Source organism: Streptomyces sp. NPDC086777 (genome assembly GCF_040702065.1).
Classification (GTDB): domain Bacteria; phylum Actinomycetota; class Actinomycetes; order Streptomycetales; family Streptomycetaceae; genus Streptomyces.
In genome coordinates, this window is record NZ_JBFBJI010000008.1 from 151,920 (window position 1) to 265,568 (window position 113,649).

The window sequence follows — 113,649 nt, forward strand, 5'->3', positions numbered from 1 at the left end:
ACCTCCGGCGGCGTTTCTGCGCCACGAAGGTGTCATTCCTCATCGTGGACCTGACGGGCAAGGCGGTGGCGCGGCTGGCCACGGCCGCCGGTGCGGAGGGTGGGCGGGAAGCGGAGCGGATTCCCATGTCCGGCAGCGTCTACGAGCAGGTGATCCGTACCCAGCGGCTGTACCAGGAGAGGACCGGCCAGGGACAGCGGGTGATCGTGCCGGTCACCAACCGGGGGGACGCCATCGGACTGCTGGAACTGCTCCTGCCCGCCGATCCCGGCGACGACGTCCTCGACGAGGTCGGTGAAGCCGCACACATCCTGGCCTACATCGTGATCGCCAACGGACGCTTCACCGACCTCTACACCTGGGGCAAACGCTCCAGGCCCCCCACACTGGCGGCTGAAATCCAGTACCAGCTACTTCCCCCGTCACTGTCGTGCGAGGCTGCGCAGTTCACCTTGTGCGGGAGCTTGGAGCCCTCGGAAGACCTCAGCGGCGACACCTTCGACTACGCGCTGGACCGCGACACCCTGCACGTGTCGGTGACCGACCCCATGGGCCACGACATCGATTCCGCCCTTGCCGCCACCGTACTGGTGGGCGCCCTGCGCGGCGCCCGTCGCGCAGGTGCCGGTCTGGCCGAGCAGGCCCACCGGGCCGACCGGGCCCTGACCGATCACGGCCACGGTCACGCCACCGGGCAACTGCTGCGCATCAACCTCCACACCGGCCGCGCCCGGCTCGTCAACGCCGGCCACCCCTGGCCACTGCGCGTGCGCGACGGGAAAGCGGAGGCGATCACCTGCGAGGTGGACCACCCCTTCGGGCTGCCCGTCTCCGTGCCTCACCCCTACCGTGTCCAGGACCTCGACCTGCGCCCCGGTGACCGTCTGCTCATGGTGACCGATGGCATGCTCGAACGCCATGGGGAGGAGGTCGACCTGCTCGCCCTCCTGAAGCGCACCCGGGATCTGCACCCGCGGGAGGCGGCGCTGACGCTGACGTCCGCGGTCCGGGACGCCGCCGGGGGCCGGCTCGCAGACGATGCCACCGTGATGTGCCTGGACTGGCACGGCCCCCAGCAGACCCTGCGGCACGTCAGCTCCGGCGCGGACACCCAGCAGGCTTCAGCCGGCCGCACGAAGCAGTAGCGGTGACCAGGGCCCTCCCCCGGCCGGTGCCAGACGCTCGGCTCGTTGCTGCCCGCGTCTCGCCCTTCCTTCCACGACGGAACGTCAGGACGTACCCGGCGGCAGGGTCGGCTTCTTTGAACTGGAGGTCTGGAAGTGCGACACGTCGGCCCCCGGCGAAGCGGGGGGGGCCGACGCATGTCGAGAGTCCTTCGATGGTCCTGGCGCGGCGGTTTCAGTGGGTCAGGGCGCCTCGCGCTTCCTTGATCCCGTAGTAGACGATCACGTAACCGGCGAGCGGATCTGCCCACCAGAGCCCAAAGGCGGCATTGAGAACGAGTCCGAGCAGGACCGCGGTGGCCAGGAGGCCGTCGACGAGGGTGACCCGGCCTTCGGTCTTGAGCACGGGGTTGTCCAGGGCGGTGCCGGTGCGGGCCTTGCCGGCGGCGAGGGCGAACATCACCGCGGCGGTGATCGCGGTCCAGGCGATGCCGGTGGCGCTGTGGTGGGCGTGGAAGCCGGCGGCGAGGACCCAGGTCGACTGCACCAGCAGGTAGGCCGCGAGCGCGATGAAGGCGATGCCGATCCGGCGCATCGCCTTGCGCTGGCGGTCCTCGCCGGTGCCGGACAGTTCCCAGATCACCACGGTGGAGGCGCCGATCTCGATGAGGGAGTCCAGGCCGAAGCCGGCCAGTGCGACCGAGCGGGCGTTGATCGCGGCGATCGCGAGGACCACGATGCCGATCACGTTCCAGCCCAGGGTGGTGTACTCCAGGGCGAAGCCACGTCGCAGCAAGGCGGTCCGGGCCGTGGCGGGCAGCGTCGTCATGGTCGTTGGTCCTCGCAAAAGGGGTGGCGGCGGGGTCAGTCTGTCAGCGCCTGGCGGATGCGGCGGGAGGGGGTGAAGGCGTACAGGTCCAGTACGCCGGGCGGGTCGGCCAGGCCCGGGCCGCCGGCCTCGACCCAGGCGGCGATGTCGGCTGCGGCGTCGGTGTCGTTGACCAGGCCCAGCCACACCGGGCGCCCGCCCGCCGCGCGGCCGGCCGCGGAGGGCTGGATGACGATGACGTTGGCGTGCTCGCAGGCGTCCAGGCAGCCGGTCACCCGCACCTGCGCGGTGTCGGCGAGGGACTGGCGCAGCTGGGCGAGCTGGGCGCCATGGTCCAGGCCGGGGATCTTGGCGGTTCCGCAGCAGCAGCCGTGGCAGACGGTGACCGTGCAGCGGGCTGCCCCTGCCGCGGCGGGGGCAGCCTTGCGGGTGCGGCGGCTCACTGGTCGTTCCCTGCGCGGCGCCAGGCGGCGTCGGCCAGCAGGCGCAGGCCGTTGAGGCCGACGATGACGGTCGAGCCCTCGTGCCCGGCGACACCGAGGGGCAGCGGCAGCGTGCCGGCCAGGTCCCAGATGACCAGGCCGGTGATGAATGTCCCGGCGATCACGAGGTTCTGCACGACCAGGCGGCGGGCCCCGCGCGCGAGCGCGACGGCGGTGGGGATGGTGGCCAGCTCGTCACGGACCACGACGGCGTCGGCAGTCTCCAGGGCGAGGTCGGAGCCGGCGCGGCCCATGGCGATGCCGGTGTGAGCGGCGGCCAGGGCCGGGGCGTCGTTGACGCCGTCGCCGACCACCAGCACCTTGCGCCCGGCCTGCTCCAGCTCCTGCACGGCGCTGACCTTGTCCTGCGGCAGGAGACCGGCTCGGACGTCGGTGATGCCGACCTCGCTCGCGAGGCGGGCGGCGGTGCGCGGGTTGTCACCGGTGACCAGCACCGGCGGGTGACCGGTCAGGCCGGTCAGCGCGGTGACGGTGGCGGCGGCCTCCTTGCGCAGCCGGTCGGCGATGCCCAGCACGCCGACCGGGGTGCCCTCGATCTCGACCAGGACGGCGGTGCGGCCCTCGTCCTCCAGCCGGGCGGCCACCGCGGCGGCCGGGTGGTCACCGCGGCCGCCGCGGAGCCGGGCGGGGCTGCCGACCGCCACGGCCTTGCCGTCGACCCTCGCCCTCACCCCGGTGCCGGGGGCGGAGGTGAAGTCCTCCACCAGCGGGATGTCCAGGTTCAGGGTGCGGGCGGCATCCACGACGGCACGGGCGAGGGGGTGCTCGCTGGGGTGCTCGGCTGCCGCCGCGTAGCGCAGCAGGGCGTCCTCGTCCAGGCCGGAGGCCGGCAGCGGGCGGATGTCGGTCACGCGCGGGGTGCCCTCGGTCAGCGTGCCGGTCTTGTCCAGCGCCACCTGGTCGACCTGGCCGAGCCGCTCCATGACCACGGCGGACTTGACCAGCACGCCGTGACGGCCGGCGTTGGCGATCGCCGACAGCAGCGGCGGCATCGTGGCCAGCACCACCGCGCACGGCGAGGCCACGATCATGAAGGTCATCGCCCGCAGCAGCGTCGGCTGCAACGCGGCACCGAACAGGAGCGGCAGGGCGAACAGGGCGACCGTCGCGGCGACCATGCCGAGGCTGTAGCGCTGCTCGACCTTCTCGATGAACAGCTGGGTGGGCGCCTTGGTCTCGGAGGCTTCCTCGACCATGGCCACGATCCGGGCGATCACCGAATCCGACGGATCGCGCTCGACCTTCACCCGCAGCGCGCCGGTGCCGTTCAGCGTGCCGGCGAACACCTCGTCCCCGGCCTGCTTCACGACCGGAAGGGGCTCGCCGGTGATGGTGGCCTGGTCCACCTCGCTCGCCCCGTCCAGCACCCGGCCGTCGGCGCCGATCCGCTCACCCGGGCGCACCAGGATCACCTCGCCCACCGCCAGCTGCTCGCTCGGCACACTCTCCTCGGCCCCGTCGTCACCGAGGCGGGTCGCGGTCGCGGGCGCCAGGTCCAGCAGACCGCGCACGGAGTCGGCGGTGCGGGCGGTGGCGATCGCCTCCAGTGCCCCGGAGGTGGCGAAGATGACGATCAGCAGCGCGCCGTCCAGCAGCTGCCCGATCGCCGCCGCGCCGAGGGCGGCGACCACCATGAGCAGGTCCACGTCCAGCGTGTTGTCCTTCAGTGCCTGAAGACCCGCCCAGCCCGGCTGCCAGCCGCCACTGGCGTAGGTGAGGGCGAACAGCGGCCCCCACGCCCAGGCCGGTGCGCCCAGCAGGTACAGCGGCAGCGCGATCAGGAACAGCACCAGCGAGGCTGCCGCCCAGCGCGCGTCGGGCAGCGCGAAGATCCGGGTGCGGCGCCTGGGCGCCACCGCGTCACGGACCGTGTCCCCGGCGGGCGCTGGGCGCGTGAGGGTGGAAGTCATCGAAACAGGGTTCCTTCACAGACGGACGGACAGCGTCCAACGCCACCACCGTAACAGGAACGAATGAACATTGATTCATGCGTTCATTCGGGAGCGTACGATGGCCGCATGGGTCATGGAGCCGCATCCCCCGCCAGCCGCGTCCCGCGCACCCGCCTCACCGCGGACAACGCCGCGAAGGTGGCCGCCACGCTGCAGGCACTGGCCACCCCCTCAAGGCTGCTGATCCTCTCCCGCCTGCGCGAGGGCCCGCTCCCGGCGACCGAACTGGCCGCCGAGGTCGGCATGGAACAGTCGGCCTGCTCCCACCAGCTGCGCCTGCTACGCAACCTCGACCTCGTCGTCGGCACCCGCAACGGCCGCTCCGTCGTCTACTCCCTGTACGACAACCACGTCTGCGAACTGCTCGACCAGGCGCTGTATCACGTCGAGCACCTTCGCCTCGGCCTGAGCGACACCACCGCCGAGCCGGAGCCCGAAGACGCCATCGCCGTGGGAGACGGCAGGACGGGCCAGTAGGCCGGGTGCACGGTGACACCCGTGATACGACCCCAGAGATCGCCCCATGCGGCCGTCAGGGACAGCCGGGCCGGCGGCGGCGTGCGTCTGCTCGATGCCGTACGGTCAATGGTCACGGCCATGGCGCGCGGACCTGTCCCCGGGCTCGTGGGTGCGGCCCGGCGCTGCCGATCACCGGAAACGGCACCCACAGCGGAGCCGGTGCGCGAAGAACTCCCGGTGTTCGACTGGTGAGGAATACGGCGATCTCGCTGTCGGACAGTTCCGCGCCGTCCGGGCTGACGGTCACGGCGTAGGCGCTGAGGAACTCGTGGGTCCGACAGCGGTCGAGTTCCGGCCGCTGCCCACGCTGTGCGGCGTCCTCCAGAGCCAGTTCGTGGATGCCGAACTCCTGGCCGAGCATGGTGAACTGGGCAGACCCGGGCCGGTACAGGTCCAGCCACAGGACCGACGCCGGATCGGCGAGATGCGCGGAAACGTCACCGGCGGGAAAGCCCTCCAGGACGAGACTGCCGTCGTGATACAGCCGGGTGCGCGTCAGCACGGCCCGAGGTGAGCGTCTTGCACCCAGATCATGCTGCTTCGCCCCCATTGATCCTGACAGGCGAGGACCGCCCCGACTTCCCGCGCCGCCAGGCCCTCACCGCACGTACCGTACGCGGCAGCCGGTTCACCGACCCTCGTCCCGGGCGGCCTGTGCACGGTGATGGAGCTTTCGACGCGCCGGCCCGTGGAGTACTCCGTCATCCTCCGCTGCCGCGGCCGCCACCGCTTCGCGTATTCCGCGACCGTCTGCTGACCGAGTTCCCGGCGGGCCTCGGCAACGGACGGCGCCGTCTTCTTTTTCTCCGCGTAGATCTGCGTAAGGCGCTCGATCGCGTCGTCCTGCGTGTCGTAGCCGGCCTCTTCACGCTGCTGGCCGAGGGCGTCCCTGAACCGAATCGTGTACGGGTGCGAGCAACGGGTCAGCCTGGAACAACCGCACCCTTTGAAGAACGCCCCCATCCCACGGCCGAGCTGTCGAACCACGCATCAAGCCTTCCGAGCAGGGCGATGGGCGGCGCACGAGGCCCCTGCCGTAGGCGCAGGTCAGAATGCCGGACACCGTCCTGCCTCATGCTGACCTTCTGCTGACCCGGGGGCGGCCGTCATTTACAGACCTGCGGACTCACACCGATCCGTCGCCGACTTCTCCGACGCCATACGCCCTCGCCCGGCTCCGGCAGACCCGGCTCCGCCACCGAGGCTCCCGGAGGCGGCGAGGTAGCCGACGTTCGAATTCCGTAATGCCATGTGCGGTGTCTCCGCTTGACCCGGCCCTGCACCCCGGCGCACATTGGAATCCGCATAGCGGAAATGAATTACCGCTATACGGCAAGAATGCGGCAAGGAGACAGTAAGGACAAGGGCGGTTTCCGCCGTGGCGCACCGGACGATCACGCGCGGCCGGGACGCCGGGTCCCAGGCGCCCACGAGATCAACCCTCGCAGGATCACCCATGAAACTCTTCGCTCGCGAATTCTCAGTGCCTGGCCCTGACAGCCTCCTGCACCAAGGACGCGCACGAGCGCACCTGGCGCTTCCTCTCCTGCTGATCGCCGCGATCACCCTCTCGGCGTCCCTCGCCCCTGTGGCCATTCATCTCTCACCACTGCTCGTGGCGGCCCCCACCTGTACCGCGGCGGTCGCACGGGTGCGATTCACGATCGCCATGGCACTCACCGCCAGTGCGGCAGTGGTCCTCATCGACTGGCATGACGGTCTGGTGCACTCGCCGTTGCTGCCCATACACATCGGCGCACTGCTGGCGGTCTCGGGCTCTGCCGTCGCCGCTCGCGCGCTGCACGATCGCGATCTGAGAGAACTCACCCAGGTGCGCGCTGTCTCCGAGGCGGCCCAGCGGGTTCTGCTACGGCCGATCCCGCACACACTGGGTTCGCTGCGCATCGCGTCCATGTACCGGGCGGCCACCGCGCACGCCTTGGTGGGCGGCGACCTGTACGCCGCCGTCCGCTCCGGCCGTACGACCCGTTTCCTCATAGGCGACGTCCGCGGCAAGGGTTTGCCGGCCGTCGAGGACGCCTCCGCCCTGCTCGGTGCCTTCCGCGAGGCAGCCCATGAACACGAGACGCTCCCGAAGCTGGCGGCCTCCCTGGAACGCAGCGTCCGCAGGCACCTGGCCGAGATGAGCGGGAGGGACCCCAACAGCGCGGAACGCTTCATCACCGCTCTCCTGGTCGAGATTCCCGACGCCGAGGAGACCGTCAGGGTCATGAGCTGCGGACACCCTCCGCCGCTGCTCAGGCGACGCGGCGGCGTGACCCGCCTGTGTGTGGACCGGCCTGCTCCGCCACTCGGACTGGCCGGCAGCACGGCTGAGGAATTCCCTTCCCACACGTTCGCGTTCTTTCCAGGCGACACCTTGTTGCTCTACACCGACGGACTCGTCGAAGCCCGCGACGCCGCCGGGACGTTCTACCCCGTCCTCGAGCGTGCTGCCACTTGGGCCTGGTGCTGCCCGCACAGCCTGCTGCAACACATCAGCCGTGATCTCGACAGCTATGCGGGTCAACACCTGGACGACGACCTCGCCATGGTGGCCGTCCACTGCCCTGCCCACGCGTCCGATTCCCCGGAGGCCGCCGCATGAGCCGCATCAGAGGCATCCGCATCGGCGGGTCGCCCGTCGCGGACGACAGGGCCCTGTGCCTTGCACCCGAGGCCAACACTGAAGGGACAGTGACAAAGATGGCTGCCGTACGTCGGCTGCTGTGCCAGCCGAGCTCGCTGCTCGTCCTCTACCTGAGCGCCATATGCGCGGTCCAACTGGGCGTCTCCGCCGGTGGCTTGGTCCGCTGGTCCGACTACTCGGTGCTGGTCCCCCTCGTGGCCGCCGCCCTGCTCCCCGTTCGCCGGACCCTCTGCATCGGGGGCGCGACCCTGGTGGCCAGTGCGGCCGTCTACGGCTTGGCGATCCACGGGGTCTCCGAAGGAGCCCGTGCAGTCGTGATCTCCGCCACGGCGCTGTCCTTCGGCCTGAGCCTTGTGATCTGCCGGACCCGCCTGCGTCTGCAACGCCGGCACTGCACCCGGGCGGAACAGGCCGCGGTCAGTGTCGACAGTCCGGCAATCACCTCAGAGGCGAGACACCCCGCAGACGGCGCACCCGGCGACGTGCTTCCGTTCTCGGTGACGGACGAGCAGCCGTCCCCGCTGCCGCAGCCCGCGGCGGTGGAGCTTGCCGGTTCCGGCGTGGCCGACAACAGCACAGCCGCGCCCAAAACCCACTGGCTCGACGTCATACCACTGCCAGGCGCCCGGGTCGCACTGGTCGCAGGATCCGTCACCGGCCCCGGGAGCTACTCGCCCGGAATCACCACCGAACTCCGCACCGCGGTACGCACACTGGCCGACATCGACCTGCAACCGGATGAACTCCTCACCCACCTGGAGAACGTACTCACCCGGCTGCGGCCCCAGCACGACATGGGCGGGCACGACGGGGGCGCGGCCGGGACCACCACCCATTGTCTGTATGCCGTCTACGACCCCGTCTCCGCGCGCTGCACCCTCGCCAGCGCCGGATATCCCGCGCCGACCGTGATCAGGCCCGACGGCCGGGCCACCACCGTGGAGGTTCCTGTCGGCCTGCCGCTCGGACTTGCCCGACCGCCCGCGGAGACCACCGAGGTCGCGCTCCCCGAAGGCAGTGTGCTCCTGCTGTACGCGCACACCCCCGGCACACCTGAACGGGCAGCCCGGTCCGGTGGGACTGCGTCGCCGGAGGCGGTCGCCGGATCCCAGCGCGGCCTGGACGCCCTCTGCCGCCGGGCCCTCGACGCCCTCGTGTCCGGTGGGCGGTATGTCCACGCCGACGTCCTCGCGGCCCGCACACATGCCTTCGACGGCAGCAATGTCGGTGCCTGGGAGCTCTCAGCCGATCTCGCGGCCGTCTCGCAAGCTCGTAAGCACATCTCAGGGAAGCTCGCCGCATGGGGACTTGACGAGGCCGCACCCACCATGGAGCTGATCGCGAGCGAGCTCGTCACCAACGCGATCCGCCATGGTCAGCCTCCTGTCCGACTGCGCCTGATCCGACACGGCGCCGGACTGACCTGCGAGGTCTCCGACGGCAGCAACGCCTCCCCGTATCTGCGGCGGGCCCGCACCTTCGACGAGAGCGGCCGGGGGCTGTTCATCGTCGCTCAGCTCACCACGCGCTGGGGCACACGCCACCATTCCCACGGCAAGACCATCTGGGCGGAAGAAGAACTTCCCACACCGGAACACCCGAGCGACCACCACACCACCTCGGCAGACTCGGTCGCCTAGCCCTCTGCTGAACCTCGTCGTGTTCGGAGGTTGAGGATGAAGCTTCTGCAGGAGCTGCACACGCTGATCGTTCAACACGTGGGGATCGGCGGCCGCAAAGCCACGGTTGTCGACGGCGTGGCCGTTGCGGTCGTGAACGAGCCGACTCCGCCGGTCGTTGCCCCCGTGCCCGGACCCACCCTGGCGATCGTGGCCCAGGGCACCATGCGCACAGTGCTGAACGGCGAACCGTACGACTACGGTGCCGGGAAGTACGTGATCGCCTCGCTCGACCTGCCGTCGACCAGCCAGGTCATCCAGGCAGACCGTGACCGACCGCTCACGGTCTTCATCATGGGCCTCCGGCCGCAGGCCATCGCGTCGTTGCTGCTCGAGACGGACGAGGCGGGCACGCCCCCCGCCGGAAGGGAGTTCTTCGTCGCGGACGCCACGCCAAAGCTGCTCGAACCCGTCGTACGACTGCTGCGGGCCGCCCGCTGCCCCGACGACCTGCGAGTTCTCGGCCCGGCATACCAACGCGAGATCCTCTGGCGGCTGATCACCGGAAACCAAGGCGGCGTCATTCGGCAGATCGGCCTGGCCAACAGCAGCATCGCGCACATCACCCGGGCCATCGACCGGATCCGCGGACACTACAAGGAACCGCTCAACGTCACCGACCTCGCACGTCTGTCCAGCATGAGTACGTCCTCGTTCCACCGGCACTTCCGCGCAGCGACGTCGACCACACCGATTCAGTTTCAGAAGACGATACGTCTGCAAACCGCTCGTACACTTCTGCGGGCTCGCGCGGGGAGCGTCACGGCAATCGCTCACCGCGTCGGCTACGAAAGCCCGTCCCAGTTCCACCGGGACTACCGAAGAATGTTCGGGACCTCTCCAGGGCGCGATACACCGTGATCTGACTTTCATCGCCTTCCGCCGGGCCGCCGCCGCGGCCCGGCAGTGACGGGCGACTCGGTCAGCGCTCCTCCGCCAACGGTCGGCAGCGGTGGTCGCAGAGCCGCGGCGCCGGGGGGTATGCGGGTGGATGGTGAGCCGGGTCGGCGCCGCCGGTCGACGACGCGCTATGAGGAATCAACTGGTTGAAGCGCAGCACTTTGACGACCATCGGATGATCGGCTAGCAGCGTCAGCCGACCCCCGGCCGCATGGATGCGGCGGGCGGCGGCGGTCAGCGGACGTGCTCCTGCGCAGTCCAGGAAGGTGACCTGCCTCAGGTCGATGACGACCTCGGGGCGGGTGCCGCTGCTCGCGGCGGTGAAGATCGCCTCGGTGTGGGCAGCGGTGGCAACATCCAATTCACCGGCGGCAGTCACCAGGACGGGCCGAGTTCCGACAAAGAGGGTACAGACGGCTGGCACGTACTTTCTCCTCTACGAGTGAGGCATTGACGAACACGTCAAAGCTATGGACAGAGCCACGCCGTCGTCATGGCAGTCAGCACCCATTCGCTCTTACCTGCCAGCACTACCAGGCAGCAAGTCGCCAGTATCATGCACGCACTTGGCAGGATCGTTCTTCCCTCTCCCGTCTTCGCTGTGGTGGAATTGACGGACACATAGCCGAAAGCGCGGCTGCTCAACCCGGGAGTTCACTTCCAGACAACCGTTGTGACTGCGTCGCCTGCCTTCGAGAGGCAGGACCAGCCGTGCCCGACGGCATTCCCGCCGTCGGGGACTTGGAGGCGCTCGTGGACCCGCATCGGCTGCGCCGCGACGCCGAGTTCCTCGCACGAACCTCATCGCCTGCCGCGGGCGGTTCCGCTCCGAGAGCGGGCACCCCCCGGGAGTCTGGATACACGATGCGTTGCATAATCGTCGATGACTGTCCCCACTTCCTCCGAGCCGCTCGCTGTCTGCTCAAGGTCCAGGGCGTAGAGGTCGTGGGTATGGCATCCGACAGCGCTCAGGCACTGCGGCAGGCCGAGCAACTCAAGCCGGACGTGGCACTGGTCGACATCGATCTGGGCGGCGAATGCGGCCTGGAGCTGGCCGGCCGAATGCGACTCGAGACCGGCCCGTCGCCGCCGCGGGTCATTTTGGTTTCCGTCCACGCAGAGGACGAATACTCAGGCATGATCGAGGAGAGTGCCGCAGTCGGCTTCCTGGCGAAAGCCACTCTGTCGGGCAATGCCATTCGCGCTCTGCTCGCCGCAGCGGACGAGGATCACCATGACCGTTCGATCACCTGGCCTCCAGAAACGTGATGACCGCCCGCACACGACGGTGGTCGTCCTCGGTCTCCGGAAGGTTCAGCTTCGCCAAGATATTACGTACATGCTTCTCCACCGTTCCTTCGGTGACCCACAAGCGGTGCGCGATGCCGGCATTGGAGCGGCCCTCGGCCATCAACTCCAGCACCTCGCGTTCCCGCGTGCTGAGTGCGGCCAGCGGATCCTCCCTGCGACGGGCGGACACCAGTTCCTGCACCAGGGCAGGATCCAGCGCCGACCCACCCCTGGCGACCCGCCGCATCGCTTCCAGGAAGTCCTGGACGTCACTGACGCGGCTCTTGAGCAGGTAACCAATACCGTGTCCGCGGTCAAGCAGTTCCAACGCGCTCTCCACCTCGACATACGCGGAGAGAACCAGGATGCCCATGTCGGGGAACTCCTGGCGGATGGTGCGGGCTGCGTCCAGACCTTCGGTCGCCTGTCCGGGCGGCATCCGGATATCCAGTATCACCAGATCCGGCGTGACGCTCCGTACCAGGTCGAGCAACTGGACGGCGTCGGCGGCCTTCCCCAGAACCGCGCAGCCCGCGCGCTGGAGCAGGCTGGCCAGACCCTCACGAAGGAGGACGTCGTCGTCGGCGAGGACGACGCGCAGGTGCGTCAGGGCCGGTCCGCCCTCGCTCGGCCGACTGCCGACGCCGGCCCCCGAGCTTCCTGAGCTCATGTTCAACATTGTCCTTGAGCCTCGTCCAGCGAGCACGCTGTGAGAGGTTCGTGCAGAACCTGTCTCAGCGACAGGGAGGTATCAGTGCATCCACGCGCCTCCCGAATCCGGAAAACCGGCGGGCACAGAGGTCTGGTAAGCCGCTTGATCGTCGCAAGCAGCCTCCTCGTGCTCCCCATCGGCACGGCTTTCGCCATCCTGTTGCACTCGGTCGTCGACCTGCGCGCCGTACACCGGCTCGCACAGCAGTCGGAAGAGGTGCGCATAGTGGCGAGCCAGGCAGAGCAACAGGTGCTCGATTTCGAGACGGACTTGCACAGCTATGCCCTGACCAGACAGCCGCGGTACGTCAAGCGCTGGCAGGATTCCGTGGCCGCCTTCCCCAAGGAGGCCGGCAAGCTCAGGAGTCTCACCGCAAACAGCCCTGGACAGCTGGCCCAAGCGGAGTGGATCCAGAACATGTGCACCGCATACATCAGGGAATACTCCACGCCTTTGGCGAACGCCGCGGAGCACGACCGTTCCCTGAGCGAGCGGTCCGTCCTGAGCGGAGAGGACAACCGCCGTTTCCAGGTGATTCTGGACGGGTTTCACGACCTCGTCGCCACCGAGCAGAATATGGCCAAGGAAAGGGAGGCACATGCCGCGACGCCCACAGACCAGGCTGTCGCCGCCACCATCGCCGGTCTGACCGGATCGGTGGTGACCACCATCGGAGTCGCAGGCTACGTCATCAGGGCAATCGTGCGTCCCGTGCGCCGGACCGCCGCCATGGCCGACCAACTCGCCAACGGGGAGCTGACCGCCCGCACACCGGAAACAGCGGTCGGTGAGATCGGGCTCCTGGAGCGCAGCTTCAATCGCATGGCCGACTCGCTGGAGAAGAGCCATGCGGAACTGTCCACGTCCCGATCCAGGATTCTCGCCGCCACCGATCAGGCGCGGCGCAGCATCGAACGCGATCTGCACGACGGCACCCAACAGCGGTTGGTGGCCCTTCTGCTGGAACTGCAAGTGGCCGGGAGCACGGTCCCTGCGGACCAACGGGAACTGAGGGCCAGGATCTCCCGGGCCGCCGAGTCCCTGAAAGCGGTACTGGACGACCTGCACGAGCTCTCCCGTGGCATTCATCCGGCGGTCCTCACCCGGGGAGGCCTGGCCCCCGCGCTCAGGGCTCTGGCCCGCCGCTCACCGGTTCCGGTGGAACTCGACGTGGATGTTCCACGAAGGCTGCCGGAGCCCGTCGAGGTGGCGGCCTACTACGTCGTGTCCGAGGCGCTGACCAACACCGCGAAGCATGCCCGCGCGTCCTACGGCCATGTCTGGGCGAGGACCGGCCCCGGCGTCCTGTGCCTGTCCGTTCACGACGACGGCGTCGGAGGCGCCGCAACGGGGAGTGGCTCGGGGCTGGTCGGCCTCACCGACCGGGTAAGGGCCCTCGGCGGCAGGTTGGACCTCCACAGCCCCGCAGGGGGAGGTACCACTCTGCGAGCACGCCTTCCCCTGACCGAGGCGCAGCCGGCGGATCCCTCACCTCCCCATGGCCTCCCCCCGCCGGCCCCCTCCGCGGACTGACCGGCCCGTGGGAGGCGGCGGCAGCCGAAGCCGGACTCCGCGGCTCCGGTCGGCAGGCGCCGGTCGGGGCAGGGTCCACCACCGGACCGTGACGAGGCGGACGACGGCGGCCCGGAAGACCATCGCCGCCGCGACGACGACGAGACCGCGGAGGTTGGTCCTGGCCGGCGGTTCGTCCGGGGCGGTCGCAGCCGGCGGCCGAGCAGCGGGTCCACGTAGGAGGGCTTGACCAGGAAGCTCACGACGAAGCTCGACAGCAGGTTGCCCACGAGCAGGCCGGTCCGGAGCGGCAGGTGCAGGGGGACAGCGCGAGCGTCAGCAGTACGACGGTCGGGTACAGGCCGCCCCGGAAGGCGAGGGAGGTCCTGTCCCGGAGGGACGGTGGCGGCGCCTCCTTGCCGTAGCCGCGCAGCGCCCCGCTCGGGACGGTGTTCGTGTAGACGGAGTAGGCGTCGTACCAGAGCCACGTCCCGCCTGCCAGCCGGGCGTCACCCTCGTGCCACACCGTGCCCGGCCGCTCGGGCGGTCGCCGGATCACTTCGGTGATGGCGTCGAGGTCCAGGGAAGCTGATCCGAAGTACCGGTTCAGAGGCTTTTGCGCAATTTATCGCAGCATGCGGAAGGCAGCCGGACGCGGGCATCCGGCAGTGGTCGTGACGGCTGCCTTTCATGACGGGTCCGCGCCGCCTCCGCGATGACGATCCGCGCCGTCTCCGCCGGGACGGACGTCCGTGACGGTGAAGAGCTCCGCGGTGCCGCTGATCTCCAGGAGCCGGCTCACGGCGGCCCGCAGCGGGCCGACCAGCACGAGGGTCCTGCCGTCGGCCCGGTGGCGGTGCCGGGCCCGGATCAGCGCGTTGAGCAGCATGCTGTCGGCGAAGGTGACGTCGGCGAGGTCCACGGCCGTGACGGGCATCGCCGCCCGGTCGGCCGCCTCCCAGGCCCGCTCGAAGGCACCGGCGTCGTCGTAGTCGACCTCGCCGCGCACAGTGAGCACGAAGACCTGCGCACGGCGGTCGATGCGCACGCTCAGGTCGGGAGCCGGGTGCATGGCGCCATCCTCACGTCGCCGGTCCCCGTGGGACCGGTGGGGCCGGACCGGACGGCCGGGCCGCTTCCCGGGGAAATCGCCACAGCCTGGGCGACGATCGTCATGCGGTCCCTCTCGGCGGGTACACGGATGGCTGTCGGGTTCGCCGACGGGCGGACGCGACAGCGCGACGGCGGCGTGAGGCGGGCCGGCACGGCCACCGCGGAGACACGGCCGTCGCGAGCGCGCCGCGCCCGGGTCGCGTGCCCGGACACGCTTCCGATCACGCGCGCGCCCCCGGTGTTCCGGGCGTACCGCACGGTAGCCGCGGACCGCGCCGACAGGAGGTCACGGAAGGAAGTGAGGAGAATCCGAAGAACAGTTGCCGTTTGACAACAATAGCCATGAGGCAACAGAGTAGCCGCGTCGGACGTACACGGGGAAGGACCTGGAATGATCCGGTGGACGGAGACCGCTCCGGGCACCGCCCGCCATCGCCGTGAAGCGGTGGTGGCACCGGTGCCGTGAAGGATCCTCAGGCGGTCCGGCTGTCGGAGTCCGGAGCCTCGTCGTGTATCTGCGTGGCCGCGGCGGCGCAGAACGCCTCCAGGCCCTCCAGCAGGGCGACTCGCTGGGCCGCGGGCATGTCGGCCAGCACCTTCTGCAACTCGCCCTCCCGGCGAGCGCGCAGATCGGCGAGGAAGATGCGCCCCCGGGCGCTGAGATGGAGCCGTACCTCGCGCCGGTCCTCCGGGCTCACCACGCGCTCGAGGAACCCCGCGGCCTGCAGCCGGTCACAGAGCCGGCTCGTCGACGGCGGGGTGGAGGCGAGGAACTCGGCGAGCGTCCGCAGGTTGATGCCGTCGTGGTGCTCGAGGATGTGCAGCACGCGCAGCTGGGAGGCCGAGGTGGGCGCGGTCGACGCCCGCCCCCAGACGACCTCCAGCAGCTCGACGGCCCGCGTGGTCACGCGTGCGACCTCTTCGGGCTCGGGGCGGCGGCGGAAGGCAGTCACGGTCACACTCTCGCAGGCACTGGGGCGCCTCTCAGCGTACTAGCAGCCGCCACCGGCCATGGACACCTAGGTACGACGGACGCGGATCCGCACGGAGCCCGGCGCCGCCGCCCGGCCCGCACGTTGTCAGGAGAAAGAATGGTGCACCCCCCATCGTGAACAGAATCGAAACCGCTGAACGCGCCCTGCGCACAGCGGCTCCCCACGAACTGCTGGACGCCGTCCGCGCCCTGCTGACCGAGCGATACGACGCGGCGGACGCCGAGCTGTTCATGGCCGACTACAGCCTGACGGTGCTTCAGCCGGTGTCGGTGGCGCCGCACAACCTGGCGCCGATCCCGGTGCACGGCAGCCCGGCGGGCCGGGCCTTCGGCTCGCAGGCGCCGTACTGCGAGGACGGCCGGGGCCGGCCCGCCCGGGTCCATCTGCCGGTGAGCGTGCGCGGGGACCGCCTCGGCGTGCTCTCCGTGACCCTGAACGGCAGCGAGGCGACCCCCGACTGCGTCGCGGAGCTCGCCGAGATCGCCGACGCGCTGGCGCACGAGGTGGTCGTGGCCGAGCGCGACACGGACCTGTACCTCCAGGCCCGGCGCAGGGACCGGCTCACCCTGGCCGCGGAGATGCAGTGGCACCTGCTGCCCGGCCGCTCCTGCTCCCGCCCGGAGTACGACCTGGCCTGCCAGCTGGAACCGGCCTACGCCGTCTTCGGGGACAACTTCGACTGGTCGGGCACGTCCGACCAGCTGATGCTGTACGTCACGAACGGCATGGGCGAGGGCATAGAGGCGGCCCTGCTGACCAACCTCGCCGTCAACGCCCTGCGCAACGCGCGGCGCGCCGGAATCGCCATCGAGGACCAGGCGGCCCTGGCCGACCAGGCCGTCTACGCCCACTACCGGGGCCGCCGGTACCTGTCCGTCCTGATGCTCGACCTCGACCTGGCGACGGGGCGGGCGAGCGTGGTGGACGCCGGCTCCCCGCAGCTGCTGCGGCTGCGCGCCGGCGCTGTCGAGCGCGTGCCCTTCGAGGCCCAGCTGCCCCTGGGCATGTTCGAGGAGACGGACTACGTGGCGCAGGACTTCGCCGTCGAGCCCGGGGACCGGCTCATCTTCGTCAGCGACGGCGTGCACGCGGTGCACTCCCCGAAGGGCGAGACGTACGGCGAGCGGGCCCTCGCCCGGGCCATCCAGTCCACCCGGCTGCTGCCCGCCGCCGAAGTGCCGCGCGCCATTCTGCGCGAGCTGGCGGGACATCGCGGCGATGCCGTCGTGGCGGACGACGACGCCCTGGTCGTGTGCCTGGACTGGCGGGGGCGGAAGCAGCCGTGACGCGGTGACGTGGGGCGGCGCCCGCGTTCCCGGGCGCCCGGCGGCAGCCGTGCGCGGGGAACGGCCTCGCGCACGTGTCCGCGTACGTCAGCCGGTTCCGTCCTCGTCCCTCGTGCCGCCGTCCAGGGCGGCCACAAACCCCCTGAGCCCGCGATCGAGGGCCTCGAGATCGGCCGGCTCCATGGCGCCGAGGGCGACGGCCAGCCTCTGTGACCTGCGGCACGCCACCTCGTCGAGGGCCTGCCGGCCCTGCCTCGTCACATGCAGTCGCACCGCGCGCCGGTTACGCGGGTGCAGCTCCCGCTCCAGCAGACCGGCCGCCGCCAGCCGGTCGCACAGCCGGCTGGCGGCGGGCAGCCCGATGTCCATCCGCACGGCCAGGGCGGTGAGGTTGAGCCCCGGTTCGCCCGCCATGGTCCGCAGGGCCCGCAGCTGATGCGGCGACAGCCGCACGCTCGCGCCCTGCGCGGCGACCGACCACAGGGTCGTGAGGCCATCGACGGCGTCGGCCATCGACACGGCCAGTGCCGTGAGGCCGTCCTGCGGGCCGCTCGATCGGCCGCTCCCGGCACCACTGAGACCAGTCACGAGGCTTCGCTTTCCGACATCGCCCGTCCATGCAGGTACCACCTTTGTTCCCTCGCGGTACCCGACCGGCGGCCGTCCACGCCCCGCCGCCCCGCCACCGCCGCGGCCTGCACAGCATCTGCACGAGTCGCCGCGCGGGACGGGGCCCCGGTCCCCAGCCGTCAGGCGGACAGGAGGGAGTCGTCCTCGACGCGGGCGCCGGGCAGGCGGTACCGGGCCACGACGAGGGCGGCGTCGATGTCGCTGGTGCCGGTCGCCACGCACAGCGTGTAGGCGACGTCGGCCATCCGGCGGCGTACCGCCTCGTCGCCCTCGTCCGCATGGAGGGTGCGCAGTGTCTCGTACTGTTCCATCAGGTCCGTCAGTACGGCGGGGTGTGCCATGAGCATCGCGGGTCTCCTGCCTGTCAACCGTTCGCGTGGATCATGCAGCGGCCCGTCTGCCCCGGCCGCCGCGCTTCATTCCCCCGGGTGACGACCGCCGTCGGCCCGCCGCGCGCGGCTCACCCCGCCTCCTCCGGCGGCTCGTTCCGGGCCGCCGTCCAGCCGCCGTCCCGAGCCGGCCGGCCGAGGCCCAGCAGCGGGTCGTCGAAGAGCGCGAGCCGGGCGGTGACGCACTTGCCCACGGGCTCCCGGCGCGTCTCGAAGCCCTGCACCACCGCCAGCACGATCTCCAGTCCGTGCTGGCCCACCCGTCCGGCGTCGGCGGCCCGGGCCAGCGGCAGCGTGGGATCGGTGTCCCAGACCTCGATCTCCACCATGGCGTCGACGACGCGCAGGTGCAGCAGCACCGGTCCCGGCGCGTACTTCAGCGCGTTGGTGACCAGTTCGCTGACGACCAGCTGCGCCGCGCCCATCGTGCGGGAGGTGACCGGCAGTCCGTGCACGGACTGGGCTCTGGTCAGGAACTCCGACGTCCGGTCCCGCGCGTCGGCGATACAGCCGTCCGACCCGTCCAGGGCGATGGTGACGTCGGCAGGTGCGGCATCCGGCATCCGGGAACACTCCTCGGGCGGGACAGGCGCCTCCCTGCCACTGACATGCGATACCCCGTTCATGGGCGCGCGTCTACCCGGCCTTGCCGGCGGTATTCCCGTGCCCCGGAAAGTTGTCCGGGACTTCGGGTGCATCACCGCCGGGATCCTGGGCAACGTTGGCTACAGGAAGGGGGCTCGACCCGTACCGAGGGCGCAGAGGACTGACGTGGCAGACCACCAGGAAACAGTGGGACGCGGCGAGTTGGCCGTGGTCCGCGCGGATGTCGACGGCATCGCCGTGCTCGGCGTCCGCGGGGAGATCGACTACCAGAGCGTGGGCGCGCTGACGCGGGCGATGCCTCCGGCAGACCCCACCACCGGCCCCCGGGTCGTCGTCGACCTCAGTGAGGTCACCTTCATGGATTCCAGCGGCGTCAACGCACTCGTCGCCGCCCACCACGCCACCCGGGCCGAGCAGGGCTGGCTGCGCCTGGCGGGCGTGCACGGCCCGGTACTGCGCACCGTGCAGCTGGTGGGTCTCGACGCCGTCGCCCCCTGTCACCCGACCGTCGCGGAGGCCATCGCGGCCTGACAGCCGGGACCTCGTGAGCGCCGGCAGGCAGGACCTCGTGAACGCCGGTCGGCGGAACCACACGCGTGCCCGCCGGCGGAACCACGCGCGTGCCCGCCGGCGGGAGGACGTGAGCCGCGGTCCCGGTCGCGCCGGGGAACCCGGCCCGTCCGCCGACGGCACAACCCCTCCGGGTTCCCCGGTGCGGCCCGGCCATGCCGCTCGTTTCCGCTGTTCTTCGGTGAGCCGCGGACTTCACGCCGGCCTTTTGTTGCTGCACGACAACTGAGTTAGTCTGCGATCGATTTCCTGTCGGCCGGAGCCGTCTAACGCGGCGTCGCCACTGGCGGTGGGGCTGCCTGGCGCCGGCCTGGTTCCGGGTCCCCGGGGTGGGGATCCTGCGAAACGGAACGAGGGTGGGCATGGCCGGCACTTCGATGGACGCCAAGGTGCGGGGGCCGGGTGAGCAGGAGCTGCGGCAGCTGCTCGCCGGGCTCACAGCGGTACGCGACGGTGACTTCGGCACCCGCCTGCCGTCCGACGGCACGGGTCTGCTCGGTGACATCGCCACGGTGTTCAACGGCATGGTGGACCAGTTGTCCCTGTTCACCTCGGAGGTGACACGCGTCGCCCGCGAGGTGGGAACCGAGGGCACGCTGGGCGGGCAGGCCGAGGTGCCCGGGGTCTCCGGCACCTGGGCGGACCTGACCGAGTCGGTCAACGCCATGGCGGGCAACCTCACCACCCAGGTCCGCGACATCGCGCAGGTGGCCACGGCGGTGGCCAAGGGCGACCTCTCCCAGAAGATCGACGTGCCCGCACGCGGCGAGATCCTGCAGCTGAAGGAGACCGTCAACACGATGGTCGACCAGCTGTCCTCGTTCGCCGCCGAGGTCACCCGCGTCGCCCGCGAGGTCGGCAGCGAGGGCCGCCTCGGCGGCCAGGCGCAGGTTCCCGGGGTCGGCGGGGTCTGGCGCGACCTCACCGATTCGGTCAATTTCATGGCCGGGAACCTCACCTCCCAGGTCCGCAACGTCGCCCAGGTGACGACCGCGGTGGCGCAGGGCGACCTCTCCCAGAAGATCACCGTCGACGCCCGCGGCGAGATCCTCGAACTCAAGAACACCATCAACACCATGGTCGACCAGCTCTCCGCCTTCGCCGACGAGGTCACCCGTGTCGCCCGCGAGGTCGGCACCGAGGGCCGCCTCGGCGGCCAGGCCGACGTGAAGGGCGTCAAGGGCACCTGGCGCGATCTGACGGACTCGGTGAACTTCATGGCGGGCAACCTCACCGCGCAGGTCCGCAACGTCGCCCAGGTGGCCACCGCGGTGGCGCAGGGCGACCTCTCCCAGAAGATCACCGTCGACGCCCGCGGCGAGATCCTCGAACTCAAGAACACCATCAACACCATGGTCGACCAGCTCTCCGCCTTCGCCGACGAGGTCACCCGCGTCGCCCGCGAGGTCGGCACCGAGGGCAACCTGGGCGGGCAGGCGATCGCGCGGGGCGTGTCGGGGACCTGGAAGGACCTCACGGACAACGTCAACGTGATGGCGTCCAACCTGACCGGGCAGGTCCGCTCCATCGCCCAGGTCGCCACGGCGGTGGCGCGCGGCGACCTCTCGCAGAAGATCACCGTGGAGGCCAAGGGCGAGGTCGCCGCGCTGGCGGACGTGATCAACACCATGGTCGACACGCTGTCGGCGTTCGCCGACGAGGTGACCCGCGTCGCCCGCGAGGTCGGCACCGAGGGCCGCCTCGGCGGCCAGGCGCACGTGCCGAACGTGGCCGGCACCTGGAAGGACCTGACGGACAACGTCAACTCGATGGCCAACAACCTCACCGGGCAGGTGCGCAACATCGCCCTGGTGACGACCGCGGTGGCGGGCGGCGACCTGTCGAAGAAGATCGACGTGGACGCCCGCGGCGAGATCCTGGAGCTGAAGACCACCATCAACACGATGGTCGACCAGCTGTCCTCGTTCGCCGCCGAGGTCACCCGCGTCGCCCGCGAGGTCGGCAGCGAGGGCCGCCTCGGCGGCCAGGCCGAGGTGGAGGGCGTCGAGGGCACCTGGAAGCGGCTGACGGAGAACGTCAACGAGCTGGCCGGGAACCTCACCCGGCAGGTCCGCGCGATCGCGGAGGTCGCCAGCGCCGTCGCCGAGGGCGACCTGACCCGCTCGATCACCGTGGAGGCCTCCGGCGAGGTCGCCGAGCTCAAGGACAACATCAACGCGATGGTGGGGTCCCTGCGCGAGACCACCCGGGCCAACCAGGAGCAGGACTGGCTCAAGACCAACCTCGCGCGCATCTCCGGCCTGATGCAGGGCCACCGCGAGCTGCCCGTGGTGGCCGAGCTGATCATGGACGAGCTGACCCCGCTGGTGTCGGCCCAGTACGGCGCGTTCTACCTGGCGGAGGACGCCGCGCGCGGGCCCGAGCTGCGCCTCGTGGGTTCGTACGGGGCTCCGGACGACGCGGAGCGGCCCACCAGGATCCCGGTCGGCCGCTCCCTGGTCGGGCAGGCGGCACGCAACCGGCGCCCTGTCACCGTGGACGAGCTCCCGGAGGGGTACGTCACCATCTCCTCCGGCCTCGGGCAGGCGCTGCCCCGCGCCCTCGTGGTGCTGCCCATCGTGGTCGAGGAGCAGGTCCTGGGCGTCATCGAACTGGCCTCGCTGACCCGTTTCACCCAGATCCACCAGGACTTCCTGGCGCAGCTGATGCCGACCATCGGCGTCAACCTCAACACCATCGTGGCCAACGCCCGCACCGACGAGCTGCTGGAGGAGTCCCAGCGCCTGACCGCCGAACTGCAGTCGCGCTCGGAGGAGCTGCAGGTGCAGCAGGAGGAACTGCAGCGCTCCAACGCGGAGCTGGAGGAGAAGGCGTCCCTGCTGGTCGACCAGAACCGCGACATCGAGGCGAAGAACCTGCAGATCGAGCAGGCCCGGCAGGAGCTGGAGACCCGGGCGCAGCAGCTGGCGCTGGCCTCGAAGTACAAGTCGGAGTTCCTGGCCAACATGAGCCACGAGCTGCGCACCCCGCTCAACAGCCTGCTGATCCTCGCCCAGTTGCTGGCGCAGAACCCGTCCCGCAACCTCACGCCCAAGCAGGTCGAGTACGCGGGCATCATCCACTCGGCGGGCTCGGACCTGCTGCAGCTGATCAACGACATCCTCGACCTGTCCAAGGTGGAGGCCGGCAAGATGGACGTCGCTCCCGAGCGGGTCCCGCTGCGCCAGCTGCTGGAGTACGTCGAGGCGACGTTCCGGCCGATGACCTCCCAGAAGAGCCTGGACTTCGCGGTGTCCACCGCCCCGGGAACCCCTGCCGACCTGCTGACCGACGACTCCCGGCTGCGCCAGATCCTGCGCAACCTGCTGTCGAACGCGGTGAAGTTCACCGAGGAGGGCGGGGTGCGGCTGCGGATCGAACCGGCCGCCGACGCGGAGGTGCCGCCCGGGGTGCACCGCGGCGGGCCGGTGGTGGCCTTCCGGGTCGTCGACACCGGCATCGGCATCCCCCAGCAGCAGCTGGAGACGATCTTCGGCGCGTTCCAGCAGGCCGACGGCACCACCAGCCGCAAGTACGGCGGTACCGGCCTGGGGCTGTCCATCACCCGGGAGATCGCGCACCTGCTCGGCGGTGCCGTCACGGTCGACAGCACGCCCGGCCAGGGCAGCACGTTCACGCTCTATCTGCCGGTCGCCCGCGCCGACTTCGAGGAACTCCTGGAGGCCGGGGGCCGGCCGGTGGAACAGCACCGCGACGGGACCGGTGCCGAGGTATCGCCGGCACCGCGTGCGCCGGCCGCTCCGGCGGCGGCCGCCGAGCCACGCAGGCGCCGGCTGCTGGTGATCGAGGAGCGGCCGCGCGGGCTGCTCACGCTGGTCGCCGAGCGGGCCGTGGCGGACATCGCGCAGCGCCCCGACGACCCGCACGGGGACATCGACATCATCACCGCGGTCGGGGCGCAGGAGGCGGCGAGCACCCTGGCGGCGCAGGCCTGCCACTGTGTCGTCCTGGAGCTCGGCATGCCCGGCCAGGAGAGTGCGGGCTTCCTGGAGGCCATGCGCGGTGACTCGGCGCTGGCCAGCGTGCCGGTCCTGGTGCACACCGGGCACCGGGTGGACCTGGCCCAGGAGCAGGGGCTGCGGGCCCTCGCCGGGGGCCGGCCGCTGGACTTCCTGGCCAGCCTGGACGAGCTGCGCGAGCGCATCACGCTGCACCTGTCGGCGGAGCAGCCCGGCGACGTGCTCTCGCTCGTGCGCGCCGAGGACTCGCACCCCCCGGCCGCACAGGTCATCGACGACGCCTTCCGGGGCCGGACGGTCCTGGTGGTCGACGACGACGCCCGCAACCTCTTCGCCCTGAGCGGGGTGCTGGAACTGCACGGCTTCCAGGTCCTGCACGCCGACAACGGCCGCAAGGGCATCGAGATGCTGCTCGCGCACCCCGACGTCTGCCTGGTGCTGATGGACGTGATGATGCCGGAGATGGACGGCTACGCCGCCACCGCGGAGATCCGCGCCATGCCCCAGTACACCGAGCTGCCCATCATCGCCGTGACCGCGAAGGCCATGCCGGGCGACCAGGAGAAGAGCCTGGCGTCGGGGGCCAACGACTACGTCACCAAACCCGTGGACACGGGGGACCTCATCGGCCGCGTCCGGCGCTGGCTGTCCGGGCCGGGGTGAGCACGCGGCACGGCCGCACCGTCCACCAGCCGGCCGCGTGACACCGCGCGGCGTCCCAGCCGAGGAACAGACTGACCGTGAGCGACCTCCGCAAACCGCCTGATCCGCAGGCCCCGCACCTTCCGGCGGACGCCCTGCCGGTACCGGTGGAGACCGGCCCGGCGGCCACCGGGGCGGCCGCCGTCGAAGCCGACGCCGGCGGCGCCGCCGAGCCCGGCGGGCCGTCGCCCGTCGGCAGGCTCACCGCGACCGTGGAGCGGCTGCGCCGCGAGGTACGGGCGGCGCAGGCGGAGGCCGACGGGCGCGCCCTGATCGAACTGGCGAAGGGCATCCTGGTCGAACGGCTGCGCTGCGGCCCGGCGCAGGCGGCACGGCAGTTGGCCGAGCTGGCCGGTCAGGCCGGGGTGACGCCGCTGGAGTTCGCGGTCGACGTCATCAACCAGGCGGCCCGCGACCGGCTCTCGGAGGTGACCGCGGCCTTCCTCGCGGCCACCGCGGCCGACGCCCGGCCCGCGGAGCCGGCGGACGGCCACTCCTCGGCCGTACGGCTGCGGGCCGCCGAGAGCGGCGCGCTGGCCGCCCACGACACCCAGGCCGTCGCCGACTCCCTGCTGGAGCACGCCCTGACGCCGCTCGGTGCCGAGGCGGTGGCCATCTGGGCGCTGGGCACCGACGGTTCGCTCGCCCTCGCGGGCACCGCGGGGTTCCCCGCCGCCGAGGCCGGGCGGTGGCGGCACGTGCCGCCCGGTGTGACGACCGTGGCCCGCCGGGGGCTGGCGGAGCGCACCGGCCACTGGATCCGCAGCCTGGCCGAGACCGGGATGCCGTCCATCGGCCAGCACCAGCATCCGGAGGGCGGCCGGGTCGCCGTACCGGCCGGGACCGGCGGACGGATCCACGGCGTCCTGGAGATCGCCTGGCCCACCCCCCTGGACCCCCCTCCCCCGCCCGTCGTCCGCCAGATCGAGCAGATCGAGGCACTGGCCGAGCTGTGCGCGCACACCCTGGAGAGCTACGCCCGGCATCACCCGGACGGCGCCGACAACGCGCGCGTACTGCCCGACGTGACGGAACTGATGGACCTGGCCGACGGGCTCCACGACCCCGCCCTGGTTCTCGTCCCGGTGCTGGACGTCGACGGGGAACTCGCCGACTTCCGCATCCACCACGTGAACAGCCGCTTCCTGGACCCGGCCGGCCGCCCCCGGGGAGTCGTCAACGGGGCCCTGCTGCTGGAGACGTACCCGGTGGCCGCCGGGCACAGCGAGCTCTTCGAACGGATCGAGCGCGTCCACGCCACCGGTGAGCCCTACCGTGCCCATCGCATGCGGCTGACCGCGCTGGTCGACGAGGTTCCGCTGGCGGCGGTCGCCGACATCAACATCAGCCGGCACGGCAGCTGCGTGCTGCTCGTCTGGCGCATCGAGGACGAGACGGCCCGGCTGGCCAGCCTGCTCCAGCACGCGCAGCGCCTGGGCCGCATCGGCGGCTTCGAGGAGAACCTGCTCACCGCCGAGATCACCTGGAACGGGCAGCTGTACGAGCTGTACGGCAGGCCTGTCTCCGATGTGCCGGTGGCGCTGGAGGACCTGGCCGCGCATGCGCATCCGGACGACGCCGTGGCCATCGGACGGTTCCTGCGCACCCTGCTGCACCACCGCCGGGCGGCGTCCACCTCCTTCCGTCTGCAGCGGCCGGACGGGGTCACCCGGCACATCCGGGTGGTGGCCGAGCCGGTCCTCGACTCGGACGGCCAGCTGTACGTCGTACGCGGCGCCTACCAGGACATCTCCGCCCAGCACTGGACCGAGGTCGCCCTCGCCGCCACCCGCGACCAGCTCGCCCACACCGAGCAGGAGGCCAGCGAACGCAACCGTCTCACCCTCCAGCTGCAGCACGCCATCATGCCGCCCGCGCAGACCCTGGCGATTCCCGGGCTGGACCTCGCCGTGCGCTACCGGCCGGCGGAGACCCAGCACCTGGTCGGCGGCGACTGGTACGACGCGGTCGTGCTGCCGTCCCGGATGGTGCTGCTGTGCGTGGGGGACGTCGCCGGACACGGCATCGACGCGGCCACCAGCATGGTGGTCCTGCGCAACGCGCTGCGCGGGCTCGCCGTGACCGGCGCCGGGCCGGCGCAGCTGCTGTCCTGGCTCAACATGGTGACCCACCATCTCACCGGCTCGGTCACCGCCACCGCGGTGTGCGGCCTGTACGACCCCGACCGGCACACCCTGCGCTGGGCCAGGGCCGGGCATCTGCCGCCCGTCCTGGTCCGCGGCGGCGAGGCGGAGCCGCTGCCCCTGGTCCGGGGCCTGCTGCTGGGTGCCGTGCCGGAGGCCGAGTACCAGGAGCACGAGGTGCAGCTCGCGGTCGACGACACCCTGCTGATGTACACGGACGGCCTGATCGAACGCCGTGACCGGTCCGTGGAGGAGTCCCTGGCGCAGTTGCTGAAGGCGGCGCGCACGGTGCCCCCGGCCCTGGACCAGCAGGTGGACCGGCTGCTGACGCACAGCCGGTCCGACACCGACGACGACACGTGTGTGGTGGGCATCCGCGTGGCTCCATGACTGCCGGGGCCACCACCGGGTACCCGCCCGGTGGAGGTGCCCGATGTTCGAAGCAACCGACATCCGTGAGTGGCGCGGTCATGACGTCGTCGACGTCGCCGGGCACAGGATCGGCGTCCTGGAGTCGGTCTACGTGGACACCACGACCGACAAGCCCCGCTTCGTGACCGTGACGGTCGGGCTGCCCACCCGCCGCCGCCTGGTGTTCGTCCCGGTCGCCGAGGCGACCGTCGGTCCGGCGTACCTGAAGGTCGCGTACCGCAAGGACGTGGTCAAGAAGGCCCCGTCGATCGACACCGACGGCGAACTGCCGGCCGCCGGGGAGCCCGCGGTCTTCGCGCACTACGAACTCGACTACGTCCCGGGTGCGGGCGGCGAGCGCCGCCTGGCCCGCCGCTGACCCACCGAGCCGTCCGGGAGAGCCGATGAGCCTGTTCCTGCTCCTGATCCTCGTGGCCGTCGTCCTCGGCATCGTCGGGTTCGCCGTCCACGGGCTGTTCTACCTGCTGGTCATCGGTGCCGTCGTGCTCCTCGCCGACCTCGGCTACGCGGCGTACCGCCTGCGGCGCGGCGGCCGGCGCCACCGCCTGGCCCGCTGATCGCCCGTACCCACCGACAGCAGGTACCGACAGCAGGATTTACTAACAGCAGGTTGAGCAGTCCGGACTGTTCAACCTAGCGTTAGTACATGTGAAGGCAGACACGGCCGCCGGTGACGGCGGCATACGCGACCTGAGCGACGCCACCCGGCTCGCTTCCGACCTCCGGCTGGCGGTGGGCCGGGTGACGCGGCGGCTGCGGCAGGCGCACGCCGTGGGGGACGTGTCGCTCTCGGGTGTGTCCGTGCTCGCACGGCTCGCGGCCGAGGGCCCGGACTCCCCGACCTCCCTCGCCGAGACGGAGCGGGTGCGGCCGCAGGCCATGGCGAGCACCCTCGCCCGGCTCGAACAGCGCGGCCTGGTCCGTCGTACCCCCGACGCCGCGGACGGGCGGCGGAGCATCGTGGCCGCCACCGACGAGGGGCGGGCGGTGCTCGCCGAGCGGCGCTCCGAGTCGGTCCAGCGGCTCGCGGAAGTCCTCGACACGTTCTCCGCGCAGGAGCGCGCGACGCTCGGGGCGGCCCTGCCGCTCCTCGACCGGCTGGCGGAACGGCTGTGAGCGGGCGCGGGTGGTCCGCCGCGCTGCGCTCGGCCCGCCACCAGGACACCCCCGCCGGGCCCGGTTACAAGTGGGTCGCGCTGTCGAACACCACACTCGGCGTGCTGATCGCCACGATGGACGCGTCGATCGTGATCATCTCGCTCCCGGCGATCTTCCGCGGCATCGGGCTCGACCCGCTCGCGCCGGGCAACATCGGCTACCTGCTCTGGATGATCCTCGGCTATCTGCTGGTGTCCGCGGTGCTGGTGGTGGTGCTCGGGCGGCTCGGCGACATGTTCGGCCGGGTGAAGATCTACAACCTGGGCTTCCTGATCTTCGCGTGCGCCTCGGTGGCGCTGTCGCTCGATCCGTTCCGCGCGGGGGCGGGCGCCCTGTGGCTGATCCTGTGGCGGATCGTGCAGGCCTTCGGCGGGTCCATGCTCACCGCCAACTCGGCCGCCATCCTCACCGACGCCTTTCCGGCCCGGCAGCGCGGCATGGCCCTCGGCATCAACCAGATCACCGCGCTGGCCGGGCAGTTCCTCGGCCTGCTGGCGGGCGGGCTGCTCGCCGTCGTCGACTGGCGTGCCGTGTTCTGGGTGAGCGTCCCGGTCAGCATCACCGGCACGATCTGGTCGTACCTGAGCCTGCGGGAGACCTCGGCGGGCCGCCCCGGCCGGGTCGACTGGCTCGGCAACCTCACCTTCGCGGCGGGTGCCGGCATCCTGCTGGCCGGGATCACCTACGGGATCCAGCCCTACGGGGACAGCGCCACCGGCTGGGGCAACCCGTGGGTGCTGACCGGCCTGATCGGCGGCGTGGCCCTGCTGCTGGCCTTCTGCGTCGTCGAGACGCGGGTCGCCGAGCCCATGTTCAACCTGGCGCTCTTCAGGAACCGGGCGTTCGCGGCGGGCAACGTGGCCGCCCTGCTTACCTCGATCGCGCGCGGCGGCCTGCAGTTCATGCTCATCATCTGGCTGCAGGGCATCTGGCTGCCGCTGCACGGCTACGACTTCGAGGACACCCCGCTGTGGGCCGGCATCTTCATGCTCCCGCTGACGCTGGGCTTCCTGATCGCGGGACCGGTGTCCGGATACCTGTCGGACCGTTTCGGCGCGCGGTTCTTCTCCACCGCGGGTCTGGTCGTCGTCACCGCGTCCTTCCTGGGGCTGCTCGCCCTGCCCGTCGACTTCGACTACGGGCTGTTCGCGGCGCTGCTGCTGCTCAACGGCCTCGGCCAGGGCATGTTCTCGGCACCCAACACCTCCTCGATCATGGGCAGCGTGCCGGCCGAGTACCGGGGCGTCGCCTCGGGCATGCGGTCCACCTTCCAGAACTCCGGTACGGCCCTGTCCATCGGGGTGTTCTTCTCCCTGATGGTGTCCGGGCTCGCCTCCTCGCTCCCGTCGACGCTGAAGAGCGGCCTCATGGCGCACGGCGTGCCGGCCGCCTCCGCCGCGCACGCCGCGTCGCTGCCGCCGGTGAGCACGCTGTTCGCGACGTTCCTCGGCAACAACCCCATCCAGCACCTGCTCGCCTCGGAGGGCGTCCTGGACCATGTCACCGCGGCCCAGCGGTCCGTCCTGACCGGCCACACCTTCTTCCCACAGCTGGTCTCGGGCCCCTTCCACCACGGGCTGGCCATCGTCTTCGGCGTGGCCGCCGGCATGGCCCTGGTCTCCGCCGTGGCCTCCGCCCTGCGCGGCGGCCACCGGCCCGCACCGGACCACCAGGAGCCGAAGGACCGGACCGCGGCGCGTACGGCACGGTCCGCGCACAACTCGCCGTCGTGACGAGAGGCGGGTGCCCCGGCGGAGATCCGCCGGGGCACCCGTCGTCCGTTCACCGGGTCACGGTCACGGATACGACTTGAGGTTCGCCACGTTGGTCGACGAGTTCGACGGGCCTCCGCTGTTGTCGATGACGTGGGTGATGGTGCCGGTGCCGCCGAGCGAGACCGTCACCATGCTGGTGAACCTGACGTTCGCGTTGGTCGGCGCCTCGATCGCGTGGTCGGCGACGACGCCCGGGTCGGTGCTGAAGTAGCAGTAGCTGCCGAGGCCGTACGCCTGGTGGCTGGTGACCGAGTCGGCGACCTTGTAGGCCGCGTAGCCCTTGGTCGAGCCGTTCATCCACGAAGACTGGTTCGGCGGGTCGTACGGCATCTCGTTCTGGTAGAAGTACGTCCTGCCGCCGTTGCCGTTCCAGAGCGTCTGGTACTTCTGGAAGTGCTCGACGAACAGGCCGTACATGGTCACGTTGTCGCCGTTGACGACGAGTCCGGTGTCGGCGGTGTTGCTGGTCCAGCCGACCCCGCTGCCGTGGTCGGCGCGCCAGATCCACATGTGGTCGCCGATGACGTTGTCGCTGTTGACGACCAGGCTCGTGGTGGCCTTGCCGACGCCCGCGCCGCCGACGCGGAAGTACACGTCGTGCAGCGAGGTCGGGTCGCTCGCGTGCGAGGCCGAGGAGCCGCTCGGGCCGACCTCCACCAGGGTGGCGGAGTTGGTGGTGCCGGCGTCGAAGAGCAGGCCGGCGATGTTGACGCCGTCGACGTCGGCGACCTTCATGGCGGTGATGCCGTTGTCCGGGACGAAGGTGGCGAGACCGAGGCCGAGGACGACGGTGTCGGCCCGGTTGATCTGCAGGGTCTGGTCCAGGTGGTAGACGCCCGGGGTGACCAGGAGGTTCTTGCCCGCCGTCAGGGCCGCGTTGATCTGGGACGCGGTGGCGCCCGGCTTCACGACGTAGAAGCTGTCGAGGGAGAGCGACGTACCGGCCGCCGAACCCGAACTCCAGCTGGTGCCGGAGGAGTTGGTGCGGGTGGACGGGACGAACACCTGGTAGTTGCCGGAGCCGTCGACGTACAGGAACGGCTTCTCGCGCGAGGTCGGGCTCTGCGCGACCGCGGTGTCCGGCGGGCTGGGGAAGGTGGTGGACGGGACGCCCGTGCTGCCGACGAAGACCATGTTCCAGTTGGAGCCGGTCCAGCTGCCGAGCTGCGAGTTGCGGGTCAGCCACTGCTGCTGACTGCCGGAGTTGACCTGGCCGTTGATCTGGCTGTCGGCGATCAGGCCGCCGCTGGACCAGCCGCCGTCGTCCAGGGCGAGGTTGCCGCGCAGGTGGACCCGGCGGTAGGCGGACGCCTGCGAGACCGCCCAGCGGTCGCTGCCGCCGGTCGGGTTGACCGAGAGGTTCTCGGCGCCGCGCCAGAAGTTCTGGGTGGCGTTGCCCTGGAACCAGTCGGCCTCCGCGTGCACCGCGCCGTTGATCGAGACCGCGTCGGGCGTCAGACCGAGGCCGAGGACCTGCGTGTAGAAGCCCACGTTGACGTCCGCGCTGTAGGCGCCGGGCTTGAACATCACGGCGTAACGCTGGGAGCCGAACTGGTTGGTCTCCTGCTGCGCGAAGATCGAGTTCAGCTTGTTCTGGATGGTCGACGCGGACATCGACGGGTCGAAGACGACCACGTTGGAGCCGAGGTCCGGGTTGGCCGACTGAGTCACCGGGACGACCTGGAACCGCTGGGCCTGCGTGCCGTTGCAGGTGTACTGCACGAACTGCACGCTGTCCGCGGTCGAGGCGCCCGGGTCGTCCAGGCACTTGCCGCTGTTGCGGTTGACGAAGTGGTAGGCGCCGCCGCCGTCGTCGACGGGCAGCCACTGCTGGTTGGTGCCGCCGCCCCAGGTCCACATCTGGACGGGCGCGCTGTCGGCCGTCGAGACGTTGGTGACGTCCAGGACCTCGTTGGTGTTGTTCGCGTTGTTGATGCGGACGTAGCCGTCGCTGGTGGCGGCGAGACTCCACTGCTGGGCGGTGGTGTTGTTGCAGGTGTACTGCTGGACGACGGTGCCGTCGGCGGTGGCGGCGGCCTTGGCGTCCACGCACTTGCCGCTGGCCGCGTTGAGCAGGGTGGTGTTGCCGGTGGGCAGCGTGGCGGCGGACGCGGGCGAGACGGCGCCCGCCGCGGTGAGCAGGGAGGCGGCGACAACGGCCACCGCTGCGGCGGCCGTTGCTCTGCGGCGCCGGGGAAGGGAAGACACTGGTTCTCCTTGGAGGCGGCTTGCGGAGGGGGTCAGCCGGTGTATCCGGCGAAGACGCGCGTGTAGTCCCAGTCGGACTGGCTCACGCCGGAGCAGCTGTCGGCGGAGCCGCCGGTGCAGGGCCGGTCGCGGTTGGCGGACCAGAAGGTGAGCCGGGCCAGGTGGTGCTGCTGGGCGTAGGCGAGGATGGTGCGGAAGTCGGCCACCGTCACCGTCTCGTTGTTGTCGGTGATGCCGTTCATGGACGAGATGCCCATGTCCCGGTAGGCGGTGTCGTCGCTGTAGCCGTATGCGTTCTTCAGCGCGTTCTTGAGCCCCTCGGCCGCCTGGGTGGTGAGGTTGCCCATGTTCTGGCCGGCGCCGCCGAAGTCGAACGGCATGATGGCCCAGGCGTCGACGGTCAGCCCGGAGGACGCGGCCCGGTTGATCAGGCTGGTGTCCGGGCCGCTCTGGCCGGTGCCGATGGTGATGTACACCTTCAGGCCGGAGTTGTTGGCCTTCACCGTCTTCAGCGCGTCCACGACCCGCTGCTGCACGGTCCCGTTGCTGTAGGCGTCGGCTTCGAGGTCGATGTCGATGGCCTTGAGCCCGCCGTAGGCGTTGATGACCTTCTGGTAGGCCGCCGCCAGTTCGCCCGCGCTGGAGCAGGAGCTCTCCAGCTTGTTGCCGCTGTAGCCGCCGAACGACGGGATGACGTCACCGCCGCCTGCGCGCACGGTGTTGACGGTCTGCTGGTCGACGCCGCCGGTCAGCGCCCGGCTGCCGTCCCACTGCGGGTTGCAGTAGCCGTTGCTGAGGACGAAGGCGAGCGTGTAGTACTTCACGCCGGTGGCGTTGGTGATGGTGGTCGGGCTCGGCGGGTCGCCCCAGCCGTTGTACAGGTACGGCGCCACGGCCATCGGCGACGACGGGGTGGTACCGCCACCGCCGGCCGCCGGGGCCGTCCACTTCTGGTTGGCGGTGCCGGCGCAGGTCCAGATCTGTATCCGGGTGCCGTTGGCGGAGGTGTTGCCGGTGACGTCCATGCACTTGTTCGCCTGCGGGTTGACGATGTCGTTCGCGGACGACACCGTCCACTGCTGGTTGGCGCCGCCGGTGCACGTCCACAGTTGCAGCGCGGCGCCGTCGGCGGTCGAATTGCCGGTCACGTCGAGACACTTGCCGAGGGCGCGGAGGGTGCCGTCGGTGCCGCGGGTCCACTGCTGGGCGGAGGTCCCGTTGCAGTCGTAGAGCTGTACGGCGGTGCCGTCGGCGGAGTTGGCGCCGGCGACGTCGAGGCACTTGCCGGCGAGGCCGGTGACGGTGCCGGTGGCGGCGTGCGCGGGAGCGACGGTGAGCAGTCCTGCGGACAGGGTCAGAGCGGCTATGGAGACAGCCGTGGGGAGAGTTCTGGCCATTGCGGGGGTGGCCTTTCACGCGGGGGGATGCAGCACGCTTCGTGCTCAACGCCCGTGTTGCCGTTGGGCGTCGAGCACATCCGCGAGGCTTTGTTTAAGGCGTGAAACTAAAGGTCCGGACCATCGGCGTCAAGGGGTGCGCGCGGAACCGCGCGATCAGCCACCTCGGACGTGCGCCCGGAGGCGGCCCGCGGCCCCCGGCGAGGTCCGCGCGGCTCAGACCGACGGCACCTCGGCGAACTGCGTCCGGTACAGCTCCGCGTACCGCCCCTGCGCCGCCAGCAGCGAGTCGTGGGTACCGCGCTCCACGATCTCCCCCGCTTCGACCACCAGGATCTGGTCGGCGGCCCGGACCGTCGACAGCCGGTGGGCGATGACGACCGCGGTACGGCCCTCCAGCGCCTCGGCCAGCGCCTCCTGGACGGCCGCCTCCGAGGTGTTGTCGAGGTGCGCGGTGGCCTCGTCGAGGATGACCACCCGCTGGCGGGCCAGCAGCAGCCGGGCGATGGTCATCCGCTGCCGTTCGCCGCCGGAGAGCCGGTAGCCGCGCTCGCCGACCACCGTGTCCAGTCCGTCGGGCAGCGACCGGACCACCTCGCCGAGCCGGGCCCGGTCCAGGGCCTCCCACAACTCCTCGTCCGTGGCCGCGGGCCGGGCGAGCAGCAGGTTGGCGCGGACGGTGTCGTGGAAGAGGTGGCCGTCCTGGGTGACCATGCCGAGGGTGGCGCGCAGCGAGCCGGCGGTCAGGTCGCGGACGTCGGTGCCGCCGATGCGGACGGTGCCCTGGTCGGCGTCGTACAGGCGCGGCAGCAGCTGGGCGATGGTGGACTTGCCGGCGCCCGAGGTGCCGACGAGGGCGATCGTCCGGCCGGGTTCGGCGCGGAAGGAGATGCCGTGCAGGACCTCGCTGCCGCCGCGCGAGTCGAGGACCGCGACCTCTTCGAGGGAGGCGAGGGAGACCTGGTCGGCGGCCGGGTAGGCGAAGCGGACGTTGTCGAACTCGACGGCGACCGGGCCCTCGGGGACCTCGCGGGCGTCGGGTTTCTCCTCGATCAGGGGCTTCAGGTCGAGCACTTCGAAGACCCGCTCGAAGCTGACCAGCGCGCTCATCACCTCGACCCGGGCCCCGGCGAGGGAGGTGAGCGGGGCGTAGAGGCGGGTCAGCAGCAGGGCGAGGGAGACCACCGCGCCCGGCTCCAGGGTGCCGCGCAGGGCGAACCAGCCGCCCAGGCCGTAGACCAGGGCGAGGGCGAGCGAGGAGACCAGGGTCAGGGCGGTCATGAACACCGACTGGGCGGTGGCGGTGCGTACGCCGATGTCCCGGACCCGGGCGGCGCGCGCGGCGAATTCCGCCGACTCCTCCTCGGGGCGGCCGAAGAGCTTGATCAGGGTGGCGCCGGGCGCGGAGAACCGCTCGGTCATCCGGGTGCCCATGGCCGCGTTGAGCTCGGCGGCCTCCCGCTGCATCCGCGCCATCCGGCCGCCCATCCGGCGCGCGGGCACCACGAACAGCGGCAGCAGCACCAGCGCGAGCAGGGTGATCTGCCAGGACAGGGTGAGCATCACCGCGAGCGTGAGCAGCAGCGTGACCAGGTTGCTGACGACGCCGGAGAGGGTGTTGGCGAAGGCCCGCTGGGCGCCGATCACGTCGTTGTTGAGACGACTGACCAGCGCTCCCGTACGGGTACGTGTGAAGAACGCGACGGGCATCCGCTGCACATGATCGAACACAGCCGTGCGCAGGTCGAGGATGAGGCCCTCCCCGAGCGCCGCCGAGAGCCGCCGGCCGAGCACCCCGAGCGCCGCCTCCGCGACCGCGACCAGCGCGATCAGCAGCGACAGGCGGACGACCGTGCCGGTGTCGTGGCCCGACACGATCGCGTCGACGACATGGCCGGCGAGCACCGGGGTGGCGACGGCCAGCAGGGCGGTCAGCACCCCGAGGAGGACGAAGCGGACTATGCCGGCCCGGTGCGGGCGGGCGAAGGCGGCGACACGGCGCAGCGTGGCCCGCTCGAAGGGGCGCCGCTCCTGCTGGGCGGTCATGACGCTGTGCAGCTGCGTCCAGGCGGTGGTCTCCATACTCATGAGGGAGAACGTAGGACCTCAAGCGTCGTTGAGGTCAATGTCCGCGCGCCGTCCCCCCGTACGAAGGACCCGATGAGCCCCGCGCAGCCCCCGCTCAGCTCCGCGAAGCCGCAGGTGGGCTTCCCGGTGGGCCTCCCCCCTCAGCCGCTTCCCGGCCGTCATCCGGCGTCTCCTCTTCCGCCACCCGCAGTTGGGCCGGCGCGGAAAACCTCTCCCGGTGTGACAGCGGTAAGAAACCCCGGCTTCCCTGAGAGCCGTCTCCCCCGGCTCGCCCGTCGTGTTCCCTGGCGGCACGTCCTCACGCTCGTTCCGCTCGTGCTGGTCGCGGTCATCGCGGTGCAGCACTGGCCGGTCCTCGTCGAGGGCTTCGGCCACCTGCGCGACGCCTCCTGGCCCTGGCTGCTCGCGGCCGCCGGTGCCACCTGCCTGACCTGGGTGGCCGCCGCCTTCACCCGGCAGGGCGCGGTGATCCAGCCGCTGCCCCGCTGGCGGCTGCTGGCGACCCAGCTCGCGGCGGGCTCGGCCAACCACCTGCTGCCCACGGGTCTCGGCTCGGGCGCGGTCAACCTGAGGTTCATGACCGTGTGCGGGGTGCCGCTCTCCACCTCCTCGGCCGCGCTCGCCCTGTACCTGCTCGCCGAGTCGATCGCCCGCGTGGGCCTGATGGCCGTGTTCTTCGTCGCCTTCCCCGACGCCCTGCGGCTCGACGGCCTGCTCCCCGACGGGGACGTCGGGCCGGTCCTGGCCGTCGTCGCCGGCGCCCTGGTCGCCGTGGCGCTGGCCGCGCTGCTCCTGGTCCGGCGGGTGCGCGAGCCGGTGTTCCGCTTCGTGCGCAGCGCCCTGGGCGAGGCCCGCTCGGTGCACACGCGGCCGTCCCGGGCGCTGGCCCTGTGGGGCGGCTCGCTGGCCTTCCCCGCGCTCCAGGCGGGCGGTCTGGTGGCGGTGGGGCGGGCCCTCGGCCTCGACGTGCCGCCCGCGCACATGGCGCTGGCGTACCTGGCGGCCACGGTCGCCGTCGCGCTGATCCCCACGCCGGGCGGCCTGGGTTCGGTGGAGGCGGCGCTGATCGTGGCGCTGGTGGCGGCCGGCGGCCCGGTGGCGGTGGCCACGGCCGTCGTCCTCGCGTACCGGATCATCACCGTGTGGGTGCCGTTGCTGCCCGGAGCCCTGACACTGGGAGCGCTGGTGCGACTGAAGGTCATCTGAGAGCTCGCTGCGGAGGAAACGCATGCCGGTCCGTCTGGAACGCAAGGGTCCCGTCACCACGGTCGTCCTGTCCCGGCCCGAGGTGCGCAACGCGGTCGACGGGCCGACGGCGGCCGAACTGGCTGATGCCTTCCGCGAGTTCGAGGCGGACGACGAGGCGCGGGTGGCGGTGCTGTGGGGCGAGGGCGGCACGTTCTGCGCCGGGGCCGACCTCAAGGCGATGGGCGCCGGGCAGGGCAACCGGGTGGCGCCGGACGGCGACGGCCCGATGGGCCCGACCCGGCTGCGCCTGTCCAAGCCCGTGATCGCGGCGGTCGCCGGGCACGCCGTGGCCGGGGGGCTGGAGCTGGCCCTGTGGTGCGATCTGCGGGTCGCCGAGGAGGACGCGGTGTTCGGCGTCTTCTGCCGCCGCTGGGGCGTGCCCCTGATCGACGGCGGCACGGTACGGCTCCCCCGGCTCGTCGGCACCGGCCGGGCGCTGGACATGGTCCTCACCGGCCGCCCGGTCCCGGCGGCGGAGGCGTACGAGATGGGCCTGGCCAACCGGCTGGTCCCGCCCGGCCGGTCCCGTGCGGCGGCCGAGGAACTGGCCGCCTCCATCGCGGCCTTCCCCCAGGCCTGCCTGCGCAGCGACCGCGCGTCGGTGCTGGACCAGGAGGGGCTGTCCGAGGCGGCGGCGATGGGCGCCGAGATCCGTCACGGCATGGGCGTGCTGGCGGAGGGCCTGGAGGGTGCGGCGCGGTTCGCGGCCGGGGCGGGCCGGCACGGCTCCTTCACGGGCGGCTGACCAGCAGGGCGGCGACGGCGGCACGGATGACGCGGGACGAAGGTGACCCCGCCGGCGTCGGGGACGGCGCCGCCCACCCGGTCCAGGTCGGCGGGGCCCGAGATCACGCCGAGGTCGGTGAGCCGGCGCACCGCGGATGCGGCGGTGCACACCTGGCCGTCCAGGCAGTAGGCGGCCTCTCCGGCGAGCCGCCAGGCGACGCAGCCGACCGGCCCGGAGCTGCTGTGCCGGGGCGAGTCGCCGGTGTGCGCGGGCAGGAAGGCCCCCGTGCCGTAGGTGCACTTGGCGCCGCCGGGTCCGGTGATCCGCCGGGCGAGGAGGGCGGCCTGCCGGTCCACGGCGAGGCCGGTGAGCGGCAGCTTGTCCCCGAACTCCTTCGTCGTACCGACGAACGTGGCGTTGTCGACGATCTCGGGGAGGCGTTCGGCGGACAGCCCGTACCGGTCGAGGGCCCGGGAGGACCACCGCACCCGGGCCAGGTCGAGGAGGTGGGTGCGGCTCGCGGTGGCGGCGTCGGTGACGTGGGCGCCGGTGAGCCGGTGGGCCAGCCAGGCGCCGGTGGTGGTGACGACGCCCTCGGTGGTGGGGTGGCGGCGGAGCCAGGCCATCTTGGGCGCGGCGAAGCCGGGGTCGAGCGGCGGGCCGGTGAGGGCGCGTAACTCCTCGGCGTGGGGTATGGGTTCGGCGCAGATGAGTTCGGCCCGGCGGTCCTGCCGGACGACGGCGTCGGTGAGGGGGCGCCCGGTGCCGGGGTCCCGGGCGAGGACGGCCTCGCCCTGGTTGGCCAGGCCCGGCGCGGTGACGGGCGCTCGCCGGCCTCGGCGAGCGCCCGGCGGCCGGCCACGAGCACCGACTCGTACAGCTCCATCGGGTCGGCCTCCACCCGGCCGCCGGGCAGGTGGCGGGTTCGCACGGTGAGGAATCCGGTGCCGACGACGCCCCGTTCGGGACAGATCACCAGGGCCTTGGTGCCGGACGTGCCCTGGTCGACCGCGAGCACCGGACCTGTCATCGGAGCTCCCTGACGATCACTGCGCGACAGCCTGCCGCCGGGCGGCGGGCCGCGTCAACCGAGCGCGGTGTCGTGGCCGGTCGCGTGCCGGGTGGGGACCACCTCCTGATCCTGCTCCGTCACCGGTGCGGTGCGTGCCCCGGCCGTGTCCCTCCGGTCGAGCCAGGACAGGACGGGGGCGGTCATCACCGTGGTCACCAGGGCCACGAGCACCAGTGCCGAGAACAGGGCGTCGCTGACGATTCCGGCCGCGAGGCCGACGTTCAGGGCGATGAGCTGCATGAGCCCGCGGGCGTTCATGAGCGCGCCGACACGGACCGCCACCGCCGGCGGTTCGCCCCTGAGCCGGGCCGCCGCCCAGCAGCCGCCGAACTTGCCGGCCACGGCGAGCACCACGGCCGCCGCGCCGAACGCCAGCACGGCGGGGTCCGCGAACACGTCGAAGCGGGTGTTGAGACCGGAGTAGGTGAAGAACATCGGGACGAAGACCACCTGGGTCACCGACTGGGTGGTCCGCACCAGACGTTCGGCGGCCTCGCCGCGGGGCATGGCCATGCCGACGCAGAAGGCACCGAACACCGCGTACAGGTCGATGACATCGGTGAACCACGCGGCGCCGAACAGCACCGCGACCGTGCCGAGGAGCCGGGTGTCGTCGCGCACTCCGGGCCGGTTCACGATCAGGGCCAGCAGCGGGCGCCCCAGGAAGTACAGGACCGCCCCGAACAGCAGCGCGCCCCCGACGGCGGTCAGCACCTGGCCCGGGTCGCCGGAGGCGGCGCTGAGGACCGCGGCCAGCAGGATCCAGGCGACGGCGTCGTCGGTGGCGCCCGAGGCGAGGGAGAGGGTGCCGAAGCGGGAGCCGGTCAGTCCGCGCTCGGTGATGATGCGGGCGAGCATCGGGAAGGCGGTGATGGCGAGGGCGACGCCGACGAAGCCCGCCGTGACCCAGACCGGGACGCCGTCGACGTAGATGTCCACGTGTCCGTGGGCCACGACCGCCAGGCCCGCGCCGAGGACCAGGGGAACCGTGATCCCGGCGCCGGAGACGGCTGCCGCCGTGCCGGCGAGCCCGCGGCCCGCGTGCGCCCGGAACTCGTATCCGGCGTGGAACATCAGGGCCACCAGGCCGATCTGCCCGGCGACGTACAGCACCGGTCTGAGCTCGGCGGGGAAGACCGCGTCGGACGCGCCCGGAGCGACCAGCCCGAACAGGGACGGTCCGAGCAGGACACCGGCGATCATCTCGCCGACCACGGGCGGCTGACCGAAGCGGCCGGCGACGGCGACGACCAGCCGGCAGGCCAGCAGGATCACGACGACGGCGGCGAAGAAGCGGGGAGCGAGCTCCACGGGTGTCATGACGTCGCCCCCTCACCGGCTGCCGACGACGGACGGGGACGAACCGCCGGGCGCGGCGGCGAAGTAGCTGCGGCACAGCCCCTGGCGGCGGGCGTCCCAGACCATGTAGGTGCCGAGGACCAGCTGGGTGAGGCTGCGCGGGACGTTCGCCCAGTGGTCGGCGACCCGCATCGCGGCGAGCCGCAGTCGCGGCCGGGGCGATCCGGTGTCCGCGCGTGGGACCAGGAGGCAGGGACCGCGGCTGGGCAGCGACCGGGTGTGCTCGGCGGACGACTCCAGGCGGAACCGGCGCAGCACCTCCTCGGCCGCGACCCGCATGGTCAGTACGGCGAAGCCGCGGGCCGGGCAGGGCCGGTTGGCGGCGACCCCGAACGGGATGGAGGCGGTCGGCCGGGTCTCCCTGGTCAGCCAGCGGCCGGGGTCGAAGCGCTCGGCCCCGGCCGTGCCCGAGCGCTGGTACTCGGGGTAGTTGAAGAGCAGGACCGAACCCGGCGGGATGGCGGGACGGCCGTCGCGCGGGATCTCGCCCGTGGTGATCCGGTGCGCCACGCCGAACAGCGGGAAGTGCTGGAGGGTCTCGTCGATGACGTGGTCGAGGTAGTCGGGCCCGGCGGACGCCAGGTGGTCCTGGACCTCCCGGTGGGTGGCGAGGGCGAGCAGCAGGTGGGCCATGGCCTCCGACATCTGCACCACGGCCGTGTTGAAGAAGGTGCCCTGGAGGTAGAACGCCCGCTCCCGCTCGGTGAGCAGCGCGGGCAGCGGCACCGGCGGCGGGTCGTGGGCGAGCCGTTCGCGCAGGTACGCGGTGAGCAGGGCGCGGCGGTCCAGGTGCCGCAGCCGGGTGCACTTCAGGGCGCTGACCACGTCGTCGGCGTTGCCGGTGATCAGGTCCCGGACCTCGCGCGGGCAGGGGCCGCGGAAGACGACCTCGTAGTAGACCGAGGCCCACACGGGCATCATGAGATCGCGCAGCCGGACCTTGAGCAGACGTTCTCCGCCGCCGAGTTCGTCCAGCACCTGCCGGGTGCAGCGGCCGACCAGCCCGGTCCACTCGGCGCGGGACGGCCCGGCGAGGATCTGCCGGGTGGTGCGGGCCACGTCGTCGTAGCGCGGGCCGGGTTCCAGGTGTTCCTGGTGGACCTCGGGACCGGGCGAGAGCCAGTACCAGAACAGGTCGGACAGGGCGGCGCCCCGGCTGCGGCCGTTGGCCGCAGGGTGGCCGTACACCTGCTTGAACTCCTCGGCGGGCACGTCGCGGCCGGGTGCGGCGATGCCTTCCTCGCCGTTGACGCGGGCGAAGATCCGTACCCGGAGGGCGACCACCGCGCGCGGCAGCCAGTACGGCAGACTCGCCGCGAGGGCGACGGCGGCCGCGACGACGGCCCAGTCGGCGGCCCAGTCGGCGGCGCTCATGAGGCCGCTCCGCCGAAGGCAGCTCCGCCGCCCGCTCCGCCGAAGGCAGCTCCGCCGAAGTGCCGTCCCGACCAGGCCGGGCGCACCAGATCCGGGGTGAGTTCGTCGAGGCCGACCACGCCGCACAGGGCGAGAGCGTCCTCGATCTCCTCGCGCAGCAGCTCCAGCAGCCGCCGTACGCCCTTCTCGCCGTCGGCGGCCAGGGCCCACATCACGGGGCGGCCGATGCCCACCGCCCGGGCACCGAGCGCCAGCGCCTTGACCACGTCGGTGCCGCGTCTGATCCCGCCGTCCAGGAGGACCGGGATCCGTCCGGCGACGGCCGCGACGATCTCGGGCAGGACCTCCAACGTGGCCGGGACGGTGTCGAGCTGGCGGCCGCCGTGGTTGGACACCAGCAGGCCGGCCACGCCGTGGCGGACGGCGAGCCGGGCGTCCTCGGGGTGCAGGACGCCCTTGAGGAGGATCGGCAGGCCGGTGGTCTCGCGGAGCCGGGTGATGTGGTCCCAGGAGAACTCCGGGGACATCTCGATCTGGCGGACGTGCCCGCGTTCGCCGTCGCGGAGGTCGACGAGGTTCTCGCAGCGCAGGCCGGCGGGCAGGTCGTGGAAGCCGTTGCGCCGGTTGCGTTCGCTCGCGCCGAGCACCGGGGAGTCGACGGTGACGACCAGGGCGGTGCAGCCGGCGTCGGCGGCCCGGCGGACCAGGGCCTCGGTGATGCCGGGGTCCGGCTGGAGGTAGAGCTGGAACCAGAGCGGCACGGTCGTGCCGGGCGCGGCGGCGGCGCGGGCCGCCTCGGCCACCTCGCCGACGGCGACGGTCGACGCCATGCTGGCGATCATGATCGCGCCGGCGGCGGCCGCGGCCCTGGCGGTGGCCAACTCGCCCTCCGGGTCGACAAGTCGGTGGAAGGCGGTGGGCGACAGCAGCACCGGCGTCCGGGCCCGCCCGCCGAAGAGCGTGACGTCCAGGTCCGGCACCGCGCGGCCGCGCAGCACGCGGGGCAGCAGCCGCAGCCGGGTGTACGCCTCCTCGTTGGCCCGTACGGTGATCTCGTCGCGGGCGCCGCCGGCGACGAAGTCGGCGTGGACGGGGTCGAGGCGGTCGCGGGCGGCGGTCTCGAAGTCCTTCGCGCTGAGCATCACGGCTGCCTCACCGCCGCGCCGGTCCGCGGTCCGGAGCCCGGTTCACGGCTGAAGAAGCCGGCGAGCGGGGCGCGGTGGACGCCCGGGTCGTCCCAGTGGTTCTCCAGGTTCTCGGCCAGATGGTGGGTGCCGAGCAGGCTGCCGCCGCGGAAGTGGCGGACCACGGGGTGGAGGTAGGACGCGTCGAAGGCGTCGTCGACCGAGTTCTGCGCGGTGCGGCGGACCGTGATGTCGAAGGGGTCGACCTTGTCGTGGTCGGGTCCGTACTCCAGCGTGACGGTGAAGTAGTCCCGGTTCCTGGTGAGTTCGCTCATGTGCGCGTAGTCGACGGGGACCTCTTCGTAGTAGCGGGCCGTGCCGTCGTCGGCGGTGACGATCAGGTCGCCGATCACGGCGAACTGCTGCCACAGCGCGGAACTGCGGTTGACGCGCGCCACCACGGCGTCCGCGAGGGCGGCCGGATCGGTGGTGAGCGGGCGGTGCGGCCAGGGCCGGTCGTGGTGACGTTCGTCGAGGATGCGGCTCAACGCCCGCACGGCGTAGCGGAATCCGTGGATGAAACCGCTGGTGGACTTCTTGAAGTCGCGCTGCTGCATCAGTGTTCCGGCGAAGTAGAGGCCGGGCACGTTGACAGACTCGTAGGCGGGGGTCAGAGCCGCGAAGCGGTCCTTGATGACGAGTTCGGGCCGGCACCGCTCGTCGAACGGCGAGGCGTCGAAGCGGAAGCCCGTGCAGACGATCACCCGGTCGTAGACCAGCTCCTTCACGACCTCGTCGGCGCGGGAGAAGCTGAACCGCACGCGGTAGCGGCCGCCGTCCTGTTCGATGGCCTCGACGTTGCCGTCGAGCAGGGCGTTCAGCGACTTGAGCTGGTAGGTGTCGAGGAAGTTGTTGTTGACCGCCCGCAGATGGCCGACGAAGTGCGTGTTCCAGGCCAGTTTGACGGAGTGCGGTCCCGCCACGTGGATCACGGCGGCCGTCTCGACAAGGTTGTCAGCGGTCTCCAGCGCGGAGTTGCCCTTGCCGAGGATCAGGACCCGCTGGTCGGTGAAGTCGTCGGGGTCGACGGAGACGTCCGGGTACTGCTCCGCCGTCTCGATGCCGGGTACGTCCGGGATGTACGGCCGGGACACCCCGGTGGCCATGACCAGCCGGCGGGCGCGGTGCTCGGTGCTGTGCTGGTCGGTGACGGTGAACCCGGTGTCGTCGCGGGTGATGCGGACCGCCCGGGTGCCGTAGGCGATGTCGAGCTTGAACGCCTCCGCGAAGTCGGCGAGATAGCGCACGAGGTCGTCGGCCGCCGGGAAGTAGCGCCCGGAGTAGTGCTTGAACGCCAGGCCCGGATCGTCGGACAGCAGCGAGTTCCAGTCCATCCGGAGGTTGAGCTCGGGATCCTGGGTGCCGTTGTGGACCTTGTTGATGGAGATCAGTTTCCGGTGCCGGGGGAAGGTGCGGAAGAACGTGCCCGGCGTGCTGCCGCTCTCCAGGATGCGGTGGCGGTGCCCCGCGGCCTGGAGGAGCTGACCGAGCTGGAGTCCGGCGGGACCGGCTCCGACGACGAGGTAGTCGAGCTGTTCCTGGTGCACTGTGCCTGCCTTCCGATGGGGGTGGGGGCCGGAGCAGACGTGCGGGTGAGCCAGCGCAGAAGCCAAGTCCTCCCGGCGGCGCAGCGCTAGTCGCACCCCGAACATCGACAGCAAATCGACAGGCTCCGCACGGTCTTCGCGCGGACGGGCGCCGGTCCGAACAGCGTTGCGGATACGGCAGGATGAGCGGTTGCACAACCGAATGGGAGGTAACCGGTGAACCGAGCGCTCACCGTCGATGACCTGGTTCTGGCCGGAATCGCCCTCGCGGCGGGCCTGTTGCTGGCCTTTCTGTCGCGCGGGATGCTGCGCTGGCTGGCCGGGCACGCGAAGCGGACCCGCTGGAGCGGTGACGACGTCATCGTGGACGCGCTGCGCACGGTGGTCCCGTGGGCCGCGCTCGCGGGCGGGGCGGCGGCCGCGGCGGCGGTGCTGCCGCTGACCAGGACGGTCCAGCACCACACGAACCAGTGCCTCCAGGTGCTGCTCATCTTCGCGGTGACGGTGTCGGCGGCGCGGGTGATCGCCGGGCTCGTGCAGTCGGTCACCCAGTCCCGCTCCGGGGTGGCCGGCTCGGCCACCATCTTCGTGAACATCACCCGGGTGCTGGTCCTGGCGATCGGCTTCCTGGTGATGCTCCAGACGCTGGGCATCTCCATAGCACCCCTGCTCACCGCCCTGGGCGTGGGCGGTCTGGCGGTCGCTCTCGCCCTCCAGGACACGCTCGCCAACCTCTTCGCGGGCATCCACATCCTCGCCTCCAAGACCGTCCAGCCGGGCGACTACATCCAGCTGAGCAGCGGCGAGGAGGGCTATGTCGTGGACATCAACTGGCGCCAGACGACGGTCCGCCAGCTCTCCAACAACCTGGTGGTCGTCCCCAACGGCCAGCTGGCCAAGACCAACATGACCAACTACACGCGCCCCGAGCAGCAGTTGACGATCCTGGTGCAGGTGGGTGTGGCCTACGACAGCGACCTGGACCACGTCGAGCGGGTCACGCACGAGGTGATCGCCGAGACCATGACCGAGATCACCGGCGCGGTGCCGGACCACGAACCCGCCATCCGCTTCCACACGTTCGGCGACTCGCGGATCGGCTTCACGGTGATCCTCGGCGTCGGCGAGTTCAGCGACCAGTTCCGCATCAAGCACGAGTTCATCAAGCGCCTGCACCGCCGCTACCGCGAGGAGGGCATCCGCATACCGGCACCGGCCCGCACGGTGGCGCTCCAGCAGGGGGCCGTGGTGATCCCGCACCAGCGCACCGGCGGGGAGGTGCCGGTCACCGACTAGCCCTCTGCCTGCGCCTCAGAGCGTGGCCGAGTTGTCGTGGTGGTGGCCGCCGCGCAGGCTGTGCGGAGTGGCCGGGGACGGGGTCACCGGGGTGACGGTCCAGTCGGGGTGGCCGGGCATGCGCGGGGTCGTGGTGCCGTAGAGCCAGTCACGGAGGAAGCCGGACAGGTCCTGGCCGGTGACCTCCGTGGCCACCGCGATGTAGTCCGCCGTCGACGCCGAGCGGTACCGGAAGCGGTCCAGGAAGGTGCGCTCGACCGCGTGGAAGGCGTCCTCGCCGACCAACTCGCGGAAGGCGTACAGGACCAGGACGCCGCCGAGGTAGCGCTGGTCGTCGAAGAGGTCGGCCTCGTTCGGGGCGGCCACCGGGCCCGAGTCGTGGCGCCACTGGTCGCCGCGGGCGTAGGTGTCCTTCATCCGGGCCTCCATGGTGGTGAGGCCCAGGGAGTCCGGCCAGCCGCGCTCGTAGCGGTAGAGCAGCCCGTAGAAGTCGGCGTGGCCCTCGTTCAGCCAGAGGTCGGTCCAGGTGGCGGGGCAGACCATGTTGCCGAAGTACGAGTGGACCAGCTCGTGCATCATGTGCGAGCCGATCTTCGCCTCCGGCTGGAGCAGGAAGTTCGGCTTGTAGAGGGTGAGGGTCTGGGTCTCCAGGCCCGTGAAGTCGAAGGCGTCCGGGTCGTCGGAGTTGCAGGGCAGCAGGCCGTACGTCTCGAACGGGAAGGCGATGCCGAGCCGGTCCTCCAGCCAGGCGACCTGGCCCGGGGTGAGGGCGAGCGCCGGTTCCAGGGCGGCGGCGCGGGCCGTGGGGACGACGTCCCGCAGCGGCAGGCCGTGCGGGCCCGGACGGTCCCTGACCACGTAGTCGCCGACGGTGATCTGCACGAGTTCGGTGGCGATCGGCGCGCGGGAGCGGTAGGAGTACGCGGTCCGGTCGCCCGGCAGCTCCTCGGTGCAGGTGAGCAGGCCGTTCGCGACGCCCCGCAGCCCGCTCGGGACGGTGAGGCGGAAGGTGAAGTCGGCCTTGTCCGAGGGGTGGTCGTTGCACGGGAAGACGGTGTGCGCCGAGTTCGGCTGCGGGCAGATCGCGAAGCCGTCCGGGGTCGGCACCCAGGCGGTGTGCGCGAGGGCGCGGCGTGGGTCCGCCGAGTAGGTCACGCACACGGTGACGTCGGCCGACTCGCGCAGCGGCCGGGCCGGGGTGATCCGCAGTTTCTCGTCGGCCTGCTCGAAGGCGGCGTCCCGGCCGGCCACGCGTACGGCGGATATGTCCAGGCCGAGCGCGTCCAGGGAGAAGCGGGACAGGTCCTGGGTGGTGCGGATGCGCAGGGTCGCGGTGGCGTCGACCAGGCGGGTCGTGGCGTCGTAGGCGAGGTCGAGGTCGTAGGCGCGGACCCGGTAGCCGTCGTTGCCGAGGGCCGGGTAGACCGGGTCGCCGAGCGTCTCGGAACCCGGAACGGGTGTGCTGCCCCCGGTCCTCGCGTCGCCGCTTGTCTCCCCCGCGGAGAAGGGACGCGCGAGGGCCGGGGCCCCCGTGGCCAGGACGGTCGCCGTGCCGAGCAGGGCGGCCGCCGGGGCCGTCACTCTGGTGCGATATCTCATGGTCCGCTTTCGCTCGGGCGGGCCGGGTGGTCGGTCCGGTCCACCGGGTCGGTGATGGCTCATTCGTCCTGACCACGCTTCTGACCGATCCGGTTGCCCGTCGCATGACAACCGGACAACCGGATCTTCCGAGTCGCGGACCCCTGTCGAGCACGGGTCGATCACGAGATATCTTGATGTCGAGCAATGTTGCAGACGTGGAGCGGAGCACCCGGTGACTGACTCGACCATCATCTACACCTACACAGACGAGGCCCCGGCCCTCGCGACGCACTCGTTCCTGCCGGTGATCCAGGCGTACGCCTCGCAGGCCGGTGTCGCCGTGGACACCCGCGACATCTCGCTGGCCGGGCGCATCATCGCCGTCTTCCCGGAGTACCTGAACGAGGACCAGCGCATCGCGGACGCGCTCGCCGAGCTGGGCGAGCTGGCCAAGACGCCCGAGGCCAACATCGTCAAGCTGCCGAACATCTCGGCGTCGATCCCGCAGCTCAAGGCCGCCGTCGCCGAGCTCCAGGGCAAGGGCTACGCGCTGCCGGACTACCCGGACGACCCGAAGACCGACGAGGAGCGCGACATCCGCGCCCGCTACGACAAGGTCAAGGGTTCCGCGGTGAACCCGGTCCTGCGCGAGGGCAACTCGGACCGCCGCGCCCCCGCCTCGGTGAAGAACTACGCCAAGACCCACCCGCACCGCATGGGCGCCTGGACCTCCGAGTCCAGGACCGACGTGGCCACCATGGGCGAGAACGACTTCCGCTCCACCGAGAAGTCCGCGGTGATCTCCGAGGCCGGCAAGCTGAGGATCGAGCTCGTCGCCGAGGACGGCACCACGACGGTCCTCAAGGAGTCCGTACCCGTCCAGGCGGGCGAGGTCGTCGACGCCTCCGTGCTGCACGTCGCCCAGCTCAACGACTTCCTGGCCGCGCAGATCGCCCGCGCCAAGCAGGAGGGCGTGCTGTTCTCCGTGCACCTGAAGGCCACGATGATGAAGGTCTCCGACCCGATCATCTTCGGCCACGTGGTGCGCGTCTTCTTCCCGAAGACGTTCGCGAAGTACGGCCAGACCCTCAAGGCGGCCGGCCTCAGCGCGAACGACGGTCTGGGCGGCATCCTCAAGGGCCTGGAGAACCTGCCCGAGGGCGCCGAGATCAAGGCCTCCTTCGACGCCGAGATCGCCGAGGGCCCGGCCCTCGCCATGGTCGACTCCGACAAGGGCATCACCAACCTGCACGTGCCTTCCGACGTCATCATCGACGCCTCGATGCCGGCCATGATCCGCACCTCCGGCCACATGTGGGGCCCGGACGGCCAGGAGGCCGACACCCTCGCGGTCATCCCGGACTCCTCCTACGCCGGTGTCTACCAGGCCGTGATCGAGGACTGCCGGGCCAACGGCGCCTTCGACCCGTCCACCATGGGCTCGGTCCCGAACGTGGGCCTGATGGCACAGAAGGCCGAGGAGTACGGCTCCCACGACAAGACCTTCGAGATCGCCACCGCGGGCACGGTCCGCCTGGTCGACGCGGCCGGCAACGTCGTGATCGAGCAGCCGGTCGCCGCCGGTGACATCTTCCGCGCCTGCCAGACCAAGGACGCGCCGATCAAGGACTGGGTGAAGCTGGCCGTCACCCGCGCGCGCGCGACCGGCGACCCGGCCGTCTTCTGGCTGGACGAGGGCCGCGCCCACGACGCGCAGCTGATCGCCAAGGTCCAGCAGTACCTGCCGGAGCACGACACCGAGGGCCTGGACATCCGGATCCTCTCCCCCGTCGAGGCCACCAAGCTGTCGGTGGAGCGCATCCGCCGCGGCGAGAACACCATCTCCGTCACCGGCAACGTGCTCCGTGACTACCTGACCGACCTCTTCCCGATCCTGGAGCTGGGCACCAGCGCCAAGATGCTGTCGGTCGTCCCGCTGATGGCGGGCGGCGGCCTGTTCGAGACGGGCGCCGGCGGTTCCGCGCCCAAGCACGTCCAGCAGCTGGTCAAGGAGAACTACCTGCGCTGGGACTCCCTCGGCGAGTTCTTCGCCCTGGTGCCGTCCTTCGAGCAGTACGCCGACTTCACCGGCAACGCCCGCGCCAAGGTGCTCGCCGACACCCTCGACCGGGCCACGGCGACCTTCCTCGACGAGGACAAGTCCCCGACCCGCCGCGTCGGCGGCATCGACAACCGCGGCAGCCACTTCTACCTGTCCCTGTACTGGGCGCAGGAGCTGGCGAAGCAGACCGACGACACCGAGCTCGCGAAGGCGTTCGCGTCGCTCGCCGAAACGCTCACCGCGAACGAGCAGCAGATCGTCGACGAACTGCTCGCCGTCCAGGGCTCCCCGGCCGACATCGGCGGCTACTACCAGCCCGAGAAGGCCAAGGCGGACGCGGTCATGCGCCCGTCGGCCACCTGGAACGCGGCCCTCGCGGCCCTCTAGGCCCGCCAGGCCCTCCGGGCCGCCCCGTCACCGGCTCCGCCCCGGCAGGCACCCCGCCCGCCGGGGCGGAGCCGCGTCCGGCTCCGCTCCCCCGCCCGCCGTCACCCGCCGAGCGCCCGTGGGGACGGTGCCGGCCCGCCGGTGTGACACCGTGGTCCTGTCCTGTACGCCGTCACGGACAACGCACCCGGAGCCGCCCGTGTCCCAGCCCTCGTACGCCCTCCTGCCCGGCGCCGACGAGTCGCCCGTGATCCTTCACGTGCCGCACTCCGCGCGGGCGGTCCCGGCCGGTGTCCGGGCGGGCATCGTGCTCGACGACGCCGCCCTGGAGCAGGAGCTGGACCACATCACGGACGCGCACACGGCCGAGATCGCGGCGGCCGCGGCCACGCTGGCCGCGGTGCCGCCCTGGCGGTTCGTCAACCGGCTGTCGCGGCTGGTGGTGGATCCGGAACGGTTCCCGGACGAGCGGGAGGAGATGCTCGCCGCCGGGATGGGCGCGGTGTACACGCGGACCACGCACCGGGACGTCCTCCGGGACGAGCCGTACGACCCCGGGCCGCTCGTCGAGCGGTACTTCCGGCCGTACGCGCGGGCGATGACGGAGGCGGTCGCCGGGCGGCTGGCCGCGACCGGGCGGGCCGTGGTCATCGACGTGCACTCCTATCCGACCCGGGCGCTGCCCTACGAACTGCACGGCGCCGGACCCCGGCCGCCGGTGTGCCTGGGCACGGACGCCTTCCACACGCCCGCCGAACTGGCGGAGGCGGCCCGCGAGGCCTTCGCGGCATGCGGGGAGACGGGGCTGGACAGCCCGTTCGCCGGGACCTACGTACCGCTGGAGTTCTACGGGACGGACGCGCGGGTGGCCGCGCTGATGGTCGAGATCCGGCGCGACCTCTACATGACCGAGCCCGGTGGTGCGGCGGGCCCGGGAGTGGACCGGCTCGCCGTCGCCCTCGCCGCCCTCGTGGACGCCGCCGGACGCTGACCCTCCGGCTGGAGCACTCCGGCAGGACACGGGGGTGAGGGCCGTACGACCGTGGAGGCATGACCACGGAGACCAACGCGCCCGCCACGACCACGGAGCCGGGCGGGCCCGCGCCGGCGGGGCCGCTCCCTCCTCCGGGGTGCGGGGCGGCGCCGCCGGTGCGGGACTGGCCCGCGCTCGAACTGGCGGGGACGGACTTCGACCCCGTCCTCGCGGCCCTGATGAGAGAGGGACCGGTGACCCGGATCCGGCTGCCGCACGGCGAGGGCTGGGCGTGGCTCGCGACCCGCCACGAGGACGTCAGGACCGTCACCAACGACCCGCGGTTCAGCCGCTCCGAGGTCACCCGGCGCCAGGTGACCCGCCTGGCCCCGCACTTCGGGCCCCGTCCGGGCTCGCTGGCCTGGGCCGACCAGCCCGACCACAACCGGCTGCGCAAGCCGCTCGCCGGTGCCTTCACGGTCGGTGCGATGAAGCGGCTGCGGCCCCGCGCGCAGGAGATCCTCGACGGCCTGGTCGACGGGGTCCTGCGGGACGAGCCGCCCGCCGATCTCATCGAGCGGGTGCTGGAGCCGTTCCCGATCACCGTGGTCAGCGAGGTGATGGGGGTGCCGGAGGCGGACCGGGAACGGGTGCACGCCTGGACCCGGCAGATCATCTCCACCTCGGGCGGTGCCGGGGCCGCCGAAACGGCCAAGCAGGGGCTGTACGGATGGATCACCGAAACGGTGCGCGCGCGGGCCGGCGGCACCGGCGAGGACGTGTACACGCTGCTCGGGGCCGCCGTGGCCCGCGGCGAAGTCGGCGAGGAGGAGGCCGTGGGACTGGCCGGGCCGCTGCAGATCGGCGGCGAGGCGGTCACCCACAACTGCGGGCAGATGCTGTTCCTGATGCTGACCCGGCCGGAACTGATGGCGCGGATGCGCGAGCGCCCGGCGGAGCGCGGCCCGGTCCTGGACGAGCTGCTGCGGTGGATCCCGCACCGCAGCACGGTCGGGCTCGCCCGGATCGCCCTGGAGGACGTCGAGCTGAGCGACGGCACCCGGATCCAGGCCGGCGACCCGGTCTACGTCTCCTACCTCGCCGGCAACCGGGACCCGGCCGTCTTCCCCGACCCGGACCGCATCGTGCCGGACCGCGATCCCAACCCGCACCTGGCCTTCGGCCACGGCACGCACTACTGCACGGGCGCGGTCCTGGCCCGGCTGCAGACCGAACTGCTGGTCGACACCCTCCTCGACCGGCTGCCGAAGCTGCGGCTCGCGGTGCCGGCCGAGGCGGTGGAGTGGCGGCGCAAGACCATGATCCGCGGGCCGCGGACGCTGCCCGTCACCTGGTGACGCCTCACGCCCGCAGCCACTCCGTCACGATCACGTCCCCACCCGTCCGCAGCCGGAGCGCGAACGGGCCGGTGGGCGGGGTGTCCGCGGCGAAGCGGCCCAGGGCGTCGGCCGTGAGCGGATGCGCCGCGGCCGGGCCGCCGAGCACCTCGATGCGCGCCGGCTGCGGGGGCAGCAGCTGACCGAGCAGTCCTTCCTCGGTGACCTCGACGTCCACGGTCAGCTCGCCCGCCTGGAAGGTCAGCATGCGGGGCGGGTCCTCGGCACCCCTGACCGGGATCGCGTCGACCAGTGAGTCGAAGGTCAGCTCGGCCACCCGGGCGTCCAGGTCGTGCAGCAGGTAGGCGTCCATGGCCAGTTGGAGCAGGTCGGCCGGGAGCGGGTCGAGGACGGCGGCCGCCCCGCGCAGCTCCTCCTCCAGGAGGTCCGCGTCGAAACCTGCGTCGCCCGAAACCCCGTCGAGGGCCTCGTCCACCGGGAATCCGTCGTCGCTCACACCGCACCCCTCGCGTCGAGCCGGGCCCGCAGCCGGCGCAGACAGCGCTGGCGCAGGGGGCCGATGCTGCCCACGGCGATGCCCAGCGCGACGGACACCTCGACGTAGCTGGGCGGCGGCGAGGCGATCAGGACCCGCAGCAACTGCCTGCACCGGTCGCCGAGTTCCTCGAACTCCTGCCACAGCAGACGGATCCGCTCGGCCTCGTCCGCGGCGTCCTCCGCGTCGATCAGGGACTGTTCGGGCGTACGGTCCTCGCTGACCCGGTCCAGGACCTGCGGATCGTCGGTCGGCAGCAGCCGGGTCAGGCCGCGGATCACCTTCAGGCACTCGTTGCGCGCCGTGCTGGCCAGCCAGGAGCCCGCCTTGTCGGGCTCCCGGATGCGGCCCAGGTGCTGGGCGAACCGGAACCACACGGTCTGGTACACCTCGTGCCCGTCGGCGTCGGAGAGCCGGTGCGCGCGCACCACGGACCACACCAGTGGGCTCAGCCCCTCCACGAGCGCCTTCCAGGCCGCCGCGTCGCCGTCGACGGCGGCCCGGACCAGCGCGCCGACCTCTGCTCGGTCCACGGTCCCACCCCTCGTGTACGGCAAGTCATGGTACGCCGTGGAGGGGGGTGTTCCGGAACTCAGGCCGTGGTGGGCAGCGTCACCACCGGCGCCGGCTGCCAGCCGGCCGGGCGGAGCGCCGGTACGTGGACCCCGCGCACGTCCGCGTACTCCGTGATGCTCTCCAGGAGCTGGGCCCGCGCCGCGCGCGGGTCGGACTCCTTGAGCGTGGTCATCCGGTCGGCGACGAGGCCGGCCACGATGGGGGTGGCGAACGATGTTCCGCTCCACTGTGCGAACCCTTCGAACATCACTTGGTCCGGTTTGCCGGGGCCGGTCGTCCCGGTGTCGGTCAACACGCCGGTGTGGCGCGGGTACTGGCAGGTGCAGGCGTAGGTGAAGCCGAACCGGCAGGCGTCGTAGGTGGTGTGCTGGTACACGTACGGCACGGGCGCGTCGAAGCCGGCCATGGCACCGATGAGCTGCTCGCCGGGGGCGTAGACCTTGACCCAGCCGCCGTGGTTGGTGAAGCAGGCGCCGTACTCGCCGTCGCTGCGCAGTGCGCCGACCGACAGGACCGTGTCCTCGTAGCCGGGCAGGTCGGCGCAGGCGGCGGGCCAGAAGCGGCTGGCGTTGCCGTTGTTGCCGGCGGCGGCGACGAGCAGGGTGCGCTGCTCGCGCAGGGCGTCCATGAAGGCCTCGACGGCGAGCAGTCCGTCGGCGCTGCCGTTCGGGGTACCGGCGGAGAGGCTGATGATGTCGGGCCAGCCGTGCTGGTCGATCGCCTCGAAGAGCCGGGCGCCGAACTCGGACTCCAGGATGGCGCCCGCGTCGTTGAGGGTGTTGGTGACGGTGATGTCGGTGTTCGGGGCGAGGGCGGCGACGAGTCCGGCGATGAACGTGCCGTGGCCGACGTACTGCTGGAGGACGCCGTCGGCGTCGGTCTCGTTGAGCTGCGGGTCGCCCTGGACGCGGGCGAGGAGCGGGTAGCTGCGGTAGTCGTGCACCAGGCCGGTGTCCATCACCAGCACGCTGACGGCGGTGTCCGGGTCGTAACCGCCCTCCGACGGAGCCGGGTTGGGGGCCTGGGTGAGCAGGGCGGGGAGCGGCTCGCAGGGATTGCAGGAGTTGGCGTTGGGGGTGGTGGACACCACGTGGTTACGGCTGACCAGGCGACGGCCGGCGCGGCCTTCGGTCTCCCGCAGGGCGCGCAGCGCGTGGCCGACGGCGGGGTCGGCGGTGCGGTCGCGGTGGCTCGGGTCGTCGACCCGGATGCGGGTGACCCCGGTGCGGTTGGTCTCCGGTCCGGTCCGGCCCACGTGGTCGGCGACGAGGCCGGCGGTGGCGGTGAAGTGGGCCCGCACGGTGTCCTCGACGATCCGGGCCTCCTCGCCGTCGCGGGCGAGGACCACCCCCTTCTCGTACAGGAACTCGGCCGCGTCGTCGGGCCCCATCGCCAGTGGGACGTCCGGCATGGAGCGCTGGATCTGCTCGAACTGCTCATGGAATCGCTGTGGTGCCATGGCCTGTCTCCTCCCCCAGAAACGGCGTTCTTCAGTCAGACTCGCGAGACCGCCGCTTGATACAGCGTCAAACCTGTGGGGCATGTATGCCCAGGCCACTACCATCCGAGGGGTGAGTGCGGGAAGCGATTCGGTTACGGAACTCCTGCCGATGGTGTTCGCCGCCCCGGGCGAGGCCCTGGCGCGGGCGGAGGGTGTCCTGCGGGCCGATCCGTCGCCGCTGGACGCGTCCGTCGCGCACCAGGTCATCGGCATCTGGCAGCGGGACTTCGGGGACCTGGCCGTGGCCCTCGACCATCTGCGCCGGGCCCGGGACTGGGCGGCGCGCGCGGACTCGGCGGATCGGGAGGCGGACGTCCTCGGCACCCTCGGGGTCGCCCTGGTGCACGCGGGGCGAACGCGGCAGGGGCTGACCGTGCTGGACCGCGGGGTGGACCGGGGCAACGGGCACACCCGGGCGCGGGTGCTGTACCGGCGGGCGTTCGCCGGGTGGGTGCTGGGCCGGCACCGGGAGGCTCTGGAGGACCTGCGGCGGGCGATTCCGGTGCTGCGGCAGGCCGACGACGTCATCTGGACCGCGCGGGCGCTGAGTCTGCGCGCGACGGTGCATCTGGCGCTCGGCGCGGTGGAGCGGGCGGACGCGGACTTCACGGCGGCGGAGGCGCTGTGGGAGACGACGGGCCAGGAGCACGACAAGGCGGTCGCCGTGGAGAGCCGCGGCCTGGCGGCGTTCCGCGCCGGTGACATCCCGGCGGCACTGCGGCTGCTGGCGGAGGCCAAGGAGCGCTACGACGAGCTGGGCACGCCGCCGTTCATGCTGTACATCGCGCGCTGCGAGGTGCTGATGGCGGCCGGTCTCGCCCCGGAGGCGCTGGCCGAGGCGGACGCGGCGATCGCGGCCCTGGACCGGATCGGCGGGCAGTCCACCCGCAAGGCCGAACTGCTGCTGACCGCCGCCCGGTCGGCGCTGTCCACCGGGGACGCGCAGACCGCGGTCGCCCGTGCCGCGGTCGCCGTACGGCTCTTCTCGGGGCAGCGGCGGAGCTGGTGGGAGACCCATGCGCGGCTGGTGCTGATCGAGGCGCGGGTGGCGGGCGGGGCCGCATCGGGGCGGCTGGTGCAGGACACGGCCGCGGTCGCCGAGCGGCTGGCGTCCTTCGGTGCGCCGGCCGCGCCGGAGGCCTCGCTACTCGCCGGGCGGATCGCGCTGGCGCTGGGCTGGACGGCGGACGCGGAGCGGCATCTGGCGGTGGCCGCGCGCAGCCGGCACGTCGGGCCGCCGCTGGCCCGGATGACCGGCTGGGCGGCACAGGCGCTCCGGGCGCGGGCGGCCGGTTCGCGCCGTGGCGTCCTGGAGGCGTGCCGGCGCGGCCTCGACGTGCTGGACGACCACCGGATGACCCTGGGCGCCTCGGAGTTGCGGGCCCGGGCCACCGCGCAGGGGGCCGAACTGGCGGCGCTGGCCCAGCAGGCGAGCCTCGCGCACGGCGGTCCGCGCCGGCTCCTGGAGTGGAGTGAGCGCTGGCGGGCCACGGTGCTGTCCACTCCGCCGACCCGGCCGCCCGCCGACCCTGCCCTGCTCGCCTCGCTGACCGCGTTCCGGGAGATCGCGTCCCGCGCGGAGGAGGCCCGCCGGGAGCGCCGTCCGGTGCCCGCCCTGGAGCGTGAACAGCGGCGTCTGGAACGGGAGATCCGCGCCCGCACCCACCACACCCGGGGCGATGCCCCCGGCGGCGGCGCCCGTTTCGACCCGGCCCGCCTGCTGGACCGGCTCGGCGACTCGCGGCTGGTCGAACTCGCCGTCCTGGACGGCCGGGTGCACGTCCTGCTGTGCGGTCAGGGCCGGGTGCGGCGCTTCGCGGGCGGTCTGCTGGCGGAGGCGGTCGCCGAGGCGGAGCACGTCCAGGCGGGGCTGCGGCGGCTCGCGCACCCGGGTGCGGAGGGGCGGCTGCCCGTGGTGGAGGCCGCCGGCCGGCGGCTGGAGGGGCTGCTGCTGGGCGCCGCGGCGGAGCAGCTCGGCTCCGGTCCGGTGGTGATCGTCCCGCCGGGCGCGCTGCACCGGGTCCCCTGGGCCCTGCTCCCCTCTCTCCGGGAGCGGGTGCTCAGCGTCTCGCCGTCGGCGTCGAGCTGGCTGCGGGCCCGGGAGACCGAGCCGCCGCCGGGCGGCCGCCATGTGCTGGTCCGCGGGCCGGGGCTGGCGACCGGCGGCGCGGAGGTGCCCGAGGTGGCGGGCCGGTACGCGGCGGCGCGGATCCTGGAGCACGCCGAGGCGCAGGTCCCGCGGGTCCTGGAGGAGCTGGACGGCGCCGCGCTCGCCCACATCGCCGCGCACGGCACGTTCCGCGCCGACAGTCCGCTGTTCTCCTCGCTGCGGATGGCGGACGGCCCGCTGATCGTGCACGACTTCGAGCGTCTTGCCCGCAGCCCCTACCGGATCATCCTCTCCAGCTGCGACACGGCCCGGCTGGCTTCGGTCGGCGCCGACGAACTCCTCGGCCTGGTCACGGCGTTGCTGCCGCTCGGCACGGCCGGAGTGGTGGCCAGCAGCGCCCCCGTGAACGACGCGGCCGTGGTTCCGCTGATGCTGGCCCTGCACAAGGGTCTGGGCGCCGGGCTGTCGCTGGCGGAGGCCCTGCGCGACGCCCGGGCCGCTCTGCCGGGCGACGCCCTCCACCAGGCGACGGGGTGGGCGTTCGCCGCGTTCGGGGCGGCCTGAGCCGGGGGCCGGGCGGCCTGGGCCAGGGCCAGGAACGGGGCAGCGTCGGCATCGGCGTCTGTGTCGGCATCGGCATCGGCTTCGGCTTCGGCGGGGGCATGGGCCGGCGAAGCCGTCAGCGCAGGACGGCCGCCAGCAGGTCGGCGCCGAGCGCCGCCAGATCGGGGAGATCCAGGGTGTAGCGGACGTAACGGCCCTGCCGCCGGGCGGTGAGCAGGCCCGCGCGGCGCAGGACGGCGAGGTGGCGGGAGACCTCCGGCGGCGTGAGTTCCCACGCCTGGGCCAGTTCACCGGTGGTGTGCGGGCCACGGGCCAGGGTGCGCAGCAGTCGCAGCCGCACCGGGTGCGCGAGTGCCTCCAGCCTCAGCGTGACCGTTTCCAACGACACCGGTTCCGACGGACTCGCCTCGGCCACCGGGTACTGCAGCACCGGCTGCCACCCGGGCGCGTGGACCGCGACCAGATGCGGCCGGCCGAAGACGCTGGGGAGGAAGGTGATCCCGGTGCCGTGGGCGGCGGTCGCGTTGTCCTGCAGCTTGTCGACGACGATGCAGTCGCCGTCCGGCGCGAGGGTGACGGCGCCGGAGACCGACGCGAGCGCCGCCCCGAGGCCCTGGCGCTTCAGCAGGTCGTTCTTCAGGCGCAGGTCGGTGGCGAGCTGCACGGCGACACCCGTCCAGGCCGCGTCGAAGAACGCCCCGGGCAACTGCTCGAGGGTGTCACGCACCCGGGCCCGCACGGCGGCCGGGTCCGCGAGCAGCCGTTCCGCGAAGGCCTCCTGGAGCGCACCGCGAGCCTGCGCCAGCTCCAGGGCCCGCTCGCGCGCCGTCGGGTCGGCGAGCGGCGACGGCCCGGTGAAGTGGACCCGGTTGCTGCCGCACGTGGTGATCAGCGCGGCGGTCACATAGGTCTCGTCGTCGATCCGGTCCACATCGTCGAGTTCCTCGGCGAGCGTCGCCCGGGGGCGGGCGGGGACCAGGAAGTCGGCCCGGGAGGAACGCCAGAGGAATTCCGCCTCCCGGAGGCGCTCGGCCAGTTCCGGCGGCAGCCCGGCCCAGACGTCCGCGGCCCAGCCGGCGAGCTGCGGGTGGTGTGCGGGTTCGGCCAGCACGTGCAGCATCGCGGTCAGCTCGGCCAGCGGGGAGGCGGCGAACCGCAGTCGCCCGGACGGCAGGCCCGCGATGTCGATCCTCAGCGTCATCCCCTCATCATCGCCGGTCGGAGAGCCGCCGCCGTCGTGGGTTGACGGTGTTCGTCAATCGACGTGGCCGTCCCGGCGGCCGTACGCACCGTTGACGCCATGGCAACCATCACCAGGATCCAGCCGCGCGCTCTCGTCCGTGCGTCGGGAGGCCCCCGCTATGCCGTCGCCCTGGCCGTGGACGCGCTCGGCACCGGCCTGCTGCGGCCCTTTCTGCTGCTCTACGGGGTGACGGTGCTCAGGCTGTCCGCGTCGGCGACCGGTATCGCCATGACGGCCGGCGTCGTCGTGGGGCTGGCGTGCATGCCCGCTGTCGGCCGATGGCTGGACCGGGGCGCGCGCAGCGCGGTCGTGGCGGCGTCGATGCTGGTACGGGTGGTGGGCGTGGTCCTGCTGCTGGCCGGCCCGGCGGGCCACGCCGGGCCGTTCGCGGTGGCGGCACTCTTCCTCGGCATCGGCAACCAGGCCTGGCCGGCCGCCCATGCGGCTCTCGTGGCGACGGTCGCCGACGGTCGCGAACGCGACGCCGCGCTCGCGGGCGGCCGCGCCCTGCGCAACGCCGGGCTGGGCGTGGGCGCCCTCCTCGCCACCGCCTGCCTGGCGGGCGGCACCACCGCGTTGCGGGCGCTGGCGGCCGGCACCGGACTCGCCTATCTCGTCGCGGCGGCCCTGGCACGGTCGGTGCGCCTGCGTGCGCGTCCGGCCACCGCCCCGGCCGGGGACGGCACCGGTGGGCCCGCACCCCGGATGCGGGCGCTGCTGGCCGGCAACGTGGTCTACGTCTTCTGCCTCAACGTCCCCGAAATCGCGCTCCCGCTGGTCCTGGTGACGCAGTTGCACGCGTCCCCGGTGTGGTCGGCGGCCGTCTTCGTGGCCAACACCGTGCTGGTGGTCGCCCTGCAGGTGCCCGTCACCGTCCTGACGTCCCGGCTCCCCCGGCGGGCCGTGCTGGCGCTCGCCGGCGTGGTGCTCGCCGCGTCCTACCTCGGGTTCCTCGCGGCGGCCTCCCTGGGACCCGGCTGGAGTGCCCCGGCCGTCGCGGCGGTGTCCGTGGTCTGCACCCTCGGCGAGATCATCTACGCCGGCAGTGCCACGGCGCTCGTCACCGCCCTCGCCCCGGCCCCCGTCCTGGGACGCGCCCTCGCCCGCTTCCAGCTCTCCACGGGCTTCGGCCTCGCCGTCTCCCCGGCGGTCATCACCGCGCTCGGCTCCCGCGGCCCGGCCGCCCTCTGGGGCACCCTCACCGCCGCGACGCTGCTGTCCGCGACCGCCGTCGCCACCGAGAAGGACCGCGGCACGCGGCTGGGCGCTTCCCGCTAGGCCGACCACCGGTCCGGCTGTGCCACCAGCCACGGCAGCGCGGTACGGTCGCCGGCGCCGAGGCGGGTGTAGGCGCTGTAGAGGTGGTTGCCCACGGTCCGTACGGACAGGGTCAGTTGTTCGGCGATCTGCCGGTTGCTGAGGCCCGCGGCGGCGAGGGTGACGATCTGGCGCTGACGGGCGGTGAGTTCGCCGAGCACCAGGCCGGACAGGGCCGGGGTGCGGGCGCCCTGGCAGCGGCGGGCGAGGGCGAGCGCGCGGGTACGGGACATCCGGGCGGCACGCGGATCGCGGTGGGCGCGGACCGCCTGGGCGTGGGCCTCGGCCGCGAACAGCAGCAGACCGCGGTCCGTCAGCTCCTCGGCGACCCGGTCCAGGGCGGGTCCGGCACCGCGGGCGACCGCCGCCGCGTGCCGGCCGAGCACGCCGTCCAGCCGCGCCGCGCCCGCCGCCGCCCCTTCGGGGTCCCCGAGCCGTACGGCGCCGTAGTGCGCGAGACCCCCGTCCCCGCGCACTACGGCGGCTCCCCCCCGTTCGGCCGCGGCACGGGCGAGTTCGGTACGGCAGGCGGCGTCGCCCGGCGCCGCCCGCAGTCCCTCCCTCGCCCACGCCGCCGCCTCTCGCAGCTCCCCCCGAAGCCACGAGTACCGGGCACGCACGGCCGCGTACCCGGGCGGTACGGGCAGGTCTCCCCCCGCCAGCCACTCCCCCACCGGGGCCGGCACCTCCCGTACGTCCAACTGTTCGATGCGCTCCTCCAGTTGCTCCTGTTCGTCCTTCAGGGCCGGCTCGCACTGCTCCGGGGTGCGGGCCGACCGGCGGGCCCGCAGCCGGCCTGCCGAGGCACGCAGCGCCGGGCCGTGCAGGGGGTGGGCGAGGCGGACGGCGCCCCGGTCGTCGACGTGGACGAGGCCGTCGTTCTCCAGCCGTTCGAGAGCCGCCAGGTCGGGGGCGTCGTCGAGGTGGAGCGGCAACGGCTCGGCGAAGGCGAGGCGTTCGAGGGTGTCGCGGTCGCCGGGCCCCCGCCCGTCCAGCAGGGCGGCGATCCGGTCCCGCACGGCCGCGGTGCGGGGCAGCGGACCGCGCCAGGCCCACTCGCCGGTGTCCGGGACGCGGGTCAGCGGGCCGGACTCGCGCAGCGCGCCGAGCAGGTCGCGCAGCAGCCGCAGGTCGCCCCGGCACACCCGGTGCAGGCGGCGCACGGTGAGCGGTTCCAGGCCGCCGCCGGCGAGCAGCGCGGCCGTCTCGTCGTACGGCAGGGGTTCCAGGGCGAGGTGGGTGAGGAGTTCCCCGGTCCACAGCCGGGAGACCGCGCCGGGAACGGCCGGTGTGCCGACGGCGGCCACCACGAGTCGGGTGCGGCCGTGTGCGGCGAGCTGGTGGACGAGGGCGGCCGAGGCCTCGTCGAGGAGGTGGGCGTCGTCGACGACCAGGAGCCGTACCCCGGACAGGTGCTGGACCGCGCCGGGCAGCGAGAGGCGGTCGGAGAGCAGGTGCGCGAACGCGGCGAACGGGAGTGCGCCGGTCTCGGGGGTGCCGGTCACCCGGACGCAGTCGGTGCCGCGGACGGCCTCGGTGATCAGCCGGGTCTTGCCGATGCCGGCCGGGCCGGTCACCACGACACCCTGGCGGCCGGCCACCGACGCCCGCCTGACCAGCTCCAGTTCGTCCTCCCGGCCGGTGAACGGCCAGGGCAGTTCGAGGGTTCGCGCATCCCGTCCGTAAGTCGTCACGTGAGTATGAGCCGCGTTACTCAGCTCTGATACAGGGGGACTTGAGTAGCTTCCGACTCAGGCGTGCGGCGGGGTCGAACGGCAGTCTGGGCGCATGACCCGACGCTACTGCTCGCTTCCGCAGCAGTCGGCTCCGGCGTTCGCGCCGGGACTGGCCGCCGAGCGGCTCGGCGCGCTCGTCGGCGGGCGGCGGATGTGGGTCAACGGCACGGTCCTGCACTACTTCTTCTTCGACGCCGACACGGACGCCTCGGTGATCCCGGTCCCGGGGACCGGGGAGACCCGCCGGGTGCCGTGGGCGGGGGCGAAGGAGCAGCGGGACGTGGTGCGCGCGTCCTTCCGGGAGTGGCAGGACCTCGGCATCGGGGTGACGTTCGCCGAGGTCCTCGACCGGTGCGAGGCGGAGCTGCGCATCGGCTTCCAGCCGGGGGACGGGTCCTGGTCGGCGGTGGGCCGGGACGCGCTCTCGGTGGGGGCGGGCGAGCGCACCATGAACCTGGGCTGGGACCTGACCGAGCCCGGCGGGCGCTGGACGGCGCTGCACGAGATCGGGCACGTGCTCGGGATGCGGCACGAGCACCAGAGCCCGTTCGCGGGCGTCCACTGGGACGACGAGGCGGTCTACGCCGACCTGGCAGGACCGCCGAACCACTGGAGCCGGGACCGGACCGACTGCAACATCCTGCGCGCGCTGGATCCGGCGGAGGCCAACGGCTCGGTGTGGGATCCGCAGTCCGTGATGCAGTTCCCGTTCGGTCCGGGGCTGGTCCTGGAGCCGGAGCAGTACCACAACGGCCTGTACCCGCCGGGGTCGCTGTCCCCGGCGGACAAGGAGTTCGTGCTCCGCTGGTACCCGCCGGCCGAACCGCCGGCCGAGCTGGTGCCGTTCCGCTCGGCGCCGCTCAGCCTGGCGCCCGGTGGGCAGGCCGACTTCGCCGTGGAGCCGCCGGAGACCCGCGTCTACAGCGTGGGCACCTTCGGGGAGAGCGACTCCGTCGTCGTGGTCTTCGAGGAGCGCGACGGGGAACCGCGCTACCTCGCCGGCCACGACGACGGAGGCACCCCGCACAACACCAGGATCAGGGTCAGGCTCGTCAAGGGCCGCCGCTATGCCGTCCGCGTCCGTCTCCATTCCACGTGGGGGTCGGGGGAGACAGCGGTCATGTGCTGGTGAGAGCACGGACCGCGACGCGGAGGTCGGACGACTGTCCGGCGCCGGGGGGGGAAGCGGCCGCGAGACGTCACCTTCGGGGGAGGGAGACGTCTCGCGGCCACACCCGTGTGCCGGGACGTCAGACAGGGGCGGGCTCCTCGGCGGCCGGGTCGACGGGCGCCCAGGGGAAGGGCGGGTCGGGGATGTCCTTGCGCAGGACCGGAGCCACCGCCGACTGGAACAGCTCCAGCGAGTTGCGGTGCTGAGTGTCCGTCAGCCCCCCGGCGTCGGCGTGCAGGTGCAGGACGGTGTGCCCGAACTGTTCGTGGTAGCGGTGCACCTTCTCGACGACCTGCTGCGGACTGCCGATCAGCGCCGAGCTGCGCGCCACGAAGTCCTCCAGGGTCTCGAAGACGACCGGCAGCCCGGCCCGCCGGAAGAAGGCCAGGTTCGCCTCGAACACCGGGCGGTAGGCGGCCAGTGCCTGCTGGCTGGTGGGCGCCACCAGGAGGCCCGCGGTACCCGCGCCGACGGCGATGTCCGCCGGGTCGTGGCCGTAGTGCTCCCACCGTTCCCGGTAGTGGCGGATCAGTTCGGCGTACGGCTCGACGGGGTGGGTGACGTTGGCGGAGAACAGCGGATCGCCGTGACGGGCGGCGAGGTCGACGGACTCCCTGCTGGTTGCGCTGCCGTGCCAGACCCGGACCGGCCGCTGGTAGGGGCGCGGCCAGACCTCGGCGTCGGTCAGCTCCGGCCGGAACCGGGTCTTCGCCGTCACCCTGTCCTGACGCCACAGCTGCCGGAACACCTCGTAGCTCTCGGCGTTGCGGTCCCACTGGTCCTCGGGCGTGACGTGGAACAGCTCGCGCTGGGCGGAGCCGTTGCCCTTGCCGATGATCAGGTCGAGGCGGCCCTCGGCGAGGTGGTCGAGGGTCGCGTAGTCCTCGTACGCCCGGACGGGGTCCAGCAGGCTCAGCGTGGTCACCGCGGTGAACAGCCGGATGCGCCGGGTGAGCGCGGCGACGTGGCTGAGCACGACCGTCGGAGAGGAGGAGATGAACGGTCGCTCGTGCCGCTCCCCCACCCCGAAGCCGTCGAAGCCCAGTTCCTCGGCGAGCACGGCGTTGTCGAGGACCTCGCGGAACCGGTCGTGGGTGGACTTGCGTCTCCCCGTGACCGGATCCGGGCGGTGCACGATCAGGGTGATCGCCAGGAACCTCACGACGCCACCCGCTCGCTCCGCTTCTCGTCGGGGTGGGCGAGGCCGAGGTGGTCGCGCAGGGTGGTGCCCTCGTACTCGGTGCGGAAGACGCCCTGCTCCTGGAGGAGCGGTACGACCGTGTCGGCGAAGGCGTCGAGGCCGCCGGGGGTGATGTGCGGGACCAGGATGAAGCCGTCGGAGACGTCGGCCTGCACGAAGTCGTTGATGGTGCGGGCGACGGTGGCCGGGGAGCCGACGAAGGTCTGCCGGTTGCCGGTGTTGATCACGAGGTCGCGGATGGACCACTTGTTGGCCTCGGCCAGTTCGCGCCACTCGCGGGCGATGGCGAGCGGGTCACGGTACATCCTGACCTGGGCGCGGCCCCGGGAGATGTGCTCCTCGCCGACGAGCGGGTCGACGTCGGGCAGCGGGCCCTCCGGGTCGTACGACGACAGGTCCCGGTTCCAGACGAACTCCAGGTGCCTGAGGGCGGTCGCGCCGCTGACCTGCTGGCGGCGCACCTGGTGGGCGATCTCCTCGGCCTCCGCGTCGGTGTCGCCGAGGACGAAGCTGGCGGCGGGCAGGATCAGCAGGTCCTCGGGGCGGCGGCCGTACTTGGCGAGGCGGGACTTCACGTCGGTGTAGAAGGCCTGCCCGGCGTCGAGGGTGGCGTACCGGCTGAAGATCGCGTCGGCGGCGGACGCGGCGAACTCGCGGCCCTCGTCGGACTCGCCCGCCTGGAAGACCACCGGGCGGCCCTGCGGGGAGCGGGGCACGTTGAACTGGCCGTGGATGTCGAACTGCGGGCCCTTGTGCACGAAGGAGCCGGCCCTGGCGTCGCTCAGGAAGGTGCCGGTGGCCTGGTCGGCGAGGATCTCGTCGCCGTGCCAGGAGTCGAAGAGCTCGTTGGCCGTGGCGAGGAACTCCTTGGCGCGGGCGTAGCGCTCGTCCTGCGGCAGGAAGCCGCCGCGCCGGAAGTTCTCGCCGGTGAAGGCGTCCCAGGAGGTGACCACGTTCCAGGCGGCCCGGCCGCCGGAGAGGTGGTCGAGGCTGGCGAACTGGCGGGCCACCTCGTAGGGCTCGTTGAAGGTGGAGTTGATGGTGCCGGTCAGGCCGAGGTGGTCGGTGACGGCGGCCAGGGCGGCGAGGACGGTGAACGTGTCGGGGCGGCCGACCACGTCCAGGTCGTATATCTTCCCGCCCTGTTCGCGCAGCCGGAGTCCCTCGGCGAGGAACAGGAAGTCGAACCTGGCGCGTTCTGCGGTCTTCGCGAAATGCGTGAAGGAGCTGAACTCGATGTGGCTGCCCGCGGCCGGGTCGCTCCACACCGTGGTGTTGTTGACACCGGGGAAGTGGGCGGCCAGGTGGATCTGCTTCAGCGGCTTGCTCATGTCGGGTGCGGTCCTTCCGGCTCAGGCGGTGGCGGCGTAGCGGTTGGCGGGGCGGGCGAGCCCGAGCAGGCCGCGCAGGGTGTCCGCCTCGTAGGCGGTGCGGAAGCGGCCGCGGCGCTGGAGTTCGGGGACCAGGTCCGCGGTGATGCGCGGCAGGTCGTGGCCGAGGACGGCGGGGCGCAGCCGGAAGCCGGTGAGTCCCTCCGCGGCGAACTCCTCCAGGAGGTCGGCGAGTTCGGCTGCCGTACCGGTGAAGGTCCGGGCGTCGCTGATGTGTTCGCGACCGTCGAGGGCGTCCAGGCGCTCCTTGCGGGCGACGGCCGCGGCCCGGTCGTCGTCGAGGAGGACCACGAGGTCGCCGAAGACGTGCACGGTGTCGCCGGCCCGTCCGGCGGTCTCCTGTTCGGCGCGGATCTCGGCGACGATCGCGCGGGCGTCGGCGCCGTCCTGCGGGGTGACGTAGCCGACGTCGGCCTGCCGGGCGATCAGCCGGTAGGGCACGGTCTGGTGGCCGAGGGCGGTGACGAGCGGCTGGCCCTGCGGCGGGCGCGGGGTGATGGAGGGGCCCTTGACGCTGAAGTGCCGGCCCTCGAAGTCGATGTAGTGCAGCTTGTCGCGGTCGATGAACCGGCCGGTGGCGGCGTCCCGGATCTCGGCGTCGTCCTCCCAGCTGTCCCAGAGCCTGCGTACGGCCTCGACGTGGTCGGCGGCCTCGTCGAAGTGCTCGGTGAGCCGCTGCTGTCCGGCCGGGGACCGCAGTTCCGCGAGGTCGACCGGCGGGAAGGTGCGGCGGCCGAAGTGGTCCGCCTCGTCGGGGCGGGCGGAGATCTGTACCCGCAGCCCGGCGCGGCCGGTGCTGACGTAGTCCAGGGTGGCGATGGCCTTGGAGATGTGGAACGGCTCGGTGTGGGTGGCGATCACCGTCGGGACCAGGCCGATGTGGTGGGACAGCGGCGCGATCCGGGACGCGATCAGGACGGCGTCCAGGCGGCCGCGGACCTGGTCGGTACGGCCGTCGGGTTCGCCGTGGTGCGAGGACTGCAGGCCGAGGCCGTCCTCGATGGTGACGAAGTCGACGAGACCGCGCTCGGCCTCGGCGACCAGGTCGGCCCAGTAGCCGGCGGTGAACAGCTCGCGGGGGCGGGCGACCGGCTCGCGCCAGGACGCCGGATGCCAGCCGGTGCCGTCCAGGGCGACGGCGAGGTGCAGGTGGGAGGCGGGAGATGAGGACACAGTGGTGCCTTCCTGAGGGTCCGTACGAGGGCGCGCCGCAGAGGGGCGCGGCGGGGACGACTGGTCAGGAACAACAGAGCGCGCCGGCCACGCGCTGGAGGTCGATGTGCGGCCGGGAGTGCAGGACGGTACGGCGGCTGGGGCTGAGGACACGTGTCACGTCCCGCACCTCCCGGCCTGCTCCGCGTACATCTCGTCTCGACTCACAACAGACCGGCGTCCGTGGTTGTTCCCGGGCTGCGCACCAGCGTGTGCAGGTCGGCGCGGGCGGCGCCGGGCCGGCGCGGTCGGCCGAGGCCGCGTAGGCGTGGACGTCGTCGGGATGCCGGGCCGCCCGGCCCACCCGCTGGGCGAGGTGGCGTGCGGGCCGGTGCGGGCGGCCGCCCGGACGGCGTCGTCGAGCGGGGGCGTGCCGGGTGCGGGGGAGGCCACGCCTCCGTGGAGGTCGGTCCGGTGGGTCACGGAGGCGCGGTCCCTTCTCACCGTGCGGTGTCGTGTCCTGACGGGCGATCAGGAGTTGTCGAGGGGCAGTCCGGGCGGGTTGACCTCGGACTTCGCGACGGCTTCGTCGGAGAGGTTGTAGGCCTTGAGCCATTCGGCGTACTGACCGTTCCTGATCAGGTAGTTGATGGCGTCGGCGAGCGGCTTGGCGAGGCCGCTGTCCTTCTTGGCGGTGGCCGCGATCAGGCCCTGGAGGTCGGCGCCCGCGCCGGAGTAGGTGCCCGCGGTGCGGGTGGCGTTGGGCGTGTTCGCGGTCTGCTTGTTGTGGTACGCGATGCCGGGGTTGGGGCCGAGGTAGGCGTCGATCTTGCCGCTGGACAGGGCCAGGTAGACGCTGTTGCTGTCCTGGAAGTACTTGACGGTGAGCTTCTTGCCCTCGCTCTCCAGCTTCTTCTTCCACTCCAGGAGGATCTTCTCCTGGTTGGTGCCGGCGCTCACGGAGACGGTCCTGCCGGCGAGGTTCTCGTAGTTGCCGTCGAAGTTCCAGGTGCTCTTCTTCGGCACGGTGAAGGCGAGGTTGTCCTGCCGGTAGGAGGCGAACTCGTACTTCTTCTTGCGTTCCTCGGTGTCGGTGACGTTGGAGAAGGCCACGTCGACCTTGCCGCTGTCGATGCCGACGAACATGTTCTCCCAGGTGGCGTTCTGGATCTCGGGCCTGAGGCCGAGGACCGCGGCGACCAGGCGGCCGAGGTCGGGCTCGGAGCCGGTGAGGGTCTTCTGGTCGCTGCCCACGAAGGCCAGCGGCGGGAACCCGGCGGGCAGGGCGCCCTCGCCGATGACGAGCCTGCCGCTCTTCCTGACGGAGGCGGGCAGTTCGGCGCTGATGGACTTGACCTCGGAGACCTTGATCGTGGTCTGGGTGGCGGCGCCGTTGGAGACCTGGCCGATGACGACCTCGCCGGTCTTCGCGGCGGAGGTGGTGGCCGCGTCGCTGTCGCCCCCGCAGGCGGCGAGCCCGGTGGCGAGGGAGGCGACGGCGGTCGCCGCGGTGATGCCTCTGATCAGGCTGCGTCGGGTGAGGAGCGTGGGCATGGCTGTCCTTCGTGTTGCGGTGAAAGGTGCGGTGAGAAGTGCGCTGTACGGCGCGGTGAACGGCGTGTGTTCAGAGGACCTTGCCGAGGAAGTCCCTGGTCCGTTCGTGCCTGGGGTTGTCGAGGACCTCGGAGGGCGGACCCTGCTCGACGATCCGGCCACCGTCGATGAAGACGACCCGGTCGGCGATCTCGCGGGCGAAGCCGATCTCGTGGGTGACGATGACCAGGGTGGTGCCGCTGGTCGCCAGGTCCTTGATGACGGCGAGGACCTCGCCGACGAGTTCGGGGTCCAGGGCGGAGGTGGGCTCGTCGAAGAGGATCACGCCGGGGCGCAGGGCGAGCGCGCGGGCGATGGCGACGCGTTGCTGCTGGCCGCCGGAGAGCTGCCGGGGGTAGGCGCCGACGCGCTCGCCGAGGCCGACCCTTTCCAGGAGTTGCTTGGCCAGGGCCTGGGCCGCGGGCTTGGTGAGCTTTCCGGTGGCGGCCGGGGCGGCGGCCACGTTGTCCAGCACGGTCAGGTGCGGGAAGAGGTTGAAGTTCTGGAAGACGAAGCCGATCCGGCCGCGCTGGGCCAGGATGGCGCGCTCGCTCAGCTCCTTCAGCCGGCCGCCCTGCCGCTTCACGCCGATCGGCTCGCCGTTGATGCTGACGTGGCCGCGCTCGGGCTTCTCCAGGTGGTTGACGACCCTGAGGAGGGTGGACTTGCCGGAGCCGGACGGGCCGAGGACGACGGTGACCTCGCCGGGACGGATGGTCAGGTCGATGCCGTCGAGGACGCGGTGGGCGCCGTACCACTTGTGGACGCCGTGGATCTCCAGGGCGGCGGGGGCCGTCTCCAGGGTGTCGGTGGTGGTCATACCGCGGCCTCCCGGCGGATGCGGGCGCGCAGTTCGGTGAGGCCGGCGCGGAGTCTCTGCAGGGGGGTCGGGGGCAGCGCGCGGGTGGCGCCGCGGGCGTAGTGGCGCTCCACGTAGAACTGGACCACGGAGACGACGCTGGTCAGGATCAGGTACCAGACGGTCACCACGAGGAGCAGCGGCACGATGTCGCCGGGGTAGGTGGAGCCCATGCTCTGCGCCGAGCCGAACAGGTCGAGCAGCGAGACGTAGAAGACGAGCGAGGTGCTCTTGATCAGGCCGATCAGCTGGTTGACGTAGTTCGGGGTGATGGACCGCAGGGCCTGCGGGAACACGATCTTCCGGAACTGGTAGCCCCTGGGCAGGCCGAGCGCGGCGGCCGCCTCGTGCTGGCCCTGATCCACGGAGAGGATGCCGCCGCGGACCACCTCGGCCGCGTAGGCGGCCTCGTTGAGGCTGAGGCCGATGACGGCGACGACCATGTCGGTGGCGAGCTTCGACTCGTCGAAGGAGAAGAAGGCCGGCCCGAAGGGGACGCCGATGCTCAACGTCTTGTACAGGGCGCTGAAGTTGTACAGGAAGAGCAGGACCACGATGAGCGGTACGGAGCGCAGCGCCCACACGTAGGTCCAGCTGACCGCGCGCAGCACCGGGCTCCTCGAGAGCCGGGCCAGGGCGAGCACGATGCCGCCGAGCAGGCCCAGCACCGCGCTGTAGGCGGTCACTTCGAGGGTGATGACCAGTCCGTCGAGGATGGTCGGCCGCAGGAACCAGTAGCCCCAGCGGTCCCACTGGTAGAAGGGGTTGGTCACCAGTCCGTGCACGAACTGGGCGGCCAGGACCAGGACGACGGCGGTGGCGATCCACCGTCCCGGCCTGCGCAGCGGCTGAACGCGCTGTGCGGAGAGGGATTGTGACGGTTCGTCGGCGGCGGGCGGCGCCTCGGGGGCGGCGATCGTGGCGCCTGGGGGTTCACTCATGGCGGGCTCCGGCGGAGTCGGACACCCACGTGTCCCACGGCGGGGGCCGCGCACCGGGCCGCGTTCGGGCGCGGCACGGTGCGCGGGGGCGCGCGGGGCACGGGGCTGGGCGGACGGCGGCACACCGGACGGCCGGTGTTCCGACGGGAACGCTGGGGTGCGAGGCTGCGGGGAACCGGCGGAAAGGCCTGGTCAGACCCGACAGCGGGCACAGCCCGGTGCGGTACACGCGCTACACAGGGCGCTGTTGACACGGAGCAGGTCGACGGCGCGGTCGGCGACGAGCGGGCTCGGGTACGGGCGTACGCAGCCCTCGGCGCGGCGCTGGGCCGTCCTGGAGGCTGCGTACATGTCGTCACCCGTCACTGTCGTTCCGGCCCCGGAGGGCACTCGCGCTTACCGAATCGTCGCTTGCCGAAACGTCGTCGGTCCGGTCGTCACCTGGGGCACCCCACCGCGGTGCGAGGGTTGCCGGTCAGCAAGCCAGGGCTTGACGCTGACGCTCATGACCGTTCTGGTCCGCAAGTAACGCAGTTGCCCGAACGAATGTCAACGCCTGTCCGACTGGCGAAACGGTTCGGGCCGCTCTCACCTGCGCGAAACGCGGGGTGCGTCCGCCGCGTGGCCCGCCCAGTCCAGGATCTGGACGGCCGCGCCGGCGGCTTCCAGGCCCTGGCAACGGCCGTGGTGGCGGCGGGCGATGCCGTCCAGGTCGAGGTGGGCGCCGAAGGCCGGATGGGCGGCCAGCCGGCGCGCGTAGGCCCACAGCACCGGGTGGCCGGCGACGGCGTGCACCGCGGCGGCGTCCAGGTGGTTGCGGTGCACGGTGTCGAGTTGCACCAGGGCCACCCACAACTCGACGTCCGCGGCCGTGAGTTGACCGGCGACCAGGAACTCCACCCCGGCCAGCCGGCGCTCCAGCCCGTCCAGGGCCGTGAGCAGCACCGCCAGCGCCTCCGGGTCGCCGCCCTCGCGCCCGGCACGCTGGGCGGCCTGCTCGATGTCCTCGGTGCACAGCCGCTCGACGGCCTCGATCCGGGCCTCGGCGCCACAGGGGTAGAGCCGGGCGACGCCGTCACCGAAGTGCCGGTCGAGGTCGCGCAGGATGTCCCGGCTGTGGGTGCTGACGATGCGGCCGGACCAGCCGTCGCTGAACACCGGCGCGAGGGCCGGTCCCGAGTAGCGGTGGGCGCTGGCCTCGTACAGCGGGCGCAGTACCGCGTGGCTGCCGTCGGGACAGTCCGGGACGGCGGGCAGGAAGGTGACCGGACAACAGTCGTCCAGGGCCAGCAGGCTGTGCCCGACGGCGATTCGCAGGCCGTCGGGACAGGCCGTGGACAGGTGCAGCCGGTAGCGGCGCGGCACGGCGTAGTGGCCGCTGCGCGCGTCGCGGCCGATGCGGCCCCGGAAGCCGGGGGCGGTGCGGACGGACGGCAGGGCGGCGAGTGGAGTGATGGACATGCGTCTCCCCGGGGGCGGGCGGGCGCGCGGGCGTACGCGCGGCCGAGGCGTTCGTCGGTGGGTTCTCGGTGGGATTCGGTGAGCCCTGGCGGAGGGCGCTCGGCTCGTACGACCGGGATCGGGCGCTCAGTCTCTGCGGCCGGTGGCGCCGCACATCCGCAGCAGGTCGAGGTGGCGGCGGGAGGTGAGCAGGGGGGCCGTCCAGGGCGCGGGGCTCTCGCGGCGTTGTCTGCCGGTGAGCGTGCGCAGGCGACCCATCGTTCCCTACCTTTTCACTAGGATTCCCATCTGGAGTGTCGATCCGCCTCCGCCCGGCGTCAAGGGGGCGTCCACGCCTGGGACACCCGGTCCCGACTTGCCGCCGGCCGGGCGGGGCGGTGGGCTGGTGGCGGAGGCCGAGTGACAGGAGCCGGAGCCGATGACCGAGCCGCCGGGTCCCGGGCCCGTGCCGGGCGCCGTGCCCGAGACCTTCGCGTTCCGCTGCGGGCGGTGCGGCCACGGCTGGCAGGCCGTCTTCCAGGCGGTGTTCTTCACCGACCCGGTCGCCGATCCGGAGCTGCAGAGCACCCTGGAGTACGTCGACGAGGCCGGCCGGGCCGTGCCGTCGCCGCTCACGGACGCGGTGTGCCCGCGCTGCGGCAGCCGGCGGGTGCGGGTCACGGCGGCCTGATCACGGCGCTCACCCGAATGGCACGTGCGAGTGGTCGGCGCCCGCCGCCGGTGGTGGCGTGGAGGTCGTACCGACGCCGTCCGGCGTCGTCCGGCGGAAGGGGCGCCCCGGCGCCGTCCGCCCGGTGACGTACCGCGTTCCGAGGAGGCAGTCGCGATGACCCGTCCGTCCCGACCCGCGCGTGTGCTCGCCGCGGCCCTGACGGCGGGCACCCTGCTCGCCACGGCGGCGGCGTGTTCGGACGGCAGCGGCTCCCCCGAGGCCGCGGCCGTCTCGCCCGCCGCCGAGCGCTCCCCCGCTCCGTCGCGCACTCCCACCCTCACCGGCCCCGGCGCACAGGCCGCGCTGATCACGCCGGCCGACATCGAGGACGACTGGCAGCAGGCCAACGACGCCGCCACCTGGCGCAACCAGATGCTGGTCGGCAAGGTCGACGTCGCCCAGTTCCTCAATGCCAAGACCAGTGCCGCCGACTGCCAACGGCTGCTGGACAGCCTCTACTCCGACACCCTGCTGGGCCGCGCCGCCGGCGCCTCCGGGCTGCGCGGTTTCACCTCGGAGGACTCCCGGCTGCTGTACCAGGTCGGCGACTACGGCCAGGCCGCCATGGACGCCACCGTCAAGTGGCTGCGGAACCTTCCCACCGAGTGCAACCAGTTCACGGCCACCGCCTCGGACGGCGGCAAGCGGACCGTACAGGTGGTCGAGTACAAGGATCCGCCCAAGGCGGGTGACAACCTGGCGGCGCTGACGGTCACCGTCCAGGGCACCTCGAACGGGCAGCCCGCCACGACCACCCTCGACGTCGCGGTGCTGCGCGTCGGCGCCTCCGGGGCGGCGGTCACCAACGGCGGCCTCTCGGGCGTCGACCACGACAGCACCGCCCTGGCCGTGCAGAACGGCGCCAAGCGTCTCGAGGACGTGCTGTCCGGAAAGACCCCCGCACCGCTGCCGAGCCAGTTCGACTAGCTCAACGGGCCGCCTGATCCTCGGAGTTGCGCTGGGTGGTGCCCGGCTCCCCGTTGTCGCGGCGCCAGGCGACGACGAGTTCGTCACGGGTGCCGAAGCGGACCAGGTGCCGGCCGACCACGCCTTCCAGGACGCCGAGGTGCTCGGGGTCCGTGTCCACGGTGAGCAGCAGGGCGCCCTCGGTCGCGGTGAGGGTGCCGGTGCCGTTCTGGAAGACGATGCCGCCGGTCCCGGTCTCCTCGTCCCAGCTGGTCTGCGAGCGGCGGCCGAGGTGCGAGGCGAGCTGCTTGGCGTAGCGGGCGGGGCGGTCGGTGGGAACGCGGGCTTCGGAACGGGCCATCTGGGACTCCCGGTGGTGCGGGGCGGGCGTACGGCGACGGGGTCACGCTACGTCGGGGCAGGGGGTGCGGCGCCGTACCCTGGGCCGCACGCTATGCATGCCGGTCGTGTCACCCGGCGTTCCGGACGGATGCGCGCCGCGGGGCCTACCGGGCCGCCGGGCGCGAGCATCCCGGCGTCGGCGGAGAGGACCAACTCCGCTCCGAACCGGTCGAGGCCCGTCGGCGTCAGGAAGGTGCCGACGGCCGCGCCGACCCTGCTCAGGGCGGTGGCGAGGCCGACGCCCGTGACACTCCGCCGCCGCGGGCGCCCTTGCGGCCGCGGTCACCCGCAACGCACCCCGGCAGCCCACCGCGGAGCAGATCCTCGGGATCCTCGAATCGGCGTACCAGGGCGCGTATCGAGTCGTGATCAATCCGCGAGATTCACCCTCGCAACAACACGCCGATCACGGGGCCAACGGGCAGTCGCACCGGATGCGCATGCCGGTCAGCCTGTGGGCAGACCGATCTGGTCGCGTTCGAGTACAGAGCGCAGCTCCGAGAAGATCTGTGCGGCGGCCGGTCCTGAGGGACCGCCCAGGACGTCTGCGGTCAACTCGGCCAGCGTCTTGGTGAAGGTCGCCTCGGCCGCCTCGACGAGTTGCAGGCCTGCGGCGGTCAGGTCCAGCAGCGATGAGCGGCGATCCGACGGATTGGTTCGCCGTGTGACCCAGGCCTGCTTCTCCAGGCGGTCGATGCCCTTGCTGGTCGCGCCGATCCCGATGGCGAATTCGGTGGCCAGGTCCGCGACCCGGGACCCGGGGCGGTCGCGCAGGAAGCGCAGGAACTCGAACTGCGAGGTGACGATCCCGTGCCGCTCGCGAAGGCGGTCGTTCAGCGCGTTGTAGAGGCGTGTCTCACAGCGGACGAGATCAGTGAAGAAGACCTGGAGGTCGATCGGGGCACGGCTTGACTTAGATGCCATGGCATATATTCTAACCTAGATGCCTGGGCATATAATTCCTTGGCATGTACTTGCGATGGAGGCGACAATGAGCAGGCAGCAGCGCGCGGAAATCGACGCGATGGTCCGGCAACCTCGGCCGGAGGGACCTCGGTCGGTGGAGGAGCTCCGTGCCGGGTTCAGGGCGATGATGCGGGGAATGACCGTCCCGGCCGGGATCCGCACCCGGACTGCGACGCTCGGTGATCGGCCCGCGCTGCTCGTCGAGGCGACCGGCACTCCGAAGGCCGGGACGATCCTCTACTTTCACGGCGGCTCCTACGTGGTCGGTTCACCGGAGACGGCGATGTCACTGACGGGGAACCTGGTGACCAGAACAGGGTTCCGGGCGTTCTCCCTGGATTACCGGCTAGCCCCTGAGTATCCGTTCCCGGCCGCGATCGAGGACGGACTGAGCGCCTACCGCGCACTTCTCGACAGCGGCGAAGACCCCTCGGCGATCGCGTTCGCCGGGGACTCCGCCGGTGGCGGCCTCACCGTCACCACCTGCCTCGCCGCCCGCGACGCGGGCCTGCCCGTGCCCGCAGCAATCGTGGCGTTCTCCCCCGGACTCGACATGACCCGGACAGGCGAGAGCATGGACACCAAGGCGGGCATCGACCCGTTCTTCACTCGTGAGGGCCTGGAGAACACCGGGACCATGTACCTCGCGGGACAGGATCCGCATCAGCCCATGCTCAGCCCCGCCACCCTCGCCGACCTGACCGGCTTCCCTCCGTTGCTTCTGCAGGCGGGCACCAACGAAATACTCCTGGACGACTCCACGCGCATGGCCGCGCGCGCGAGGGAAGCCGGAGTGGACGTCATCCTGGACATCACCGCTGACGTTCCACATGTCTTCCAGGCGTTCGCCGGCGTCCTGGACGAAGCCGACGAGGCACTGGACCGCGCCGCTCTCTTTCTCGGTCAGCACCTCCGCACCAGGGGCACGGCACGCACGCCGGCAGGCTGAAGCCCGCAGGCGGTCTCATACGGACCACGGTCCGGACCCCAGGCCCCGGCTCGCCGTTCCCCTTCCTGGCGGCCGGCACCCCACCTCGCTCCGAGGGCCGTTCAAGGCCCAGGGAGCAGGGCAGCATGATCCGCCGCTACCTCATCCGCCGAAACCGCCACGCAGACGACCGGCGCCTGCGCGCCGTCGTGGACAGGGCCAACGTCGCCTGGAACAGCATGAAGTCAGAGAAGATGGCCTTACGGACCGACCGTGTCGACCACGATCCGATCCAGGCGGCGGCGCACGTTGCGGCCACACGCTGCCGGGGCGACACCCACACCATGGCGGCTGCGGCCCGCGCCCGACACGGCCGGATCGTCACCGCGGTGAACGCCTGTCCCTCCACCGAAGGCCCCTGCGCGGAGCTGGTCCTGACCGCCGCTGCTGCCGCTGAGGGCACCTATGACCTGGGCGTCATCGTCGCCGTGGGTGACCGCGACCGCGCGTCCAGCCCCCATGCGGCCGCTGCCGCCAGATCCTTCTTGACCGCGTCCCCGCCCTGAAGGTCATCGTCGCAACAAGCGACGGCCTCCGGATGGTGCCCGTCCTCGACCTGCTTCCCGAAAGCTGCATCCGGGCGAGCGCTGAGCATGGAACGCGCATCTGCGCACCGCGCCGCGATCGACCTGCCCTGCTCGACATCCACGCCCGCCGGATGAGGCAAAGGCAATGACCGAACCGCTCCCATCACCCGGATCACCCACAGCTGCCACCTGATCCAGATCGGCGGCCTGACCGGTCAATGCACCTAGGGCCGTCCCCACTCGGTTCCGAAGGACCCGTCGCCGGTGCGGCCCACGTCGGGTCTGCCGACCGGGCCGTACCAGCTCGCGCCGTCGGCCACCGCGGGCAGGCGCCCGCTCCGCTCCGCCAGTGACGCGGCGGGCAGGTCGTCGGCGTTGGCGGAGAGCACGAGACGGGCTGCCGTCCGCCAGCGCTCGTAGGTCTCGGGCGCGGCGGTGGCCAGCCGGTGCACGTCGGTCACCCGGACCCGGCCGCCCAGGCCCGCCGCTCCCGTCGGACGCAGCCACCGCACCCCCGCGCCGGCCGGCGGTTCCACCGCCCGGTCCGGCACCACCTGCTCGATGCGGGCCAGGTCCGCCGCGGCGGCGGTCGCGTACAGGGCCAGCGCGACGAGTACGACGGCCATGTGCGCGTCGAGCGCGTTGCCTCCGGCGGGCGGGTAGAGCCGCTCGTAGACCTCGCCCTCGCTCGGCAGGGCCCAGGCGCACAGCCGTCGTGCCCAGTGCAGGCAGTCGGTCAGCGGCGGGGTGCCGGTCGTGGTCAGGACCCGGTCCTCCCAGCGCAGCAGGTCCCCGGGCGCGTCCGGCGACGGCGGGTACAGCGTCCGGTCCTCGGAGATCCGCGGCAGCATGTCGATCCTGACCCGCGCGCCCGGGAACCGGGGCGGAACACCCTGCGCGCTCAGGTGCAGCAGCTGCCGCACCCCGCACGCGGCCACCTCGGGATCGGTCCAGACGTGGCCCTCCGCGCACTCCAGATGCGCCTCGCGTCCGTCGGCAACCAGCGTGAGCCCCGCCGTGCGGCCGCAGCGGGGGCAGAACAGCGGCACGTCCAGCACGTCGTCGATCAGATCGCCGTACTTCGCCACGACGATCTCGCCGGCGACCAGCACCCGGACCAGTCCCTGCACGCGTCTCCCTCCGAGCGGACCGACGGTCACTGCCGCAACCGATGGTCACATACCCACGCCGCGCCGACGCGGCTCATCGAGCGCCGTCGAGCAGCACGACCGGGCGGGGGCCCGGCCGGCCGGGAGCTCCCGGACCTCGTCGCGTTCACCCACGTGCACCCGATGCAGGAGAGGCTCGATCCGCCACCGGGGGCGGGCCACGGGCCGTGCCGCGACGATCCGCCGGCGAGCGGCGGGTGTCCGCACCGGGCCACCGGCTCGGCGGTGCCCCCGGGTTCCGCCGCGACCCGCTCCGCTCCGGCGGTCGAGCGGAGCAGATTCGACCGCGCACGCGAAAAGGGCCCCCGCGGGCTCTCACCCGCGAAGACCCTTCGTGACACAGAAGATGTGATCAAGGCGCATGATGTGCGCAGCACGCTCCCCCGTGCACCGTCGCGCACACCGTGTGGTCCTGAACTGGTCCCCCGGCGGTCACAGCTCTTCCACCAGACTCGCCGGCCTCTCGGACGACGTCGACATCCTCGAAGTTGCGATGCCCCGCCAAACGGCGATGTCGGGGCCGGGCCGTCTGTCGCGACGCCTTGGTTCCACGTCCCGCAACGGCCCCGAGTCGCATCAGTCGAGGGCACTGCGGCCGGTCTGCAGGATCTCGTCGGCGAGCTCGGGCTCGACGTGGCGTACGGCGCGGGCGAGCGTCAGCGCGCCGACCATTTCGCTGAGCAGGCGGATGGCCCTGTGGCGGGCCTCGGCCGGGTCGAGCTCGTGGCCCTTCTCCCGGGCTTCGCGCAGGAACTCGGCGGCGAAGCCGGTGAGGTAGCCCTCGACGCCCTCGGCGTATGCGCTCTGCACGGCTTCGCTGTGCCGTCCGGCGTCGGTGGCCAGGGAGACGGAGGGGCAGCCGCCGTCCGGGTCGTCACGGTGCGCGGTGGACAGGTACTCGGCCACGACCCGCTCCAGCGGAGAGCCGGCCTGGCCCGGACCGTCCTCGATCGTCCGGGCCAGGCCTTCGAGCGAGGCGGCATAGGCGGCTCCGCACACCTCCACGGCCAGGTCGTTCTTGGAGGCGAAGTGGTTGTAGAAGCCGCCGTGGGTGAGTCCGGCTTCCTTCATCAACTCGGCGATACCGACCGCGTCGATGCCCTGCGAACGAAACATGCGACTGGCCGCTTCGAGGATGTTCTGCCGGTTGCGGGCCTTGTCCTCCCTGGTGATCCGGGGCATGGCCGTCCTCTCGCGTCGCTCTCGACTTGACATTTTTAATGATGCCTCTCATCGTAACAGGGGGTTTCAATGACAACCATCATTAATAATCCGTGGAAGGAGAGCTCCATGCGCGCCATCGCCTACGACCAGCACGGAGAAGCCGGGCAGGTACTGCGCCTGAGCGAGCAGCCTGCCCCTGCCGCGCCCGCCGCCGGACAGGTGCGGGTGCGGGTGCTGTCCCGGCCGATCCACCCCGGCGACCTGGCGGCAGTGGAGGGCCTTCCGGGTGGGCCGCGGCAGCGGTTCGCCACGCCACGGATTCCCGGCGTGGCGGGAATGGGCGCCATCGAGACCGTCGGCGAGCGTGTGCAGGATCTGCGGCCCGGTCAGCGGGTGGCGTTCTTCCCGGTGCCGGGCGCGTGGAGCGAACTCGTCACGGCGTCGGCCGATCTCGTGGTGCCGGTGCCCGAGGACCTCAGCGACGGGACCGCGGCTTTGATGCTGGCCAACCCGCTGACCCTGCTGTCCCTGCTGCGGGCGGTCGAGGACGCCCAGCACGGCCATGCCGGTCCGGTGGTGCAGACGGCCGCCGGTTCGTCGGTGGGAAAACTGGTCAGCGCCGCAGCACTCAAGCACGGCATCCCGCTGGTCAACCTGGTACGCAGCGCCACGGGGGCGCAGACCCTGCGGCGGCGCTTCCCCGGACTGCCGACCATCTCGACGGCCGACGCCAACTGGCGCACTCAGGTCCAGCACGCGACCGGCGGCCGGGGAGCCCAGGTCGTACTGGACGCGGTGGGCGGATCCCTGACCGGTGAGCTGGCCGGGCTGCTCACCGACGGCGGCACGCTGATCACCTACGGACAGCTCGGTTCCGGCAGCACGCCGCTGGAGTCACTCGCGCTGGCCCCGCGGGCACTGACCGTGCGGGGCACGTCCGTCCTCCAGTGGATGGCCGCCCGCACGCCCGAGGAACGGGCCGAGGACGTCGCCTTCGCCGCCCGTCTGGCCGCGACCGCCCCGGAACTCTTCGAGGTCGCCGCAGGCTACGACCTCGCCGACTTCGCGAAGGCCATCGACCATGTCCGCCGCCCCGGCAGGAGCGGAACCGTCCTGCTCACCAGCCCCGCACCCTGAACCCCCACGAAGGGCATCGCCATGAAGATCGGAACCCTCGGCGCCGGAACCGTCGCCCGGGCCATCGCCCGCCACGCCGTGGCCCACGGCCACCAGGTCGTACTGAGCAACAGCCGCGGCCCCGCCTCCCTCGCCGGCCTCGCCGACGAACTCGGACCGCTCGCCCACGCCGGCACCCCGCAGGAAGCCGCCGCTGCGGAACTCGTCGTGCTCGCGGTCGGCTGGCCCCAGATCCCGGACGCGGTGGCCGGCCTGCCTCCCTTCGACGGGCGGATCGTCATCGACGCCACCAACCAGTTCGCCTCTCCGCCGCCGCCCATGAAGATCGCCGACCTGGGCGAGCTGACCGGCAGCGAACACGTCGCCACGCTGCTGCCCGGAGCCCGCGTCGTCAAGGCGTTCAACACCCTCTACGGCCAGTACATCGCCGCCGACCCGCGCCACCCGGCCGGACGCCAGGTGCTGTTCCTCGCCGGTGACGACGCCCACGCCAAGACCACCGTCAAGGACCTCACCGCCGCCTTCGGCTTCGCCCCCGTCGACCTCGGCTCCCTGCGCGAGGGCGGACGCCTCATGCAGCTCGGCGGCCCACTCTCCGGCCTCCACGCCCTCAAACAGGACTGAGCCGGGCCCCCGCCCATTCCTCACTCTCCTTCTCATCCACCCCACAGCACAAGGACGTTACTCATGACCACCACCCAGCCCCTGCTGCAGCCCGTCCGCCTCGGCGCGCTGGAACTCCCCAACAGCGTCGTCATGGCCCCCATGACCCGCGCCCGCGCTCACAACGCCGAGCTGGCCCCCACCGACATCCACGCGACCTACTACGCGCAGCGCGCCGGCGCCGGCCTGATCGTCACCGAGGGAACCTGGGTCAACGCCGACGCGATCGGTTTCATCCACGCGCCCGGCATCTACACCGATGCGCAGACCGCCGGCTGGATGAAGGTCACCGAAGCCGTCCACGAGGCCGGCGGGCGGATCGTCTCCCAGTTCGGCCACCTCGGCGCGGCCTCCCACCCCGACCACCTCGGCGGCCGCCTGCCCGCCGGACCCTCGGCCATCAACCCCGGCGAGAAGTCCTTCACCCCCTCCGGCCCGAAGGACACCGTCACCCCGCGCGCCTACACCGCCGCCGAGATCGCCGCCACCATCGCCGACTACCGTCATGCGGCCGAGAACGCCCGCCGCGCCGGCTTCGACGGCGTGGAAATCCACGCCCAGCAGTCCCACCTGATCCCGCAGTTCCTCAACCCACGTCTCAACCAGCGCACCGACGCGTACGGAGGCAGCAGCGAGAAGCGGGCCCAGTTCCTCCTCGACATCCTCGACGCCGTCAGTGACGTGTGGGGCAGCGACCGTATCAGCGTGAAGATGTCTCCGGGCTGGGCCAACGGAACCACGTTCACCGCGGACGAGGAGGCACTCGCCGACTACGACCAGCTGTTCAAGAAGCTCAACGACAGCAACCTGGCCTACCTGCACCTCCTGGGCACCCCCGGCACCCTCGAGGAGCGCGTCGCCCTCTTCTCCCGCTTCCGCGCCCACTACCACGGCAACATCGTCGCCAACCTCGGCTTCACCCAGGCCCTCGGCAACCAGATCCTCGACCACGGGATCGTCAACGCGGTCTCCTTCGGCGCCCCCTTCATCGCCAACCCCGACCTGGTCGAGCGCTTCGCGCAGGGCCACCCGCTGGCCGAAGGCGACCGGGACACCTACTACGCCGGTCACACCAAGGGCTACACCGACTACCCCGCCTTCACCGCCGGCTGAGCAGTGACGATCTCCGTGCGCAGCATCCGGGCAGTGAGCCTTTTCAGCGGGGTCACCGACGGGTGACGGCCAGTTGGCCGCTGGCCCTTGCAGAACGGGCCGGGCTCCCCGGCGGACGGGCGAGATGTCTGACGTCTCAACTCTTCGACCGGGGAGTCTCGTTGGTCCCGCATCCTGCCGCACCGGACCTGCCTCGTGCGCTGATCGAGCGGGTGACGGTGCTGGTCGTCACCCGGGAGGTGACCGCCGCGGCAAGCTCCGGCCCTCGCAACGGGCCCTGGTCGCGCTGGTGCACCTGCGCAAACGACGACACCCTCGCGCAGATCGCGGCCGGCTTCCGGATCAGCGTGGGCACCGCCCACGCCTACGTGCACGCAGTCATCGATCTCCTGTGCCCCTGGTGCGCCGGGCCTGACCCGCGCCTTGGGCGAGGCGGACGCGGAGTATGTGCTGGTGGACGGCACCCTCGCCGAGTGCGACCCGGTCGGCGACGGACACGTCGTCAAGGACGCCGGTCCCCGACTGGTCCCCAGGAACGATCAAAAGCCGGTTTCGGATTCCTCCGAAACCGGCCTTGACCTGCGACTGTCTCCAGTCGGGACGACAGGATTTGAACCTGCGACCCCTTGACCCCCAGTCAAGTGCGCTACCAAGCTGCGCCACGTCCCGTTGCGGAGTCACGCGGCGGCTGCCGCGTGATCACGCAGGTCAACACTACCGCACGCGTACGGGTGCTGCCGCCGACTGCTCCACGACCGGGCCGGCGACGCGGCTCGCGCGGCGGACCGGGACGAGGAGGGCGGCCCCCGCCGCGGTCAGGCAGAACAGCGCGAGCAGGGCCCAGGCGTGGGTGTAGCCGGAGGCGTACGGCAGTCCGGAGGGCTGGAGCCGGCCGGTGACCAGCACGCTGGTGAGCGCGGCGCCGATGGAGCCGCCGATGGTGCGGATGTTGGCGTTCATGCCGGTCGCGGCGCCCGTCTGCTCGGGCGGCACGCTGCCGACGATGAGGTTGGCCATCGAGGCGAAGGCCAGGCCGATACCGAGGCCGAACAGGCCCGCGACGACGCCGATCTGCCACTCCTGGTCGTGCCAGAGGGTGAGGAAGCCGCAGGCCAGCGCGCCGAGCGTGGCGCCCGTGGCGAGCTGCGCCTTGGCGCCGACGCGGGGTTCGAGGCGGCCGCCGACGACGCCCGAGAGGAACATGGCGACCAGCATCGGCAGCATGAGCAGGCCGGACTCGGTGACGGTGGCACCGAAGCCGTAGCCGGCCGTGCCGGGGGTCTGGACGAAGCCGGGCAGGAAGGACCAGATCGCGTACATGCCGGCGCCGAAGAGGAGCGCGGCCGTGTTGGTGGTCCAGACGGCGGGCAGCCGCATCACGCGCAGGTCGATGAGCGGGGTGGCGGAGCGGGACTCGGTGAGCAGCCAGACCGCGAACAGGACGACGGCGGTGCCGAACAGGCCCAGCACTCGGGCCGAGCCCCAGCCCCACTGACCGGCCTGGCTCAACGGCAGCAGCAACGCCACCAGCCAGGCGGAGAGCAGCCCGGCACCGAGCCAACTGACGCTGCCTTCGGCCCGCTTGGGCGACTCGGGAACGTAGCGGGCGGCGATCAGGACGGTGGCCGCGACCACGCCGACCGGGATCCAGAACAGCCACCGGTAGTCGAGCGCCGAGACGATGGGTCCGGCCGCCACGATGCCGACCCCGCCGCCGGCCGCGATCACCGCGGACAGGTTGCTGATGCTGCCGCTGACCTCGGCCGGGGCGAACTCGTCGCGGATGATGCCGAAGGAGAGCGGGAACAGGGCACCGCCGATGCCCTGGACGACCCGGGCGATGATCAGGACGCCGATGTTCGGCGCGAGGGCGGCGACCAGGCAGCCGGCCAGGACGGCCAGCAGTACGGCGACCAGGGTGCGCTTCTTGCCGATCAGGTCGCCGGCCCGGCCGAGTATCGGGGTGAAGACCGAGGCGGACAGCAGATAGGCCGTCATCACCCAGGTCGCGGTGGACTGGGAGGTGTGCAGGGCGTGCTGGACGGTCGGCAGGGCCGGGGCGACCAGCGACTGGAGCATGGAGAACACGCCCGCACCGGTCGCGAGGACCGCGAAGGTGAGGCGGGTGGACTTCCGGGGCATGAAGAGCCTCTCCGACATCGGAACGGAGGGAATGGTGAGCGAGACTTCCGTGAGCGTGCGGTAAGGGGACACCGGGCCGCGTCCGGCCATGGCGATACCGCTCCGCACTGCTAAAGTGGAGGTACCCCTCCACTCTACTGGAGGGAACCCTCCGCTTCAACCGAAGTCGAGGAAACCCTCCGGTTTACCCCTGTCACGCGGGAGGCAGCAATGACGGACAGCCCGTTCCCCGTCAGCGAGATCGTCGCGTCCCGCAGACCGCACCGTAAGGACGCGGCCCGCAACTACGACGCGTTGGTCGCGGCCGCCCGCCAGGCGTTCGCCGAGCGGGGCGCCGACGTCTCGCTGGAGGACGTCGCCCGCCGCGCGGGGGTCGGGATCGGCACCCTGTACCGGAACTTCCCCACCCGCCGCGACCTCTTCGAGAGCGTCTACGCGGACGAGGTCAACGCGCTGTGCCGGGCCGCCGTGGAGCTGGCCGACCTGGAGCCGTGGGAGGCCCTGACCGCCTGGCTGGACCGCTTCACCGGCTACATGGTCACCAAGCGGGCGGTGCGCGAGGCCCTGAACGACGAGTCGGAGATCTTCCAGGCCTGCCGCGACTCGATGTACTCGGCCGGCGGACCGCTGCTCGAGCGGGCTCAGAAGGCGGGCGTGGTCCGCACCGACATGGAGATCGGCGACCTGCTCCGCATGGTCTCCGGCATCACCGCGACCGCCTTCGACGACGACGTCCAGCGCGACCGCGTCCTCGGCATCGCCCTGGACGGGGTACGCGCCGGCCGCTAGCGGGCACCGCTCCCCCGCCGGACCACCGCTCTCACAGCCGTACGACGATGAGCGCGATGTCGTCCCGGCCGCCGCTGGCGACGCCCAGCCGGGCGAGCACGGTGTCGGCGAGCTGCTCGGTGCCCAGATGGGCGAACTCGCCGAGGACGTCGGCCAGTTGCCCCAGGCCGACGTCGATGTCCTGGTCCCGCCGCTCGATGAGCCCGTCGGTGTAGAGGACGAGGGTGTCGCCGGGCCGGTAGGGCAGGCTCGCCTGCGGGCGGGGCACGTGCTGCGGACGGGCGCCGAGCGGCGGGTCGGTGGCCTGGTCCAGCAGGTCGCAGCCGCCGTCCGGGTGGATGAGCATCGGCGGCGGGTGGCCCGCGCTGCTGTAGGTGATCAGGCGGCTGCGCATGTCGACGACCGCCTTGACGGCGGTGGTGCCCAGCGCCCCTTCGACGGACCTGGCGTACAGGCCGAGCACCTCCAGGGCCTGGGCGGGGCGCTCCAGGGCCCGGATGGCGGCGGACAGGGCACTGCGCAGCATGCCCATGACGGCCGCCGCCTCCAGGCCGTGCCCGATGACGTCGCCGACCGCGACGGCGAGCCGGTCCGGCGAGATGTCGACGACGTCGTACCAGTCGCCGCAGACGTTGAGGGAGCCGGTGGCGGGCAGGTAGCGCACCGCGATGTCCCGGTGGTGGGCCAGGTCGGGGACGTGCAGCATGGCCTCCTGCAGGATGACGGCGACCTCGCGCTCGCGGGTGTGGGCCTGCCGCAGCTCATCGTTCAGCCGCTGCAACTCCCGCGCCCGGGCGTACAGTTCCGCCTCCAGGGCCTCGGTCTGCTTCAGCCGCTGTCCCACCCGGACGCCGTGGGGGTGGGTGGCTCGGTACTCCATGACGAACGCGGTGACGTCCTCCACCCGGTGGATGATGTACGTCACCGCCCCGTCCGGGCCGAGAACGGGGGTGTTCACCGGGGACCACCAGCGCTCCTCGAAGACCCCGGGGCGGCTGACGACGGGGATGTCGTACTTCTGCAGCGCCATCGTGTCGGGCCGGCCGGTGGCGAGGACCCGGTGCAGGGAGGCCCCGAGATTGCGGACCCCGTCGGCGTCCGGGTCGGCGGGGTTGTCCGGGAACGCGCTGAAGATGTGCCGCCCGAGCAGGTCCTCCCGGGTGCGTCCGGTGGCCGCGAGGTAGGCCCGGTTCACATCGACGATGACCAGGTCCGGACCGAGCACCAGATACGGGCTCGGTGTCGCGGCGAACAACGCCGTGTGATCAACCCGCGATGCCACCGCTGACGCTCCTTCCCGCCTCAACGGCTCCCACCTCAATCTACGGTCCGCACTGCGCCTCTGCCCGCCGTGCGCCCCCGCCGGCCGGCTCGCCCCCGCCCGCGCGCACCCGGCACGCCGGCCCGGGTCGTGCCAGGCTGGGGAACCGGGCCGACGGGTGAGGCGGTGAGCACGGATGAGCGCGAGCCCCGAGGGCGGCCCGGACCCCGGCCCCGCCGGTGCCCGGAACGGACCGGCCGTCTCCCGCCGGGAGTTCGACGCGCTCTTCGCGGCGGTCTGCACCTGGGGCCGCTGGACCCCGGCCGACCGCGGCGCCTGGAACCGGGTGACCGCGGAGCGGGTACGGCGGGCCACGGCCGCCGTACGGTCCGGCCGGGTCGTACCGCTGGGGCTGCCCTGGAACACTGTGCCCGGCCCCGACAACCCCCGGCCCGCCCTGCACCACATGACCGATCTCGGCGACGTGGAGAGCCCGGAGCCCGCCACCCACAAGGACTTCATCGCCGCCGACTACCACGGCAAGTCCGTCACCCACCTCGACGCCCTGTGCCACGTCTCCTACCGGGGGCGGTTGTACGACGGCCGGGTGGCGAAGGACGTCGTCGGCGCGGCGGGCGCCCGGTTCGGAGCGGTGTCGGCGCTCGGCCCCCTCGTGACCCGGGGCGTCCTGCTCGATCTCCCCGCCGTGCTCGGGGTGCGCTGGCTGGAACCGGGACTCGCGGTGCACGCGGAGGACGTCCTCGCCGCGGAGCGGGCGCACGGTGTGCGGATCGGCGAGGGTGACGCGGTGCTCCTGCGCTCCGGGCGGACCCGCCGTCGTGCGGAACTCGGCGCCTGGGACCCGGACACGGCCTGCGCGGGCCTGCACGTGGACGCCGTACCACTGCTGGCCGAGCGCGGCCTCGCACTGCTCGGCGGCGACGGCGACAGTGACGTACGGCCCTCCCCCGTGGCCGGTGTGCACTCGCCCGTCCACACCCTCGTCGTGGCCGCGATGGGGGTGCCGCTCCTGGACAACCTCGATCTGGAGGCCCTGTCGGCCGCCGCCGACGAAGCCGGGCGGTACGAGTTCCTGCTGGTGGTGGCCCCGCTGGACATCCCGGGCGGGACGGGTTCGCCGGTCAGTCCGGTCGCCGTCCTGTGAGGCCGGGTGCGCAATGTCCGTAACCTCACGTATATCCTATTGGTGTAGTAAAACATGACAGCCAGGCGTGTTGGCGAACGTGTGGACGGACTCTGCGAACGCGAGTGAGGCGAAGCGTGGTTCGGGGCGGCGGGAAAGCGGCAGCGACGGGGCGTGCGACGGACGGCAAGGGTCCCGCCCGTTCGCGTGAGCGTTTCCTCCAGGGCGAGGCGGTCGAGGCCGGCGTACGCAGCCCCATCTCGCACTCGTGGCAGCGCTGCCGGGCCCTGGGGCTCTCCCCCGACCAGCCGGGGCTCCCCTTCCGGGACGACTTCGAGCGTGATGCCCGGATCACCCGTGCGGCCGTGCCGGTGCTCGACCGGCTGCAGTCCTGGTTCGCCGGCACCCGGATGAACATCTCCGTCGCCGACGCGGACGGGACCGTCCTGCTGCGCCGTTTCGGAGAGGCCTCGCTGGCCAGAAGCCTGCCGGCGTTCCAGCGCGTGCCCGGGTTCGTGTTCGCCGAGCGGTACGCCGGCACCAACGGGATCGGGCTCGCACTGGCGGAGCGGCAGCTCGTCCAGGTCTACGGCGCCGAGCACTTCGCCGAACGCGCGCAGGGCAACGCCTGCCGGGCGCTGCCCGTCCGCGACCCGATCAGCGGCCGTATCGAGGGCGTGCTGTGCCTCGGCTACCCGCGCAGCGCCGAGGACCCGGCACTGGCCACCGTGCTCCGGCGGGCGGCGCACGCCATCGAGAGGCGGCTGCTCGGGCAGAGCTCCGAACGCGAGCGGGCCCTGTTGCGGGCGTACCTGGACACCGGCGCGGAGACCGCCGCCGGCCCCCACCACCGCCTGGGGCTCGGCGAGCCGGCCCTCGGGGTCCGCCCCTGCGACCGGGCGATCCTCATGGAGAAGGCCGTCGAGCTGATCTCGTGGGCGCAGCGGGCCGCCGTCCACGTGACCCTGTCCGACGGCCGCCGGGTCACCCTGGTCAGCCGCCCGACGACGGCCGCCGCCGGCGTACAGGGCTTCGTCATCGAGGCCGTCCTGCCCGGCCCCGCACCGCGCGGGCCCCTCCTCGTCCCGTGGCCGGCCGAGGAACCCCCGCGTCCCGTCCTCGTCCCCGCCGACTTCGCCCACGCCGGCGCCCACGACAACGTTCACGACGCCGTGCCCGACGCCGGGATACGGGCGGCGCCCGCCGTCCTGCCTGCCGCGGTCGTGCCCGGCGCCGCGCCGCCCGGGTCCGTGCCCGGCGCCGCCGCGCCCGGCCGCGTACCCCGCCGGCCCGGGACACCGGGCACCGACCCGCCGGCGCCCGCGCCGGCGCCCCCGGCAGAGCCCCCGGCCCGAGGGCTCGTGCTGGTGGGAGAGCCGCACGTGGGGCGGTACGCCCTCGCCGCCCGCCGCCGCCTGGAGCTGCTGACCGACGCCAGCACCCGGATCGGGACCACCCTGGACGTGCGGCGCACCGCCGAGGAACTCGCCGAGACGGCGGTGCCCCGGCTCGCCGACTACGTCACGATCGACCTCCCCGAGGCCGTGCTGCGCGGCGAGGAGGCCGCCGACCCCTTCTCCGACCTGTACCGCACGGTGCTCCACGGCATCGACGACGACTGTCCGTTCTACCCGGTCGGCAAGCGCGTCGACTACGGCCCGGCCACTCCGCACCTGCGCTGTCTGACCGGCGGGCAGGCCGTGCTGGAACCGGACCTGAGGGCCGCCGTGGACTGGCTCGCCATCGACCCGCCCCGCACCGAGGCGATGCTGGCCCACGTCCACTCGCTCGTCGCCGTCCCCCTGGTGGCCCGCGGCGTCATCCTCGGCGTGGCCGCGTTCTACCGCGGGCGGCACCCCGCGCCCTTCGACGACGACGACCGCTCGCTGATCCAGGAACTCTCCGGCCGCGCCGCCCTGTCCGTCGACAACGCCCGGCGCTACACCCGGGAGCGCAGCATGGTCCTGACCCTGCAGCGCAGCATGCTCCCGCAGGGGCTGCCCGACCAGGACGCCGTCGACGTGGCGCACCGCTACCTGCCGGCGGAGTCGGACGTGGGCGGGGACTGGTACGACGTCATCCCCCTCTCCGGCACCCGGGTCGGCCTCCTGGTCGGTGACGTCGTGGGCCACGGCATGCTCTCGGCCGCCACCATGGGACGGCTGCGCACCGCCGCCCGCAGCTTCGCCGAACTCGACTTCTCCCCGGACGAGGTCCTCACCCACCTCGACAACCTGGTGGGACGCCTGGACCGGGAGGCCCCCGCCGCGGGCGAGACGGGCATCTTCGGCGCGACCTGCCTCTACGCCGTCTACGACCCGACCACGCAGCAGTGCACCATGGCCCGCGCCGGGCATCCGCCCCCGGCGCTCGTCCTCCCCGACGGCACGGTCTCCTTCCCCGACCTGCCCGCCGGACCCCCGCTGGGCCTCGGCGGCCTGCCCTTCGAAGCCGTCGACATCGACCTCCCCGAGGACAGCCGGCTGGTCCTCTACACCGACGGGCTCATCGAGAGCCGCGACCGCGACGTGGACCTGGTCCTGCACCGGCTGCGCGGCGCCCTCGCCGCCCCGGACCGCACCCCCGAGGAGATCTGCGAGACCCTGCTGGAGACGGTGGCCCCCGTCCACCCCCACGACGACATCGCCCTGCTCGTCGCCCGTACGCACGCGCTGGCCCCGCACCGGATCGCCACCTGGGACCTGCCCGCCGACCCCTCCCTCGTCAGCGAGGTCCGCTCCTCGGCGGTGTCCCGGCTGGCCGACTGGGGACTCGACGAGGCCGGGTTCGCCGCGGAGCTGGTGCTGAGCGAGCTGGTCACCAACGCCATCCGGCACGGCTCCGGCCCCGTCCGGGTACGCCTGCTGCACGGCCGGACCCTGATCTGCGAGGTCTCCGACGGCAGCAACACCGCTCCCCGCCTGCGCCGGGCGGCCGCCACCGACGAGGGCGGCCGCGGCCTGTTCCTGGTGGCCCAGCTGGCGCGCAGCTGGGGCACCCGCTACATCCGGCAGGGCAAGGTCATCTGGGCCGAGTGCGGGACCGACGCCGCCTGAGGCCGCGGACAGCAACCGGCACCGGGGCCGGGGCCGGGGACGGCAGGGTGATCGGCCCTTCGGTGTCGCGGCCGGGTCCGATCAGGCACCGGAAAACGGCGTGAGAGCGTCAAATCCGGAATGCCAGGACTCGGCCCACTACTATCACCGGCGAGAGTCGGGAAGAAGAGAACGTCAGGCCGACCCCCGGAGCTGTCCGTGCACGAGCCTCCCGACCCCCTGGTCCGGATCCGTGGGCTGGCCAAACGGTTCGGCGGGACCCGCGCACTGGACGGGGTCGATCTCGATGTCCGGGCCGGCAGCGTCCTCGCCCTCCTCGGTCCCAACGGTGCCGGAAAGTCCACCCTCATCAAGGTGCTCGCCGGGGTCCATCGCGCCGACGCGGGGTCGGTGACGGTGGCGGGACACCCGCTCGGCAGTCAGGCCGCCGCCCGCAGCATGTCGTTCATCCACCAGGACCTCGGGCTGGTGGAGTGGATGACCGTCGCCGAGAACATCGCCCTGACCACCGGGTACCCGCGCCGGGCCGGACTGATCTCCTGGCGGCGGACCCGGGAGCGCTGCGCCGCGGCCCTGGAAGCGGTCGCCGTCCACCTCGATCCGGACACGCCGGTCGCGCGGCTCGGTCCCGCCGACCGGTCCCTGGTCGCCGTCGGCCGGGCGCTGGCGGCCCGCGCGCGACTCGTCGTGCTGGACGAACCGACCGCCCGCCTGCCCGCCGCGGACTGCGCCCGGCTCTTCCGCGTCCTGCACGACCTGCGGGACGGGGGGCACGGCATCCTCTACGTCACCCACCGCATGGACGAGGTGTACCGGGTGGCCGACGCCTTCGCCGTCCTGCGCGACGGCCGGCTGGTCAGCCACGGTCCGCTGGCGGGTCACGACCCCGCCCGGCTGGTCCACGACATCGTCGGCGCGGAAGCGGCCCGCGACCTCGTCGGCGGGACGCCGGACCGCCGGCTTCCGCCCACCGTTCCCGCGGCGGCCCCCGCCCCCGCCGTCCTGGTTCTCGACGGCGCCCGGACCGCGGGCACCGCACCGGTCACCACGCAGCTGCGGGCCGGGGAGGCGCTGGGCCTGGTCGGTCTCTCCGGCGCAGGACACCAGGAGCTGGGACGCGCGCTGGCCGGCGCCCGGCCGTTCCGCGGCGGCCGGGTCCTGCTGGACGGGCGGCCCTACCGGCCCCGCACGGTCGCGGACGCCGTCGCGGCCGGGGTCGGCCTGGTGCCCGGCGACCGGGAGCGCGAGGGCTGCGCGATGGGGCTGACCGTCCGCGAGAACCTGCTCGCCAATCCCCGGGCGGGCGGGCACCCCGCGCTGCGCTGGACCGGCCCGCGCCGCGAACGTGCCCGGGCCGCGGAGCTGATCGAGCGGTTCGCCGTGCGGCCCCGCGACGGCGAGGCCCCCCTCGCCACGCTGTCCGGCGGCAACCAGCAGAAGGTCCTGATCGGCCGCTGGCTCGGCGCGCACCCGCGGCTGCTGGTCCTGGAGGAGCCGACCGCGAGCGTGGACGTCGGCGCCAAGGCCGCGGTCCACCGCCTGCTCGACGACGCGCTGGGCGGCGGTCTCGCGGTCCTGCTCGTCTCGACCGACTTCGGGGAGGTGGCGGGCGTGTGCCGACGGGCCCTGGTGTTCGTCCGCGGCCGCGTGACCACCGAGCTGAGCGGTGCGGACCTCACGGTCACCGGGCTCGCCCGGGCCGCCTCGGCGCTGCCGGCCCGCGGAACCGGCGCGGGCTCATGACCGCCGCCGCGCCCCCGCCCGCCGCGCCGCGCCCCCGGCCGCCGCGGCGGGAGACGGCCCGGCACCTCGCGGCCTCCTACGGCCTCCTGGTCCTCACCGCGCTGCTCGTGGTGGTGTTCTCCCTCGCGCTGCCGCACACGTTCCCCACCCGGGACACCCTCGACTCGATCCTGTCCAACCAGTCGATCCCAGCCGTCCTCGCGCTCGCCGCCATGGTCCCCGTCGTGACCGGTTCCTTCGATCTCTCCCTCGGCTACGGGCTCGGCCTGGCCCACGTCATGGTGCTGCGGCTCGTCGTCGACAGCGGGTGGCCCTGGCCCTGGGCCTGCCTCGCGGTGATCGCCGGGGGCGGGGTGGTGGGGGTGCTCAACGGCGTGGCCGTCGAGTACGGCCGGATCGACTCGTTCATCGCCACCCTCGGCACCGGCAGCATGCTGTACGCCGTGACCGGCTGGGTCACCGGCGGCGGCAGGATCGTCCCGGGCCCGGCCGGTCTGCCGGACGCCTTCACCGACCTCTACGACTCCACCTTCCTCGGCCTGCCGCTGCCGGCCTACTACGTCCTCGCCCTCGCCGCCGTCCTCTGGGTGGTGCTGGAGCGACTGCCGCTCGGCCGGTTCCTCTACGTCATCGGCGCCAATCCGCGGGCGGCCGAACTGGTCGGCATCCCGACCCGCAGGTACACCGTCCACGCGTTCGCCGCCTCGGGGCTGATCGTCGGCTTCGCCGGGGTGCTGCTGGCGGCCCAGCAGCAGATCGGCAATCCCAGCGTCGGCCTCGACTACCTGCTGCCCGCGTTCGTCGGTGCGCTCCTCGGCTCCACCGCGATCAGACCCGGCCGTCCCAACGCCCTCGGCACGCTCGTGGCCGTGGCCGTGCTCGCCGTCGGCCTCACCGGCATCGGACAGCTCGGCGCCGACTTCTGGACGGTCCCGCTGTTCTACGGCGGCACGCTGCTGCTCGCCGTCGGCCTGGCCGGCTACTCCGCCCGCCGGCTGCGCACCGGAGCCGACGCGGCGCGCGACGCACCGGCGGCCGCGCCACGCCCGCCGGCGGCGGCCGGCGGCGCCGCGGGCACCGCGCCATGACCCCCGCCAGGGCTCCCCGCCCCCGCGGAGCCGCCGCTCCCCGGGCCGTCGCCCTCGCACTGCTGGCCGGGGCCGCCGTCCTCACCGGCTGCCAGCGCGGCTCGTCCGACGGTCCCGCGGTCGCCACCACCGGCCCCGGCGGCTGTCCCGCCGTCCAGGCCTCGGCGGGGGCCGCCGTCGCACGGGCGGAGCGGACCGGGACCGCCTGGGACGGACCGACCACCGGCCCCGGGGCGGTGAGCGGCAGAACGGTCGTCTTCGTCGCGGAGACCATGACCAACCCCGGCGTCGCGGGCGTCGCGAACGGACTGCGGGAGGCCGCGCGCGTCATCGGCTGGGACGTCCGGGTGATCGACGGAGCCGGCAGCCCGGCCGGCATCCAGGCGGCCATGAGCGAGGCGGTGGCACTGCGGCCCTCGGGCATCGTCATCGGCGGCTTCGACCCGGACTCGACCGCACAGCAGGTCGCCGAGGCCGACGCGGACGGCATCCCGCTCGTCGGCTGGCACGCGGTCGTCGCCCCGGGCCCCAGCAGACGGCCCCCGCTCTTCACCAACGTCACCACCCGGGTCGAGGACGTGGCCCGCATCAGCGCGCAGTGGATCATCGCGAACTCGGCCGGCCGGGCCGGGGTGGTCCTGTTCACCGATGCCTCGGTCCCGTTCGCGCGGACGAAGTCCGACCTGATCAGGGCCGGACTCGCCGCCTGCGCGGGGGTGCGGCTGCTGGCGTACGAGAACATCCCGATCCCGGACGCGAGCAGCCGGACCCCGCGCGAGATCGCCTCGCTGCTCGCCCGCTTCCCGGACACGTGGACGCACTCCGTCGCGATCAACGACCTGTACTTCGCCGACGCCGCCCCCGCCTTCCGGGCGGCCGGCCGCAAAGGGACCGGGCCGCCGTTCAACATCGGGGCGGGGGACGGCGACCCGTCCGCCTTCCAGCGCATCGACAGCGGGCAGTACCAGGCCGCCACCGTTCCCGAGCCGTTGTCGCAGCAGGGCTGGCAGATCGTGGACGAGTTCAACCGCGCCTTCGCCGGCCGACCGGCCAGCGGCTACGTCGCCCCCACCCACGTCTCGACGGCCGCCAACAGCGCGGGGGCCACCACCTGGAACCCACCGGGCTACCGCGAGGCCTACCGGCGGATCTGGGGCAGATGAGCGGGCCGGTCCCGCCGCCAGGTCCGGGAGCGGTGTCGCGGGCGGGCGCGCGACGGTCGTCACGCGACACTTGAGGGAGACGGCCGGCGAGCGGGGCGGGGAGGCGCGCGTGATGATCGCCGTGAATCCGACGGACAGCGGCTCGCTGCTCGCTGCCTTCGGCGCGCTGGGCGTCCTGGCGGTGATCTTCGCCGAGTCGGGTCTGGTGGTCGTCGGTTTCTTCCTGCCGGGTGACACGCTGCTGTTCCCCGCCGGGGTGCTGTGCGCGGCGACCGCGGACCGGGCCCCCCGCCTGGAGCTCTGGCAGGTGCTGGTGTGCGCGGCCGTCGGCGCGGTGGCGGGCGGCCAGGTCGGCTATCTGATCGGCCGGCACGGCGGGCGGCCGCTGCTGGCCCGCACCTCCCGGCCGCGGGTGCGGGCGGGCGCCGCCCGCGCGGAGCAGTTGCTCGCCCGCTACGGGTACGGCAAGGCACTGGTGATCGGGCGGTTCGTGCCGATGCTCCGGTCGGTGCTGCACCCCGCGGCCGGGGCGCTCGGGGTGCCGGTACGGCCGTTCACACTGTGGCAGGCCGTCGGCGGGGTCCTCTGGTCCCAGACCTTCGTCCTCGCGGGGTACGCGCTGGGCTCCTCGGTCTCCCACATCGACCGCTATCTGCTGCCGCTGGTCGGCGCGATCGTCGTGCTGTCCCTGCTGCCGCTGCTGCTGGAGGCCCGCCGGTCCCGCCACCACTGACCGGACGGCGTGACGGCGGGAGCGCCGTTCGGGTCCGGGTACGGATGGTCGGGATCATCCCGTCATCGGGCCCGGCGCGAGAACCGGCAGGTCGCCATGACAGACCGAGTGGCTGCCGACCACCCGGACCGGGTCGTTCCTCGCCACGGCCGGCGGCCGAACCCGTCTAGACGGACACCGGCGGTACCAGCCGGCCGCGGGAGATGAGCGAGGCCGCCTTCTTGAGGGGGCGGGCCCGCATGCTGACGCTGTAGCCGTCGATGCCCGAGGTCGCGGCAACGCGCGTGGTCAGATAGCGGTAGAAGTCGTCGGGGTCCCGGGCGACGACGCTGACCAGCAGGTTGTACTCGCCGGTGACGGCCCCCGCGAACGGCACCTCCTCGTGGCGGGCGAACTCCTCGCCGACCCGCTCCAGATGGGCCGGGGCCACGCGCAACCAGACGGTGGCGTTGAGGGGGTAGCCCAGGTGCTCCGGCAGCAGTTCGACCTCGTACTCGAGGGTGCCGGAGCCCTCCAGCGCCTCCAGCCGGCGGGCCACCCGGGCCGACGACCAGCCGGTGCGCTCGGCGAGGCGGGTGTGGGTGGCACGGCCGTCCTCGGCGAGCGCGTCGAGCAGCGGGGCGTCCTCCTCCGCGGGCAGCGGTGGGGGCGCGGCGGCGGGCACCGGCCGTTCCGCGGTGAGCAGCCGTACCTGCTCGGCGTCCAGGCTGCCGCCGAAGCCGGTCCACTCGGCGGTGCCGGGAGCCCCGTACTCGTGCAGGAGCAGGTCGACGCTGACGTCCAGGACCGAGGCGGACCTCGGCAGTTGCCGGAACAGCGCGTCGTCGCGCTCCGTGTCGAGCGGCGAGCGGATCACGCAGAAGATCTCCGAACCGCCCGAGGCCAGATGGGCGTAGGAGATGTCGGGGCGCCGGGCCAGTGCGTCGGCGAGCGGGCCGACGCGGTCGGGGCGGCAGCGGACCCGGGCCACCCACTGCGCGGAGCCGTACACCCGGGGGTTGACGAGTCCCAGCACGCGCAGCGTGCCACTGCGGCGCAGCGCCTGGTAGCGGCGGGCCGCGGTCTGCTCGGAGACGCCGGCCACCTCGCCGATCCGGCGGAAGGGCAGCCGGGGCGCGCACTGCAGGGCGCGGAGGATCTTTCTGTCCACGATGTCGAGCATGGCGGAAGTCTGCCACGGAGAGGCGGTCCTGATGGAGGTTTCCGTAGCCGGAGCCCCCCTTGGTTGGTGGTTGCGGGTGTGCAGACCGGATGCTGTGGCGGCGGGTTTCCCCTCGGAAGCCCGTTCGACACAGGGCCGTCGGGCACACCGGTGGCCCTCGACCGCGGTGCGGTGCACCGCGAAGGAGTATCTCCGTGAACGTCACGACACCGGCGAGCGCGCCGGTCGAGCGACGGGCGGCCACGATCGTCATGGCCTGCCTGGGCGTCTTCGTCGCCTATCTTCCGGTCACCACCGTCGCCGTGAGCCTGCCCGCCCTGCAGGCCGCGCTGAACGCCTCGACCGCCCAGCTGTCGTGGGTGCAGGACGCGTTCGTGCTGCCGATGGCCGCGTTCATCCTGGCCGCGGGCGTCTTCGGGGACGTCCACGGGCGCAAGAAGGTGTTCCAGGCGGGCCTGCTGTTCTCGACGGCGGGGGCGGTCACCGCCCTGTGCGCGCACTCGGTCGGGGCCGTCTGGGCCGGACAGGCCCTGGCCGGCGTCGGCGCGGCCGCGCTGCTGCCGACCACGCTGGCACTGATCAGCCACGCGGTGCCGGACCACCGGGAGCGCGGCAAGTTCATCGGCATCTGGGCCACCTGCCTGACGGCGGCCCTGGCCGTCGGTCCGCTGCTCGCGGGTGTGATCGTCCAGCACTTCTCGTGGCGCTGGATCTACCTGCCGACCGTGCCCGTCGCGCTCCTGACCGTCGCCGTCGCGGCCCGACGGCTGGCCGACTCGCGGGCACCGCACGGCCGCCGCCTGGACTGGCCCGGCCAGCTCACCGCGACGCTCGCGGTCACCGCCCTGGTGTACGGCGTGATCGAGGGCGGGGCGAGTTCGTTCACCGACGTCAAGGTGATGGTGGCGCTGTTCACGGCCGTGGTCGCCGGCGCCGGGTTCGTGCTGGCGGAGCGGCGCAGCGACAGCCCGATGCTGGACCTGAGCCTGTTCCGCAGCCCCGCCTTCACCGCCACCACCCTGGTCGCCACGACCAGTTTCCTGGCGCTGATCGGCTTCTTCTTCGTGCTCAGCCTCTACTTCGGCATGGTGCAGCGGCTCGACACCATGCAGGCCGCATGGCGGCTGCTGATGGTCACCGGGGCGGCCCTGCTGGTCGGCGGACCGGTCGGGCGGCTGATGCACCGGACATCGGCCCGGGTGATGATCGCCGGTGGTCTGCTGGCGGTCACCGCCGCCCTGTTCGCGCTGACCGGTCTCACCGCCGACACCTCGTTCGGCTCGGTCGCCTGGCGGCTCGCTCTGCTGGGCCTCGGCATGGGCTTCGTCATGACGGCGATGACCGCGACCGCGGTGGCCTCCGTGCCGCACCACCTGGCGGGCATGGCCGCCGCGGGCAACAACGCCTTCCGGCAGGTCGGCGGCGCTCTCGGCCCGGCCGTCCTGGGCGCGCTGCTCACCACCCGGGCGCTGGACGCGCTGCCCGGTCACCTCACCGACGCGGGCGTCACCGGCGCGGCGCGGGACCACATCGTCACGACCGCACGGACGGACGGCCTCGGCGCGGTCGCCGACCTCGACCTGGGCGCCCGGACCGGGCAGACGATGGGCGCGCTCGGCGACTCCTTCCTGGACGGCATGCGCCTGTGCCTGATCACGGCGGGGAGCCTGACGCTGCTGGCCGCCCTGGTCGCGGTGGTCCTGCTGCGCGCACCGCGGGACCAGCTCACGCTCCGGGCGGCCGGGCACACCACGGCGGAGAAGTCCTCGGCCGCGCAGGGCGCCTGACGGCTCACCGCACCAGGCAGGGCCGCTTGGCGTCGAAACTCCAGTCCGCCACGAGATACTGCATCCCGGCCGCGTCGTCCCGGCCCGCCCCGAGGTTCAGCTCCTCGTGGCGGGCGTGGGCCGCGAGCAGCCGGTCCATGTCGAGCCGGACGCCGAGCCCGGGGGCGTCGGTGACGGCGACCTCGCCGCCGCTGATCCGCGGCGGCTCGACCGTGAGCCGCTCCTGTCCCTCCTGCCAGATCCAGTGCGTGTCCAGGGCGTTGTACTCGCCGGGGGCCGCGGCACCGCAGTGCGCCATCATCGCGAGCGAGATGTCGAAGTGGTTGTTGGAGTGGCAGCCCCAGGTCAGTCCCGCCTCGTGGCAGAGCTGCGCCACCCGCACCGACCCCTGCATGGTCCAGAAGTGCGGGTCCGCCAGCGGGATCGTCACCGACTGCAGGGCGAGGGCGTGGGTCAGCTGCCGCCAGTCGGTGGCGATCATGTTGGTCGCGGTGGGCAGCCCGGTGGCCCGGCGGAACTCGGCGAGGATCTCCCGCCCGGAGTAGCCGCCCTCGGCCCCGCAGGGGTCCTCCGCGTAGGCGAGGGTGCCGAGCAGCGGGCGGCACAGCTCGACGGCCTCGCGCAGGGACCAGGCGCCGTTGGGGTCGAGGGTGATCCGGGCCTCGGGGAAGCGGTCCTTCAGCGCCCGGACGGCCCTGACCTCCTCGGCCCCCGCCAGCACGCCGCCCTTGAGCTTGAAGTCCCGGAAGCCGTAGCGGTCGTAGGCCGCCTCCGCCTGCCGGACGACCGCCTCCGGGGTGAGCGCCTCCTCGCGGCGGATGCGGTACCAGGGCACGTCGGAGTCGGGTTCGCGGAGGTAGTCCAGGTCGGTGCGGTCCGGGTCGCCGACGTAGAAGAGGTAGCCGAGGACGCGGACCGAGTCGCGCTGCTTGCCGTCGCCGAGCAGGGCGGCGACGGGCACCTCCAGGTGCTGGCCGAGCAGGTCGAGGAGCGCCGACTCCACGGCGGTGACGGCGTGCACGGTGGTGCGCAGGTCGAAGGTCTGCGCACCGCGGCCGCCGGCGTCCCGCCCCGCGAACTCCTCACCCACGGCCCGCAGCACCCGCTTGTAGTCCCCCAGCCGGGCGCCGACCACCAGGGACCCGGCGTCCCGCAGGGTCCGGGTGATCGCCTCCCCGCCGGGTACCTCGCCGAGCCCCGTGCGGCCCTCGGAGTCCTCGACGACCACCACGTTGCGGGTGAAGTACGGGGCGTGCGCGCCGGAGAGGTTGAGCAGCATGGAGTCCCGGCCTGCCACCGGATACACGGAGAAGCGGGTGACGACGGGCTGGCTCATGGGCGGGGCGTCCTTACTGCTGGAGAGGTGTCACACGACCCTCTGTCTACGTATGAAGACGAAGGCTATGGATGCGGACGCATTCCAGTCAACGGGCGGGTCCACGGAATCGACAGCATCACACCAAAATGCGCTGGAAAATCGCCAACCAGACAAATCACCATGCCGGTCGGCCGCCCGCCAACCGCTCTTCACCGCATGCTGGACGCGCCCCTGACGCCGCGTGAGACTGAGGGGATCCGACGCCCCCGGCCCAGGACGGTGCCCATGGACGACGACAGGACCGCGCCCGCGCGCGTCGAACTCACCCCGCGCGCCGCCGAGGTGGTGCGCCGGCTCCGTGCCGAGCACGGGCCGCTGATGTTCCACCAGTCCGGCGGCTGCTGCGACGGCAGCGCGCCCATGTGCTATCCGGACGGCGAGTTCCGCACCGGCGGCTCGGACGTGCTGCTGGCCGAGCTCGCGGTGGACGGGGTCGCGGAGCCGGTCACCTTCTGGATGTCCCGCAGCCAGTACGAGGCGTGGAGCCACACCCGGCTGATCGTGGACGTGGTACCCGGAAGGGGGAGCGGTTTCTCCCTGGAGGCACCCGAGGGGGTGCGTTTCCTCACCCGTTCTCGCGTAGTCGACGGCTAGCCGCCCCGCCGGCCACTCCCTTCTGCTGCACTTCCTGAGTCCTGAGAGAACTTGACGAGACATCAGGGGGTGCGGTGACGCATCGTCGGAGACGGCTTGCAGCGACGACCCGAAACCTGTGCACGATTCTCACCACGTCAGGCGTGCTGGCCGGTGCGGCCCTGGCGGGGGCGGCACCGGCCGGCGCCGTACCGGGCGGTGCCGGCCGGATCGCGTCCGGCGTCACCTACCGGCAGTTCGACCTCCCCGCGGCCAGGGGCACGGTCCACGTCCATCTGCTCACCGTCGACCTGACCGACCCGCACGTCCACGTGGACCTGCTCTCGCCGGGCGCGGTGGCCGCCCGGTCGCCGGTGTCCACGATGGTGGACGCGGCGGGCGCGGTCGCGGGCGTGAACGGCGACTTCTTCAACATCACCGAGACCCAGCACCCGGGCGTCGAGGCGACCGGCGCGAGCGTCGGCCCGGCGATCGCGCACGGCCGGGTGCTCAAGGCGGCGGTGCCGACGGCCCAGCGGTTCGGCCCGTCGCTGCCGCCGGGCACGGACACCACCGACGTCCTCGGCGTCGGCGTGGACCGCCGGGCCCGGCTCGACCGCCTGACGTTCGCCGGCACGGTCCGCACCCCCGGCGCCACCCTGACGCTGCGGGGACTCAACCAGTACGCCCTGGCAGAGGGCACCGTCGGCGCCTACACCGCCGCCTGGGGCCCGGCCTCCCGCAAGCGCGCCACCTGCGGCTCGGACACCGACCGGGCCGCCGGGTGCAGCACGGACACCTACGAGGTGCGGATCCGCGGCGGCCGGGTCGTCGCCACGTCCGCGACCCCGGGCAGCGGTGCGATCGCCGCGGGTACGACGGTCCTGCTGGGCCGGGAGGCGGGCGCGGACAGGCTGCGCGCCCTCTCCAGGGGCGAACGGGTCACGGTGCGCGAGCGCATGGCGGCGTCCGTGTCCAGGATCCCGTACCGCTTCGCGGTCGGCGGCTACCCGGTGCTGCGCGGCGGCGAGCCGTCGGCCGGGCTGAACGACACCATCTCGGCCGTGCGCACGGCCGTCGGCTACGCGAACGGCGGACGCAGGCTGCTGCTGCTCGCGCTGGACGGCGCGGTGGCCTACCGCAGCGGTCTGACCATCGCGGAAGTCGCCGAGGAGATGCGGCAGTTGGGGGCGGAAGACGCGTTCAGCCTGGACGGCGGCGGCTCCACGACCATGGTGGCCCGTACCGCGGGCGCGCGGACGGTGAGCGTGCTCAACCACCCGAGTGTGAGCCCGGAACGCGCCGTGGCGAACGGGATCGGGGTCTTCTGGAAGCCCTGAGAGCACCCCCGGGCGGCCGGTTCAGGGCCGCAGACTGCTGACCATGTCCGCGGTGGCGGTGAGCCCGCTGGTGATGGTCGGCGCCATGCTGGTGCTGGCCAGGAAGAACCCGAACAGCATGCAGACCAGGGCGTGCGAGATCTTCAGCCCGCCCTGGCGCATGAAGATCACGGCCAGCAACAGGAGCAGCAGCACCACAGAGATGGAAACGGCCATCGCGAACCTCCTCCGCCACGCCCGTTCCGGGGCGTTCGGCCGCAAGTGTGGCGTAGCGGAGGGTGGGGCCGTGTGGTTGACACGGCCCCCGTTCGAGTGGTGTTACGACGCCGTGCGCGCGTCCAGGAAGGCCTCCAGGCCTGCCAGGTCGTCGGTGTCGAAGTAGCCGATGCCGGCGGCCGGCAGTTCGCCCCACAGCGCGTCGCGGTCGGGGCCGGTCGCGTCGGGGTGTTCCAGAAGCGCACCGTCTGACCGTGCGCGTGCGCCCGGCCGATGATGTCGCGCGGCTTCTGCCGCTCGGCGCCGGGGACGCGCCCGCGCCGAGCCAGGTGAAGTCGAGCTGCCGGTTGTCGCTGATCAGCGGGACGAAGGAGGCGGGGGCCGGGGTGCCGAGGTCGGTGAGCCGGCCGTCGTAGGGGGCCCGGCGCACGGTCCGCGCCTCCATCGGCGGGCGCGCGGCACGGTCGCCGGAGACGACGTTGGTGACCGCGCCGGGGACCACCCGGCCGTGGGCGTAGGTGGTGAACAGGTGCGGGTAGCACCGCAGATGCCGGTCGAGCTCCAGGTGGGTCGAGGAGCCCTCGGCCTTGATGTCGATGAGCAGCTGCAGCGGTCCGCGCCGACCCCGGTACACGGAACCGTGGTCGGCCTCGACGATCGCGGCCGGCGGGTCGAGGTCGTCCTCGGTGTGGCCGATGAGGAGCTGGTCCCCGACGAGGAAGATGTCCGCCTCGACGCTCCCGAACCGGTGGCCGAGGGCGTCGTACAGGAGGTGGGTGTGCTCGTGGTCGTTGTGGGCGTGGGCACGCCACAGCGGGGCCGCCCGCGGCGGCCGGCGGCCGCCCAGGCCTGCGCGCCGGGCAGTACGACGGCGCCGACGAGGGCGGCACCGAGGATGCCGAGGGCTCTGCGGCGGGTGGTGAGGGCCATGCGCTGCCTCCCGTGCAGGGCCATGGGTGACCCAAGGGAGTATGCGTTCGAACAGAGCCCGATGGACGTACCGGCACAGCGAGTTGGCTGGACTGCCGTCCCTGGTTCACTCCGTGCGAACCCCGGCACGGGCGCCCGGCAGGGGGTGCTGGGGACTGCGCGGCCAGCCCCCACGCACCCGCACCCGAAGACCGAGAATCACGGCGCCTGGAGACCGACCAGCACGCCCAGGGCCTCCCGATGCACCCCCGCCGTACCGAAGGCAATGGAGTCGGCCTTCGCCCGCTTCAGATACAGGTGGATCGGATGCTCCCAGGTCATCCCGATCCCCGCGTGCAACTGCAGCGCCTCCTCCGCGGCGTGCACGGCAACCGGCCCTGCATAGGCCTGCGCAACGGCCACCAGCACGTCGGCATCGGCACCGGAGGCCAGCGCGTCGGCCGCGCCGCGCGCCGCCGCGCGAAGGTTCACCACCTCCAGCCACAGCTGCGCCAGCCGGTGCTTGACCGCCTGGAACCCGCCGACCGGCCGGTTGAACTGCTTGCGCTCCTTGAGGTACCGCACGGTCTCGGTCAGCGCCCACTCGGCGACCCCGAACTGCTCGGAGGCGAGCAGCCCGGCCCCGGCGCGCAGCGCACGCCGTACCGCGGGCTCCGCGTCGCCCACGCGCCGTCCCGCCGCCCCGTCCAGGGTCACCGTGGCGAGGGGCCGGGTCAGGTCGAAGGACACCTGCGGGGTGACGGTCACGGCGCCCGCCTCGACCGCGTACAGCCCGCCGTCGTCCCCCGGCACCAGCAGTACGTCCGCCGCGACCGCGTCCGCGATCCCGGTCAACTCGCCGTGCAGACGCCCGTCCTGGACGCGGACGGTCCCGAACCGGCCTCCCGGAGCGACGTGCAGCCCCACGGCCAGCGCCCCGACGGTCCGCCCGGACGCCAGTCCGCCGAGCAACTGTCCGTCGCCGCAGGCCAGCAGCGCCTCGGTGGCCACCACGGCACTGGTCAGATACGGCACCGGCGCGACCGCCCGCCCCAGCTCCTCCAGGACGACGGCGACCTCGCGGTGCGAGGCGCCCTGGCCGCCCTGCGCCTCGGGGACCAGCAGCCCGGCGAGCCCCATGCCCTCGGTGAGGGCCTTCCAGGCGGCCGCGTCGTACGGGGTGTCCGACTCGGTGCGGGCGATGACGCCCGGCGCGTCGCAGTGGTCGGCGAGCAGGTCCCGTACCGCGGCCCGCAGCGCCTCTTCCTCCTCCGAGTACAGCAGATCCGTCATCGGGCCAGGTCCTTCCAGGCGACGTCCTTGTCGGTGCGCGGTTCGGCCGGCAGGCCCAGGACGCGCTCGGCGACGATGTTCAGCAGGACCTCGCTGGTCCCGCCCTCGATGCTGTTGCCCTTGGCGCGGAGGTAGCGGTAACCGGCGTCGCGGCCGGTGAAGTCCACGAGTTCGGGCCGGCGCATGGTCCAGTCGTCGTACAGCAGGCCCTCCTCGCCGCGGAGTTCGACCTCCAGGCCGCTGATCTCCTGGTTGAGGCGGGCGAAGGCGAGTTTCATGCCGGCGCCCTCGGGGCCGGGCTGACCGGCGACGAGCTGCTGGCGCAGGCGCTCGGCGGTGAGGCGGGCGACCTCCGACTCGACCCACAGCTTCAGCAGCCGCTGGTGCAGGTCGTGGGTGCGCAGTTCGGGGCGTTCGCGCCAGGTCTTCGCGACCGGGCCGATCATGCCGCCCTCGCGGGGCAGGCGCATGCCGCCGATGGCGACGCGCTCGTTGTTCAGCGTGGTCTGGGCGACCCGCCAGCCGTCCCCGACGGCGCCGAGGCGGCGGGAGTCGGGGATGCGGACGTCGGTGAGGAAGACCTCGTTGAACTCGGCCTCGCCGGTGATCTGCCGCAGCGGACGGACGTCGACGCCGGGGTCGGTCATGTCGCAGATGAAGTAGGTGATGCCCGCGTGCTTGGGCACGTCCGGGTCGGTGCGGGCGATCAGGATGGCCCAGCGGGCGTTGTGCGCGCCGGACGTCCACACCTTCTGCCCGTTGACGACCCAGTCGTCGCCGTCCCGGACGGCCCGGGTGCCCAGCGCGGCCAGGTCGGAGCCGGCGCCCGGCTCGCTGAACAGCTGGCACCAGACCTCCTCCCCGATCCACAGCGGCCGCAGGTAGCGCTGCTTCTGCTCCTCCGTGCCGTACTTGAGGACGGTCGGCGCGGCCATGCCGAGCCCGATGCCGTTGCGGCGGGAGTCGTTGTCCGGGGCGCCCGCGGCCTCCAGCTCGGCGTCCACGGCGGCCTGGAGGGAGCGCGGGGCGCCGAGGCCGCCGAGGCCCTCCGGGTAGTGCACCCAGGCCAGTCCCGCGTCGAAGCGGGCCTTGAGGAAGTCGAGCCTGTCCGTCGACGCGGGCGGGTGCGCGGCCAGCAACTCGGCGGTGCGGCTGGTGAGTTCGGCGGCGTCGGTCATGCTGCGACTCCGTTCGGCAGGACGGTGACCCGGCCGGTGGTGACGCCGTCGCCGACCCGCTGGACGGCCGCCGCGGCCCCGGACAGCGGGACCCGCTCGCTGACCAGGGGCTTGATGGCACCCTTGGCGGCCAGCTCGGTGAGGTGCCGGTGGCAGTCCAGGATCAGCCCGGGGTTCTTGGTGGCGTACAGGCCCCAGTGCAGGCCCTGGATGGAGTAGTTCTTCACCAGGGCGTGGTTGAGCGCCGGGGTGGGGATGGTGCCGCCGGCGAAGCCGACGACCACGATCCGGCCCTCGAAGGCGACGACCTTGGTGGACTGGGTGTAGGCGTCGCCGCCGACCGGGTCGTAGATCACGTCGGCGCCCCGGCCGCCGGTGGCCTCCTTGACGGCGGCGACGACGTCCTCGGCACGCCGGTCGACGACGACGTCACAGCCCTGTGCGCGGGCGACGGCGGCCTTGTCGGCGCCGCCGACGACGCCGATCACGCGCGCCCCGGCCGCCTTGCCGAGCTGCACGGCCGCGCTGCCGACCCCGCCGGCGGCGGCGTGTACGAGCAGGGTCTCGCCGGCCTGCAGGGCCGCCCGGCGGTGCAGGCCGAACCAGCCCGTCTGGTAGCCGATGTGCAGCGCGGCGGCCTCGGCGTCGTCCAGCGCGTCGGGCGCGGGCAGCAGCGCGGCGGCGTCCGCGACCGCGTACTCGGCGAAGCCGCCGTACGGCAGCGCGGGGTTGGCGATCACCCGGCGGCCGTCCTCGGTCTCGCCGCAGATCTCGACGCCCGGGGTGAACGGCAGCGGCGGCCGCACCTGGTAGTGCCCCCGGCACATCAGGACGTCGGGGAAGTTGATGTTGGCGGCACGCACCCTGAGCAGCACCTGGCCGTCACCGGGCGTGGGCCGCTCCACCTCCTCGAGCCGCATCACCTCGCTCGGCTCGCCGTTCTCGTGCACTTGCCATGCCTGCATGCGGTGCCTCCACGGGACTGCGTCGACTGCGTCGTCCGACCGTCGTCTGACCGGGTCCACCGCATACTAAGCGGTCGCTTGCCGCGGAGGGAACAGCCGCCCGGGGGAACGCCGGATTCGTCACGCCCGCTTCGGCCGCGCCCGCACGTGCATCCGCTCCCCCTGCGGCCCGAACAGGCTGAGGAACTCCACCGGCCCCTCCCCCGTCGACCCGAACCAGTGCGGCACCCGGGTGTCGAACTCGGCCGCCTCCCCGGGCCCCAGCACGACGTCGTGCTCCCCCAGCACCAGCCGCAGCTTCCCGGACAGCACGTACAGCCACTCGTAGCCCTCGTGGGTGCGCGGCTCGGGTTCGAGTTTCCGCTTCGGCTCGACCACCTTGAAGGCCTGGAGGCCGCCGGGCTGCCGGGTGAGCGGCAGGAAGGTGCGGCCGTACCGTTCCATCGGCTTCGCCCGAACCCGGGGATCACCGGCCGGCTGGGCGCCCACCAGCTCGTCCAGGGGCACCTGGTGGGCCTGCGCGATCGGCAGCAGCAGCTCGAGGCTGGGTTTGCGCAGCCCGGACTCCAGCCGGGAGAGGGTGCTGACCGAGATGCCGGTGGTCTCGGAGAGGGCGGCGAGGGTGACCTCGCGCTCCTTGCGGAGCCGGCGCAGCCGGGATCCCACGCCCGCGAGGACGTCGTCGGTAGTCATGCCTGCATTGCAGTTTCGGCAAAGACGTTTGTCAATCCGGCAGCGCGCGGGCGACGCTCGGCCGCGGAGGTGGTCACCATGACCGATACGTACGAGGTGGTCGTCGTCGGAGGCGGCGCGGCCGGACTGTCCGCCGCGCTGGTCCTGGGGCGGGCCCGGCGCCGCACCCTGGTCGTCGACGCGGGCGAGCCGCGCAACGCCCCGGCGGCGCACATGCAGGGCTTCCTGTCCCGGGACGGCATGCCGCCCGCGGAGTTCCTGGCGGTGGGCCGGGAGGAGATCGCCCGCTACGGCGTGGAGCTGGTCCGGGACCGGGCGGTGGGCGCGGCGAAGGACGACACCGACGGCTTCACGGTGGCGCTGGCGGGCGGCCGGACGGTCCGGTCCCGGCACCTGGTCCTCGCCACCGGCCTGAAGGACGAGCTCCCGCCCGTCCCCGGGGTGGCCGAACGCTTCGGCCGGGATGTGCTGCACTGCCCGTACTGCCACGGTTGGGAGGTCCGCGACCAGGCGTTCGGGGTGCTGGCCACGACCCCGATGAGCGTGCACCAGGCGCTCATGGTCACGCAGTGGTCCAAGGACGTGACCCTCTTCCTGCACCGGGTCGAGGAGACGGAGCTGACCGACGACGACCTGCGCCGGCTGGCCGCGGCCGGGGTGCGGGTGGTGCCGGGCGAGGTCGCCGGGCTGCGGGTCGAGGACGACCGGCTGACCGGGGTACGGCTGGCCGACGGAGGCGTGCACGACCGGGAGGCCCTGTTCGTCGCGCCCCGACCGGTCCCGCAGAACAGCCTGTTCCGCGCGCTGGGCGCCGAGCTGGCGGAGACTCCCTTCGGCGCCTACCCGGTGATCGACGAACTGGGCCGGACGACCGTGCCCGGGCTGTGGGCGGCCGGCAACGCGAGCGGTTTCGCCGAACAGGTGGTCAACGCGGCGAGCCGCGGCTACCGGGCCGGCGCGGCGATCAACGGCGAGCTGCTCTTCGCGGACCTGGACGCGGCCGTGCGGGTGTAGTCCGGGCCCGCGCGTTGCACCATGGCTGCATGCTGCTGACCCGGCTCGCCGAAGTGTCCCGGGAGGTCGCCGCCACCGCGGCCAGGTCCCGCAAGACCGCGCTGCTCGCCGAACTCTTCCGGGAGACGGCCCCCGACGACGTCCCGGTCGTCATCCCCTACCTGGCCGGCCGGCTCCCGCAGGGCCGCCTCGGCGTCGGCTGGAAGGTGCTCGGCCGGCCCGTCCCCGCGGCCGGCGAACCGTCCCTCACCGTGCGCGGGGTCGACGCCCGGCTCAGCGAGCTGGGCAAGGTCTCCGGGGCCGGTTCGCAGGCCGAACGGGCCCGGATCGTCGACGAGTTGATGGGCGCGGCGACCGCGGACGAGCAGCGCTTCCTGCTGGGGCTGATCACCGGGGAGGTCCGGCAGGGTGCCCTGGACGCGGTCGCCGTCGAAGGGCTCGCGCAGGCGACCGGGGCGGCGGCGGCCGACGTCCGCCGGGCGGTGATGCTCGCCGGGTCCCTCCAGAGGGTGGCGGCGGCGCTGCTGGCGGACGGCCCGCCGGCCCTGGAGCGCTTCCGGCTCACCGTCGGCCGCCCGGTGCTGCCCATGCTGGCGCACACCGCGTCCTCGGTGGCCGAGGCGGTGGCGAAGCTGGGCGGCTCGGCGGTCGAGGAGAAGCTGGACGGCATCCGGGTCCAGGTCCACCGGGACGGCGACACGGTACGGGTCTTCACCCGCACCCTGGACGACATCACCGGCCGTCTCCCCGAGGTGACCTCCGCCGCACGCGGGTTGCTCGGCGAGCGGTTCGTCCTGGACGGCGAGGTGATCTCCTTCGACGCGGACGGCCGCCCCCGCTCCTTCCAGGAGACGGCGGGCCGGGTCGGCTCGCGGACCGACGTGGCGAAGGCGGCCCGGGAGGTCCCGGTCTCCCCCGTCTTCTTCGACGCGCTCTCGGTCGACGGCCACGACCTGCTCGACCTCCCCTTCGCCGAACGGCACGCGGAGCTGGCCCGGCTGGTCCCCGAGCCGATGCGGGTGCGCCGGGCACTGGTGTCCGGGCCGGACGACACGGCCGCCGCCGAGGAGTTCCTCGCGGCCACCCTGGACCGCGGTCACGAGGGCGTGGTCGTCAAGTCGCTGGACGGCACCTACAGCGCGGGCCGCAGGGGCGCCTCCTGGCTGAAGGTGAAGCCCGTCCACACCCTCGACCTGGTCGTGCTGGCCGCCGAGTGGGGCCACGGCCGCCGCACCGGAAGGCTGTCCAACCTGCACCTCGGCGCCCGCAACCCGGACGGCACCTTCGCCATGCTCGGCAAGACCTTCAAGGGCATGACCGACGCGATGCTGGACTGGCAGACCGCCCGACTCGGTGAACTGGAGGTCTCCGACAACGGCCGGGTGGTGACCGTACGCCCGGAACTCGTCGTCGAGATCGCCTACGACGGCCTGCAGCGGTCCACCCGTTACCCGGCCGGCGTCACCCTGCGCTTCGCGCGCGTCGTCCGCTACCGCGAGGACAAACGGCCGGAGGAGGCCGATACGGTGGAGACCCTGCTGGCCGCGCACCCGGAGGTACGGCGTTGACGGAGCCGAGGCGAAGCGCCGGACTGCTGCTGTTCCGGCGTACCGGCGAGGGCCTTGAGGTGCTGCTCGGCCATATGGGCGGGCCGTTCTTCGCGAAGAAGGACGCGGGTGCCTGGACCGTCCCCAAGGGCGAGTACGAGCCGGACGAACCGGCCTGGGACGCGGCCCGCCGCGAGTTCCGGGAGGAGCTGGGGCTGGCGCCGCCGGACGGGGAGGCGATCGGGCTGGGCGAGGTGCGGCAGACCAACGGCAAGATCGTCACCGCCTGGGCGATCGAGGCGGACCTGGACCCGGACACGATCGAACCCGGCACCTTCGTGATGGAGTGGCCGCCGCGGTCGGGCCGGATCCAGGAGTTCCCCGAACTGGACCGGGTGGCCTGGCTGAGCCCGGACCGGGCCCGCGAGGTGATCGTCAAGGCCCAGGCCGCGTTTCTCGACCGGCTGGCGGAGCACTCGGGCTGAACGGAGCCCCATACGTTGCGGCCGACCCGGTCGCGCGCGAAGGTCTTAGCAAGCCCGCTCCCAGGGAGGTCAGCCATGCCCATCGCGACGGTCAACCCGGCGAACGGCGAGACGCTCGAAACGTTCGAGCCCATGGACGAGGACGAGCTCGAACGCCGGCTCGAACTCGCCGTGGCGACGTTCCGCACGTACCGCACGAGCACCTTCGCCGAGCGCGCCCGGCTGCTGCACGCCGCCGCCGAACTGCTGGACGCGGACCGGGACGACATCGCCCGGACCATGACCACCGAGATGGGCAAGCCGCTGAAGCAGGCCCGCGCGGAGGCCGCCAAGTGCGCGAAGGCGATGCACTGGTACGCCGACCACGCGGAGGAGCTACTGGCCGACGAGGAGCCGGCGGACACGGACGTGAAGGACTCGGGCGCGTCCCGGGTACGGGTGCGCTACCGCCCGATCGGGCCGGTGCTCGCCGTGATGCCGTGGAACTTCCCGCTCTGGCAGGTGGTCCGCTTCGCCGCGCCCGCGCTGATGGCGGGCAACGTGGGCCTGCTCAAGCACGCGTCCAACGTCCCGCAGACCGCCCTGTACCTGGAGGACCTGTTCCACCGGGCCGGATTCACCGAGGGCTGCTTCCAGACCCTGCTGATCGGCTCCGGCGCGGTCGACGACATCCTGCGCGACGAGCGGGTGCGGGCGGCGACACTCACCGGCAGCGAGCCCGCGGGCCGCGCCGTCGCCGCCACCGCCGGCGAGATGATCAAGAAGACGGTCCTGGAACTCGGCGGCAGCGACCCGTACGTGGTGATGCCCTCGGCGGACGTCGACCGCGCGGCGCGGATCGCGGTGACGGCGCGCGTGCAGAACAACGGGCAGTCGTGCATCGCCGCGAAGCGGTTCATCGTGCACACGGACGTCTACGACGCGTTCGCCGAGAAGTTCGTGGCGGGCATGACCGCGCTGCGCACGGGCGACCCGATGGACGAGGCGACGGATGTCGGGCCGCTCGCCAGCGAGCAGGGGCGCAAGGACCTGGAGGAGCTGGTCGAGGACGCGAAGCGGTCGGGCGCCGAGGTGCTGTGCGGCGGGCAGCGGCCGGACGGCCCGGGCTGGTACTACCCGCCGACCGTCCTGGCCGGGATCCACCGCGACATGCGCATCCACCGCGAGGAGGCGTTCGGGCCGGTGGCCACGCTGTACCGGGCCGGGGACCTGGACGAGGCGGTCCTCATCGCCAACGACTCGCCCTTCGGACTGAGTTCGAACGTGTGGACGCGGGACGAGGCCGAGGTGGACCGGTTCGTACGGGATCTGGAGGCCGGTGGCGTGTTCGTCAACGGCATGACCGCCTCCCACCCGGCGTTTCCGTTCGGCGGGGTGAAGCGGTCCGGGTACGGCCGTGAGCTGTCCGGGCACGGAATCCGGGAGTTCTGCAACATCACCACCGTTTGGCAGGGTGCGTGAGGGCCGCACGACTACGATCCCGAGTGTGAACCGCGAAGTGACCCTGCCTCTGATCGTCGACCACCGCGGGACCTTGCAGGTGGCCGCGGCCGACGTGAGCAAGTTGTTGCGGACGTTGGGGGCACGGTGGCTGCGTCTGGTGGAGGCCGACGAGGGTGGGCTGGACGAGGACACGGTGGCTGCGCTGACCATCGAGCTCGCGAAGCTCGCCGATCGGATCGACGTGGCGTGTATCGCCCATAGCAGTGGGGAGTAGCGGTCGTTCGGCGGGTGCGGGCGCGTTGTGGCTGGTCGCGCCCACGCGGCGGCAGCCGCACATCGACACGGCCCCGCGCCCCTAAGGACGTGCAGTCAGGGACGTCCAGAACATCTCCTCGCAAGCCTGGAGCAGGCGGTCGTACGTGTACACGCGCTTCTCATCCAGGCGCCCTGACTCCAGTCCCGCCTGTACCGCCGCCTCCGCCTGCTCGTCCAGGGCCGGAACCGGTGCTGCGAAGAGGTCGAAGAAGGCGCAGGCCTCGTCGGAGAAGCCGTAGTGGGTGCGCAGGCCCTGCGCGATGGTCGCGCAGTACGTGCCCCACGTGGCGAAGTCGGCCGTGACGGCGAGGACGGCGTCCGCCGGGGCCGCGTCGAGCGCCGGCCAGGAGATGTACGCCGGGTAGGCCTGGCAGCCCGCCAGGGGCTCGTACGCCCGCATGCGCCCGTCGTCCACGTCGCACGCCTCGGCGAACGCGCCCAGCCGCGCTGCGGCCAGTTCCTCGCCCTCGGCCGGCATGGCGAAGAACCCGGCGGCCGCCGGCTCCCCGGAGGCGCGCTGCGCCAGATGCCGGAACGCCCGCCGGTCGGCGGGGATCACCCGGTGCTGTTCGAGGGCCAGCGCGGCGAGGGTCCCCGGACTGGCCCGGCCGCCGGCGGCGAGGGGGGACCAGGGCATTGGTCTTCGGGTCCGGGGCAAGTTCTGACCTGGTGGTTCTCAGAACTTCCGCGGCCGTGCCGAGCATCGCGTCCTCCTCGTCGGGATACCTCTGTGCTGATCCGACCCTGACACGGGGTCACCGGTTCGGAGTAGTCCGGCGAGAGATCATCGCCCTCACGGGTGATCGTGAGGGAACCACCTCCTGAGGTGAACCACCTCTCTGACCGGTCGGGGCAAACCCGCCGGAAGGCTGAAAGCAGGCACGGTTCATGGCGACTTTGTGCAAACCCTCAGTGTCGGTCCCGGAGTACGTGATCACGATGGAGGAGACGCTCGAACTGGCGCGCTCCCACCACGAGAACCACCCGCAGCTGCCACTGGCGCTGAGACTGATCGAGAACACGGGCGTACGCACCCGGCACATCGTGCAGCCGATCGAGGAAACCCTGAAGCACCCAGGCTTCGAGGAGCGCAACAAGCTCTACGAGGCCGAGGCCAAGGCCCGGGTCCCCGCGGTCATCCAGCGGGCGCTCGACGAGGCCGAGCTGCTCACCACCGACATCGACGTGATCATCTACGTCTCGTGCACGGGCTTCATGATGCCGTCGCTCACGGCGTGGCTGATCAACGAGATGGACTTCGACTCCACCACCCGCCAGATCCCCATCGCGCAGCTCGGCTGCGCGGCCGGCGGAGCGGCGATCAACCGGGCGCACGACTTCTGCTCGGCGTACCCGCACGCCAACGCCCTCATCGTGGCCTGCGAGTTCTGCTCGCTGTGCTACCAGCCGACCGACCTCGGCGTCGGCTCGCTGCTCTCCAACGGCCTCTTCGGTGACGGCATCGCCGCCGCCGTGGTCCGCGGCCAGGGCGGCACGGGCGTCGAACTCGAACGCAACGGCTCGTACCTGATCCCGAAGACCGAGGAGTGGATCATGTACGACGTGCGGGCCACCGGGTTCCACTTCCTGCTGGACAAGCGGGTCCCGGCGACCATGGAGCCGCTGGCACCGGCGCTCCAGGACCTGGCAGGGCTGCACGGCTGGGACGCGTCCGACCTGGACTTCTACATAGTCCATGCGGGCGGGCCCCGAATCCTGGACGACCTGAGCAAGTTCCTCCGGGTCGACCCGCACGCCTTCCGGTTCAGTCGGTCCACGCTCACCGAGTACGGCAACATCGCGAGCGCCGTCGTCCTGGACGCGCTGCGCCGGATGTTCGACGAGGGCGGTGCCGAGCACCAGGCGCGCGGCCTGCTGGCCGGGTTCGGTCCCGGCATCACCGCGGAGATGTCGCTGGGTCGCTGGCGGCGTCCGGACGGAGAGGCGGCGCGATAGAGATGGCGCTCACCGAACCGCTCGACCCCGCCGGCGAGGCCGCCGAGGAGGCCGCCGGTGCGGCCGCCCGCGCGGCCCCCGGAGAGGCCGCCTGTCCGGTCCGGCACTGGGAGGTGCCGGACCTGGCGGGGGTGGACTTCGACCCCACCCTGGCCGAGCTGATGCGGGAGGGCCCGGTCGCCCGGATCCGGCTTCCCAACGGGGACGGCTGGGCGTGGCTGGTCACCCGGTACGAGGACGTGCGGATGGTGGCCAACGACCCCCGGTTCAGCCGGGAGGCGGTGATGGCGCAGCAGGTCACCCGGCTCGCCCCGCACTTCATCCCGGACCGCGGCGCGGTCGGCTTCCTGGACCCGCCCGACCACACGCGGCTGCGCCGCACGGTGGCCCCGGCGCTCACCTCCAAGGGCGTGGAGCGGGTCCGGGAGAAGGCCCGCCAGATGCTGGACGAGATCGTCGACGAGCTCGTCCAGGACGGCCCGCCCGCCGATCTCACGGCGACGGTGCTCAGCCCGTTCCCCATCGCGGTGATCTGCGAGGTCATGGGCGTACCGGCCGCCGACCGGCACACCCTGCACATCTGGACCCAGCTGATCCTGTCCTCCAGCCACGGCAAGGAGGTCAGCGAGAGGGCCAAGCACGAGATGAGCGCCTACTTCGCCGACCTCGTCGCCCTGCGCGCGGGCAGTACGGGCGAGGACGTGACCTCCCTGCTGGGCGCGGCCGTGGGCCGCGGCGAGGTCACGCTGGAGGAGGCCGTCGGTCTCGCCGTCCTCCTCCAGATCGGCGGCGAGGCGGTCACCAACAACAGCGGGCAGATGTTCTACCTTCTGCTGACCCGCCCCGACCTCCTCGACCGGCTGCGCACCGAGCCGGCGACCCGCCCCCGGGCGATCGACGAGCTGCTGCGCTGGATCCCGCACCGCAACGCGGTCGGGCTGTCCCGGATCGCCACGCGGGACGTGGAGATCAGCGGCGTACGGATCCGCGCGGGCGACGCGGTCTACGTCTCGTACCTGGCCGCCAACCGCGACCCGGAGGTCTTCCCGGATCCCGGGACGATCGACTTCGCCCGCACCCCCAACCCGCATGTGTCCTTCGGGTTCGGCCCGCACTACTGCCCCGGTGGCCAGCTCGGCAGGCTGGAGGAGGAACTCCTCGTCGACGCCCTGCTCGACCGGCTGCCCGGGCTGCGGCTCGCCGTACCTCCGGAGCAGGTCCCCTTCCGCAGGGGCGCGTTGATCCGGGGTCCCGAGACACTACCCGTGACCTGGTGAGGCGCTCATGACCACGACCGAGGGACTCCTCGTGCCACCGGGACACGGCCGCGTGGTCCACACGCCGGCCCAGCGTGTCACCTTCAAGGTGACCGGAACGCACTCGCGGACGGCCTCCACCTTCGAGGTGGAGGTGCCGCCGGGCTTCGACGTGGGCGCCCATGTGCACACCCGCAGCGAGGAGCTGTTCTACGTCCTCGAAGGCGAGCTGGACGTCCTCGCCTTCGAGCCGCGCATCCGCACGCCCGACAACTGGCAGAACTGGGAGTCCAGTTCGGGCACGAGGGTGGTACGGGCGACCCCGGGCACGCTGATCGCGGTGCCGCCCGGCTGCCCGCACGCCTTCGCCAACCCGACGGACACCCCGGCGCGGATGTTCTTCCAGTCCTCCCCGCCACCCGACCACGAGCGCTACTTCGAGGAACTCCTGGAGATCCTGGGCAGCGGCGGCCCTCCGGACCTCGAGGCGATCGAGCTACTCCGCAAGCGCTACGACATCGAGCAACTCACGCCTTTGAAACACCGGTGAGGTGGAGCGCCCCGTCAGGGGCGCTGGGGGCTCCCCCGGCCGAAGGCCGGGGGAGGAACTG

The 113,649-nt window shown here is 72.5% G+C and carries 97 protein-coding genes, 1 tRNA gene, 5 pseudogenes and 1 riboswitch; of the genes and pseudogenes, 51 read left to right on the forward strand and 52 right to left on the reverse strand.

Annotated features, from left to right (window positions below):
• Positions 1–1,145 (forward strand): PP2C family protein-serine/threonine phosphatase (locus AB0472_RS14130; RefSeq protein WP_366356366.1); only part of this gene is annotated, 1,145 nt, incomplete at its 5' end.
• A gap of 214 nt (positions 1,146–1,359) precedes the next feature.
• Here the strand turns inward: AB0472_RS14130 and AB0472_RS14135 are convergent.
• Genes AB0472_RS14135 through AB0472_RS14145 form a run of 3 tightly spaced genes read right to left on the reverse strand, consistent with a single transcriptional unit; the run spans position 1,360 to position 4,366 of the window.
• Positions 1,360–1,953, reverse strand: a complete 594-nt coding sequence (locus tag AB0472_RS14135; RefSeq protein ID WP_366356367.1) for a cation transporter — start codon at positions 1,951–1,953, stop codon at positions 1,360–1,362.
• Positions 1,954–1,988: 35 nt separating this feature from the next.
• Positions 1,989–2,396, reverse strand: coding sequence for a (2Fe-2S) ferredoxin domain-containing protein (locus AB0472_RS14140; protein ID WP_366356369.1), 408 nt, complete (start codon positions 2,394–2,396; stop codon positions 1,989–1,991).
• On the reverse strand, positions 2,393–4,366 hold the full coding sequence (locus AB0472_RS14145; protein ID WP_366356371.1) for a heavy metal translocating P-type ATPase: 1,974 nt from the start codon (positions 4,364–4,366) through the stop codon (positions 2,393–2,395). The genes AB0472_RS14140 and AB0472_RS14145 overlap by 4 nt, the downstream gene beginning before the upstream one ends.
• A 108-nt stretch (positions 4,367–4,474) precedes the next feature.
• Between AB0472_RS14145 and AB0472_RS14150 the strand changes: the two genes are divergently transcribed.
• Positions 4,475–4,885: a metalloregulator ArsR/SmtB family transcription factor gene (locus AB0472_RS14150; RefSeq protein ID WP_366356373.1), complete on the forward strand. Its 411-nt coding sequence runs from the start codon at positions 4,475–4,477 to the stop codon at positions 4,883–4,885.
• A gap of 112 nt (positions 4,886–4,997) precedes the next feature.
• On the opposite strand, the gene AB0472_RS14155 is transcribed toward AB0472_RS14150, so the two are convergent.
• Both AB0472_RS14155 and AB0472_RS14160 read right to left on the reverse strand, forming a co-directional pair.
• Positions 4,998–5,429, reverse strand: coding sequence for a CorA family divalent cation transporter (locus tag AB0472_RS14155; RefSeq protein WP_366356375.1), 432 nt, complete (start codon positions 5,427–5,429; stop codon positions 4,998–5,000).
• Positions 5,423–5,914, reverse strand: coding sequence for a hypothetical protein (locus AB0472_RS14160; protein WP_366356377.1), 492 nt, complete (start codon positions 5,912–5,914; stop codon positions 5,423–5,425). Before AB0472_RS14160 ends, AB0472_RS14155 begins: the two co-directional genes overlap by 7 nt.
• Positions 5,915–6,596: 682 nt before the next feature.
• Here AB0472_RS14160 and AB0472_RS14165 point away from each other — a divergent pair.
• From AB0472_RS14165 to AB0472_RS14175, 3 genes are all read left to right on the forward strand, one after another.
• Positions 6,597–7,535, forward strand: coding sequence for a PP2C family protein-serine/threonine phosphatase (locus AB0472_RS14165; protein WP_366356378.1), 939 nt, complete (start codon positions 6,597–6,599; stop codon positions 7,533–7,535).
• 98 nt (positions 7,536–7,633) lie between these two features.
• Complete coding sequence (locus AB0472_RS14170; RefSeq protein WP_366356379.1) at positions 7,634–9,217, forward strand: ATP-binding SpoIIE family protein phosphatase; 1,584 nt, start codon at positions 7,634–7,636, stop codon at positions 9,215–9,217.
• Positions 9,218–9,253: 36 nt separating this feature from the next.
• A complete protein-coding gene (locus tag AB0472_RS14175) occupies positions 9,254–10,117 on the forward strand; it encodes an AraC family transcriptional regulator (RefSeq protein WP_366356381.1) in 864 nt (287 codons plus the stop codon).
• A 61-nt stretch (positions 10,118–10,178) separates the two neighbouring features.
• Here AB0472_RS14175 and AB0472_RS14180 read toward each other — a convergent pair whose 3' ends face one another.
• Positions 10,179–10,580: an STAS domain-containing protein gene (locus tag AB0472_RS14180; RefSeq protein WP_366356382.1), complete on the reverse strand. Its 402-nt coding sequence runs from the start codon at positions 10,578–10,580 to the stop codon at positions 10,179–10,181.
• Between the two features lie 440 nt (positions 10,581–11,020).
• On the opposite strand from AB0472_RS14180, the gene AB0472_RS14185 reads away from it, so the two are divergent.
• Positions 11,021–11,425, forward strand: coding sequence for a response regulator transcription factor (locus AB0472_RS14185; RefSeq protein WP_366356548.1), 405 nt, complete (start codon positions 11,021–11,023; stop codon positions 11,423–11,425).
• Here AB0472_RS14185 and AB0472_RS14190 read toward each other — a convergent pair.
• Positions 11,403–12,116 carry a response regulator transcription factor gene (locus AB0472_RS14190; protein WP_366356383.1) on the reverse strand — a complete coding sequence of 238 codons (714 nt, stop codon included), beginning with the start codon at positions 12,114–12,116 and terminating at the stop codon, positions 11,403–11,405. The genes AB0472_RS14185 and AB0472_RS14190 overlap by 23 nt on opposite strands.
• Positions 12,117–12,260: 144 nt before the next feature.
• Between AB0472_RS14190 and AB0472_RS14195 the strand changes: the two genes are divergently transcribed.
• Positions 12,261–13,691 (forward strand): CHASE3 domain-containing protein, encoded by a 1,431-nt coding sequence (locus tag AB0472_RS14195; protein WP_366356385.1) that lies wholly within the window; start codon positions 12,261–12,263, stop codon positions 13,689–13,691.
• 238 nt (positions 13,692–13,929) lie between these two features.
• On the opposite strand, the gene AB0472_RS14200 is transcribed toward AB0472_RS14195, so the two are convergent.
• The 3 genes from AB0472_RS14200 to AB0472_RS14210 form a co-directional block, all read right to left on the reverse strand.
• Positions 13,930–14,229, reverse strand: coding sequence for a hypothetical protein (locus tag AB0472_RS14200; RefSeq protein ID WP_366356387.1), 300 nt, complete (start codon positions 14,227–14,229; stop codon positions 13,930–13,932).
• A 129-nt stretch (positions 14,230–14,358) separates the two neighbouring features.
• Entirely contained in the window at positions 14,359–14,742 is a 384-nt protein-coding gene (locus AB0472_RS14205; RefSeq protein WP_366356389.1) for an STAS domain-containing protein, read from the reverse strand.
• A gap of 514 nt (positions 14,743–15,256) precedes the next feature.
• Positions 15,257–15,742, reverse strand: a complete 486-nt coding sequence (locus tag AB0472_RS14210; RefSeq protein WP_366356391.1) for a MarR family transcriptional regulator — start codon at positions 15,740–15,742, stop codon at positions 15,257–15,259.
• 149 nt (positions 15,743–15,891) lie between these two features.
• On the opposite strand from AB0472_RS14210, the gene AB0472_RS14215 reads away from it, so the two are divergent.
• The gene (locus AB0472_RS14215; RefSeq protein ID WP_366356393.1) at positions 15,892–17,064 is read left to right on the forward strand and encodes a PP2C family protein-serine/threonine phosphatase; all 1,173 of its coding nucleotides are present in this window, start codon (positions 15,892–15,894) and stop codon (positions 17,062–17,064) included.
• Between the two features lie 87 nt (positions 17,065–17,151).
• Here AB0472_RS14215 and AB0472_RS14220 read toward each other — a convergent pair whose 3' ends face one another.
• The 3 genes from AB0472_RS14220 to AB0472_RS14230 form a co-directional block, all read right to left on the reverse strand.
• On the reverse strand, positions 17,152–17,652 hold the full coding sequence (locus AB0472_RS14220; protein WP_366356395.1) for a MarR family transcriptional regulator: 501 nt from the start codon (positions 17,650–17,652) through the stop codon (positions 17,152–17,154).
• Positions 17,653–17,813: 161 nt separating this feature from the next.
• Positions 17,814–18,041, reverse strand: coding sequence for a DUF5133 domain-containing protein (locus AB0472_RS14225; protein ID WP_366356397.1), 228 nt, complete (start codon positions 18,039–18,041; stop codon positions 17,814–17,816).
• Between the two features lie 113 nt (positions 18,042–18,154).
• Complete coding sequence (locus tag AB0472_RS14230) at positions 18,155–18,646, reverse strand: ATP-binding protein (protein ID WP_366356399.1); 492 nt, start codon at positions 18,644–18,646, stop codon at positions 18,155–18,157.
• A gap of 208 nt (positions 18,647–18,854) precedes the next feature.
• On the opposite strand from AB0472_RS14230, the gene AB0472_RS14235 reads away from it, so the two are divergent.
• The 7 genes from AB0472_RS14235 to AB0472_RS14265 all read left to right on the forward strand — a co-directional run bounded on the left by AB0472_RS14235 (position 18,855) and on the right by AB0472_RS14265 (position 29,408).
• On the forward strand, positions 18,855–19,220 hold the full coding sequence (locus AB0472_RS14235) for an STAS domain-containing protein (protein ID WP_366356401.1): 366 nt from the start codon (positions 18,855–18,857) through the stop codon (positions 19,218–19,220).
• 401 nt (positions 19,221–19,621) lie between these two features.
• Entirely contained in the window at positions 19,622–23,902 is a 4,281-nt protein-coding gene (locus AB0472_RS14240; RefSeq protein ID WP_366356403.1) for a HAMP domain-containing protein, read from the forward strand.
• A gap of 77 nt (positions 23,903–23,979) precedes the next feature.
• Positions 23,980–26,475 (forward strand): SpoIIE family protein phosphatase, encoded by a 2,496-nt coding sequence (locus AB0472_RS14245; protein WP_366356405.1) that lies wholly within the window; start codon positions 23,980–23,982, stop codon positions 26,473–26,475.
• Between the two features lie 43 nt (positions 26,476–26,518).
• Complete coding sequence (locus AB0472_RS14250; RefSeq protein ID WP_366356406.1) at positions 26,519–26,875, forward strand: PRC-barrel domain-containing protein; 357 nt, start codon at positions 26,519–26,521, stop codon at positions 26,873–26,875.
• 25 nt (positions 26,876–26,900) lie between these two features.
• Positions 26,901–27,074: a hypothetical protein gene (locus AB0472_RS14255; RefSeq protein ID WP_366356408.1), complete on the forward strand. Its 174-nt coding sequence runs from the start codon at positions 26,901–26,903 to the stop codon at positions 27,072–27,074.
• Positions 27,075–27,165: 91 nt separating this feature from the next.
• Positions 27,166–27,633, forward strand: a complete 468-nt coding sequence (locus AB0472_RS14260; protein ID WP_366356409.1) for a MarR family transcriptional regulator — start codon at positions 27,166–27,168, stop codon at positions 27,631–27,633.
• Positions 27,634–27,656: 23 nt separating this feature from the next.
• Positions 27,657–29,408: an MFS transporter gene (locus tag AB0472_RS14265; RefSeq protein ID WP_366356550.1), complete on the forward strand. Its 1,752-nt coding sequence runs from the start codon at positions 27,657–27,659 to the stop codon at positions 29,406–29,408.
• Positions 29,409–29,471: 63 nt separating this feature from the next.
• Here AB0472_RS14265 and AB0472_RS14270 read toward each other — a convergent pair whose 3' ends face one another.
• From AB0472_RS14270 to AB0472_RS14280, 3 genes are all read right to left on the reverse strand, one after another.
• Positions 29,472–31,658 carry an RICIN domain-containing protein gene (locus tag AB0472_RS14270; protein WP_366356411.1) on the reverse strand — a complete coding sequence of 729 codons (2,187 nt, stop codon included), beginning with the start codon at positions 31,656–31,658 and terminating at the stop codon, positions 29,472–29,474.
• A gap of 32 nt (positions 31,659–31,690) precedes the next feature.
• Positions 31,691–33,055, reverse strand: coding sequence for a ricin-type beta-trefoil lectin domain protein (locus AB0472_RS14275; protein WP_366356413.1), 1,365 nt, complete (start codon positions 33,053–33,055; stop codon positions 31,691–31,693).
• A 216-nt stretch (positions 33,056–33,271) separates the two neighbouring features.
• On the reverse strand, positions 33,272–35,137 hold the full coding sequence (locus tag AB0472_RS14280) for an ABC transporter ATP-binding protein (RefSeq protein WP_366356552.1): 1,866 nt from the start codon (positions 35,135–35,137) through the stop codon (positions 33,272–33,274).
• Between the two features lie 225 nt (positions 35,138–35,362).
• Between AB0472_RS14280 and AB0472_RS14285 the strand changes: the two genes are divergently transcribed.
• Positions 35,363–36,349: a lysylphosphatidylglycerol synthase transmembrane domain-containing protein gene (locus tag AB0472_RS14285; RefSeq protein ID WP_366356414.1), complete on the forward strand. Its 987-nt coding sequence runs from the start codon at positions 35,363–35,365 to the stop codon at positions 36,347–36,349.
• A 22-nt stretch (positions 36,350–36,371) separates the two neighbouring features.
• Positions 36,372–37,136, forward strand: coding sequence for a crotonase/enoyl-CoA hydratase family protein (locus tag AB0472_RS14290; RefSeq protein ID WP_366356416.1), 765 nt, complete (start codon positions 36,372–36,374; stop codon positions 37,134–37,136).
• 32 nt (positions 37,137–37,168) lie between these two features.
• Here the strand turns inward: AB0472_RS14290 and AB0472_RS14295 are convergent.
• The 5 genes and pseudogenes from AB0472_RS14295 to AB0472_RS14315 all read right to left on the reverse strand — a co-directional run.
• A pseudogene (locus AB0472_RS14295) lies at positions 37,169–38,148 on the reverse strand (FGGY family carbohydrate kinase); the annotation flags it as partial.
• A 54-nt stretch (positions 38,149–38,202) separates the two neighbouring features.
• Complete coding sequence (locus AB0472_RS14300) at positions 38,203–39,510, reverse strand: cation:proton antiporter (protein ID WP_366356418.1); 1,308 nt, start codon at positions 39,508–39,510, stop codon at positions 38,203–38,205.
• A gap of 12 nt (positions 39,511–39,522) precedes the next feature.
• A complete protein-coding gene (locus AB0472_RS14305; protein ID WP_366356420.1) occupies positions 39,523–40,923 on the reverse strand; it encodes a cytochrome P450 in 1,401 nt (466 codons plus the stop codon).
• Positions 40,920–42,065, reverse strand: a complete 1,146-nt coding sequence (locus AB0472_RS14310) for an alpha-hydroxy acid oxidase (protein ID WP_366356422.1) — start codon at positions 42,063–42,065, stop codon at positions 40,920–40,922. Before AB0472_RS14310 ends, AB0472_RS14305 begins: the two co-directional genes overlap by 4 nt.
• A complete protein-coding gene (locus AB0472_RS14315) occupies positions 42,065–43,654 on the reverse strand; it encodes an NAD(P)-binding domain-containing protein (RefSeq protein WP_366356424.1) in 1,590 nt (529 codons plus the stop codon). Before AB0472_RS14315 ends, AB0472_RS14310 begins: the two co-directional genes overlap by 1 nt.
• 216 nt (positions 43,655–43,870) lie before the next feature.
• Between AB0472_RS14315 and AB0472_RS14320 the strand changes: the two genes are divergently transcribed.
• Positions 43,871–44,950 (forward strand): mechanosensitive ion channel family protein, encoded by a 1,080-nt coding sequence (locus tag AB0472_RS14320; protein ID WP_366356425.1) that lies wholly within the window; start codon positions 43,871–43,873, stop codon positions 44,948–44,950.
• A gap of 15 nt (positions 44,951–44,965) precedes the next feature.
• On the opposite strand, the gene AB0472_RS14325 is transcribed toward AB0472_RS14320, so the two are convergent.
• A complete protein-coding gene (locus AB0472_RS14325) occupies positions 44,966–46,549 on the reverse strand; it encodes a M1 family metallopeptidase (RefSeq protein WP_366356426.1) in 1,584 nt (527 codons plus the stop codon).
• Between the two features lie 214 nt (positions 46,550–46,763).
• Between AB0472_RS14325 and AB0472_RS14330 the strand changes: the two genes are divergently transcribed.
• From AB0472_RS14330 to AB0472_RS14340, 3 genes are all read left to right on the forward strand, one after another.
• The gene (locus AB0472_RS14330; protein ID WP_366356428.1) at positions 46,764–48,980 is read left to right on the forward strand and encodes an NADP-dependent isocitrate dehydrogenase; all 2,217 of its coding nucleotides are present in this window, start codon (positions 46,764–46,766) and stop codon (positions 48,978–48,980) included.
• 199 nt (positions 48,981–49,179) lie between these two features.
• Positions 49,180–49,971 (forward strand): N-formylglutamate amidohydrolase, encoded by a 792-nt coding sequence (locus AB0472_RS14335; RefSeq protein ID WP_366356430.1) that lies wholly within the window; start codon positions 49,180–49,182, stop codon positions 49,969–49,971.
• 59 nt (positions 49,972–50,030) lie between these two features.
• A complete protein-coding gene (locus AB0472_RS14340; RefSeq protein ID WP_366356431.1) occupies positions 50,031–51,311 on the forward strand; it encodes a cytochrome P450 in 1,281 nt (426 codons plus the stop codon).
• 4 nt (positions 51,312–51,315) lie between these two features.
• On the opposite strand, the gene AB0472_RS14345 is transcribed toward AB0472_RS14340, so the two are convergent.
• From AB0472_RS14345 to AB0472_RS14355, 3 genes are read right to left on the reverse strand one after another with little or no spacing between them, the layout of a single operon-like run.
• Entirely contained in the window at positions 51,316–51,786 is a 471-nt protein-coding gene (locus tag AB0472_RS14345) for a hypothetical protein (RefSeq protein WP_366356553.1), read from the reverse strand.
• A gap of 17 nt (positions 51,787–51,803) precedes the next feature.
• Positions 51,804–52,442 (reverse strand): sigma-70 family RNA polymerase sigma factor, encoded by a 639-nt coding sequence (locus AB0472_RS14350; RefSeq protein WP_366356555.1) that lies wholly within the window; start codon positions 52,440–52,442, stop codon positions 51,804–51,806.
• Positions 52,439–53,881, reverse strand: a complete 1,443-nt coding sequence (locus AB0472_RS14355; RefSeq protein WP_366356433.1) for a S8/S53 family peptidase — start codon at positions 53,879–53,881, stop codon at positions 52,439–52,441. Before AB0472_RS14355 ends, AB0472_RS14350 begins: the two co-directional genes overlap by 4 nt.
• Before the next feature lie 112 nt (positions 53,882–53,993).
• Between AB0472_RS14355 and AB0472_RS14360 the strand changes: the two genes are divergently transcribed.
• Positions 53,994–56,597 carry a CHAT domain-containing tetratricopeptide repeat protein gene (locus AB0472_RS14360; RefSeq protein WP_366356435.1) on the forward strand — a complete coding sequence of 868 codons (2,604 nt, stop codon included), beginning with the start codon at positions 53,994–53,996 and terminating at the stop codon, positions 56,595–56,597.
• Positions 56,598–56,712: 115 nt separating this feature from the next.
• On the opposite strand, the gene AB0472_RS14365 is transcribed toward AB0472_RS14360, so the two are convergent.
• Entirely contained in the window at positions 56,713–57,798 is a 1,086-nt protein-coding gene (locus AB0472_RS14365; RefSeq protein ID WP_366356436.1) for a helix-turn-helix domain-containing protein, read from the reverse strand.
• Positions 57,799–57,897: 99 nt separating this feature from the next.
• Between AB0472_RS14365 and AB0472_RS14370 the strand changes: the two genes are divergently transcribed.
• A complete protein-coding gene (locus AB0472_RS14370; RefSeq protein WP_366356438.1) occupies positions 57,898–59,118 on the forward strand; it encodes an MFS transporter in 1,221 nt (406 codons plus the stop codon).
• Here the strand turns inward: AB0472_RS14370 and AB0472_RS14375 are convergent.
• The gene (locus tag AB0472_RS14375; RefSeq protein WP_366356440.1) at positions 59,115–60,851 is read right to left on the reverse strand and encodes a LuxR C-terminal-related transcriptional regulator; all 1,737 of its coding nucleotides are present in this window, start codon (positions 60,849–60,851) and stop codon (positions 59,115–59,117) included. The genes AB0472_RS14370 and AB0472_RS14375 overlap by 4 nt on opposite strands.
• A 94-nt stretch (positions 60,852–60,945) precedes the next feature.
• Between AB0472_RS14375 and AB0472_RS14380 the strand changes: the two genes are divergently transcribed.
• On the forward strand, positions 60,946–62,025 hold the full coding sequence (locus AB0472_RS14380; RefSeq protein WP_366356442.1) for a M12 family metallopeptidase: 1,080 nt from the start codon (positions 60,946–60,948) through the stop codon (positions 62,023–62,025).
• A gap of 118 nt (positions 62,026–62,143) precedes the next feature.
• Here the strand turns inward: AB0472_RS14380 and AB0472_RS14385 are convergent, their stop codons facing one another.
• The 9 genes from AB0472_RS14385 to AB0472_RS14425 all read right to left on the reverse strand — a co-directional run bounded on the left by AB0472_RS14385 (position 62,144) and on the right by AB0472_RS14425 (position 70,920).
• Positions 62,144–63,226, reverse strand: coding sequence for an LLM class flavin-dependent oxidoreductase (locus AB0472_RS14385; RefSeq protein ID WP_366356444.1), 1,083 nt, complete (start codon positions 63,224–63,226; stop codon positions 62,144–62,146).
• Positions 63,223–64,596, reverse strand: coding sequence for an NtaA/DmoA family FMN-dependent monooxygenase (locus AB0472_RS14390; RefSeq protein ID WP_366356445.1), 1,374 nt, complete (start codon positions 64,594–64,596; stop codon positions 63,223–63,225). The genes AB0472_RS14385 and AB0472_RS14390 overlap by 4 nt, the downstream gene beginning before the upstream one ends.
• A gap of 21 nt (positions 64,597–64,617) precedes the next feature.
• Entirely contained in the window at positions 64,618–65,829 is a 1,212-nt protein-coding gene (locus AB0472_RS14395; RefSeq protein ID WP_366356446.1) for an LLM class flavin-dependent oxidoreductase, read from the reverse strand.
• A gap of 64 nt (positions 65,830–65,893) precedes the next feature.
• The gene (locus AB0472_RS14400) at positions 65,894–65,989 is read right to left on the reverse strand and encodes a putative leader peptide (RefSeq protein WP_350785419.1); all 96 of its coding nucleotides are present in this window, start codon (positions 65,987–65,989) and stop codon (positions 65,894–65,896) included.
• 350 nt (positions 65,990–66,339) lie between these two features.
• The gene (locus tag AB0472_RS14405; RefSeq protein WP_366356448.1) at positions 66,340–67,362 is read right to left on the reverse strand and encodes an ABC transporter substrate-binding protein; all 1,023 of its coding nucleotides are present in this window, start codon (positions 67,360–67,362) and stop codon (positions 66,340–66,342) included.
• A gap of 70 nt (positions 67,363–67,432) precedes the next feature.
• Positions 67,433–68,221, reverse strand: a complete 789-nt coding sequence (locus AB0472_RS14410) for an amino acid ABC transporter ATP-binding protein (RefSeq protein ID WP_366356449.1) — start codon at positions 68,219–68,221, stop codon at positions 67,433–67,435.
• On the reverse strand, positions 68,218–69,201 hold the full coding sequence (locus AB0472_RS14415) for an amino acid ABC transporter permease (protein WP_366356451.1): 984 nt from the start codon (positions 69,199–69,201) through the stop codon (positions 68,218–68,220). Before AB0472_RS14415 ends, AB0472_RS14410 begins: the two co-directional genes overlap by 4 nt.
• 387 nt (positions 69,202–69,588) lie before the next feature.
• A riboswitch (SAM riboswitch) is annotated at positions 69,589–69,712 on the reverse strand.
• Positions 69,713–69,789: 77 nt separating this feature from the next.
• The gene (locus tag AB0472_RS14420; protein ID WP_366356453.1) at positions 69,790–70,662 is read right to left on the reverse strand and encodes a glutathione S-transferase C-terminal domain-containing protein; all 873 of its coding nucleotides are present in this window, start codon (positions 70,660–70,662) and stop codon (positions 69,790–69,792) included.
• Positions 70,663–70,788: 126 nt separating this feature from the next.
• Positions 70,789–70,920 (reverse strand): hypothetical protein, encoded by a 132-nt coding sequence (locus AB0472_RS14425; RefSeq protein ID WP_256216073.1) that lies wholly within the window; start codon positions 70,918–70,920, stop codon positions 70,789–70,791.
• Between the two features lie 160 nt (positions 70,921–71,080).
• Between AB0472_RS14425 and AB0472_RS14430 the strand changes: the two genes are divergently transcribed.
• Positions 71,081–71,332: a hypothetical protein gene (locus AB0472_RS14430; RefSeq protein WP_366356454.1), complete on the forward strand. Its 252-nt coding sequence runs from the start codon at positions 71,081–71,083 to the stop codon at positions 71,330–71,332.
• Positions 71,333–71,488: 156 nt separating this feature from the next.
• Positions 71,489–72,301, forward strand: coding sequence for a hypothetical protein (locus AB0472_RS14435; RefSeq protein ID WP_366356455.1), 813 nt, complete (start codon positions 71,489–71,491; stop codon positions 72,299–72,301).
• A gap of 1 nt (position 72,302) precedes the next feature.
• Here the strand turns inward: AB0472_RS14435 and AB0472_RS14440 are convergent, their stop codons facing one another.
• Positions 72,303–72,641, reverse strand: a complete 339-nt coding sequence (locus AB0472_RS14440; RefSeq protein WP_366356456.1) for a DUF2218 domain-containing protein — start codon at positions 72,639–72,641, stop codon at positions 72,303–72,305.
• A 488-nt stretch (positions 72,642–73,129) separates the two neighbouring features.
• Positions 73,130–73,606, reverse strand: coding sequence for a MarR family transcriptional regulator (locus AB0472_RS14445; RefSeq protein WP_366356458.1), 477 nt, complete (start codon positions 73,604–73,606; stop codon positions 73,130–73,132).
• A gap of 67 nt (positions 73,607–73,673) precedes the next feature.
• Between AB0472_RS14445 and AB0472_RS14450 the strand changes: the two genes are divergently transcribed.
• The 3 genes and pseudogenes from AB0472_RS14450 (at position 73,674) to AB0472_RS14460 (ending at position 75,312) form a co-directional block, all read left to right on the forward strand.
• Positions 73,674–74,597: an alpha/beta hydrolase gene (locus AB0472_RS14450; RefSeq protein ID WP_366356460.1), complete on the forward strand. Its 924-nt coding sequence runs from the start codon at positions 73,674–73,676 to the stop codon at positions 74,595–74,597.
• Positions 74,598–74,707: 110 nt separating this feature from the next.
• Positions 74,708–74,806, forward strand: a pseudogene (locus tag AB0472_RS14455) (transposase); the annotation flags it as partial.
• A 24-nt stretch (positions 74,807–74,830) separates the two neighbouring features.
• Positions 74,831–75,312, forward strand: a pseudogene (locus tag AB0472_RS14460) (cytidine deaminase).
• 75 nt (positions 75,313–75,387) lie between these two features.
• Here the strand turns inward: AB0472_RS14460 and AB0472_RS14465 are convergent.
• Together AB0472_RS14465 and AB0472_RS14470 are read right to left on the reverse strand one after the other, a co-directional pair.
• The gene (locus tag AB0472_RS14465; protein ID WP_366356461.1) at positions 75,388–76,293 is read right to left on the reverse strand and encodes a hypothetical protein; all 906 of its coding nucleotides are present in this window, start codon (positions 76,291–76,293) and stop codon (positions 75,388–75,390) included.
• Between the two features lie 615 nt (positions 76,294–76,908).
• Positions 76,909–77,514 (reverse strand): TetR/AcrR family transcriptional regulator, encoded by a 606-nt coding sequence (locus AB0472_RS14470; RefSeq protein WP_366356463.1) that lies wholly within the window; start codon positions 77,512–77,514, stop codon positions 76,909–76,911.
• 108 nt (positions 77,515–77,622) lie between these two features.
• Between AB0472_RS14470 and AB0472_RS14475 the strand changes: the two genes are divergently transcribed.
• From AB0472_RS14475 to AB0472_RS14490, 4 genes and pseudogenes are all read left to right on the forward strand, one after another.
• On the forward strand, positions 77,623–78,633 hold the full coding sequence (locus AB0472_RS14475; RefSeq protein WP_366356465.1) for a zinc-binding dehydrogenase: 1,011 nt from the start codon (positions 77,623–77,625) through the stop codon (positions 78,631–78,633).
• A 21-nt stretch (positions 78,634–78,654) separates the two neighbouring features.
• Positions 78,655–79,257 (forward strand): NAD(P)-binding domain-containing protein, encoded by a 603-nt coding sequence (locus tag AB0472_RS14480; RefSeq protein ID WP_366356466.1) that lies wholly within the window; start codon positions 78,655–78,657, stop codon positions 79,255–79,257.
• A gap of 63 nt (positions 79,258–79,320) precedes the next feature.
• Complete coding sequence (locus tag AB0472_RS14485; RefSeq protein WP_366356468.1) at positions 79,321–80,409, forward strand: alkene reductase; 1,089 nt, start codon at positions 79,321–79,323, stop codon at positions 80,407–80,409.
• Between the two features lie 161 nt (positions 80,410–80,570).
• Positions 80,571–80,901 (forward strand): annotated as a pseudogene (locus tag AB0472_RS14490) (transposase family protein); the annotation flags it as partial.
• Positions 80,902–81,004: 103 nt separating this feature from the next.
• On the opposite strand, the gene AB0472_RS14495 reads toward AB0472_RS14490, so the two are convergent.
• Positions 81,005–81,078: transfer RNA gene (locus tag AB0472_RS14495), tRNA-Pro, on the reverse strand.
• Between the two features lie 45 nt (positions 81,079–81,123).
• Positions 81,124–82,551 (reverse strand): MFS transporter, encoded by a 1,428-nt coding sequence (locus AB0472_RS14500; RefSeq protein WP_366356557.1) that lies wholly within the window; start codon positions 82,549–82,551, stop codon positions 81,124–81,126.
• A gap of 210 nt (positions 82,552–82,761) precedes the next feature.
• Between AB0472_RS14500 and AB0472_RS14505 the strand changes: the two genes are divergently transcribed.
• A complete protein-coding gene (locus AB0472_RS14505; RefSeq protein WP_366356469.1) occupies positions 82,762–83,340 on the forward strand; it encodes a helix-turn-helix domain-containing protein in 579 nt (192 codons plus the stop codon).
• Positions 83,341–83,371: 31 nt separating this feature from the next.
• Here the strand turns inward: AB0472_RS14505 and AB0472_RS14510 are convergent, their stop codons facing one another.
• Positions 83,372–84,622, reverse strand: a complete 1,251-nt coding sequence (locus AB0472_RS14510) for a SpoIIE family protein phosphatase (RefSeq protein WP_366356470.1) — start codon at positions 84,620–84,622, stop codon at positions 83,372–83,374.
• A 175-nt stretch (positions 84,623–84,797) separates the two neighbouring features.
• On the opposite strand from AB0472_RS14510, the gene AB0472_RS14515 reads away from it, so the two are divergent.
• The 6 genes from AB0472_RS14515 (at position 84,798) to AB0472_RS14540 (ending at position 93,528) form a co-directional block, all read left to right on the forward strand.
• Positions 84,798–85,766, forward strand: a complete 969-nt coding sequence (locus AB0472_RS14515) for a cyclase family protein (RefSeq protein WP_366356472.1) — start codon at positions 84,798–84,800, stop codon at positions 85,764–85,766.
• A gap of 116 nt (positions 85,767–85,882) precedes the next feature.
• Positions 85,883–88,801, forward strand: coding sequence for a SpoIIE family protein phosphatase (locus AB0472_RS14520; RefSeq protein WP_366356473.1), 2,919 nt, complete (start codon positions 85,883–85,885; stop codon positions 88,799–88,801).
• Between the two features lie 198 nt (positions 88,802–88,999).
• The gene (locus tag AB0472_RS14525; protein ID WP_366356475.1) at positions 89,000–90,544 is read left to right on the forward strand and encodes a sugar ABC transporter ATP-binding protein; all 1,545 of its coding nucleotides are present in this window, start codon (positions 89,000–89,002) and stop codon (positions 90,542–90,544) included.
• Positions 90,541–91,632: an ABC transporter permease gene (locus tag AB0472_RS14530; RefSeq protein WP_366356477.1), complete on the forward strand. Its 1,092-nt coding sequence runs from the start codon at positions 90,541–90,543 to the stop codon at positions 91,630–91,632. Before AB0472_RS14525 ends, AB0472_RS14530 begins: the two co-directional genes overlap by 4 nt.
• On the forward strand, positions 91,629–92,795 hold the full coding sequence (locus tag AB0472_RS14535; protein ID WP_366356479.1) for a substrate-binding domain-containing protein: 1,167 nt from the start codon (positions 91,629–91,631) through the stop codon (positions 92,793–92,795). The genes AB0472_RS14530 and AB0472_RS14535 overlap by 4 nt, the downstream gene beginning before the upstream one ends.
• A gap of 112 nt (positions 92,796–92,907) precedes the next feature.
• Positions 92,908–93,528: a DedA family protein gene (locus AB0472_RS14540; RefSeq protein WP_366356481.1), complete on the forward strand. Its 621-nt coding sequence runs from the start codon at positions 92,908–92,910 to the stop codon at positions 93,526–93,528.
• 166 nt (positions 93,529–93,694) lie between these two features.
• Here the strand turns inward: AB0472_RS14540 and AB0472_RS14545 are convergent, their stop codons facing one another.
• On the reverse strand, positions 93,695–94,690 hold the full coding sequence (locus tag AB0472_RS14545) for an Lrp/AsnC family transcriptional regulator (protein WP_366356482.1): 996 nt from the start codon (positions 94,688–94,690) through the stop codon (positions 93,695–93,697).
• A 194-nt stretch (positions 94,691–94,884) separates the two neighbouring features.
• Between AB0472_RS14545 and AB0472_RS14550 the strand changes: the two genes are divergently transcribed.
• Positions 94,885–96,477, forward strand: coding sequence for an MFS transporter (locus tag AB0472_RS14550; RefSeq protein WP_366356484.1), 1,593 nt, complete (start codon positions 94,885–94,887; stop codon positions 96,475–96,477).
• A 4-nt stretch (positions 96,478–96,481) separates the two neighbouring features.
• Here the strand turns inward: AB0472_RS14550 and AB0472_RS14555 are convergent, their stop codons facing one another.
• Complete coding sequence (locus AB0472_RS14555) at positions 96,482–97,813, reverse strand: enolase C-terminal domain-like protein (protein WP_366356486.1); 1,332 nt, start codon at positions 97,811–97,813, stop codon at positions 96,482–96,484.
• 267 nt (positions 97,814–98,080) lie between these two features.
• On the opposite strand from AB0472_RS14555, the gene AB0472_RS14560 reads away from it, so the two are divergent.
• The gene (locus tag AB0472_RS14560) at positions 98,081–98,449 is read left to right on the forward strand and encodes a DUF779 domain-containing protein (RefSeq protein WP_366356487.1); all 369 of its coding nucleotides are present in this window, start codon (positions 98,081–98,083) and stop codon (positions 98,447–98,449) included.
• Positions 98,450–98,592: 143 nt separating this feature from the next.
• Positions 98,593–99,768, forward strand: coding sequence for a phosphodiester glycosidase family protein (locus tag AB0472_RS14565; RefSeq protein ID WP_366356489.1), 1,176 nt, complete (start codon positions 98,593–98,595; stop codon positions 99,766–99,768).
• Between the two features lie 21 nt (positions 99,769–99,789).
• On the opposite strand, the gene AB0472_RS14570 is transcribed toward AB0472_RS14565, so the two are convergent.
• The 6 genes and pseudogenes from AB0472_RS14570 to AB0472_RS14595 all read right to left on the reverse strand — a co-directional run bounded on the left by AB0472_RS14570 (position 99,790) and on the right by AB0472_RS14595 (position 105,022).
• Entirely contained in the window at positions 99,790–99,984 is a 195-nt protein-coding gene (locus tag AB0472_RS14570) for a hypothetical protein (RefSeq protein ID WP_366356490.1), read from the reverse strand.
• Positions 99,985–100,086: 102 nt separating this feature from the next.
• Positions 100,087–100,914 (reverse strand): annotated as a pseudogene (locus AB0472_RS14575) (hypothetical protein).
• 198 nt (positions 100,915–101,112) lie between these two features.
• Complete coding sequence (locus AB0472_RS14580; protein ID WP_366356492.1) at positions 101,113–102,186, reverse strand: acyl-CoA dehydrogenase family protein; 1,074 nt, start codon at positions 102,184–102,186, stop codon at positions 101,113–101,115.
• The gene (locus AB0472_RS14585) at positions 102,183–103,364 is read right to left on the reverse strand and encodes an acyl-CoA dehydrogenase family protein (RefSeq protein ID WP_366356493.1); all 1,182 of its coding nucleotides are present in this window, start codon (positions 103,362–103,364) and stop codon (positions 102,183–102,185) included. The genes AB0472_RS14580 and AB0472_RS14585 overlap by 4 nt, the downstream gene beginning before the upstream one ends.
• Positions 103,361–104,329: an NADPH:quinone oxidoreductase family protein gene (locus AB0472_RS14590; protein WP_366356495.1), complete on the reverse strand. Its 969-nt coding sequence runs from the start codon at positions 104,327–104,329 to the stop codon at positions 103,361–103,363. The genes AB0472_RS14585 and AB0472_RS14590 overlap by 4 nt, the downstream gene beginning before the upstream one ends.
• 120 nt (positions 104,330–104,449) lie before the next feature.
• Positions 104,450–105,022 carry an XRE family transcriptional regulator gene (locus AB0472_RS14595; RefSeq protein ID WP_366356497.1) on the reverse strand — a complete coding sequence of 191 codons (573 nt, stop codon included), beginning with the start codon at positions 105,020–105,022 and terminating at the stop codon, positions 104,450–104,452.
• A gap of 78 nt (positions 105,023–105,100) precedes the next feature.
• Between AB0472_RS14595 and AB0472_RS14600 the strand changes: the two genes are divergently transcribed.
• From AB0472_RS14600 to AB0472_RS14620, 5 genes are all read left to right on the forward strand, one after another.
• Positions 105,101–106,036: an NAD(P)/FAD-dependent oxidoreductase gene (locus tag AB0472_RS14600; protein ID WP_366356499.1), complete on the forward strand. Its 936-nt coding sequence runs from the start codon at positions 105,101–105,103 to the stop codon at positions 106,034–106,036.
• 29 nt (positions 106,037–106,065) lie between these two features.
• On the forward strand, positions 106,066–107,604 hold the full coding sequence (locus AB0472_RS14605; RefSeq protein ID WP_366356501.1) for an ATP-dependent DNA ligase: 1,539 nt from the start codon (positions 106,066–106,068) through the stop codon (positions 107,602–107,604).
• Positions 107,601–108,068, forward strand: a complete 468-nt coding sequence (locus tag AB0472_RS14610; protein WP_366356503.1) for an NUDIX domain-containing protein — start codon at positions 107,601–107,603, stop codon at positions 108,066–108,068. Before AB0472_RS14605 ends, AB0472_RS14610 begins: the two co-directional genes overlap by 4 nt.
• Before the next feature lie 75 nt (positions 108,069–108,143).
• Positions 108,144–109,529, forward strand: a complete 1,386-nt coding sequence (locus AB0472_RS14615) for an NADP-dependent succinic semialdehyde dehydrogenase (protein ID WP_366356505.1) — start codon at positions 108,144–108,146, stop codon at positions 109,527–109,529.
• A 25-nt stretch (positions 109,530–109,554) separates the two neighbouring features.
• Positions 109,555–109,785 carry a DUF6213 family protein gene (locus tag AB0472_RS14620; protein WP_366356507.1) on the forward strand — a complete coding sequence of 77 codons (231 nt, stop codon included), beginning with the start codon at positions 109,555–109,557 and terminating at the stop codon, positions 109,783–109,785.
• 81 nt (positions 109,786–109,866) lie between these two features.
• Here the strand turns inward: AB0472_RS14620 and AB0472_RS14625 are convergent, their stop codons facing one another.
• Positions 109,867–110,463 (reverse strand): transcriptional regulator, encoded by a 597-nt coding sequence (locus AB0472_RS14625; RefSeq protein ID WP_366356509.1) that lies wholly within the window; start codon positions 110,461–110,463, stop codon positions 109,867–109,869.
• A 251-nt stretch (positions 110,464–110,714) separates the two neighbouring features.
• Here AB0472_RS14625 and AB0472_RS14630 point away from each other — a divergent pair, with 251 nt between their 5' ends.
• Genes AB0472_RS14630 through AB0472_RS14640 form a run of 3 tightly spaced genes read left to right on the forward strand, consistent with a single transcriptional unit; the run spans position 110,715 to position 113,588 of the window.
• Positions 110,715–111,782 carry a type III polyketide synthase gene (locus AB0472_RS14630; protein WP_366356511.1) on the forward strand — a complete coding sequence of 356 codons (1,068 nt, stop codon included), beginning with the start codon at positions 110,715–110,717 and terminating at the stop codon, positions 111,780–111,782.
• Between the two features lie 2 nt (positions 111,783–111,784).
• Positions 111,785–113,059 carry a cytochrome P450 gene (locus tag AB0472_RS14635; protein WP_366356512.1) on the forward strand — a complete coding sequence of 425 codons (1,275 nt, stop codon included), beginning with the start codon at positions 111,785–111,787 and terminating at the stop codon, positions 113,057–113,059.
• A 7-nt stretch (positions 113,060–113,066) separates the two neighbouring features.
• On the forward strand, positions 113,067–113,588 hold the full coding sequence (locus AB0472_RS14640; protein WP_366356513.1) for a cupin domain-containing protein: 522 nt from the start codon (positions 113,067–113,069) through the stop codon (positions 113,586–113,588).
• Positions 113,589–113,649: the final 61 nt, after the last annotated feature.

Excerpts from the sequence above, each read along its gene's own strand:
- AB0472_RS14135 (WP_366356367.1), bottom strand. The coding sequence starts at position 1,953 with ATGACGACGCTGCCCGCCACGGCCCGGACCGCCTTGCTGCGACGTGGC.
- AB0472_RS14145 (WP_366356371.1), bottom strand. The coding sequence starts at position 4,366 with ATGACTTCCACCCTCACGCGCCCAGCGCCCGCCGGGGACACGGTCCGT.
- AB0472_RS14150 (WP_366356373.1), top strand. The coding sequence starts at position 4,475 with ATGGGTCATGGAGCCGCATCCCCCGCCAGCCGCGTCCCGCGCACCCGC.
- AB0472_RS14165 (WP_366356378.1), top strand. The coding sequence starts at position 6,597 with ATGGCACTCACCGCCAGTGCGGCAGTGGTCCTCATCGACTGGCATGAC.
- AB0472_RS14170 (WP_366356379.1), top strand. The coding sequence starts at position 7,634 with ATGGCTGCCGTACGTCGGCTGCTGTGCCAGCCGAGCTCGCTGCTCGTC.
- AB0472_RS14175 (WP_366356381.1), top strand. The coding sequence starts at position 9,254 with ATGAAGCTTCTGCAGGAGCTGCACACGCTGATCGTTCAACACGTGGGG.
- AB0472_RS14185 (WP_366356548.1), top strand. The coding sequence starts at position 11,021 with ATGCGTTGCATAATCGTCGATGACTGTCCCCACTTCCTCCGAGCCGCT.
- AB0472_RS14190 (WP_366356383.1), bottom strand. The coding sequence starts at position 12,116 with ATGAGCTCAGGAAGCTCGGGGGCCGGCGTCGGCAGTCGGCCGAGCGAG.
- AB0472_RS14205 (WP_366356389.1), bottom strand. The coding sequence starts at position 14,742 with ATGCACCCGGCTCCCGACCTGAGCGTGCGCATCGACCGCCGTGCGCAG.
- AB0472_RS14225 (WP_366356397.1), bottom strand. The coding sequence starts at position 18,041 with ATGCTCATGGCACACCCCGCCGTACTGACGGACCTGATGGAACAGTAC.
- AB0472_RS14230 (WP_366356399.1), bottom strand. The coding sequence starts at position 18,646 with ATGCCGGATGCCGCACCTGCCGACGTCACCATCGCCCTGGACGGGTCG.
- AB0472_RS14240 (WP_366356403.1), top strand. The coding sequence starts at position 19,622 with ATGGCCGGCACTTCGATGGACGCCAAGGTGCGGGGGCCGGGTGAGCAG.
- AB0472_RS14250 (WP_366356406.1), top strand. The coding sequence starts at position 26,519 with ATGTTCGAAGCAACCGACATCCGTGAGTGGCGCGGTCATGACGTCGTC.
- AB0472_RS14255 (WP_366356408.1), top strand. The coding sequence starts at position 26,901 with ATGAGCCTGTTCCTGCTCCTGATCCTCGTGGCCGTCGTCCTCGGCATC.
- AB0472_RS14275 (WP_366356413.1), bottom strand. The coding sequence starts at position 33,055 with ATGGCCAGAACTCTCCCCACGGCTGTCTCCATAGCCGCTCTGACCCTG.
- AB0472_RS14280 (WP_366356552.1), bottom strand. The coding sequence starts at position 35,137 with ATGGAGACCACCGCCTGGACGCAGCTGCACAGCGTCATGACCGCCCAG.
- AB0472_RS14290 (WP_366356416.1), top strand. The coding sequence starts at position 36,372 with ATGCCGGTCCGTCTGGAACGCAAGGGTCCCGTCACCACGGTCGTCCTG.
- AB0472_RS14300 (WP_366356418.1), bottom strand. The coding sequence starts at position 39,510 with ATGACACCCGTGGAGCTCGCTCCCCGCTTCTTCGCCGCCGTCGTCGTG.
- AB0472_RS14305 (WP_366356420.1), bottom strand. The coding sequence starts at position 40,923 with ATGAGCGCCGCCGACTGGGCCGCCGACTGGGCCGTCGTCGCGGCCGCC.
- AB0472_RS14310 (WP_366356422.1), bottom strand. The coding sequence starts at position 42,065 with ATGCTCAGCGCGAAGGACTTCGAGACCGCCGCCCGCGACCGCCTCGAC.
- AB0472_RS14325 (WP_366356426.1), bottom strand. The coding sequence starts at position 46,549 with ATGAGATATCGCACCAGAGTGACGGCCCCGGCGGCCGCCCTGCTCGGC.
- AB0472_RS14340 (WP_366356431.1), top strand. The coding sequence starts at position 50,031 with ATGACCACGGAGACCAACGCGCCCGCCACGACCACGGAGCCGGGCGGG.
- AB0472_RS14355 (WP_366356433.1), bottom strand. The coding sequence starts at position 53,881 with ATGGCACCACAGCGATTCCATGAGCAGTTCGAGCAGATCCAGCGCTCC.
- AB0472_RS14365 (WP_366356436.1), bottom strand. The coding sequence starts at position 57,798 with ATGACGCTGAGGATCGACATCGCGGGCCTGCCGTCCGGGCGACTGCGG.
- AB0472_RS14370 (WP_366356438.1), top strand. The coding sequence starts at position 57,898 with ATGGCAACCATCACCAGGATCCAGCCGCGCGCTCTCGTCCGTGCGTCG.
- AB0472_RS14380 (WP_366356442.1), top strand. The coding sequence starts at position 60,946 with ATGACCCGACGCTACTGCTCGCTTCCGCAGCAGTCGGCTCCGGCGTTC.
- AB0472_RS14390 (WP_366356445.1), bottom strand. The coding sequence starts at position 64,596 with ATGAGCAAGCCGCTGAAGCAGATCCACCTGGCCGCCCACTTCCCCGGT.
- AB0472_RS14405 (WP_366356448.1), bottom strand. The coding sequence starts at position 67,362 with ATGCCCACGCTCCTCACCCGACGCAGCCTGATCAGAGGCATCACCGCG.
- AB0472_RS14410 (WP_366356449.1), bottom strand. The coding sequence starts at position 68,221 with ATGACCACCACCGACACCCTGGAGACGGCCCCCGCCGCCCTGGAGATC.
- AB0472_RS14415 (WP_366356451.1), bottom strand. The coding sequence starts at position 69,201 with ATGAGTGAACCCCCAGGCGCCACGATCGCCGCCCCCGAGGCGCCGCCC.
- AB0472_RS14420 (WP_366356453.1), bottom strand. The coding sequence starts at position 70,662 with ATGTCCATCACTCCACTCGCCGCCCTGCCGTCCGTCCGCACCGCCCCC.
- AB0472_RS14425 (WP_256216073.1), bottom strand. The coding sequence starts at position 70,920 with ATGGGTCGCCTGCGCACGCTCACCGGCAGACAACGCCGCGAGAGCCCC.
- AB0472_RS14430 (WP_366356454.1), top strand. The coding sequence starts at position 71,081 with ATGACCGAGCCGCCGGGTCCCGGGCCCGTGCCGGGCGCCGTGCCCGAG.
- AB0472_RS14435 (WP_366356455.1), top strand. The coding sequence starts at position 71,489 with ATGACCCGTCCGTCCCGACCCGCGCGTGTGCTCGCCGCGGCCCTGACG.
- AB0472_RS14440 (WP_366356456.1), bottom strand. The coding sequence starts at position 72,641 with ATGGCCCGTTCCGAAGCCCGCGTTCCCACCGACCGCCCCGCCCGCTAC.
- AB0472_RS14445 (WP_366356458.1), bottom strand. The coding sequence starts at position 73,606 with ATGGCATCTAAGTCAAGCCGTGCCCCGATCGACCTCCAGGTCTTCTTC.
- AB0472_RS14450 (WP_366356460.1), top strand. The coding sequence starts at position 73,674 with ATGAGCAGGCAGCAGCGCGCGGAAATCGACGCGATGGTCCGGCAACCT.
- AB0472_RS14470 (WP_366356463.1), bottom strand. The coding sequence starts at position 77,514 with ATGCCCCGGATCACCAGGGAGGACAAGGCCCGCAACCGGCAGAACATC.
- AB0472_RS14475 (WP_366356465.1), top strand. The coding sequence starts at position 77,623 with ATGCGCGCCATCGCCTACGACCAGCACGGAGAAGCCGGGCAGGTACTG.
- AB0472_RS14480 (WP_366356466.1), top strand. The coding sequence starts at position 78,655 with ATGAAGATCGGAACCCTCGGCGCCGGAACCGTCGCCCGGGCCATCGCC.
- AB0472_RS14485 (WP_366356468.1), top strand. The coding sequence starts at position 79,321 with ATGACCACCACCCAGCCCCTGCTGCAGCCCGTCCGCCTCGGCGCGCTG.
- AB0472_RS14500 (WP_366356557.1), bottom strand. The coding sequence starts at position 82,551 with ATGCCCCGGAAGTCCACCCGCCTCACCTTCGCGGTCCTCGCGACCGGT.
- AB0472_RS14505 (WP_366356469.1), top strand. The coding sequence starts at position 82,762 with ATGACGGACAGCCCGTTCCCCGTCAGCGAGATCGTCGCGTCCCGCAGA.
- AB0472_RS14515 (WP_366356472.1), top strand. The coding sequence starts at position 84,798 with ATGAGCGCGAGCCCCGAGGGCGGCCCGGACCCCGGCCCCGCCGGTGCC.
- AB0472_RS14530 (WP_366356477.1), top strand. The coding sequence starts at position 90,541 with ATGACCGCCGCCGCGCCCCCGCCCGCCGCGCCGCGCCCCCGGCCGCCG.
- AB0472_RS14535 (WP_366356479.1), top strand. The coding sequence starts at position 91,629 with ATGACCCCCGCCAGGGCTCCCCGCCCCCGCGGAGCCGCCGCTCCCCGG.
- AB0472_RS14540 (WP_366356481.1), top strand. The coding sequence starts at position 92,908 with ATGATCGCCGTGAATCCGACGGACAGCGGCTCGCTGCTCGCTGCCTTC.
- AB0472_RS14545 (WP_366356482.1), bottom strand. The coding sequence starts at position 94,690 with ATGCTCGACATCGTGGACAGAAAGATCCTCCGCGCCCTGCAGTGCGCG.
- AB0472_RS14555 (WP_366356486.1), bottom strand. The coding sequence starts at position 97,813 with ATGAGCCAGCCCGTCGTCACCCGCTTCTCCGTGTATCCGGTGGCAGGC.
- AB0472_RS14560 (WP_366356487.1), top strand. The coding sequence starts at position 98,081 with ATGGACGACGACAGGACCGCGCCCGCGCGCGTCGAACTCACCCCGCGC.
- AB0472_RS14570 (WP_366356490.1), bottom strand. The coding sequence starts at position 99,984 with ATGGCCGTTTCCATCTCTGTGGTGCTGCTGCTCCTGTTGCTGGCCGTG.
- AB0472_RS14580 (WP_366356492.1), bottom strand. The coding sequence starts at position 102,186 with ATGACGGATCTGCTGTACTCGGAGGAGGAAGAGGCGCTGCGGGCCGCG.
- AB0472_RS14585 (WP_366356493.1), bottom strand. The coding sequence starts at position 103,364 with ATGACCGACGCCGCCGAACTCACCAGCCGCACCGCCGAGTTGCTGGCC.
- AB0472_RS14590 (WP_366356495.1), bottom strand. The coding sequence starts at position 104,329 with ATGCAGGCATGGCAAGTGCACGAGAACGGCGAGCCGAGCGAGGTGATG.
- AB0472_RS14595 (WP_366356497.1), bottom strand. The coding sequence starts at position 105,022 with ATGACTACCGACGACGTCCTCGCGGGCGTGGGATCCCGGCTGCGCCGG.
- AB0472_RS14600 (WP_366356499.1), top strand. The coding sequence starts at position 105,101 with ATGACCGATACGTACGAGGTGGTCGTCGTCGGAGGCGGCGCGGCCGGA.
- AB0472_RS14605 (WP_366356501.1), top strand. The coding sequence starts at position 106,066 with ATGCTGCTGACCCGGCTCGCCGAAGTGTCCCGGGAGGTCGCCGCCACC.
- AB0472_RS14615 (WP_366356505.1), top strand. The coding sequence starts at position 108,144 with ATGCCCATCGCGACGGTCAACCCGGCGAACGGCGAGACGCTCGAAACG.
- AB0472_RS14625 (WP_366356509.1), bottom strand. The coding sequence starts at position 110,463 with ATGCCCTGGTCCCCCCTCGCCGCCGGCGGCCGGGCCAGTCCGGGGACC.
- AB0472_RS14630 (WP_366356511.1), top strand. The coding sequence starts at position 110,715 with ATGGCGACTTTGTGCAAACCCTCAGTGTCGGTCCCGGAGTACGTGATC.
- AB0472_RS14635 (WP_366356512.1), top strand. The coding sequence starts at position 111,785 with ATGGCGCTCACCGAACCGCTCGACCCCGCCGGCGAGGCCGCCGAGGAG.
- AB0472_RS14640 (WP_366356513.1), top strand. The coding sequence starts at position 113,067 with ATGACCACGACCGAGGGACTCCTCGTGCCACCGGGACACGGCCGCGTG.